Below are 106,614 nucleotides of genomic sequence, written 5' to 3'. Positions count from 1 at the left end.
TTACACTTGACCCTTGGCAACCGAGCGTGCAGGTAAGTAGCAAACTGCATGGTATCCAGATGGCGCCAGGTCCGGGATTCACGTTCATCGTGTTTTGGACATAATGTTCCGCACTCAGGACACGCGCCAGTGGAGTCGACATACTCAATCTCGATATCGACTCGGCTATTGGCCATGTTGAGGTCTACCGAGCTTGTCTCCCAGGGCGAATGAATACCCAGAAGCAGTGCATAATGCTCTTCGATTTCCACAGAAAGACTCCCCGTAAATTCGGTATGATCAAGTCCTGATTATACTGGATTTCCACAGGAAACTACGAAGAGCCTCTTTTATTTTCAGAAGCTTAGCCGTTTATGGACGGGCACTAGCTAATGCGCTGACCGAGGTGGCAATTGATCTGGACGGTACCTTGTCGACCACACTAACGCTCCCGGCAGTACAAACCGATGATGCGACAGCCACGGAAATGAGACTCAAATTGTTGGTGTTTCACCTGGGTGCCGACGGTGTTTTGATCAATGCGGTACTGGTGCCCAAAGACAAGGCCGGCACCTTTGCCTCTGCGGTATCGTCTGCGGTTAATCCGAACAATACCGTCAGATCGGGTTCAACGCTGGTCAGCACGTCCGAGAGTTTTGCTGTACAAGCAGGTTCGGACAAAGCCGATTTTCTGTTTGTTGTGGATGATTCCGGCAGCATGAGTGATGAGCAGGATGCATTGAGCCAGGCCGCACAAGATTTCGTGGCTGTGATCAATAATTCGGGCTTTGATTATTCGATTGGCGTTATTACGACCGGTTACGACTCTGTGTTAACTCAGCATGACACTGATTTCCCCAAGCTGCTTACCCCCGCAGAGGGGTCTGATGGTCTCACCGAGCTTGAAAACCGGTTGGTTGCCGGGACGGGTGGTAGTTCCACTGAGACCGGTATATATAATGCGGAGACAACACTGTCTGCAGGAGGCGATGCGGCCGATGAGGGCATGCCCAGACAGAATTCTTCGCTGTCGGTAATCTTGCTTAGTGATGAAGAGAGTCAATATGAACGCCGGTCAACAGACGGTGTTGCATTTGATGTCGCGAATAATGTGTTCGTGACTGAAGGATATACGTTTCACTCAATTGTGGAGCCATATGATGCAGAAGACAGCCAATATGACGATCTGAGCAATGAAACCAGTGGCTTGGTTGCCGATATTGAAAATCTGCTGAGCTTTGAGCAGTTTATGACAGATATCGCCGATGCGGCGGGCGCAATCAGTTCGCAATTTGGATTGAGCCAGGAACCGATTACCACCTCCATTGTGGTTACGAACAATGGGGCGACAGTACCTCGTAGTCTAAGTAATGGCTGGTCGATTAATGAAGGCTCAACGCGCATTGTATTTCATGGTACCGAATTACCTGCCGCCGGTGATGAAATTGTCGTTAGCTATCGCTATGCAGGCTGAGCAATACATGAGGGTGGTAGACTGGCCATCACTCTTTGTGATTGAAACAGACTGGTAGTATTTGCCAGTCTTTTCCAGCAAATGGTTGCGAGGGGGTTGTGCAAGCACCCTTTCGACGCGGGGTGCTTGCGGTTCAGTTTTAGGCCTTTCCCCGCTCAACCAATATCGACCAATATCTCGCCCGGTGTCACCCTGTCGCCTTTTACAACATACACCGCCTTTACGGTGCCAGCGACACTGGCGTTAATCTCGGTTTCCATTTTCATGGCTTCGGTGACCAGCACAGCCTGGCCCGCTTCAACGGCATCGCCTTCGCTGACGAGCACATCCACAATGTTACCCGGCATCGCGGCTGTTACGTGCCCGGGCTCGGAGGCTTTTTGTCGGCCGCTGCCACGGCCATCGGCGACGTATTCGTTCAGGCTTTCAAATACCACTTCTTCTGGCATGCCATCCAGAGAGATATAGAGTTTGCGCTTACCGCTGCCAAAATCACCAACCCCGGTCACAGCCACTTCGTAAGTTTCGCCGTGAACGTCGACCTTGAATTCGGTGGGTGTTGCACCTGACGGCTTGTGGGCTGCTGTGGATTCAGGCGGCAACAGGGGTTCAGGGACCAGGGTGCCTTCGGCTCGTTGCTTCAGGAATTCGCGACCCATGTCCGGAAACATGGCGAAGGTTAAGACGTCTTCTTTGCATTGGGCTAATTCGTCAATGTCGCGGGTCAGTGTGTGCATTTCCGGTTTCAGTGCATCGGCGGGGCGTGCGTCGGAGACGCTTTCGTTACCGATGGCTTTTTTCAGCACCCGGGCATTGACTTCGGCCGGTGGCTTCCCGTAACCGCCCAGTAAGTAGCGCTTCACCTCATTGGTGATGGTTTTATATCGTTCACCGGCCAATACGTTGTAGACCGCTTGGGTGCCGACGATTTGGGACGTCGGCGTCACCAGGGGTGGGAACCCCAGGTCTTCGCGCACGCGTGGAATTTCGTTGAACACGTCACGAATGCGGTCAAGTGCATTTTGTTCTTTTAACTGGTTGGCCAGGTTGGACATCATACCGCCCGGGACCTGATTGATTTGTACCGAGATGTCTTCGCGGGTGAATTCACTTTCAAACTGATGGTATTTTTTGCGTACCTCGCGGAAGTAATCGGCCACTTCCTGTAAGGGGGCCAGATCCAGACCGGTGTCCCAGGGGGTGTCTTTCAGTGCCGCGACCTGGGTTTCTGTGGCCGGGTGACTGGTGCCGCCCGCAAACGAAGAAATGGCGGTGTCGATTCGGTCCGCGCCGGCCTCAATGGCTTTTAATTGGCATTGGGCCGCTAGGCCAGCGGTCGAGTGGCTGTGAATGACCAGGGGCAAGTCGACTTCGGCTTTGATCGCTTTGACCAGATCATAGGTCGCATACGGCGTCAGCAAGCCAGCCATGTCTTTGATCGCTATGGAGTCCGCTCCCATGTCACGCAATGCCCGGGCCTGCTCGGTAAACATGGCCAGCGTGTGCACTGGGCTGGTGGTGTAGCAGAGTGTGCCCTGGGCGTGTTTGCCGGCTTTCTTTACCGCCTTCATGGCAACGTCCAGGTTGCGCAGGTCGTTCAGTGCATCGAATACCCGAAACACATCGATGCCGTTGTCCGCCGCTGACTGAACAAAAGCTTCAACCACGTCGTCGGCGTAGTGCCGGTATCCCAGCAAATTCTGGCCGCGCAGCAACATTTGCAGTCGGGTTTTGGGCAGGGCTGCCCGCAATTGGCGCAAGCGTTCCCACGGGTCTTCCTTCAGGAAACGAACGCAGGCATCAAAGGTTGCGCCACCCCAGACTTCCAGGGACCAGTAGCCGATGTTATCGAGCTTCTCGCAAATGGGCAGCATGTCTTCCGTACGCATGCGAGTGGCGATCAGCGATTGGTGGGCATCACGCAGGGTGAGGTCGGTCACTTCAATCGGTTTCATCTTTTTCTCCTCTTGACCGGTGGTGTTTACCAGCCAGCGTGGGCGGCAATGGCTGACGCCAGAACCAGCGCTATTTCACTGGGGTGACGTTTGGTGGAATAGTTCAGAAGTTCCGGATGGTCGGGCACAAAGCTGGTGTTGAAATCGCCTTTCTGAAAGTCGGGGTGCGCGAGAATTTGCTGGTAGTAATTGGATGTGGTGCGAATACCGTGCAGGCGCATGTCGTCCAGGGCGCGGCGACCACGGGCGATGACGTCATCCCAGGTCAGAGCCCATACCACCAGTTTCAGGCACATCGAATCGAAGTAGGGTGGGATGTCGTACCCGGTAAAAATAGCGGTGTCGACCCGAACACCCGGTCCGCCCGGTGCATAATAATGCGTGATGCGGCCGAAGCTTGGGAGAAAATCGTTCTTGGGGTCTTCGGCGTTGATACGAAACTGTATGGCGTAACCGTGCAGTTGAATGTCTTGCTGGTCGTAGCGCAGCGGCAGGCCCGAGGCAATGCGCAGTTGTTCCTGAACAATATCAACCCCGGTCACCTGTTCGGTGATGGTGTGTTCTACCTGAACGCGTGTGTTCATTTCCATGAAGTACACTTCGTTTCCGGTTAACAGAAACTCAACCGTACCGGCATTTTCGTACCCAACGGCTTTGGCGGCCCGTACTGCCAGTTCACCAATATATTGGCGCTGCTCCGGAGTGATTTGCGGGCTGGGTGCGATCTCGATCAGTTTTTGGTTGCGTCGTTGAATCGAGCAGTCACGCTCGAATAAATGAATCACATTGCCTTCGGCATCAGCGAGAATCTGGGCTTCGATGTGACGTGGATTAACAATGCACTTCTCCATGAACACATCGGCTGAGCCAAAGGCTTTGGTCGCCTCGGAGATAACCCGGGGGTACTGTTTGGTCAGTTCCTCGGCCGTATCGCAACGCCGAATACCGCGGCCACCGCCACCGGATGTGGCCTTCAGCATGATCGGGTAGCCAATTGTCTCCGCCAGTGCCAGCGCTTCTTCCAGGTTGGCGAGGTTGCCGTCTGAACCCGGTGTGACTGGTACGCCGGCAGCGCGCATGCTGTCCCGGGCCGACGTCTTATCGCCCATTTTCGCGATAACCGTGGATTTGGGGCCAATGAAGGTGATGCCTTTTTGCTCACACAGTTGTGCGAAGCGGGCGTTTTCGGACAGGAAACCGTAGCCCGGGTGGATGGCGTCACAGCCGGTTTCCAGAGCCCGATTGACGATGCGCAGTGGGTCCAGATACCCCTCGAGCGGATCATCGCCCAATGAGTAGGCTTCATCGGCACGTTTTACGTGAAGGCCGTAGCGGTCCGGTTCGGTATAAATGGCCACTGAGCGAATGCCCAGTTCCGAACAGGCGCGAATGATGCGGACGGCGATTTCACCGCGATTTGCTATGAGCACCTTTTTCAACACAGGTTTTTCTCCCTCGGTGGGTCGATGCCACTAACCTATCTCAGGTTTTTCATAATTTAAAATTGATATAATTTATATTTTCCATAAGCTCTTGGTTATGGATAGCTTAAAAGGTAGGGGAAATGGTGAGACTGAGTGTTCAAAAACTGATCAGTCGACTCTCGTTGCGGCAATTGGAGGTGTTTTTGGCCGTGTACGAAGAGCAGGGCTATGGCAAAGCGGCGAATGCACTGGGGCTGACTCAGCCGGCGGTCAGCTCTCAAATCAGGCAGCTGGAGAGCGCCCTGGGTCAAAAACTGTTCGAATACATCGGCCGCCGTCTGTACTGCACGGCTACGGGGGAAATCGTGGCCGCAAGCGTGCGCAGCCTGTTTGCGGAGCTGAGCCGGTTGCAAAGCGACATCCATGGGCTGGAGGGGCGAATATCCGGTGACCTTAAACTCGCTGCAGTGAATACCGCTCAGTATGTGATGCCGTACTTGCTGAAACCCTTTCTGGACTTGTACCCGGAGGTCAATGTATCGGTGCAGGTGGTCAACCGGGCGCTGGCCATCGATCGGCTGTCGAGCAGCACCGATGATCTGATGATCATGGGTATTGTGCCCAATGACCGACCTCTGTCGTCTGTGCCGTTTCTCGACAATGAGCTGATTCCGGTGATACCCGCCAACCATCCGCTGTGTGGTCAGGCCAATGTCACACCTCAGGAGTTTTTACGGCAGAATTTCCTGGCGCGTGAGCGTGGTTCCGGCAGTCGCCTGGCGCTGGAACAGCATTGTCATCAACAGCGACTGCGTATGGCACCACTGATGGAGGTCGGTTCAAATGAGGCGCTTAAACATGCCGTTATTGCCGGCATCGGTGTGGCTATTCTGCCTCGCCTGAGTGTATTGGCTGAGCTGCGACTGGGCAGTTTGAAAACATTGCCACTGGAGGGGTTTCCGATCCGCCGGTCCTGGTGTCTGGTGTACCCTACGGTTAAAAGCCTGTCACCGGTGACCCGGCGTTTTATTGAGTATATTCAGGCTAATCTTGCTGCTATTGACCGGCAGTTTGCACATATGGCCAGGGAGGGAGCGCCGGTCTGAATCCGTGCGGTCAACAGCCAGGAGAATAGAGGGATGGCACCTTAATTGTGTGGCCTTAGGCGAGTCAGGCTGTGGCCCTAAAGCCGATTTAAGGATGCTCATGCCCTCTCAATTTACGAGCAAAAGCGTGATCTATAGCCATCGTTTTTTAAATGGCCATCAGTCAGGTCCGTTTACCGTTGGGCTTTTCAATTATCTTGTCTTCAGTGGCAGGACTCACAATGAGCGGATCGATGGACCCTATCCGTTTGCTCTCCTTGTTTGGATAGTTAAACTGGTTCAGGACATAGCGCATGGCACTTAGCCGCGCGCGCTTCTTATAGTCTGATTTGATCACAACCCAGGGGCAATCGACTGTATCGGTCTGAGCAAACATGGCCTCCTTGGCCTTGGAGTAGGCGTCCCATTTATCCAGGGAAGCCCGGTCGACCGGGCTGAGCTTCCATTGCTTTAGGGGGTGGCTTTCGCGCTCGACAAAACGGCGTTTCTGCTCTTCCCGAGTGACCGAAAACCAGAATTTGATGATGTGTATGCCTGACCGTATCAGGTTTTTTTCAAAGTCCGGTACCTGACGCATGAATTCGCTATAGGCTTTGTCTGAACAGAAGCCCATGACGCGCTCCACACCTGCCCGGTTGTACCAGGATCGATCAAACAGAACGATTTCGCCATCGGTGGGCAAATGTGCCACATAGCGCTGAAAATACCATTGCCCCTGCTCGGTAGGGGTGGGTTTTTCCAGTGCAACGACCCGGGCACCCCTTGGGTTCAGGTGGTCCATAAACCGCTTGATCGTACCGCCTTTGCCAGCTGCGTCACGGCCTTCAAACAGGATCACAACGCGCGAGCCGGTGTCTTTTACCCAGCGCTGTAATTTGAGCAGCTCTACCTGAAGGTAATACTTTTGCCGTTCATATGCCTTGCGACGCATGCGGTTTTTATAGGGGTACCGTCTCTCACGCCAGTCCGGCATTAGCTCATTGTCGGAGTCCATACCCAATTGTGCAGTATTCAGAAATTTATCACTGAGCAGTGTCTTGTGCAGTAATGCAACGTCGTCGGGTGAGGCGCCGGACAGTATCGCACTCAAGCGGCCGGATATGTCTTCGATGATCGATTCATCGGTTTCTTTCGACGCCATGGCTGAGATCTCTTTGAGTACTACGCCCAGTGAGTCCTGAGCCTCTTGGGTGCTTTCCCGGGACTTGTACTCTGCAATAGCGGCCGGTGCCAGATCCCTAGCCGTATCACCGGATGCAATGGTATTGCGTGCTTCGGTATGTGTTCGTTCAGACTTCTTGCCAGCCATGTGTCACCCTCTTGGTTATACCGTTCAGTATAGAATAGAGAACCGGTCTCGTTTTGGCTTTATGGTACACCTCTGATCGAGCTCATAGTCAGCATACCTTGGCCGGGGTCAGTGTTGGTCAATCGGTGTCAGTGACCTATGCTTTGGCTGGATTGTCAGGTAGTTTGGCTGTTAAGGCTATTTCACCGGTTTCGCTAACGGGCGCCTGGTGAGGTGTAAACTCTGTGGTCATGCAAGTCTGACTGGGCGAAGGTGACTGCTACTGGAGAGCGTGCAATGTGAGCGACTGGATACCGGTTGTACTTCTGACATTAATGGCAGGAATAGCCATGCCTTTAGGCGCAGCGATAGCCAGTTTCGAACATATTCGTCCTCGCTGGCTCGAATCTGAAGTACGCCACGGTGTAATTGCGTTTGGCGGTGGCGCTCTGTTGTCTTCTGTTGCCCTGGTGCTCGTCCCTGAAGGGATGCATCGCCTCGAAGCGCTGTCTGTTGCTCTGTGGTTCATCGCCGGCGGCCTGGCCTTTATGATCCTCGATATCGCTTTGGCCGCCAAGGCAACACCCGCCAATCAGCTAGTGGCCATGTTGTCTGACTTTATTCCGGAGGCACTGGCGTTGGGGGCTACGTTTGCCGTATCGAGCAGTGCCGGTTTCCTGCTGGCGGGTATTATTGCGCTGCAAAACCTGCCTGAAGGGTTTAATGCATCCCGGGAACTGGCCCGGTCGACGCACTATCGTTCAACGCAGATCATTACTGCGTTCGCGCTTATGGCATTGCTCGGACCGTTATGTGGTCTGACTGGCTATTATGTACTGGCCGATTACCCGGCAGTCGTTTCCTCGATTATGTTGTTTGCAGCAGGAGGCATTTTGTACATTGTCTTTCAGGATATTGCCCCCCAGGCCAAATTGAAAAAGCACTGGGCGCCGCCGCTTGGCGCGGTAGCCGGATTTCTACTGGGTATGATGGGTAAGTTTGCGACGGGAGCTTAGTCGGTCCGGTTGCGATTTCGATCATACCCACTATTGTTCCCTTAAACGGCGCTCGTTCCCGGTCACTCCGATCCCATTATTAGGTAGCTACGATGTTTTTGCCTCTATCAAAACGACTTCTGGTGCTCGCGGTGATATCCATTACTGCCGGGTGTTCACAGCAAAGCGCGTTGCCGGCTGGCACTGATACAGGGGCGAGCCCACAACTGCCGGAACCGGAAATGTCACTGGTGCCAACCGTGAACCCGGCAAAAGCCATTGGTTGGTCAGAGGGTCGGTTGCCTTTACCGGCCGAGGGGTTAAGTGTTCAGGTTTATGCGCAGGGCCTGGATCATCCACGCTGGCTTTATGAGCTACCCAACGGAGATGTCCTGGTGGCCGAATCCAATGCACCTGCTGATTCTGGCGGCTTTTCCGGGCTTAAAGGCTGGGTCGCCGGGTTGATCATGAAGCGAGCCGGAGCTGCCACTTCAAGTGCCGACCGCATCACGCTGCTTCGTGACAGTGACAACGATGGTGTCGCCGACTTTCAGACTGTGTTTCTTGATCAATTGCACTCTCCATTTGGCATGGTGTTGGTAGGCAACGAGCTTTATGTCGCCAACACGGATGCCCTGATGCGGTTTCCATACCGTCAGGGCCAAACTGAGATCACCGTTGAAGGCAGCAAAGTGACCGACCTGCCCGCGGGAGAACTGAATCATCACTGGACCAAGAATGTTATTGCAAGCCAGGACGGTACACGGCTGTATGTTACCGTCGGTTCCAACAGTAATGTGGGGGAAAATGGTCTGGACAATGAGGTTGACCGGGCGGCCGTTCTGGAAGTTAACCCTCAAACCGGTGAGTATCGGGTGTTTGCGTCCGGTTTGCGCAACCCGGTCGGGCTGGCCTGGCAGCCTCAAAGTGGCGAGCTGTGGACGACGGTTAACGAGCGGGATGAGCTGGGCGATTTATTGGTGCCAGACTACATGACGGTTGTCAGTGACGGTGATTTCTATGGCTGGCCGTTTAGCTACTTTGGCGATAATCCGGACCCACGCGTTCAGCCACCACGTCCGGATTTGGCGGCGACCGCATTGGTTCCCGATTATGCGTTGGGTGCCCATACCGCGTCTCTTGGTCTGGCTTTCTATAACCACGATCAACTGCCTCAATATCGCAATGGTGCCCTGATCGGGCAGCATGGTTCCTGGAATCGTCGTGATCGCAGCGGATACAAAGTGGTTCATGTGCCGTTTAACGATGGCGAGCCAGTGGACCAACCTGAAGATGTTCTCTCGGGCTTTTTAACGGATGATGGTGAGGCACTGGGCCGCCCGGTCGGTGTTATTGTTGATCAGTCCGGGGCTATTCTAGTGGCTGATGATGTCGGTAACATAATCTGGCGAGTAGCTGCACAACAGCAGTGAAACTGCCTGATCAACGGTCGTTTGTTTGTCGGCGTGGCTGGAGACTGGCTTGACCAATGCGCAAAAAGTCGCGGACATCGTGCTACAGGGAGGGGCGCTCGGGGCTGTAATACCTCGGTTGGTTATCGCGAGCCAGGTGGATGAGATTCAGGTTATAGCGGCGAGCCTGATCAACGGCGAGGGTGCTGGGAGCAGCGAGGTTAACCAGGGTGGATGCTCCGGCGATGATGGCCTTGTTAACCAGCTCCACACTGCAACGGCTGCTCATTACCAGGGTGTGGCCCGATAGTGAGTACTCACGGCGCAAGGCATGGCCAATGAGTTTATCAAGGGCGTTGTGACGGCCGATGTCTTCGCGGCAAGCGATCAGGGTGCCGTTCGGGTCGACAAGAGCCGCTGCGTGAATGGCCCCGACCCGGGGGCCGAGCACCTGTGCCCGGGAAAGCAGCTCGCGCAACGGGCTCAGTCGCTCGCGGGGTAATACTGGCGCCGGTGTCAGAGGCTCCAATGGCGCAAAGGCGCTTTCCAGTGAATCACTGCCACACAATCCGCAGCCTGTGGCGCCGAGCATTTGCCGTTGTCGCTGGCGGTATTGGGCCTGGCGACGTGCGCTCAGAGTTGCGTCTAACACATAGGCGGGCAGAGCATCGGGGGTGTGAGTGGGTGTTAACGTCCAGTCCAGCAGGTCGGTCGCACGTTTTATAACACCCTCGCTCAGGCTGAACCCCACCAGGAAGTCGTCCAAATCAGTGGGCGTCAGCATCATGATGCCGTGGGTAATGTCGCCATAGCTGATGGCAACCGGAACCTCTTCAATCAGCTCGGTCTCTGTATCGGACGGTGCCTGCCATAGGGCACTGAAAGACCGGTGGCCGGACGCGGGTGGCAGTGACATCTGAGCGACCCCGGTATCTCTGGAATGGACCACGGAGTGTACCGGATTGTTGGCCGGGTGTGAGCCTGTCAGCGACCTTATGGGTTGTTGCCACGGCATTGATAGCGACACCACAGGCGTTTACCCCGGAATCACCGCTGTGGCTTCTATTTCTACTTTGGCGTCATCTTCGATCAGGTCGGCCACTTGTACCATGGTCATCGCCGGAAAATGTTTGCCGAGCACAGCACGGTAGGCGTTGCCCACGTCGGTCAGGCGGCTGAGGTATTCGGCCTTGTCGGTGACGTACCAGGTCAGGCGGACCAGATGTTCGGGCTTGGCATCGGCTTCTTTCAATACGGCAACAATGTTGTGCAATGCCTGCTCAATCTGGCCGACGAAGTCATCTGTCTCAAAGACTTGTTCGGCATTCCAGCCGATCTGGCCGCCAACAAAGACGGTTCTACCCTCGGCCAGCATGCCGTTGGCGTAGCCGACCGCGCGTTTCCAGTGGCTGGGGTGAAGCAGTTGGTGGGGGGTGGGTGCAGGCATCAGGAGGATCCTTTTTCAGTCGTAACCGCGGGGGTTTCCCGGTCGCGTTCAAAACGTTGGCGTAGGGTGTCAGGCCAGCGACGGGGTTTGCCGCTCGCCATGTCGACATACACGAGGGTGGATTCGTTGCTCAGGCGCAGAGTATTGCCGCAGTGTGCCGTGATGCACAGGGTGAGGCTGGCATTGCCAATACGGGTGACGGTTAACCGGAAATCGAGCCAGTCGCCAAGGCGGCTGGGTACTTTGAAGTCGGTTTTCAGGTTCACCGTCGGCACACTGGTGCCCGAGTCGATGTGCAGGCTGTTGAAATCCCGGCCAACGGCATCGGCAAACCAGTCTTCAACCACGGCGTTGATCATCTCGAAGTAACGCGGGAAGTAGACAATGCCAGCCGGGTCGCAGTGGCCGAATCGAACCTTGTGTCGGGTTTGGTAAGTCATGGTTATACGCCCAGGTATCGGTCTTTTAGGTCGTCAGTCAGGGCATCGGGTTCACCGGCCCAGACCGTCTGGCCTTTTTCCAGAATCAGGCAGTGACTGGCCAGAGGCAGCACTTCTTTCAGGGTCTTGTCGACCAGCAGAATCGACAAGCCCTCGGCCTTCAGCGTGCGTATCGCTCGCCAGATCTCCTGGCGAATGACCGGAGCCAGCCCTTCCGTGGCCTCATCAAGCACCAGCAGTTTGGGGTTGGTCATCAGGGCTCGGCCTATTGCCAGCATCTGCTGTTCGCCACCGGAAAGGGTGTTTGCGCTCTGGTCACGCCGTTCAGCCAGGCGTGGGAAGAGGCTTTCTACCCGGCGCTGGTTCCAGTGGCCTGGCCGGGCGGTGGCCAGCAGGTTTTCGCGCACCGAGAGGTTGGTGAAGCAACGTCGTCCCTCGGGCACCAGCCCCAGCCCCATCTGGGCGATACGAAAGCCCTGAGCCTTGGTGATGTCTTTGCCTTCAAATTCTATCGTGCCCGCCGAAGGCGGGGTGAGCCCGAACACCGAGCGTATGGTCGTGGTTTTACCCATGCCATTGCGGCCCATCAGTGCGACCAGTTCGCCGGCCGCGATGGACAGGTCAACGCCAAACAGGGCCTGGGACGGGCCGTAAAAGGTCTCCAGATTGGTTACGTTAAGCATGATCGTCCCCCAGATAGGCTTCGCGTACGTTCGGGTCGTTGCGAATGGTTTCGCTGGTGCCGTGAGCAATGACTTCGCCGGCCACCAATACCGAAATGCGGTCAGCCAGGCGGAAGACGGCATCCATATCGTGTTCGATCAGCAAGATGGGCACCTGGTGTTTGAGAGTTTCGAGCAGTGTGGTCAGCTTGGCGGTGCCTTCGGGTCCCAGGCCTGCCATGGGTTCATCCAGCAGTAATACCTTGGGCTTCAACGCCAGAGCGCAGGCTACTTCCACCTGCCGACGTTCGCCATGAGACAACTCGGCGACCTGGGTATCTGCCCGATGGCTCAGGGCCATCTGCTCCAGTACGGCCTCGGCCGGTTCGCGCAGACTGGTATCGCTATTGACGGGTGTCCAGAAGCGGAAGCTGGTGCCTTGCAGGGCTTGCACCGCCATCATGACGTTGCGCCGCACGCTCAGGCTTTCAGCCAGCGACGATACCTGGAAGCTACGGCCCAGTCCCTGACGCGCGCGCGCGGCAACTGAAAGGTCGTCGAGCGTTTGACCGTCGAGCCAGAGCGTGCCGGAATCCGGCGGCAGGGTGCCGGCAATCTGGGCGATCAGCGTGGATTTGCCCGCACCGTTCGGGCCGATCAGCGCATGGATCTCGCCTGGCATGACATTGAAAGACACGTCTTTCGTTGCATGCAAAGCGCCAAATCGCTTGTTCAGATTTTGTATGCGGAGCACGGCGTCATTCATGGCGGGATCTCCCCGCGAGCAGACCGAACACACCACCGCGCGCAAAAAGAACCACAGCCAATAGCACCAGGCCGAGAAAGAATTGCCAGTACTCGGTCAAACCGCCGAGCCAGAATTCCATGGCAACAAACAACATGGCTCCGGCGACCGGCCCATAGAGACGACCGACACCGCCGAGAATGACGATCACCATGATCTCACCGGAGCGATGCCAGTCGAGCATGGAGGTGCCGACGAAGCCATTCAGATCGGCAAAGAGCGCGCCAGCCAGGCCGGTTATCATGCCGCTGATCACAAAGGCCATCAACTTGATTGGCCGCGGCTCAACCCCCGAGGTCGCCAGCCGAATCGGGTTCAGCCGGGCCATGGTCAGTGCAGCGCCGAAGCGCGAGCCAAGCAGGCGATGGCAGAACGACAACGCCAGAACCAACAGACCAAAGCAGAGAAAAAAGAAGACGAGACTGTTGTTGGTATTCAGGCCCCAGAGCTGATTGCGAATGTAGATGGGCAGCCCATCTTCACCGCCGTAAGTCGGCCAGGAAATGGCGAAATAGTAGATCATTTGGGCAAAGGCCAGGGTGATCATGATGAAGTAAACGCCCGAGGTGCCCAGCGACAGTCGGCCAATGCCATAGGCGAGAAGGCCACACAGGGCAATGGCCGTCAGCCACAGTGGAATCATCTGGTCGCTGCCGTTGGGCAGAAACGGAATGCCGAGCGCCGGGGTCATATCGAAGGCGTGAAAGGCGCCAATACCGGCAACGTAGCCGCCCAGCCCGAAGTAAGCCGCATGGCCAAAACTGACCATGCCCCCGAAGCCGAGTGCCAGGTTGAGGCCGACGCCCGCCAGGGCAATGATGACCATGCGCGATGCCAGGTTGACGAAAAATCGTTCGCCGGCAAGGTAGGCGACGGTAGCGCCAACGACCAGAATCAGTAGCAGACTCAGGCTGATCCAGCCTTCCCGGTCGAGCCGGAAGCGGGTTGTTCGGGCCAGGCCGGTTGCAGTAAGGGTGTGTGATTGCGTCATGACCGGCATTCTCAGTGTTTCACGGCGAACAGGCCGTTGGGTTTGAAGATCAGGATGATGGCCATCAGGATGTAAATCAGCATCGAGGCAATGGCCGCCCCGACGCCAGACGCCGCGGAGGCTTCCATAAACAGCTTGAACAGATCGGGTAACAATACCCGGCCCAGCGTGTCGACCAGGCCCACCAGCAGGGCACCAACGAGGGCGCCCTTGATCGAGCCAATGCCGCCGATCACGATCACGACAAAGGCGAGAATCAACACCGGTTCGCCCATACCAACCTGAACCGACTGCAAGGCCCCGATGGTGGCACCGGCCAGCCCAGCCAGGCCGGCGCCCAGTGCGAAGACCAGGGTATAGAGCGTGCTGATGTCGACCCCCAGTGCACCGATCATCTCCCGGTCGTTTTCACCGGCGCGTATGCGCATGCCCAGTCGGGTGCGGCTGATCAGCAAATACAAGCCAATGGCAATCAGGACACCCATGCCGATGATGGCAAGGCGGTACAGCGGGTATTCGACACCGAAGGGCAAGCGAACAGACCCCGCCAGGCTCTGCGGGACGTTCAACCACAGAGGGGAGGACCCATATAGCCAGCGAGTTCCTTCGGAAAAAATAAGGATCAGCGCAAAGGTGGCAAGCACCTGATCGAGATGGTCGCGCTGATAAAGCCGCCGGATCACGGCAAATTCGACCAGGGCGCCTACGGCCGCTGCTGCGAGCGTTCCGGCCAGTAAACCTACCCAAAAATTTCCGGTGGTGCCCGTCACCCAGGCAGTTACAAAGGCACCGGTCATGTAAAACGACCCGTGCGCGAGGTTGATCAGCCCCATGACACCAAACACCAGCGTCAGGCCACTGGCCATCAGAAACAGCATGGTACCCAGCTGCAGGCCATTGAGCAGTTGTTCAAAGAGTAACGACAGGGTCACGCGGAAGTCCTCGCAGGTAATAGCAGGGGGAGCGAACTCCCCCGGTCAATCACATTGAGCATTGATCGACGTACACATCTTGCATGTCTTCAACGGCAACACCGACCAGCTGGTTGGTGACACCGTCGCCACTGGCGACCACTTCGCGGACATAGATGTCCTGAATCGGGTGGTGGTTGGCACCGAAACGGAAATCGCCGCGAACCGAATCAAAATCGGCAGCGCGCAGGGCTTCGCGGAAGGCGTCTTTGTCATCCGGATGCGCTTCATCAAGGGCGGAGAGAATCAAACGCGCCGTGTCATAGCCCTGGGAGGCGTACAAGGTCGGGGTGCGACCGTGTTTTTCCCGGAAGGCAGACACAAACGTCTGGTTGGCGGCGTTGTCGAGGTCGTAGGCCCACTGTGAGGTGTTGCGTACGCCAATCGCAGATTCGCCAATCGCACCGATGATGATTTCATCGAACGAGAAGGCCGGGCCGTAGACCGGAATGTCGACACCGGAGCCTGCATATTGCTTCATGAAAGCGATGCCCATGCCACCCGGCAGGAAGTAAAACACGCTGTCGGCACCACTCGCGCGGATCTGGGCAATTTCGGCGGCGTAATCGGTTTGCCCCAACTGGGTATAAACTTCGTTGGCCAGTTCACCGGTGTAACGGTTCTTGAAGCCTTCGAGCGCGTCGGTTCCGGCCGGGTAGTTCGGGGCCAGAATGAAGGCATTGTCGAACCCTTCGGTGCTCATGTACTCGCCCATCGCTTCGTGCAGGCTGTTGTTCTGCCAGGCGACGTTGAAGTAATTTTCGTGGCACAGCCGACCGGCCAGATCAGACGGCCCGGCGTTGACAGACAGGTAAAATGTACCCTGACGCACCACGCTCGGGATGACAGCCATGGCCAGGTTCGACCAGATAATCCCGGTCATGATGTCGACGTTTTCGCGCTGCACGAATTCATCGGCGAGGCTTTTGGCGACATCCGGTTTCTGGGCGTCGTCCTGAATCAACACTTCAACATCATCGCGACCGGACTGTTCAATGGCCAGCATAAAGCCATCGCGTGCATCCACACCCAGGTGCGCACCGCCACCGGACAGGGTCGTGATCATACCAATCTTAACGTCTTCAGCGTGCGTCGGTGCCGCAATGGCCGTTGCCATCAACAGTCCCAGACCTGCATTCATTACCTTCTTCATGGTCACACCTCCTGGTGTTTTTCTCGTTATTGTTTGACTCTCTGGTAGAACTAAACGCGTGCCGATGGTTCGCATCCGCCGTCGGATACGACCCCGGCGGGTCGCTGCAAGAACGTCCATGTAAGCTCGGCGGCTCCCATCCATGGGAGCCGACGCCCCGCCGGTGTCATATCCGACGGCGTATGCTTTCTTAGCCGGTTGCTTTGACGACTCTCAAAACATCATACCCAAGTCCGTTCGATGTTTGCTCGTCAAATGTCAGCTTTTTAATTTGACCACCTTTCTGGTTAAAGACTGTTAGCTGCCTTAGAAATTCGCGTTGACGTAACCACCCTTGCTTCCAGGGCGGTCGGGTATGTCCATTGGCACCTTAGAAAACCTTGGTACCGTCTAAAGTTTGTCGGCGAATTTCTAACTAACCGGGGGGTTCATTCAGCCCTTCTCCTTCAACCGAAATCGCTGAACCTTACCCGTGGCCGTTTTTGGCAATTGCTCGATGAACTTAATGGAGCGCGGGTATTTGTAGGGTGCGATCTGGCTTTTCACATAGTCCTGCAGGCGTTTGATGCAGTCCTCATCGGCGACCAGACCGTCGGCCAGCACGATGTGGGCCTGAACGATCTGGCCGCGCTCTTCGTCCTGGGCGCCGATGACCGCGCACTCCATGACGTCGGGATGGCCAAGCAGGCAAGCTTCGACTTCCGGGCCGGCAATGTTGTAGCCGGAACTGATGATCATGTCGTCGGTGCGGGCGGCGAAGTGGAAATAGCCCTCTTCATCCTGAGTAAACGCATCGCCGGTGAGGTTCCAGCCATCGCGCACGTAATTGAGTTGGCGGGCGTCGTCCATGTAGCGGCAGCCGGTGGGCCCGCGCACGGCGAGTTTGCCCACGGTGCCCCGGGGCACTTCGTTCATCTCGTCATCGACCACTTTTGCCTCGTACCCGGGAACGGGTGTGCCGGTGCAAGCGGGTCTGGCGTCGTCGGGCCGGTTGGAAATGAAAATGTGCAGCATTTCTGTGGCGCCGATGCCGTCGAGCATGGGTTTGCCGGTTTTTTGTTGCCACTCGTCGAATACCGGAGCCGGGAGGGTTTCGCCCGCCGATACCGCCGCACGCAGGCTGGACAGATCAGCGCCTTCATCCATGGCTTTCAGCATGACTCGATAAGCGGTCGGTGCGGTGAAAGAAATGGTGGCCTTATAGCGCTGAATAATATCGATCATATTTGGGGGCGAGGCGGTTTCCAGCAAGGTGGCGGTCGCGCCAAAGCGCAGCGGGAAAATGGCCAGGCCACCCAGACCAAAAGTAAACGCCAGGGGAGGTGAGCCAACGAACACGTCGTCTGGCGTGACGTTTAACACCTCTTTTGCGTAGGTATCGGCGACGGCCAACAAGTCACGATGACAATGCATGGTGGCTTTTGGCGAGCCGGTGGTACCGGAGGTAAACCCAAGCAGCGCGACGTCGTCTGACCGGGTAGCCGCCGCATCGAAGTGCACGGGTTTTTCCAGAGCCGCGTGGTCCAGTTCAGCATCGTGATTGGCGGTACCGTCAAAGCCGATGACGTGTTTCAGAAACTGGCTGTCAGCCGCGCAGCGTTTGATCTCATCGAGCAGGCGGGTGTCGCAGAGGGCATGAGAAATTTCAGCCTTGTCGACGATTCTGGCCAGCTCACCGGCGCGCAACATGGGCATGGTATTGACGGCAACTGCCCCCACTTTAGTGACGGCGAGCCAGCAGGCCACGAACGCTGGATTGTTGGCAGAACGAATCAATACCCGGTTGCCAGGCTTTATGCCAAAGTCATCGACCAGGGCATGTGCCAGGCGATTGGTCCAGTCAGCCAGTTCTTTGTAGGTGCGGCGACGGCCATTGCCGATCAGCGCGGTGCGATCTCCGAGGCCTTGCTCAACAAGACGATCGGTCAGTTCGACGCCGGCATTTAACTGCTCGGGGTAGTGTAACCCGTCGAGTAGAAACACCGGTTGTTGATCGGCCGGTGGCAGATGGTCACGACAGTAAGTATCGGTGTGGGCTGACGGAACTGACATGGTTTCCTCTCATTTATTGTTGTTAGTCAAGGTTCTGGGTCTTGGTCGGCCTTAGGGCGTTGGCCCGCATGAGCACACCCGGCACCCGCAGTTTGTCTGCTCAGCGAATCCCAAAACTTGAGTGTCTGTCCTTCTAGCCTGCATTCAAAGCGCTGCGTGCAATCACAATTTTTTGTACATCCGACGCGCCTTCATAAATTCGCAGGGCGCGTATTTCCCGATACAGACTTTCCACAATATGACCTTTGCGCACGCCATCGCCGCCGTGTAATTGCACGGCCTTGTCGATGACCGATTGCGCCCGGTCGGTGGCGTAGAGTTTGGCCATGGCCGCTTCGCGGCTGACGCGGGCGGCGCCCTGGTCTTTGGTCCAGGCGGCGCGGTAAACCAGTAAAGCTGCGGCGTCGACATCCAGTGCCATGTCGGCAATGTGGCCCTGAACCATTTGCAAGTCGGACAGCGGGCCGCCGAACAGTTCCCGGTGCTGACAGCGATCCAGCGTTTCATCCAGAGCACGCCGCGCAAAACCCAGAGCGGCGGCACCTACCGTAGAACGGAACACATCGAGTACGGACATCGCGATTTTGAACCCCTGACCGGATTCACCAATGCGGTTCGTGGCCGGAATCCGGACGTTTTTAAAGCCGATGCGTGCCAGCGGGTGTGGGCTCATGGTGTGCAGGCGTTCGCGAATCTCAAAACCGGCACGGTCTGCTTCGACCAGAAACACCGATAACCCTTTGGCACCCGGCGCTTCACCGGTGCGCGCGAAGACGGTGTAAACGTCCGCAATCCCACCGTTGGAGATCCAGGTTTTCTCGCCGTTCAGGATGTAGTCATCACCGTCGCGAATGGCTTCGGTGGTCATGTTGGCCACGTCCGAGCCGGAGGCTGGTTCCGTTAGGGCAAAAGCCGATATCGCGTCACCGGCGCGCGTTTTATCGAGCCAGCGTTTTTGCTCATCGGTCCCGAACAGGCTAATGGCGCCGGTGCCAAGCCCTTGCATTGCAAACACAAAATCAGCCAGGCCGTGATGGCGGGCCAGGGTTTCGCGGGCGAGACATAAGGTACGCACGTCAATGGCATCGCCGGCTGTTGGCATCAGAAAGCCGGCTTTGCCAAGCGCCTGAACCAGGTGAATGCATTCGGCATCGGTGTCTGTCTCGAGGCCACTGTGGCTCAGATTTTGTGAACACCAGGCGTCGAGATCGGCCGCCCATCGGCGGTGATGATCATCGAAAAAAGGCCAGGTTAAAAAACTGGTATCGCTCATCAGTCGCCTCCGAAAGCGGGTTTTTCTTTGGCGACAAAGGCGTTGTAGGCGCGCTCAAAGTCACGCGTCTGCATGCAGATTGCCTGAGCCTGGGCTTCGGATTCGATGGCCTGGTCAATACTCATCGACCATTCCTGGTTGAGCTGGGTTTTGGTAATGCCGTGCGCAAAGGTCGGGCCGTCGCAGAGTGTTTGCGCGTAAGCCAGAGCCTCTGCCTCGAGCTGACCGGCCGCGACCAGTCGGTTGTAAAATCCCCAATGGTGGCCTTCTTCGGCACTCATGGTTCTGCCGCTGTACAACAGGTCTGCGGCGCGGCCCTGGCCGATAATGCGTGGCAAGATGGCACAGGCACCCATGTCGCACCCGGCCAGCCCAACTTTGGTAAACAAGAACGCCGTTTTCGCCTCGGGTGTGGCGAAGCGAATGTCCGAGGCCATGGCGATGATGGCACCGGCGCCGACGCAGATGCCGTCGACTGCTGCAATCACTGGCTTGTTACAGTGAATCATCGCCTTGACCAGGTCACCGGTCATGCGGGTAAAGGCGAGCAGCTCTTTCATCTCCATACCGACCAGAGGCGCGATGATGTCGTGCACATCGCCCCCGGAACTGAAATTGCCGCCATTGGCTGCAAAGACGACGGCGTGAATGTCGTCGGCATAGGCGAGATCCCGAAAGGTATCGCGCAATTCCGCGTAGCTTTCGAAGGTGAGCGGGTTTTTGCGTTCGGGCCGGTTCAGTTGAATGATGGCGACCGGGCCTTCCGTGCGCCAGAGAAAGTGTTTGGGGGCGTGGTTGGCCATTTTCATCGTAGTTCTCCCTGGTTGTCCGGTGCTGGGCTGTCCGGCTCTGGTCCGGCTTCGGTGGGCAGGTGTGCAAACAATTCGTTCATGTGATGGGTTTCCTGGCCCGACAGCGAGCTGAACAGTTCATCCACCCAGTGCTCGTGGGCCTGGGCCATGTGATGAAACTGTTGGTTGCCGGCTGCGGTCAACAACACCCTTGTTGCTCTGCGGTCACCTTCGATGGCGATGCGTTCCACCCAACCATCTTCCACCAGACGGCTGATGATGCCGGTGACGTTGCCGTTTGAGACTTTTAACTGTTGGGACAGTTCATTCATCTTCAGGCCATCCGGATGGCGCGACAAGGCAGCCATGACATCAAAACGGGGCAGGGTGGTGTTGAATTGCAGGCGCAGTCTTTCGCGCAAATCGGCCTCGACCCGGCGCGTTGTGCGCAACAATCGCAACCAGAGGCGCAAGTGTTCCTTGCTGGTCAGGTGCCTGTTGGGGGTGGTGGCTTGCTCGCTCATCAGAGTTCCCCTCCCGCGATGGCGATGGCCTGTCCTGTTATTGCCTGCGCGTGGGGGCTGGCGAGCCAGAGGGCCGTGGCCGACACATCCGAGGGTTGAATCAAACGCCCCTGAGGGTTTGTCGCCGTTAATTGCGCTCTTGCTTGCGCCTCACTGAGCCCGGTTTTTGCACTGATGTTCGCCAGGCTTTCATCGAGCAGAGGGGTTTCGGTAAAACCCGGGCATAGGGCGTTGACGGTAATACCTTGTTTGGCAGTTTCCTGCGCCAGAGCACGCACCAGCCCAATGACGCCGTGTTTGGCGGCGCAGTAGGGGGCGACGTAGGGGTAGCCTTTCAATCCGGCCGTCGAGGCGACGGCCATTAACCGGCCGCCGTCGCTGAGTTTGGCCAGACCTGCCTGCAGTGTTAGAAACACGCCCGTCAAATTCACATCCAGCATGCGTTGCCAGTCTTCGAGGCTGGTTTTTCGAAGCGGTGCGCTGCTGGCGGCACCGGCGTTGGCGATGACGATGTCGAGTGAATCACAGTCCGCAAACAGCGCGGTAACCGAGGCCGCGTCGGTGACGTCGGCGATCCGGTAGTCGATTTTGGCGTGCAGCGCGGCGATCTGCTGCAGTTTGGCTTCCGTTCGACCGGCAATGATCACCTGGGCGCCGGCATTGGCAAAGGCACGGGCCAGGTCGGCACCGATGCCACTGCCGCCGCCGGTGATCAGAACCCGCTTGTCAGCGATGCTGTTGTCTGTGGTATCCGATGGCATGGGTTATATCAGTCCTTCATCGCGTTCCGCCAGGCGCAGCAGTTGATCGCGTCCGGCGTAGTAAGGTTTGGGCCAGGCTTGCTGGTCGTTGCCGATTTTGGCCGCAGCGTGCAATGTCCAGTAAGGATCGGCCAGGTGAGGCCGCGCCAGACAGACCAGATCGGCCCGGCCGGCCATTAGAATGGAATTGACATGGTCCGGGTCGTAGATGTTGCCGACAGCCATGGTGGGTATCTTCACGTCATTGCGAATACGATCGGCAAAGGGGGTTTGGAACATGCGGCCATAAACGGGCCGGGCCTGAACCGAGGTTTGACCGGCAGACACATCTATCAGGTCAACTCCGACGGTTTTGAAAAGAGCGGCGATGTCAACGGCTTCGTCGGGTGTGATGCCCTCATCACCGACCCAGTCCTGGGCTGAAATGCGAACCGACAGCGGCTTGTCTTCGGGCCAGGCTTCGCGCACAGCCGCTACCACTTCGAGTGGGTAGCGCATGCGGTTTTCGAGACTGCCACCGTACTCGTCGGTCCGGTGGTTGGTCAGCGGCGTTATAAAGCCCGAGAGCAAATAACCATGAGCGGCATGCACTTCGAGCATGTCGAAACCCGCCGCGTCGGCTGAACGGGTTGCCCGGACAAAAGCGTCGCGAACCGCATCCATAGCGGCACGATCCATTTCCCGGGGGACGGCGTTGTTTGGTGACCAGGGCAGGGCAGAGGCGGCCATGATTGGCCAATTGCCCGCTTTCAGCGGTGCATCCATGGTTTCCCAGCCGAGCTGGGTTGAACCCTTGGCGCCGGAATGACCGAGTTGCATGCAGATCCTGGCATCGGTTTCGGTATGCACAAAATCCGTTAGACGTGTCCATGCTGCGATGTGCTCGGCGTTGTAGATGCCGGGGCACCCGGGTGTAATCCGGCCCTCTGGCGTAACGCACGTCATTTCGGTGTACACCAGGCCAGCGCCGCCTTTGGCTCGTTCGGCATAATGCACGAAGTGCCAGTCTGTCGGGCAACCATCGATGGCTTTGTATTGCGCCATCGGCGACACCACCACCCGGTTCTTCAGTGTCATCCCACGGATACGGTAGGGGGCAAACATCGGCGCCTGATCGTTGTCGGCACCGGCCTGTTGCTGGAACCAGCGCTCGGCCGATTGCAGCCAGGCCGGGTCACGCAGACGCAAGTTTTCGTGGCTGATACGCTGGGACCGGGTCAGCAGGGCGTAGTTGAACTGAACCGGGTCGAGATCGAGGTAGCGCTCCACTTGCTCGAACCACTCGGTGGAATTGCGTGCCGCCGATTGCAGACGCAAGACCTGCAGCCTGCGTTCAGCTTCATAACGTTCGAACGCGCTACTGAGCGTGGCTTCCGACTCAATATAGTCGGCCAGAGCGATGGCCGATTCGAGGGCCAGTTTGGTACCGGAGCCAATGGAAAAGTGCGCTGTGGCCGAGGCATCGCCCATGAGCACGACGTTGTTGTGACTCCAGCGCTCGCACAGCACGCGCGGGAAATTGATCCACGCTGAACCGCGAATGTGGCGTGCGTTGGTCATCAGGGCATGGCCGGCGAGATGGTCGGCAAAAATACGCTCGCACACAGCGATCGACTCATCCTGGTTCATGCTCCCGAAGCCGAAGGCGTTCCAGGTCGCTTCAGAGCACTCAACGATGAAGGTGGCGGTGTCGTTATCGAACTGATAAGCGTGCGCCCAGACCCAGCCGTGCTCGGTTTTCTCGAAAATAAAGGTGAAAGCGTCGTTGAATTTCTGATGCGTGCCTAGCCAAACGAACTTACAGGCGCGAACGTCAATGTCTGGTTTGAAGATGTGTTCGTAGTGCTGGCGCACTCTGGAGTGTATGCCATCGGCTGCGACCACTAGGTCGTAATCTCTGACATAGGCGTCGATGTCGTCAAAGGGCGTTTCAAAAAGCAGGGTGATGCCCAGCTCTCTGGCGCGTTCCTGCAGCAGAATCAGCAGTTGCATGCGACCGATGCCACAGAAGCCATGACCGGTCGAGGTGGTACGCACGCCGTTGTGAACGACGGCAATGTCATCCCAGTAGGCGAAATGCTCGCGAATGCGCTCGGCACTGACCGGGTCGTTCTGCGCCAGGTTGTCGAGGGTTTCGTCAGATAACACCACGCCCCAGCCAAAGGTGTCGTCCGCTTTGTTGCGTTCAAACACCTGGATATCGTGATCCGGATTGCGCAATTTGGCGCTGATGGCAAAGTACAGACCCGCGGGTCCACCACCCAGACAAGCTATTTTCATTCTTAATGACCTTATAGTGGCTAAGCCCGTGCCCGACACCGGGTATGCCTACCCCGGATAGGCATACCCGGTGCCGGGCACTCAGTTGGTTGCCAATTTCAAGAGTTGAGTCAGTAATGGACGTCTGTCTTTGTCTTGCGTCCCTTAATGTCCAACGTCTTTTAATGTGTCGCGTTTTTCTTGTTCTGCGTCTTTCCCTCCAATGTAGTCCGCTGTCGAAAGTATTTCAAGCTTAAACATTCATGCTTGAACAATTAACCGAAAAGACGCTTTAATGGTGTCCGAAAGAGGTTCAGGGTTATCCTGACGTTCCGGTTACTAAAGTTGCGTAGTTTGCTGGAAAGTGTCCGTCGGGTGCCGATGCGGGCAAATGCCAGTGAATTGAAGTGAACTCCGGAATTTTTTTTGTTAATCACGTACTTAATTGAAAGCCGGAGACACTATGCTGTACCGTCAATTTGAAACTCAGGAGGCCATCGACCTGGCCTACGATCCGTCGAAAACGGCCGATGGCGCCGCCGCTATGGCTCGTTACCAGGCCATGAGCGCGGCAGCCATGGCAGATTTGAAGGTTCACGCTGATGTGCGCTTCGGCCAGAGCCTGGCGGAAACGCTCGATCTGTTCCCTGCCACACAACCGGGCGCACCGCTGCATGTATTCTTTCATGGCGGCTACTGGCGCTCGCTGAGCAACAAGGAGTTTTCTTTCGCAGCACGCGGTCTGGTGGAGGCCGGGGTGAGTGTGGCGGTAGTTAATTACGCGCTGTGCCCGTTAGTGACGTTGGCTGAGTTAGTGCGTCAATGCCAGGTGTCGCTGCTCTGGCTGGCAGACCATGCCACTGAGTATGGGTACGATGCGCAAAGAATTACCGTGTCTGGCCATTCAGCCGGGGGCCATATCACGGGCATGTTGCTGGCAACAGACTGGCAAGGGCTTTATGGCCGCGCGCCGGACCTCATTAAAGGGGCTACGGCTATCAGCGGGCTCTTTGATCTGGGGCCTTTCCCGTACTCCTGGTTGCAGCCCAAGCTGCAGTTAACCGGTCGCGATGTCATGGCGTTGAGTCCGCTGAATGCGCAGCCGCAGGTCGGTTGCCCGGTGAATTTGATGGTGGGGGCGCTGGAGTCAGACGAGTTCCATCGCCAGTCCCGGGCTTACAAAGCGCACCTGAATGCGGCTGACCCGCAGCGTGAAGTGGTTGTGGAGGCTGTGACGGACTGTGATCACTTCACCATTATTGACGGCTTGAATGACGGAACTGGCCAGGTGTTTGACGCCATTATGCGCAACATTGAATGAGTCGGGGTCCTGCCCGGTGCTTTTTTCAGCCGTGAGTACATAATCTGCATAAATACGACCTCAGGCCGGGTGTAGGGGTTGATTTTGCGGTACGGTAACATTTCGGTGAATTCCCCAAAGAGTGAATGTGTTCTATGAATCTGAAGATTATTCTGCCAGTGCTGATCGCGGTGGTCGTCGTAGGGGCCGGTTTCGGCTACATGCAATTCCAGGGATCGACCGAGATAGAGCTCGATGTGGTTCGCATCGGCGTCGACGTTCCTTACCCACCCTATGAGTTTCGTGATGACAATGGCGAACTGACCGGGTTTGAGATTGACCTGGGTAATGCGACCTGTCAGCGGTTGAGCATCCAGTGCGAATGGGTTGTCACCCCCTGGGATGGCATTATCGATGGTTTGCTGGCGGGTAACTACGACACCATCATGTCGTCGATGTCGATCAACAGCGAACGCAAGGCAATGGTCGATTTTTCTGACCCCTACTATTCCACCCCGTCAGTATTGTTTACTCACAGCAACAGCGGCATCAGTTCCGACAACAAAGGCGCGCTGGAAGGGCGTCGGATTGGGGTTATCGCCAACACCATCCAACATGAATACCTGATCGATACCTACGGCGATACAGCGACTGTGCGCACCTACGAGACCAATGAAGAGGTTAACGTGGCCCTGCGCAGCCAGGAAGTGGATGCCGTCTTTCACGACTATCCGCATTGGGAGAGTGAGTTCATGATCGGCGGTAACTTTCCCATTCTCGGGCGAGCACGCCAGTTGGGCGAGGGTGTAGGCATGGCTTTCCGGCCGGATGACGATAACCTGAGACGGCTGTTTAACCAGGGCCTGGATTCTGTAAAGAATGATGGTACCTATAACCGCATTCGCAAAGACTATCTCTTCTTCGATGTTATGGTCGACTGAGAAGGTAAACCGACCCCCCTGGCTTGAAGCAAAAGCCAGGGGTCGGTTTAGCCAGTAAGGTTCACGAATTCGCGGGTGAGATTCGTAAAATGCGGCCGCTGTCGGTAGACAAGTAGAGGTGTCCCCTATGGTCTTCTGCAACAGCCCGAATGCGCTCGCCCAGCTCGTCCAGCAACCGATCTTCCCTGCCGATCCCCCCCTGCTCAGTCACTTCAATATGATTCAGGTGCGTCAGCACCAGAGCGCCGGCAAACAGGTGCCCCTGCCATCCGGGAAAAGCCTCGCCCTGGTAGACTATGAGGCTTCCCGGCGCGATGGAAGGTACATATACTTTGACCGGATCAATGTAGCCAGGCAATGATTCTGCTTCACCTACATCGACCGGGCCCCAGTATTCCCGGCCATGAGAGACCACAGGCCACCCGTAGTTTCCTCCGGGCTCAATCACGTTGATTTCGTCACCCCCGCGCGGGCCGTGTTCGATCTCCCAAAGCATGTTCCGCTGCTCGTCAAAAACCAGTCCCTGGGGGTTACGATGGCCCAGGCTCCAGATTTCATTGGGAATACCGGAGTCGCTCACGAAGGGATTGTCGTCGGGCACGCGGCCGTCCTGGTGGAGCCGCATGATGGACGCGGCGTGATTGCTGAAGTCCTGGCCGTTGTCCCGATCCCCTCGGTCGCCGACGCCGAAGTAGACGTAACCGTCATTATCGAACGTGACCCGACTGCCGAAATGTTGCCCTGCGGAAGAGGCTGAATCGGTTACCAGCAAATCTTCCCACTGCGTCAGTTGCCGGTTGTTGCTTGAGAGCAGCGCCCGCGCCAGCGTTGTGGCTGCTCCATTGTTAACGGTTTTGCTGTAGGTAAAGTAGAGCGTTTTGTCTGAGCTGAATGATGGGCTGGCTTGCACGTCAAGCAAGCCGCCTTGCCCCCGGGTGGCTATATCGTCAGGCAAGCCACTGAGTTCCGTACGAGTTTTGGAGCCGGTGTCCAGTATCCAGAGCTGGCCCCCCCGTCCGGTAATCACCAGTTCTGTATCCGATACAAAGGTCATGCCCCATGGGGCGCTAAAACCATTGGCGATTTCTTCGACCTGATAGTCGTGACCGAGGCTTGAACCTTCGGTTAAGGGTTCGGCCAGAGCAGTTGACGGGAGTAATAAGGTACCCGAAAACACGCAGATGGCTGCCTGAGACATCAGGCGGTAGCGCATTACCTTGTTCATCAATGGTCTCCTGATAGCGTTGTCACTGGTCTGTTAGCCTGTCAGTTGTCGCCAAATGGATTTCTGCCACCAAACCATAGGCACCCAATACAGTCTACGCAATCTGCCTGCAGTTAGTTTCAGGGTATACTGCACAGATGAATCGATTATTGATCCTACTGATCCTTTTTGGCAGCCAGATTGGCTTGTCGGACTTCCTGCTATTGCCAGTGTATGCGGCTCGTTATGGGGAACTGACCTTTCTGGCGCTTTACGCCATTTTTAAACTGGTGATTGTGCTGCCGTTGCTTCATGCCGAGCTCGTGGCCGGTCGTTTGTACCGTATCACCCCTTTTGAATGGGTGCAGACTGGCCGGCTGGGGCCGCTGGCGCCGGTTTTGCTGAGTGCGCTGGTGCTGGCCGTTATTTGTGTTGTTGCGCTGACGTTGCATAACGCCAGTTGGACACTCTCCATCACCCGTGATGCATTGCGTGGAGGGTTGAACGATTTCGACGGGCTTGACCGAATCTTATACTGGTATGAGCTGGGGGCTGATCAGGTTCAATTGTCGCGCTGGATCGTATTGCAAGTCTTCATTCTCGCCCTGCTTGCCTGGTTTGCCTGGTACGGAATGGCCTTTGCGTATGCTGTTGCCCTGCCATTGTGTCTGTTGTTCATCGTTATGCAGATTCCCCAGTCCGGTGCTTTGCTTGACGCCTGGAGTTGGGGGGAGGTTAACGCCGAAGGGGTGCAGCAGGCGCTCAAGTATGCGTTGTTGTCGTCCGTGGCCGGATTTCTTGTCTGGTATCTGGTGGGCACGCGACTGCCGCAGAGTTTGCCGACAGGGTACTGGGTGCTCTCGGTGCAGTTGTTTGACCTTTGGCTCGGTTTATCGATCGTATCAGCCGTTTTCCCGGGGCTCACCATCATACCGGCCTCCAGTGGCGATTCTGGTCTGGTGTTACAGGGGTTGGTCGAACAAATTGCAAGGGGTGGTGATGGAGCCATGCATTTGCGGTTGTTCCTGCTTGTCGCGGCTGTGGTGGGCATGTTGAGCAGCGTCCCGCTTTTGTTGCTGATTAGCCTTAGCGGTAGCGGCCAAACTCGTCGGGGCGGGCTGTTGCTTGCCTTGCTGGCAGCGGCCTTGCTGGCATTGGTGTTACTGTTTTCGGTACAGGTCGAGTCGGCGCTCACCTGGAGGGGTCAGCCGTTTTCAGAGCTGCTCAGTGGGTTTAGCTATTCGCTCGTTGTGCCTCTGGTGGCGCTGATGATCTCCTGGGGAGTGGGCTGGCATTTGCCTCCCAATCAGGTGCTAAAGCAGGTAAACCCTCGGGTAGGTGGGCGCTACATGGCTTGGCGCGCTTCTCTCAAATTTGTGATCCCGGCGGCGCTTGCGTTAACATTTACCCGCGACTCACTCGGTCTGAGTGGTGCGAGCTTGCCTGAAATACTTGGCGTTATTGCGATTGTTGTGGTGCTCGTACAACTGGCCCGCTGGATCCGTCGCCAGGCCATTTTTCCGCTGGATTGATTGGCACTGGCGGGCTTCGGCTCGATGCAGTATCGCCCTACATACATCTACTTGCAGGTTTTCATGACCGACATTCACCGTTCTGCCCTGTTGCCGCACCCTGCGGAAACCCTCTACGACCTGATCAACGATGTCGCATCCTATCCGGCTTTTCTGGACGGTGTGGTGGCTGCTGACGTGGTAGAAGCCTCCGAGCATCACATGGTCGGACGTATGGTGGTGCGCAAAGCCGGGATTGAACGAACCCTTATTACCCGAAACAAGCTGGAGCGGCCGCACCGCATTGAGTTAAACCTTGAGAAGGGGCCTTTAAAATCCCTGCATGGCGTCTGGACAATTAAGCCGCTGGGGCCGGAAGGCTGTCGGGTAACGCTGGATCTGACATTCGAAACTGATGGCCGGCTGGCTGCGTTTGCCTTTGGTCAGATTTTCAGGCAAGTCGCAGACCGCATGGTGGATGCGTTTGTTCGCCGTGCGCAACAACTGTATGGGTAAACAAGCAGCGCACGTTTTGATTAACCGGTTATAGAAGAAAACGGGAGGTTTTCTTCCGCAATCTTTCAGGGCAAGGGGACGGTATGGACATGATCAAAGTCGAGGTGGCCTACGCCACACCCGAAAAACAGCTTATCGTTGAAGTTGACGTACCAGTAGGCACCACCGTGGCCGAGGCTGTTCGCCAAAGTGGCATAGAACGGGAGTTTCCTGAACTAACGCTGGAAGGTACGCCGATGGGGGTGTTTGGACGTAAAATCCCCAAACCGGATATCGAAGAGCTGCATGCCGGTGACCGGGTCGAGTTGTACCGTCCCCTGCTGATCGACCCCAAGCAGGCCCGTCTGAACCGGGCTGCCAAAGCCAAGCAGGACGCTGCCGGATAGCCAGACTGGCAAACGGGAGGGTTTCTGTCTTTGCCTGCTGTGGCGCCTTGACTTGGGGCGCGCACGCCCCCGCTCTGTCAGCTACGGCTTATTCGGGCAACGCTGCTGCCTTCAAATTCAACGGTAACGGTCCGGTATTCGCCTTGCTCATCCAGAATGGGGTATACCCACCGGTCCTGAGGGGCTTCGCCGGTTAGCATCGGAGTGCCCAGCAAGAACTGAACTTGTTCGGCTGACATGCCGGGAGTCAGTTGCTGCAGTTGTTCCTCTTTGACGAAATTGCCCTGCTTGAGTTCTGGCTGATAGGGTGTCAGTAGGGCGCAGGCGCTCAGTGTCAGGCTCACCAGTGCGCCGGTGATTAGAGCGCGGGCAATTACCTTTGTTCTTTTCAGGTTCAAATCGTTATCATCCCACTTAAATGGTTCAGACTCATTACAAAAACACGGCCAGCGGCAAGGGTGCCAGCTGTTGACGGCTGCGCGGCTGCGCATGCAGCAGCGCCGGTCAGTGTATCACGCAAGTTTACAGGAGACGACACAGTGACAACTCAAAATCAGGAACTGAAAAAAGTTGGCCTCAAAGTCACTTTGCCGAGGCTCAAAATCCTGCAAATGTTTGAGGGCAATCCCGACGGCCATATGAGTGCAGAAGAAGTTTACAAGGCACTTCAGGACAGCGGTGAAGATGTGGGTCTGGCAACGGTTTATCGGGTGCTGACCCAGTTCGAATCGGCCGGGCTGGTCGCCAAGCACAACTTTGACGGTACTCATTCGGTTTATGAACTGGCAAGCCCGGAGCATCACGACCATATGGTGAATGTCGATAACGGTGAAGTCATCGAGTTCGTCGATGATGTCATCGAGCGGCGGCAGCATGAGATTGCGAAAGAGCATGGTCTGGAGTTGGTCGACCACAGTCTGATTCTCTATGTGCGCGCCAAAAAAGCCTGAATCGATCGCTTTTACCCGGGTACAAGCGGTCGGGACCTGCCTGGGGCGTGAACCCGTTCCCGTTCCTGTGTTGGGGTCTGCAGTATACTGCTGGCTCTATCGATTTTATGTGGAGTAAGTAGTATGTCGGCAGTCGGACCTGTTTTTTCCGGATTGAGTAAGTGCTTGAGTAACCGTCACAAGCGGTCTGGTTCGGTGTCGGGAGTCAAAAGAAGTTCTTTTCGACTGACGCTTTTGTCAGGGGTGGTTGCACTGGGTGTGCTGTTCAGTGTTGCGCCGTCTGTTCTTGCCGATGTGAGTGAAGGCGACACCATGCCAGCCTTTCGTTTGCCGACACTGGATGGCCGGATGCTGGACAGCACCGCGCTGCAGGGTCGTGTCGTCTACATCGACTTCTGGGCCAGCTGGTGCACAACCTGTCGTAAATCTTTTCCTGTACTTAATGAATTGCATGAAGAATTCAGAAACCAGGTTGTTTTTATTGGTTTGAATACTGATGAGGACCCAGCGCTGGCTGAGCGCTTCCTGCAAGCGACACCGGTCGACTTTCTGATTCTGTCCGATAAAGATCAGCGCGTCGTTAGCGAGTTCCGCCCCCAGGGCTACCCTACCGCCTATGTGATCGACAGAACCGGCACGGTACAGAAAGTGGAAGCCGGGTTCGCGGGCAAGGAAGAAACCCGGGCATACTTGCAGAGCCTGCTCTAGCAGGAACGGCACGTAAAAGCCCTGCGAGAACCCTCTCTCCAGCACTTTCCCATGGGGCGGGGTAACAAGCAGGGGTTGGCTGAACATGAGCAGCGCCAGTCGACTGTGGCACTGCACATAACCAGCTTCTCTCCACTCTTGCGAAAGGGTAGAGCGCGCGCAGTGCAGCGCAGCCGCTATTGCAAAAGGCGACACATCAATGCTGTCGCTGTTGTCGCATTAACATTTCTTCTGCATGTGCCCGTGTCTGGGCGGTAATGTCGATGCCCCCCAGCATGCGTGCAATCTCATCGATTCGGCTTTCCTGTTGTATTGGCAGTATACGGGTGCGGGTGATCTGGCCCTGCTGCTCCTTGCTGACCACGCAGTGGTTGTGCCCCTGAGCAGCAACTTGCGGCAGGTGCGTTACACAAATGACCTGCCCCCGTTCGCCGACACTGCGCAGCATTAAGCCCACAATCTCAGCGGTTGCACCACTGATGCCGACGTCTACTTCGTCGAACACCAGGGTAGGAATGGTACTGTGTTCGGCGCAAATCACCTGTATCGCTAGCGAGATTCGCGATAACTCACCGCCTGAGGCGACTTTCCCCAGTGGCCGCACCGGTTGCCCCGGGTTCATGCTGACCAGAAATTCAATCTGGTCGAGACCGTCAGGCGTGGCTTTTTCCAGGGTGGTGAACGCAACTTCAAAACATGCGCCGGGCATCGCGAGCTGATGCAGCTTCTCCATGACATCTTCGGCCATGCGCGTGGCAGCGGCCTGGCGTTGCTCTGACAACTGCCGGGCCTGCTGCTGATAGGTCTCTGCCAGGTCGCTGACTTCTTCTGCCAGGTCGTCGAGGCCATCAACGGCTTCAGCCAGGCTGGCCAGCTCTGTTTCCAGCTCTCCGATCAGGCCGGGCAGGGCCTCGGAGCGTACCTGGTGCTTGCGTGCCAGGGTATGAATGCGGTCAAGTCGTTCTTCTACATGCTGCACCCGGCTTTCATCGACCTCGAAACTGGCCAGATAGTGCTCCAGGTCGTTTACAGCTTCCTGGCTTTGGATCAGGGCGCTGTCGAGCAGTTCCACGGCGTTGCTGAGTGAGGGGTTGCTGTCCTGTAGGTTGCGTAGCTGATGCAGGGCTTGCTTCAGGCCATCGAGCGCGCCGGTACCGTCGTTTTCCGGTTCCAGAAACTGGCGGGCACCGTAAGCCCCGCTAACCAGAGATTCGGTTTGCCCATAGCGCTTAAACTCTGCCTCCAGAGCTTCCACTTCACCGACTTCGAGCGCCAGAGCGCTGAGCTCTTCGAACTGATAGTTCAGCAGTTGCTGGCGCGCGCTGTTGTCGTCGGCCTGCGCCTTAAGCTGGTTGTAGTGGCGTGCCTTGCCTTGCCAGCGTATCCAGGCGTGGCTCACGGCCTGGGCTTGCTCTGCCAGGCCGGCGTAATCGTCGAGTAAGGTGCGGTGGGTGTCTATGCGCAATAGAGACTGGTGTGCGTGCTGGCTGTGGATGTCGATCAGCATCTCCCCCAGCGACTTGAGCTCGGTCAGCGGAACGGGCTGCCCGTTTATGTAGGCGCGTGAGCGGCCTTCGGCCGAAACGGTTCGTCGCAGGATGCATTCTTCGCCCTGATCCAGGTCGCGTTCAGTTAACCAGTCCAGGGCTGCTGCTATACGGCCAACCTGAAAAGTGGCCGTCACCTCGGCTCGCTTCTCGCCGTGGCGCACCACGCTGCTGTCGGCGCGTTCGCCGAGTGCCAGAGACAGTCCATTAAGCAGGATGGACTTGCCCGCGCCGGTTTCCCCGGAAATGGCGGTCATGCCCAGTTTCCATTCCACTTCGATGTTATCGGCGATGGCAATGTTACGAATCAGCAGTGTGTGCAGCATAAGAAAGCGACCTGAGTTGCCTGAATACTGTGTTTTTGTACAGTAAAAATCCGGCAAGCTCAAGAGATTTATGTCGCTCTTTGGGTATTGAATCGCCACCAACTGCTTTACCGCGATGTCTTTCAAGGTGCGTGTCTGTATTGAAGAGGCCTGGAGGCCCTTTTTAGTCAATTTTAGGGGTTTTTGTCGCCTGAAAGCGCCCTGGTCGCCTTGAAATGCCAGGTCATGGCCCAATTAAAGTGCGCCAGCTAGCTTCTTCCTGTTACCCCGGTCGGGTAGCGGAAGAGCCTCACTTTGAACACGGTTGTTATTGGGATCGAGAGATGGCACACGAAGAGAAACCCGTAGAAGCACAGGAAACCGACGTGACGCAGGACGAGACACTGGTCGACGACGCCCAGGCCGCCCCTGAAGAGGCGTCCGTGGCAGCGACAGAGCAGGACCTGGTAGCAGAGCTTGAGGCAGTCCGCGAAGAGGCTCAGCTCAGTAAGGACCGCTACCTTCGTGCCGAGGCCGAGATGGTCAATGTACGCCGGCGTGTCGAGAAAGATGTCGAGAACGCTCACAAATACGGTCAGGAGAAGCTTGTTCGGGAAATTCTGGACGTTGCAGATAACCTGGAGCGGACGCTGGCGGCGATTGAAACTGAAACGGATGACGTAAAACCGCTCAAAGAAGGCGTTGAAATGACGCTGAAGAGCCTTCTGGACAGTTTCGAGAAGTTCAGCATTACCGTCATTAACCCTGAAGGTGAGCCTTTTGATCCTCAGGTGCACCAGGCGATGAGCATGGTCGAAAACCCGGATATGGAACCCAACACCGTGATGGCGGTGATGCAAAAAGGCTATGCCTTGCACGGACGTCTGGTGCGCCCGGCTATGGTGATGGTCAGCAAGGGTGGTCCAGCCAAAAACAGCATTGACGAAACCGCTTGATTATTACCGATTGCCCCTTATTGAACAGGCAATCAGCTGATTAAGCGTTAAAACGCCGTTATTAATACCCCTGTTAAGCGTGGGGTCTTGAATTCAGCAAAGCGGCTCTCATATAGCCAGACAAGACGTTAACCGAACCGTCATTTGAACCGTTCAACAAATTATGGAGTGTCAGTAACATGGGTAGAATCATTGGCATCGACCTGGGTACCACCAACTCGTGTGTAGCGATTTTGGAAGGTGACAAGCCCAAGGTTATCGAAAATGCTGAAGGCGATCGTACAACGCCTTCCATCGTGGCCTTTACCGACGACGATGAAACACTGGTCGGTCAGCCGGCAAAACGCCAGGCCGTGACCAATCCGAGCAACACCCTCTACGCGGTGAAGCGACTGATTGGCCGTCGTTTTGAAGACGACGTGGTGCAAAAAGACATCGGCATGGTGCCTTACAAAATTGTGAAGGCCGACAATGGTGATGCCTGGGTTGAAGTGAAGGGCGACAAGAAAGCACCGCCACAAATTTCAGCCGAAGTGCTGAAAAAGATGAAGAAGACCGCTGAAGAATACCTGGGTGAAAAGGTTACCGAAGCGGTGATTACCGTACCGGCCTACTTTAACGATGCCCAGCGTCAGGCCACCAAAGACGCCGGGCGTATTGCTGGCCTGGAAGTCAAACGCATCATCAACGAGCCGACCGCGGCTGCCCTGGCCTATGGCATGGACAAGAAGCGCGGCGACAGCGTCGTCGCCGTTTATGACCTGGGTGGTGGTACCTTCGATATCTCCATCATTGAAATGGCCGAAGTCGATGGCGAGCACCAGTTTGAAGTGCTGGCCACCAACGGTGACACCTTCCTTGGTGGTGAAGATTTCGACCTGAAACTGATCAACTACCTGGCCGATTCGTTCAAGAAAGATTCCGGCATTGATCTCAAAGGTGACGCTCTGGCGATGCAACGTCTGAAAGAAGCGGCTGAGAAAGCGAAGATCGAACTGTCTTCCAGCCAGCAGACTGACGTGAACCTGCCTTACATTACCGCTGATGCTTCCGGTCCCAAGCACCTGAACGTAAAAGTAACCCGGGCCAAGCTGGAATCGTTGGTGGAAGAGCTGGTTGAGCGTTCACTGGAGCCGGTACGGATGGCATTGAAAGACGCTGATCATGAGATCGGTGACATCGATGATATCATTCTGGTCGGTGGTCAGACCCGCATGCCGATGGTTCAGAAGAAAGTCGCTGACTTCTTCGGTAAAGAACCGCGTAAAGACGTCAACCCCGATGAAGCCGTGGCGATTGGTGCCGCGATTCAAGGCGCCGTACTGTCTGGCGACGTTAAAGACGTGCTGCTGCTCGACGTGACGCCGCTGACGCTGGGCATCGAGACCATGGGTGGTGTCATGACACCGCTGATCGAAAAGAACACCACGATTCCGACCAAGAAGAGCCAGGTGTTCTCCACCGCTGACGACAATCAGGCTGCCGTGACCATTCATGTGGTTCAGGGCGAGCGTAAAGTGTCGGCGCAGAACAAGTCGCTGGGTCGGTTCGATCTGGCTGACATTCCGCCAGCCCCGCGCGGCATGCCGCAGATCGAAGTCAGCTTTGACCTCGACGCAAACGGTATTTTGAACGTGTCTGCCAAAGACAAGGGAACCGGCAAAGAACAGTCGATTGTCATCAAGGCCAACTCCGGTCTGAGTGATGAAGAGATCGACAATATGGTTAAAGACGCCGAGGCGCATGCCGATGAGGACCGCAAGTTCGAAGAACTGGCTCAGGTTCGCAACACGGCCGACGCCCTGGTTCATTCAACTCAGAAAACGTTGAAAGAGCACGGCGACAAGGCAACCGATGAAGAGAAGCAGGCCATCGAGACGGCTATCGAAGAGGTTGAGGAAGCGCTGAAGAGCGACGACGTTGAGGCAATCAACGCCAAGGTCGAAGCCCTGACTCAGGCTTCCTCCGCACTGGCACAGAAAATTTACGCTGACCAGAGCGGCGAAGCGGGCGCGGAACAAGCTGAAGGCACAGCCGACAGCACCGCAGACGACGCTGTCGACGCCGAGTTCGAAGAAGTAAAAGACAACAAGTAAGCCTTTGCCTGCTTGTACCTGAAGGTGACACCCCGCAAGGGGTGTTGCCTTGTCTGGTTTTTAGCTATTGGCTTTTTGTATGAGCAGCCTGGTCGAATTTATTTGCCAGCACCCGGATCAAAACCAACAGCTAAACACCATCAGCCAACCGCCCATTATAAAAGGTTAACTGTACCCCCATGTCCAAACGAGACTATTACGACGTACTCGGTGTAGAACGCGGTGCGGACGAAAAAGACATCAAGAAAGCCTATCGCCGCATGGCCATGAAGTACCATCCGGACCGTAATCCGGATGACAAGGATGCGGAAACCAAGTTTAAGGAACTGTCTGAGGCCTATGAAGTGCTGGCAGACTCCCAAAAGCGGGCAGCCTACGACCAGTTCGGCCATGCCGGTGTAGATGGTCAAAGTGGTTTTGGCGGCGGCCAGGGCGGTGGCCATGGCAGTTTCAGCGACATCTTTGGAGATGTGTTCGGAGATATTTTCGGAGGCGGCGGTGGTCGTGGCCGTTCCAGTGTTCAGCGCGGTTCTGATCTTAAGTACAACCTGGAAATGTCGCTTGAAGATGCCGTTCGCGGAACGGAAAAAACCATCAAAGTCCCGACGTTGGTAGCGTGTGAAATCTGCGATGGCAGCGGTGCCAAAAAGGGAACCAAACCCACCACATGTTCAACCTGTGGTGGTATTGGCCAGGTTCGGATGCAGCAGGGTTTCTTTGCAGTCCAGCAGACCTGTCCGACCTGCTCTGGCACCGGTCACATGATCACCGACCCCTGCAACAGCTGTTATGGACGGGGCGTTAAGGAAGAGACCAAGACACTTAACGTGAAAATACCGGCAGGCGTTGATACCGGCGACCGCATTCGCTTGTCTGGCAAAGGGGAGGCTGGGCGCAACGGCGGCCCGGCAGGCGACCTCTACGTGGAAGTCCACGTTAAGAAACACGCCATTTTCGAACGCGACGGTGCCAATTTGCACTGCGAAGTACCCATCAGCTTTGCCGAAGCGGCCCTGGGCGGGGAACTGGAAGTGCCCACGCTGGAAGGCCGGGTTAAACTCAAAATTCCGTCAGAAACCCAGACTGGCCGCCTGTTCCGCTTGCGTGGCAAGGGCGTAACTCCGGTGCGTGGCGGCGGTGTTGGCGATCTGTTGTGCCGTGTGGTTGTAGAAACCCCGGTAAACCTGACGCACAAGCAAAAAGAGCTGCTGCGTGAGCTGCAGGACGGCATGGGCAGCGACAAGCACTCACCCCGTTCAAATGGCTGGTTTGACGGCGTAAAGAAGTTCTTTGAAGAGCTTTAAGTGCTTGGCTAAGATTACATAAGGTGCCGAATGACCTGTTTGCCCCCGAAACTGCTCCCTCTCCCGTCCCACGGGAGAGGGCTGGGGAGCGGGTTCCACTTAACGGCAGTAGCGGCTACGCCGCCCCCTCTCTCTAACTCTCTCCCCCCAAGGGTGGAGAGAGGACTGGACAGTGCCATGAATGGCTGGCAGGCGTTCCTGGCAAGCCATTAAAACCGTATTGCGAACCCTGTGATTCCAAGAGGCCTCTGTATGTTAAACATCGCGATAACCGGCGCATCCGGCCGAATGGGTCGTGCCCTGCTTCAGGCAGTTCATTCAACCGAGGGGCTTTCTTTAGTGGGCGCCACTGTTTCTCCCGGTTCCAGCCTGGCTGGCGCAGACGCCGGTGAACTAGCTGGGGTGGGAAATTTGGGCGTTGCATTGACTGCAGATGTGGGAATCGCCTTTGCTGACGCTGATGTTGTGATCGACTTCACAACTCCTGAGGCGACCCTCCGACATCTTGATCAGCTTGAGAATACCGGCAAGCGCATTGTAATCGGCACTACCGGCTTTTCAGGCACCCAGCTTGCCCGGTTAAAACAGGCCTCGGAAGCCATTCCCGTAGTTTTTGCGGCGAATTACAGCGTTGGCGTGACGCTATCACTGCAACTGTTGCGTATGGCGGCCCGGGTGATGGGCGAGTCGAGCGATATTGAGATCATTGAGGCTCACCACCGCCATAAAGTCGATGCCCCAAGCGGTACTGCGCTTCGAATGGGGGAAGCCGTGGCTGAAACTCTGGGGCGTGACTTGGCCAAGTGCGCTGTATATGGTCGTGAAGGTCAGGAGGGACCCAGAGCTGAGGATACCATAGGGTTTGCTACGGTCCGGGCCGGGGATATTGTAGGCGAGCACACAGTTCTGTTCGCGAGTGAGGGAGAGCGCCTTGAGATCAAGCACAAAGCCAGTAGCCGGCAAACCTTCGCCCTGGGCGCGGTTCGTGCCGCCCAGTGGCTGAAGGGGCAGCCTGCTGGGTTGTATGATATGGAAGCGGTATTGGGTCTGTAGCCTCTGTAAACATTGAACAGTCTGATCTGGCAGCGACCTGATTCCCTGTTTCGGCACTGATCACGCCCTCTCCCGTCGCGTGGGAGAGGACTCGTTGCTGACTTATCACGTCTTCGGTACAACGCTTTATCTGAAACCACAACAGAAAGAGCCGGGATAATCCGGATTTACTCGTTCATCCGTCATCACGGTCTATTCAGGCACCCGGATAACCCGGTTTCAGGTAGAAAAAGGCTGATTGGGCTTTGGTATTGCGGACCATTTCCTAAGTGAAGCGGTTAATTGGTTGCCGTGTTTTCTTGAAAGACTGTAATTATTTTCACAAAACAATGTCTCAGATGTCCTTCATGGGTCGCATCGCGAGGTCCGGTTTGATAGCTGCAGAGTGTGCTTGCTAATCCATCATCCTGGCTTAATCATACTGTCCTGTCTTTGCTCACGAGCGTTGCCTGGTGACACTGGGCGGTTTGAATTGAGAGCCAACCTATTGTTTTCTTTCGCTACCTCTTTGAATTTAAAGAATTTTTTATAGCAGTTTTTTCGTGTTGAGTACGGTGGCTATCACAGAATTTCTATCACCGGACGCCCCCTGGCCGGTATTGAACGCGCGGTATCGATTTCAACCCCTGTCAAAAAAATCTCGCAAAGTCGGCCAAGCCGCTCACCATGGGCATCGCCCGGTTGTTCAAAGAATCACCAAAGCGTCAAAAAAACGCAAAAAAATGGGTTGACCGATAATCGTGCCTCTGGTTTGATAGGTCGTGGACGTTGATTGAGACATTCTCGATCAATCCTGAGCAAGGGGAGCAAAGACGCTCGCGTAGCAAACGCAGTCGACCAATAACAATCTCCCGGTTAGGTGTGCTGACTTACCTCGGTAACACGCACAGGCAGTCGGATCGGCCAGAACGAAAAGGCCCAAAAGAGATCGTTACACGGGACACCGCTTTTGATACATGTCACCTTTTGTTCAGTAACGTTTTGACTCTGCAACGTGGTTGTAATATACATGCGGCAGGATATAACAAAATAATGGTTGTCGATTGACGCAGGTGTTGTGATTCGTTATTGGTTACCCAATCGGTAGCGTACCGACACTGAAACAACGATGGCTCATCGAGAAGTCTGGTCACCAAACCAGTTGAAATAAAAAAAGGGGAATCTTGAATGAAAGCGATTAAAATTGCTTCTGGCGTTGCGGTATCCGCATTGGCTCTGGCTATTTCTGCCCAGGCAAACGCTGCTGCTCACGAAGGTGCTGCTACTGAAACCGAATGGAGCTTCACTGGCTCTATGGAAGCAGTCTACCTGATCGATCTGAAAGGTACTGATGCAAACGGTGACGAAGCTACCGTTATGGATGTAGACCTGGACGAAGAAGATGACTTCGATAGTGGTGATGCTGGCGATGGCTGGGGTCTTGAAGCCAACATGTCGATTGTGCATGGTCCGTTCTCTAGTGGCTTGATCTTCACTGCTGATGATACAAACACTGTAGCCGTTGAAGCTGACGACATCGTTATCACTGATGGTGCTATTTCGTTTGGTCAAGTGGGTAGTGTAATTACTACACACGAGTACACTTACGACATGGACGATTCAACTGCACTGGGCGATGTCGATGAAGGCGCCCCGGTTGATGCTGCTATCCGCTATACTATGGATGGTTTGAAAGTCCAGGTTGAAGGCCAGAACGATAGCACAACTCCTGCTACTGACTACGGTATCGGTGTTGCCTATGAAGGTTCAGCCGACGCAATCTCTTACGTAGCAGACGCAAACGTGCGTGTTTCTGATCAGTCTCCGGACGATGCAGACGCGTATACGTACGTTGGTGCTGGCGTAACCTACACAGCTGATATGTTCACTGCTTCCGCTGCGTTCAACACTTACAATGCTCCAACTACTGCTGCTCAAGTAGCTAGCGGTGAGAAAGAAGCATTCTCTGAGTATGGTTTCGAACTGACTACTACTCCAGTAGAAAACCTGAGTGCCTATTTGAAAGGTCAGGATCTGGATGCGGGTAACGACACTGACTCTATGCAGCTGTTGGCAGGTGTAAGCTACACTGCTGGTATGATTACTGTTACTGGTGAATACCTGTACACCGCTGCAGAGTCTGCTGGTGATGAGATCTTTGGTGAAGTTGTATACACCGATGGTCCTCTGAGCGCATATGGCGACGTGACTCTGGGTAACATCGATGCTGACACAGCTGACGATGCGCAGATCGGTGCTGGTGTTTCTTACACCAAGGACAACGGCGTTAAGTACGCAGCTGATTACGACATGCAGGGCGACACTCAGAGCGAGTTCAAACTGTCTGCTGCCTACGCTTTCTAATTCAGATTCCTCTGAATGATGAAGTAGAGCCACCCTTCGGGGTGGCTTTTTTTTGCCTTTGCAAAAGACGAAAAACAGGGAAAGACGTGGAACATCAACTGACGAAGAACACGGAAAGACGCTAAACATTAATTGACGCAAGACACTTAAAGACGGTTAAAATCTAGCTGTTAGCTGTTAGCTGTTAGCTCATATTCCCAGCACATCCTCGGTAACACGCTCTCTGAACCAGTTCAATGCATTGCCGCTCACACCGGTTCGCCAGGCTTTTACGCCTGATGATGGCGGATTGCTCTCCTGCAATTTAACCTGTACCAGTTCGCCCGAATCCAGGTGATTCTGAATTCTGTGTTGTGGCAGGTAGCCCACTCCCAGTCCGCCCAGTTGGGCTTCTATTTTATCCCGCATTGAGGGCACGGTGATCAGTTTGTTCTGGCGTGTCCAGCCTATGGTGCGTGGCGTCATCAGCTTGGTGGAATCTTTGACGACGATGGTCGGGTAGGCTTCTATGTCCTCGTGTGTCCAGTCGCAAGCGTTCTGTGCCAGGGGGTGGTCTTTGGCGACGGCGAATACCATGCTCACCTGGCCGAAGCGTTCGGTTTGGTAGCCATCCAGTTTGGGGTCGAGGTTGTCGGCTGAGAGTATCAGGTCGGCTTCACCGCTGATCAGCATTTCCCAGGTGCCCGAGAGTGAACCGTGTATCAGATGAACTTTTATGTAGGGGTTGGCTTCGTTGAATTCATGAACCAGGGGGTAGAGACGGGCTGGTTCATAAATGGTGTCGACGCCAATGCGAAGCTCGGGCTCCCAGCCACTGGCGATCTTCTTGGCAGAACTGGCCAGGTTGTCGATATCCCGCAGTATTCCCCTGCCTTCTTCCAGCATCAACCGGGCGGCGGGCGTCATTTTGGCGCGGTGTCCGCTGCGGTCAAACAAGTCGATGCCGAGGTCCTGTTCTACCTTTTGCACAGTGTACGTCAGCGCTGAAGGCACTTTGTGTAACGCTTCGGCGGCAGCAGCAAAGCTGCCGCGCTGGTCGATGGCATCGAGTGCGCGCAGCAGATCCAGAGAAATAGGGTTGTGGGCCATGAAGGTTCAGTTTTTTTGAAATGTAGAGGCAATATATTCCGCTTACGGGTCATCCTGCAACTGCATAGACTGGGCGTTATCAGATACAGATCAGATAACAGACCGGGAGGTATTATCATGACAGCAGCATTGCGCAGTGTTCGGCAAGTGGCCAGGGGCATTCCAACGTCCGATGGGGCTGGGGTGAAATTGACCCGGGTCATCGGGAATCAGTACGTCAAGAATCTGGACCCGTTCCTGATGCTCGACGAATTCAAATCAGACGATAAGGCCGACTACATGGCCGGGTTTCCGATGCACCCGCACCGGGGGTTTGAGACCGTGACTTACATGCTCAAGGGCTCCTTTCGTCACGGGGATAACCAGGGCAATACCGGGTATCTCGCGCCGGGTTCGATTCAGTGGATGACCGCCGGGCGTGGCATTGTGCACGAGGAGATGCCGAACCAGGAAGACGGCCCGGTCTGGGGCTTTCAGCTCTGGGTTAACCTGCCGGCCAAGCACAAAATGACGGCACCTCGCTATCAGGACATCCTCCCCGAGCAGGTGCCCGAGGTGGAGCTGGCAAACGGCAAGGTGAAGGTGTTGGTGGGTAACTTTCAGGGGGTGGTCGGCCCGGTTGAAGACGTGGTCACCGACCCGCTGTATCTCGACTTTCACCTGAACGGGGGCGCAACTCAGCGCATTGACATACCAGGCAACAAGTCGGCCTTCGTCTACGTCTACCAGGGTTCTGCCAGCATTGGTCAAACCGACCTGCCAGAACGTCACCTGGGTATTCTGGGTGATGGCGAGGGGGTGGAAGTGACCTCAACATCGCCGGATACCCGATTGTTGGTGGTTGCGGGTGATCCGATTCAGGAGCCGGTAGTGCAATATGGGCCCTTCGTAATGAACACGGTGGATGAAGTTCAGCAGGCCATCGTCGATTTCAACGAAGGGAGGTTTTGACGGGAAGGCGAGGTTCGATCTGCGAGCGACGAGCTGTTAGCGTCTTACTCACAGCTCAAAGCTACTCCCTATTCCCTATTCCCTAATCCCTAAAAAATACCGCTGAAGCCCACAAACTTTCCCACACAGCCCCGGTCTGTTCAGCCACATCGACCGGGGGCTCTTTCATGTGAACACTGCTGACCAGGTAGGCGGTATTGGCCCGATGGGGCACGCTGATCTGCCCGTTTTCATCGGTGATCAGCCGGAGTTCTTCGGCGTCATTTGACCCTGTCTTCATAAACACGCGAGCCAACACGCCGGGCGAGGGTGTTTCATTTAAAAAGAGCGTGGCGGTCAGCGGTGTTTGCCCGTCCATTGTGTAGGGGTTGTCTTCCAATCGCCATTCCAGAGGGTAGCCAATGAGCCGGTCCTGACCTTCGGCGTTTCCGGTGCCGACGTAGGATTTCGCGAAACGGCGGAATACCTCGGTAAAGCCGCTGGGTGGGAGGCCTCGGTTCTGATGGGCCTGACGTACCCAGTCAAGACCGTCCAAGGTTAAGAAATTGTCGAAAACAGCCGGGTCGTCGTAGGTAAGTTCGGTGTAGGTGGATTCGTAGGTCAGAGTGGTCAGTCCATCACTGTCAACGGCTTGTGAGGCCGCAGGTCGGGCGCCCAAGCGAGAGCTGATGGGGCGCTCTCGTCCGTTGTGGTGCAATTCGAAGCGAATAAAGCGGTTCGGGAAATATGCGTAGGTGTTGCCTTTGAAGTTTTGGCCGACTTTTATATCGGCCTGCACCGTTTTATTCACATCTATCCGGTAGCGCAGAGGTTCAAGCCAGAATTCATGGGCGCTCACGGGTGTATTCAGAGTGAGCACGAGCAGTGCAGGCAAAATGAGAGATAACAGGCGTTGTATCGCGGTTCTTTGGGGCATGAGAGCGCTCTGAATGGCTGAGTGAAAAAGCATACCCAGAGTACGGCCACGGGGCCAGTACAGATGTCGGAGGGTAATAATATCCTGCGAATAGAATCGTAAACGTTGGGCACAAAAAAACCGGCTAAAAGCCGGTTTTTTAACTCAAGCCAGGTCTGAAAGCCAATTACGCGGCTTTCAGGGCCTTGACGCGAGCGTTCAGGCGGCTGATGGTACGAGCAGCCTTGTTCTTGCTGATGATGCCTTTACGGGCCATGCCATCAACAACGGGTTGAGCGGTAGTAAGTGCTTTGGTCGCCTGATCGAAGTCTTTGGCTTCGATCTGTGCAACTACCTTTTTCAGGTAGGTACGAACCATGGAACGCAGGCTTGCGTTGTGCGCGCGACGCTTCACTGCCTGACGAGCACGTTTTTTAGAACCAGCAGAGTTTGCCACGGGCAGCTCCTTATTAGTCGGTTACTGGAGAATGGAGTCAATTTTGAGGGGCGCGATTCTAGGTTTTTGAGGGCTTGCTGTCAATGCCTGATTAACCGCTTCCTACCATTGACTCTGAGTTGTGTGGGAGCTCTGGAGTGAATGTTCGATTTCGCAGGACCCCATTTCCAGTATCCGGTAGACTGGCGCCGAATCTTGTTCTCTCAATTGGTCCTTATTTGCACCCATGAATTCACCTACACCAACAGAGCCTGATCTGCCAAAGCAGCCTGCCGTTTCTGGTCGCAAGACTAGGGGTATTCTGGGCAATTCCGTCATTGTAGGCGGGGCTACCGGTCTGTCGCGTGTGCTTGGCCTGGTACGCGATACAGTATTCGCCGTTTTGTTTGGTACCGGCGGCGCGATGGATGCCTTTTTCGTGGCGTTCAAGATTCCCAATTTTCTGCGTCGTCTCTTTGCCGAAGGTGCTTTTAACCAGGCTTTTATCCCGGTGCTGGCGTCGGTGCGTGAAGCGGAAGGGGATGAGGGTGTGCGTCGGTTGGTGGCCGCGACTCAGTGGGCGCTGGCGTCTGCAGTGGGCTTTATTACCCTTCTGGCCATGGTTGGGGCTCCGCTGGTGGCCTGGGTGTTTGCACCGGGCTTTCATGATGAGGGTGTAAAGCTGGACCAGACTGCTGATTTTCTCAGGCTGACCTTCCCTTACTTGTGGTTTATCGCGCTGACGGCTCTGGGCCAGTCGGTATTGAATACCTACGGCCGTTTCGCCGCTCCAGCCGTGACGCCGGTCATTCTTAATCTGTGCCTGATTGGGTCGGCCTTCTGGTTGACGCCCCGGTTTGATGTGCCCATGGCTGGCCTGGCCTGGGGCGTAATGCTGGCGGGGTTGTTGCAATGGCTTTGGTTGTGGCCCTCGCTGATCGCCGCGGGGGTTTGGCAACCCCTACGATTTGGCTTTCACCCGGGTGTCAGGCGCATTGGTGTGTTGATGATTCCGGCGTTGTTCGGGGTCTCGGTCAGCCAGATCAATCTGTTACTGGATACGGTGCTGGCTTCGCTGCTGCAGGATGGTTCCGTTGGCTGGTTGTACTATTCCGATCGTTTGTCGGAGTTGCCTCTGGGGGTGATTGGTATTGCCATTGCCACGGTGTTGTTGCCGAAATTGTCTCACAGCGCTGCTAAATCGGATCATCGGAGTTTTCAGCAGACGCTGGGTTGGGCGATTCGTGTGGTGTTGTTGATTGGCCTGCCGGCCATGGTGGCTCTGCTGGTGCTGGCCGGGCCGTTGCTCACTACCCTGTTTCAATACAAAGCCTTTGCCGTGTTCGATGTGCAGCAAAGCCGTGGCAGTTTGATGGCCTACGCACTGGGCCTGCCTGCCTTTATGCTGATTAAGATTCTGGCGCCCGCGTTTTTCAGCCGACAGAACACGAGAACGCCGGTCAAAATTGGCGTTTGGGCCATGGCGTTGAACATGGTGTTTAACCTGATTCTAATAGTGCCTTTGGCTCACATCGGCCTGGCACTGGCGACTTCGCTTTCAGCCTGGATCAACGCTGGCTTGCTGGCTATTACGCTTCATCGTCAGGGTGATCTGCCGGATAATGCTCTGTGGCGGGGTTCTGCGCTGCGCGCGCTAGTCGCTTCAATAGCCATGGCCGCCGTCCTTTGGCTGCTGCTTGGCTGGCCGCTGCTTGATTACCCTGAGGATGCGCTGGGCCGGATCTGGCGTACGGGCGTTCTGGTTGGCGCAGGCCTGGCCAGTTATGGCCTGTTCTGGCTGATGCTGGGTGGGCGATTGCGTGAGGTGCGCAGTTAAAGACGCACGCGACGGTTTTTTGTATACTGCGCGGCCTTGTTTTAATCCCGGTTCGTTTTATGCACATCAGCCGCAGTCCTCACAGTCTTGGTCAGCCAAGTGCCGTTACCATTGGCAGTTTCGATGGCGTGCACCTGGGTCACCAGCATTTGATCGCCGAGGTGCTTCGTGAAGCGAAACAGCGTGAGCTGGTGCCAACTGTCGTGACCTTTGAACCCCAGCCGAGAGAATTCTTTGATCCCGAGGGTGCTCCGGCGCGGTTATCGTCACTGACCGACAAGGTCCGCCGGTTTCGTGAGCTCGGTATTGAACAGCTTATTGTATTGCCCTTTGACAGTCGGTTGCGTTCGATGTCGGCTGCCGAATTTGCACAGCAGGTACTGATTGAAGGGTTGCAGGCGAACTGGGTACAAGTCGGTGATGACTTCCGTTTCGGTAACGACCGCAAAGGTGACGCCGCTTTTTTGCGCCAATATGACTTTGAGGTCGCCGAGATGCCTTCGCAGCGCATCAACGGCCAGCGCGTCAGCAGTACGGCTATTCGTTCTCTGCTGGCCGAGGGGCAACTGGCCAAAGCAGCCGATATGTTGGGCGAGCCATACACCCTCAGTGGTCGGGTGATTTATGGCCGCCAGCTGGGCCGAACCCTGGGGGTGCCGACGGCCAATTTACTGCTGGCTCATCCCAAGCTGGCCATGGCCGGGGTTTATGTTGCTGAAGTTCGCCTCAATGATAGCTGGGTGGCTGGCGTGGCCAATCTTGGGCCGAAGCCCTCGGTGAATGATCTGAGAAATTGGCTGGAAGTCCATTTGTTTGATGTGTCGCCGGATTTATACGGCCAGCGCCTCGATGTACGGTTGCGTCACAAGCTGCGAGGCATAGAAAGATTTGATACGCTTGACGCCCTTAAACACCAGATTCATGCAGATATCCAGGCCGCTCGTGCCTGGTTCTCCCCATCAGACGGAAGTGACCGAGCTCCATGACAGACTATAAAGCGACTCTGAACCTGCCGCATACGGATTTCCCGATGCGCGGTAACCTGGCCAAACGTGAGCCGGAAATGCTGGCCCATTGGGAAAAGAACGGCATTTACCAGCGCATTCGTGAAGCCAGTGCGGGTCGCCCGAAGTTCATTCTGCACGATGGGCCCCCCTACGCGAACGGCAACCTCCACCTTGGGCACGCAGTCAATAAGATGCTCAAGGACATCATCATCAAGTCGAAGAATTTCATCGGCTACGATGCGCCCTACGTGCCGGGCTGGGACTGTCACGGTCTGCCGATCGAGCATAAAGTCGAGACCATGATCGGCCGCGCTGGAGACAAGGTCGATTTCAAAACCTTTCGGGCCAAATGCCGTGAGTTTGCACTGGGCCAGATTGACGGTCAGCGCAAGGAGTTTATCCGCATGGGTATCTTCGGCAGTTGGGATAAACCCTACCTGACGCTCGACCATCAGACCGAAGCCGACATCATCCGCGCGCTGGGCAAGATCGCCGAGAGTGGTCATCTGGTGCGTGGTTTCAAACCGGTTTACTGGAGTGTGGTGGGCGGTTCGGCGCTGGCAGAAGCAGAAGTGGAATACCACGACAAAACCTCGTTCAGCATCGATGTGCGCTACGCCGCTCGCGATGAAGCACCCGTATTGGCTGCTTTTGGTACCGATGCCGGCAAAGGCGAAGTCTCGGCTGTTATCTGGACGACTACCCCCTGGACGCTGCCTGCCTCTCAGGCGATTTCAGTAGGGCCGGACATCGACTACGTTCTGGTACAGGCTCAGTTCAATGGTGAGCCTGCCCGCCTGATCCTGGCTGAAGGCTTGCTTGAATCTGTCGCAGAGCGTGCGGGGTTGGGAGACGTTGAGGTGCTGGCTCGCACAACAGGCTCGGCGCTGGAAGGTTTGGTGTTCGATCATCCGTTCTATCAGCGTGATATCCCAATTTTGCTGGGTGACCACGTCACTCTCGATGCCGGTACGGGCTGCGTGCACACCGCACCAGACCACGGTATGGAAGACTTTGTCGTCTGTGGCAAGTACGGCATTGAAACGCTGAATCCATTGGACGATAAAGGGGTGTATCGCCCTAACGTTGAGTTGTTTGCCGGTGAGCACGTTTACAAGGTTGAGCCGCACATCATTGAGGTGTGTACTAACAATGGTCGTCTGTTGCATGAAGAGAAAATTCGTCACAGCTATGCCCATTGCTGGCGGACCAAAACACCGCTGATCTATCGCGCCACGCCACAGTGGTTCATCAGCATGGACAAAGAAGGCCTGCGCGCGAAGGCGCTGGATGCCATCAAAGGCGTTCGCTGGGTGCCTGGTTGGGGGCAGAACCGCATAGAAGCCATGTTCGAGCAAAGCCCTGACTGGTGCATCTCGCGTCAGCGCACCTGGGGCGTGCCGATTGCCTTTGTGACCCACGTCGAGACCGGTGAATTGCACCCGGAAACCCCGCGTTTGATCGAGGCGGTGGCCAGTCGTGTTGAAAAAGAGGGGATGGACGCCTGGTGGGAACTTGACCTGGCTGAATTGCTCGGTGACGACGCCGTTAATTATGAAAAGGCGACCGATACACTGGATGTCTGGTTCGACTCGGGCGTTACGCACGATACCGTACTGCGCAAGCGCGAAGAACTGGGCCAATACCCGGCCGACATGTATCTGGAAGGCTCGGACCAGCACCGGGGCTGGTTCCAGTCTTCCCTTAAGACAGCAGTGGCCATGAATGGCAGTGCACCCTACAAGCAAGTGCTCACTCACGGCTTCACTGTCGATGAGAAGGGCTACAAAATGTCGAAATCGCTCGGCAATGGCATTGAACCGCAAGAAGTGTTTGATTCGTTGGGCGCTGACATTCTGCGTCTTTGGGTGGCGTCGACCGATTACAGCGGCGATATGGCCATGTCGAAAGACATTCTGAGCCGCTCAGCCGATGCATACCGCCGCATCCGCAACACGGCCCGTTTTCTGATCTCCAACCTGAATGGGTTCGATCCCACGCAGCACAGTGTGCATCATAATGACATGCTGGCGCTGGATCGCTGGGCCGTCGATCGTGCTTACCGGTTGCAGCAAGAGATCTCCGACGCTTACGACAACTATCAGTTCGTTCAGGTGTACCAGAAAATTCATCATTTCTGTGTGCTCGACATGGGCGGCTTCTATCTTGATATCATCAAGGACCGCCAATACACCACCCCGGCGGATTCACTGGCCCGGCGAAGCTGTCAAACGGCCCTTTACCATGTGTTGGAGGCATTGGTCCGCTGGGTTGCTCCGATTCTGAGCTTCACGGCAGATGAACTCTGGCAGTTCATTCCCGGCGAGCGCAGTGTGTCGGTATTTGAACACACCTGGTACGACGGTTTGCAGCCGCTGGACGACGATGAGCCCATGGGTGTTGCGTTCTGGGCTGAGGTACAGGCGGTGAAAGAAGGCGTCAATAAAGTATTGGAACTGGCTCGTAACGAAGGCCGTGTCGGTGGTGCCCTGAAGTCTGAAGTCACCCTGTACTGCGACGACGCCCTGAAATCGGCACTGCTGACGCTGGGTGACGAATTGCGGTTTGTGACCCTGACCAGTGCGGTCACTCTGGCAAATCTTGGCGACGCGCCGGATTCAGCGCATGCAACCGAACTTGAAGGGCTTAGAGTCAGCGTTGCCGCCTCCGAACAGCCAAAATGCGGCCGTTGCTGGCATCAGCGTCCGGACGTAGGGCAGCATGCAGAGCACCCTGAGCTGTGCGGCCGTTGTGTCGAGAACGTCGACGGCGACGGTGAAGTGCGCCATTTTGCATAAGGGCCGGGTATAAACATGAACGCAAGGATGAAACAATCGGCCTGGTTGTTGATCGCCGCTGTGGTGGTCGCGCTTGATCTGTGGACCAAGAGCCTGGCAACCCAGATGCTGCAATATGGGCGGCCGCTTGAGATATTACCGGTGCTTGATTTTACGCTTCTACACAACAGAGGCGCGGCTTTCAGTTTTCTGAGTTCGGCGGGTGGCTGGCAGCGTTGGGTATTCACGTTAATCGCTCTTGCCGTCAGTACCGTATTGTTGGTTTGGACGCTGCAGCTCAAGCCTCACGAACGTTGGCTATCGGTGACCTTGCCACTGATTCTGGGCGGGGCACTGGGTAATCTGTACGACCGGTTGACCCTGGGTTATGTCGTTGATTTCGTGCATTTTCACTGGCAGGGTCGTTATTTCCCGGCGTTTAACATCGCTGACGCGGCCATTACGGCCGGGGCGATCATGATGATCATCGATGCGCTCTGGCTTCAGCCCCGGCGCAATGCGAACACCAAACCTTCATGACTTTTTAAGTACAGGTAGTAACCCATGCAGATTCAGGAAAACTCGACGGTCACCTTGCATTTTTCGTTGCATCTGGACAGCGGTGAGCAGGTCGACAGCACTTTCGATCGTCGCCCGCCGACGCTGACCATGGGTGATGGAAACCTGCCTGAAGGGTTTGAACGGCATTTGATGGGCCTTAGTGCCGGCGATCGGCGCAAGGTTCAGGTGCCACCGGAAGATGCCTTTGGCCAGCACAATCCGCAAAACATTCAGCAGTTCAAACGGGACCGTTTTGCCCAGTCCGAACCTCTGGAAGTGGGTATGGTGATGTCGTTTGAAGATGCGGGCAAGAACGAACTGCCCGGCGTCGTAGCAACACTCGACGACGAATTCGTTGAAGTGGACTTCAACCACCCGCTGGCTGGCAAGGTTCTGGACTTTGAAGTGGAGATTATCGAGGTAAAAGGGGCGTCCGATGGACATTAGACTGGCCAACCCCCGCGGCTTCTGCGCTGGCGTGGATCGAGCCATAGACATCGTGAACCGGGCTTTGGAGCTGTACGGCTCACCTTTGTATGTTCGCCACGAAGTGGTGCATAACAAGTTTGTGGTGGATGATTTACGGAATCGGGGCGCTGTCTTTGTCGATGAGCTTCACGAAGTACCAGACAATCAACTGGTGATTTTCTCTGCCCATGGCGTATCTCAGGCGGTGCGTCAGGAAGCCGACAAACGCGGCCTGAAAGTCTTTGACGCGACCTGCCCGCTGGTGACCAAGGTGCATCTGGAGGTGTCCCGCTACAGTACCGATGGCATGGAGTGCATCCTGATCGGTCACAAAGGCCATCCGGAAGTCGAAGGCACTATGGGGCAGTACGACGCCAGCAATGGCGGTGCCATCTACCTGGTCGAAGACGAAAGCGACGTCGCCAGGATGCAGGTGCACGATGAAACACAGCTGGCCTACGTCACCCAGACCACCTTATCGATGGACGACACCGCCCGCATTATAGATGCGTTGCGCGCGCGTTTCCCCCAGATCCAGGGCCCGCGCAAAGACGATATCTGTTATGCCACCCAAAATCGTCAGGATGCAGTGAAAACCCTGGCGCAGGATTGCGATGTGGTGCTGGTCGTGGGGTCGCCCAATTCCTCAAACAGCAACCGGCTCCGCGAACTGGCGGAACGCATGGGCTGCAAAGCCTATTTGCTGGACGACACCTCCCAACTGGACTCGACCTGGTTTGATGAAACCACGGTCATTGGTGTTACCGCCGGCGCTTCGGCACCCGACATTCTTGTCAGCCAGGTGCTGGATGGATTGAAAGCATTGGGCGCGACCACTCCGGTGGAACTGGACGGTATTCCTGAGAACATTACGTTTTCTATTCCCAAAGAGCTGCGGGTTAAAGACCTTTCATGAACTGATTTTCAGTCGCTTACGATGCTCCCCCTTTAATCCCACTATTTGGCTTGCCAACTCGCAAGCCGGTCAAGATACCCCCTTTACGCACCAAAAATTTGAACTCGTTAGCAAAGTCCCTCATTTCTATGCCGCTTATCGGCCCGCCACGACCACTTGTCAGGTATGCTGTTCCTACTCAATTTAGAACATTATTATGGCCTTTAACTAAATTTGGATCATTTTATGCGCAGTGAACGGGGTTTTACACTGATCGAGCTGATGATTACAGTCGGCATCATAGCGGTAGTGGCGGGGATAGCACTGCCCAGCTTTCAGACGTTGATTCAAAACAATCGGCTGACGACAACTGGTAATGAGGCTCTGGGTATTTTTCAGTTAGCGCGCGGTGAAGCCATCCGCAACAACCGGCGTGTTGTGGTTGCCATCAACCAAAATCCGGTTGTTGCGGATGACGAAGGTGATTTGGTCCTGTTTGTTGATGAGAATCGGAACGGTGCCGAAGATGCCGGCGACAGACGCGTCAGAACCTACCTGTTACCTAACGATTCTGTCTCCTTCAAACCGTTGAACGCGGCAAACGTTGCGATAAATACAGTCACTTTCTTACCGGACGGACGATCGACGGTTAATGCCAGCATCCACATTTGTGATGATCGTAATGAAGGTTTGTTACTGCAGATCCGCGGATCTGGCCAATCCCGGTTGGATGGAGCGCCAGTATGTCCTTAACACAGATTAAACCGCCCGCCAGCCGCCAGGCAGGATTTTCCATGATTGAAGTGCTGGTAACCGTGGTCATCTTGTCCGTCGGATTGCTTGGCGTCGCTGGTGTTCAGGCCCTCGGGCTCCGAACCGCGACGGTCGCTCTGGACCACAATACGGTTACGAGCTTGTCTGTTGAGATCACCGAGAGGATGAGAGCAAACCCCATCGCCTTCGAGAATGATGATTACGTGGGTGACTTTGACGTTGATAACCCGGCTTTGGGTGATGCCTGCGAACAAGTCTGCACGCCAGCTGAACGAGCTGAGTCGGATCTGCTCGACTGGTATTCAAGATTGAGCGATTTGAACAACGCCAGTGCCGTAATAACCCGTGTTGGCAATGTCGCTGAGGTGGAAATCAGTTGGGTGGATGTAGGTTTAGCATTTGGCAATCAGGATGGTGAAGAAGAACAGTCCTTTACCTACAGTGCACGGATGGCGGATTAATAATATGTATAAACAACGCGGCCTTTCCATCGTAGAACTGATGATCGCCATGTCACTGAGCCTGCTCCTGGCGATTGGCATCTATCAGGTATTTACCTCAAACCAGCAGTCAGCGAGGCTCACACAGGCGCTTGTTCAGGTTCAGGACACCGGGCGACTAACACTGGATCTGATGTCGAGAGATATTCGAAACGCAGACTATTGGGGCTGTGCCGGTGATGTATCCAGAGTAAGCAGTACCGTTGATGACAGTGATCCGGCGGTATACGACGCCGACCTTCATGGTTTTGGGCTTGCCGGTCAGGTCGGTATTGAGGCCAGTGATGATGTTGGAGCCGGAGTCGACATTGATGGGGTTGGGGTCAGAGAAGGCACAGATATTTTGGAAATACGGTCTATGACTTCACAAGGTGTCTCTATCGCTCAGGCAATGCCGTCTGCGGCTGCCGTGTTGTTTGTTAATCAGAATTTGGGTTTTGCACAGGGCGATATACTCGCCGTCAGCGACTGTGAGTCAGCGGATGTGTTCCAAGTGAGCAATTTCAACGCGGCTGGCGGAGGTACGCCAGGCTTTAACATAGTACACAACTCAGGCGCCGGACCCGTGCCCGGAAACACCTCTGGTAGCTTAAGCAAACAATATCCTGCGGGATCACAGATACTGTTCCCTGTGTATCGTAGCTACTTTATCAATCAGGATGGCGACGATTCTCGTCTAATGGTCAAGGATGAGACGGGTACCATAAGCGTTCTGTCAGGTGGCGTTGAGGACATGCAGTTGATCTTCGGACTAGACAGTAGCGGAGATGGCGTTGCCAATCAGTTTGTAAACGCTGCGACCATTTTGGCCGATGCGGCACTCGACTTTCAACAGGTGTTAAGTGTTGAGGTACGCCTGGTGATTGCCTCTTCTCAGGTGAATGTAGTGGATGCCGGTATTGAGTATTCCTGGAATGGCGATGCTGCGCTGGATGCTGGCGTAGACCTAGGCAGATTGCGCCGTGAATTTACTGCTATTGCAACTATTAGGAGCCGTCTGCCGTGATGACTGTAGCAGCGAAAACGAAACAAGCCGGTGCAGCCTTGATTACTGCCTTGATATTTCTGGTGGTTCTGACGCTCGTTGCGGTCACCACGGTTCAGAATGTCACTCTTCAGGAGCAAATGACTTCGGCGGTGAGGCAAGGGAATATTGCGCTTGAAATAGCGGAAAATGGATTGCGTGATGGCGAAGCATTCATCATGGGCTTACCCAATCCTGGGGCCTTTTTCGCATCAGGTAACGGTGTCTACGACGTTAATCAGGCGCCAGCCCCTTGGAACGTCAATTGGGAGTCTAATAGCGTCAGGGAAGGGGATGCCGTTGAGCTCGATGGCATCGAGTATGATACTCGGTATTTTGTTGAGTTCATTGGGCCGATGGCAGAACAACTGGAAACGGGTGAAATTGTGACCGGTGGGGCTTTGAATACCATTGGTCAAAATCTTGGCTATAGAATTGTGTCACGAGGGCTGGGGAACGATGGTGTTTCCGAGCGTGTTGTAGAGACCTATGTTGCACGTACCTTCCAATAGGAGTATTCGGTCATGAACCGCTTAGCAACTCAAATACTGTTGTCAGTATGTGCACTCAGTCTGGCAACGCAAGGCTTGAGTAAGGAAATAGTCTTGGAAGACTATCCCGTGAACTATGGGATCCGGGCAAAACCAAATATTTTGATGTCTATCGATGATTCAGGTTCAATGGATTTTGAGTTGTCCTTAGTCGGGGCAGCTGAAGGTTTGGGCTATTGGTCTGTTGACGACAGTTTTGTTGATAATGGAATGCCCGTTGCCAATGGTGGCTTAAACGGAGCCTATTCACACTTGTTCCCTGTGGGTGACGCAAACGCTACTCGTACATCAGAAACCAGTCGATACAATGGAGGCTCGCAATACCCAGGGAATAATGTACCCCCATTTGATGGTTACGGGTTCATGCGCAGTTCCGACTGGAATAAAGGGTACTATAACCCGAATGTGGACTATCGTCCCTGGCCATCATATGGCGGCTTTGTCTGGCCAGAAATTGACCCTGAGCAGGCATGGCTTGACCCTTCGGCAATTGGAAGCGGATTGACTACAAGATACCTTGATTTAACAGCTTTAACTTTAGGCGACCGTTTCGGAACAGGTAATAGGACATCATTTAATTTCCGGGATGACATGTGGTGCGAAGCAGACGGTACTCTATGTAGCGGAAATAGCAGTTCTCGTCTGGATTATTGGGCTGCAACCTATTATGTGGCAGATGATACATCTGCTTATAAGTATGATGATGGGACAAATAGTGGTGATTATCAGTGTTCTGATTTTGCCAATGGCCCAGTAGATGATGTATATGATGAATTCCATGACCATGCAGGCTATTTTACAGGTGTAGATGCATTTGCTCCTGATGGAAGTTGTTTGGAGCGAGTAGAAATTCGATCTACCTTAACAGAATATCCCAGTGGGCGTGATTATCAGGAAGAGTTGCAGAATTTTGCGAACTGGTTTACGTATCATCGTAAGCGTCACCAGGTGGCTCGAGGTGCATTGGGGTATGCATTGCAAGGAATAAGTGGTGTTCGTACGGGTCTTTTTTGGATTAATAATCGCCGTAATGTCGAGATGTTCGATCTAGACGTCCCAAATGATGTAACTGAGTTTCTCTCTGAGAATTACTATTATGTTGCCAATGGTGGTACGCCTAACAGTGATGCACTGCGGCACGCAGGGAGCCAGTTAGACAGTTCCGGTTCCGAGATCATTCAATACGCTTGCCAGAAAAACTACACACTGATGTTCACTGATGGCTATACGAATTACAGTGGCAATACCGGAAATATTGATGGTAGCAAAGGCGCGCCATATTCAGATACCTATTCCAATACGTTAGCAGATATTGCTCAGTACTATTACGACCGTAAGCTTCGTGATGGCGATACAGGTGCAGATGGTGAGATCCTGCTTGGTGGTCGGGTGCCCGTTCCAGAAGCCTGCACAGACGGTACTGCTGACCCTTGGCTGGATTGCAATAGTGATTTACATATGAATACCTATACCGTTTCGCTTGGTTTGGAGGGAAGGGATGTATTTGGACAGTCATTTAACAATGGGTCAATAACAGGAACCTATGAGAAAGTTAAGGATGCTTTCACAGTATACCCGACTTGGCCAAATCCAAGTGATGGCCAAGGGGCAATTATTGATGACCTTTACCACACCGCCGTTAACGGTCGTGGTGAAGTATATAACGCTAATTCACCAGACTTGTTGCAATTGGAGTTGCAGGCAGCACTGCGTCAGATATTGGCAGCCGAGGGCTCTGCCTCTGGTTTATCCTTTAATAGTGCGACGCTGAATGCAGATAGCATAGTGTTCAATACAGTATTTAATACCACTAATTGGACGGGAAATTTAATTGCAACTTTGCTTGACCCAGCTACTGGCCAGCCAGATGGGGGTACGGTTTGGAATGCTCAGGAGGAGCTGGATAATCAGAATTGGAATGATCGCTTTATAGTGACTTACAATCCAGTCTCCGAAGAGAGTGTTGTTTTTGATTGGGCAAATCTCAGTGTTGATCAACAGTCTGATCTAAATACAGATCCAGACGGAAATTCTGATTCCCTGGGCGAGCAGAGGTTGGATTTTCTGAAAGGTGACAGAAGTCGTGAAGGTACTGAGTTTCGTAGGAGATCGTCAGTACTGGGCGATATTGTAAGTTCAACGCCAGCTTATGTGGCTGGTGCTACGGTCAGCTGGCCTGACTATGACCAAGACGATAGATTTGGCGCTAGCTTGGACTCACATAGCGAGTTCAGGGAAACCGTGAAAGATCGCACTCCCATGATCTATGTTGGTGCAAATGATGGCATGTTGCACGGATTTGACGCTTCGAGCGATGCCACCGGCGGGCAAGAGCGGTTTGCTTATGTTCCTTCAAGCATGTATTCGGATGAAGTTGGCAAAGGGCTACATTATTTGACCGACCCTGATTATACACATCGCTTTTACGTGGATGCAGAACCTGCTTTTAGTGATGTGTTTGTAGGGCACGATGGTGGAACAGCTGATTGGATGACGATACTTTCCGGAGGTTTTAGAACCGGTGCCAAGGGATTTTATGCGCTAGATATAACTGACCCTTCGCAGTTTAACGATGCCAATGTTAGTGACAGAGTGCTATTTGAGTATAGCGATGAGATGGACCCCTATCTTGGTTATATTTTTGAACGCCCAACTATTGGCATGATGGCTAATGGAGAATGGGCGATGATTTATGGTAATGGTTTTAACAGCATTTACGGAGAGGGAGCTGTATATGTGGTATTTATTGAAAAAGTACTCGAAGACGGCTGGATAGAAGGCAACACTTTCCTTAAGTTTAAGACGGAGGTGCCCGGTGCCATCAACGGTATTACAGCCATTGATTATGGAACCGATAGAGTAATTGATGCAGTTTATGCCTCTGATGCTGGAGGTTATATGTGGAAACTTGAGCTCAGCGATACTGATGAATCTAATTGGGACTTTGCGTATAGAAGTGGTGATCCCGTGCCACTATTTGAAGCAAAAAATGAGGCAGACGAACCACAGCCGATCATAACGCGTCCCCGGGTTATTAAGCATACATCTGTAGACGATAAAGCAGGTAATGCTCCGAACCGAATGGTAATATTCGGAACGGGCAGCATGGTAGATAATTCAGATTTAGACAGTACTGAAGTTCAGAGCTTTTACGTTGTTTGGGATGACGATTCGGTTAATAATAGTGCTCTCGATAGGGGGAATTTGTCACAGTCAAACGTGACCAGCACTACTAATCCAGAAGGTTTTCCTGTGCGCGATATAGCAGCTACTCAGTCACCTTGGACTGGAGGAAGAACGGGTTTCCGTTTTGACCTGCCCATTGAGGGTGAGCGTGTTTTGGATTATATCGATATACGCGAAGCCCGTGAATCCCCAGGAAGTTACTATGCAATTTTCTCTTCTGTGGTGCCTGATTCTGACGTGTGCAATTATGGAGGAACCTCATGGATTATGGCTGTTGATCTTAAGACGGGAGGAGCACCAACCTATGCGGTGTTTGATGCCAATGGTGATGGAGTAGTAGATTCTGATGATGCAGGTGTTGGTGGTATTTATTCTCCGGATTATCTGGTTGACTTCGTTGCAGTTGGGGGGACAGGCTACGGCAATACGTCGACTGGTGATATTACAACCATCAACATCGAAGAGGGAGGGCAGGTCTTTGCCGGCAGAATGGGCTGGCAAGAATTGATTGCCCGATAATTGTTGTCAACCGGCCTGTAGTAGGGCCGGGTGATAAACCAAGCATCCAGCGGAGCTTGATTGAATGAGTAAAACTAATGGCTTTACGCTTGTTGAGCTGATGATAGTCGTTGCAATTGTAGGAATTATAGCTGCTATTGCTATCCCTTCTTATCAGGGGCAGCTCGAGAGGTCCAGGCGTGCCGATTGCCAGTCAAGTATGACGGCAGCTGCGAACGCAATCGAGAGGTACAAGACCGGCGCGGGGCAGGGGAGTTATGTTGGTGCAGCATTAGGTGCTGCTGGAGTATTTCCTGCTTCTTGCCCAGTGGAGGGCAATGCAAACTTCTATGCGATGACAATAGAGGATCAGACTGCCAGCACTTTCACTTTGTTGGCAACGCCCCAGGGTCTTATGGTAGGCACCGGTAGGATGACGCTCACTCATACTGGCAGAAAGTGTTGGTTTGACGATGCTGATGATGCGGACGTTGCCGTTGGGGTCTGTACTCCGTTTTAGGTGCATGTTACGTTCTGTCGTCTTCCCTGGTACATTCGATCTACAAGGCCGTCCTTGTCCGAGTCTTTGACAAAGCGAATGTGACCAAGGTGGGTGCTGGTAAAGTGAAAGGTATTGCTTGTTTCAGTGCCTTCAGGGCATACCGTCAGGCTGCGCAAGTTGCCTGATAACCCGCTCGCCCTATATCTGAAATAAGGCAGTGTGGTATTGCCCTTGTACATCTTCAATCGTGTACTGTCGGGAATATTAAGTTGTTTGATGATTGCCTGGGGTGTGACTATTCTATTGCTTCTTGTTGAATCAAAAAAGGCTATCCAGGGGTTGTTCAGGTCTCCTGTGCACTGATCATTAGCCATCGGGCACACAGTGACCCATTGCCTTTGGCTGACAGCGGCGCTTCTGGCAGTTTTAAGTAACGATACCCACTCCCATTGCTGTGCCTTAGCCGAATGTCGATCTATCATTGTTTGAAAGGCGGGGAGTGCAATACTTGCAGAAATCCCGAGTATTGAGGTCGTAATTACTAGTTCGAGGAGAGTAGCTCCTTTATTTTTAACGCCGGTTTTCATCCAGTTGTCCTTTCTAGATGTTAACTATTACGTTTGATCAGCCCTGATCAGACGCTACCGGCAGGTTAATATCTAACACTCTTATTGCAATAGTGAGTTGTAGTTTTTGTGATTAACTAGACACTGGGTCTTTTATTCAGTGGGTTTTCTGGTTAATCCAGCCCCAGTTTTTTCAATCGATAACGCAAAGCCCGAAAAGTAATGCCCAGCCTTTTTGCAGCGGCCGTGCGGTTCCAGCGGGTCTCTTCCAGCGCCTGCTCAACCACTTCCCGCTCAACTTCCATCAGGTAGTCTTCCAGGTTCATGTCGCTGGGTCGGGCATAACGCTCGCCATTGCCGTTGCTATTGTTGGCACCAGATATGGCCGCCGCGGGAGTCTGTTCCAGTTGCAGGTCACGCAAGCCGATCCGGTCGTCTTCACACAGGGTATAGGCGCGCTCCAGAATATTTTCCAGCTCGCGCACGTTGCCAGGGAAGGGGTAGCTCATCAGGGCGTTTTCGGCTGCCTTGTCCAGGCGCGCTGGCGACAGCTCATAGGACTCGGCGATGCGTATCAGGATGCGCTGGCACAACAAGGGAATATCGCTTGTGCGCTCGCGCAGGGCAGGTACGGGCAAGTTGATGACGTTGATTCGATAGAACAGGTCCTGTCGAAATTCGCCAGAGGCAACAAGGGCATCCAGGTTTTTGTGCGTGGCACTCAGGATGCGTACATCCACGTCAGTCTCTTGTTGGCTGCCAATGGTGCGTACTTTCTTTTCCTGAATAGAGCGCAACAGTTTGACCTGCATCGCCAGGGGTAAGTCGGCTACTTCATCCAGAAACAGGGTGCCGTTGTTAGCCGCCTGAAAAAAGCCGGATTTGTCTTCTGAAGCGCCGGTAAAGGCCCCTTTCTTGTGTCCGAAAAATTCGCTTTCCATCAATTCGCTGGGTATGGCGCCACAGTTAACGGGCACGAAGGGCCCTTCGGCGCGTGGCCCGAGGGCGTGAATCTGGCGCGCGACAAGCTCTTTGCCGGTACCGGATTCCCCCTGGATAAACACCGGTGCCTGACTGCGGGCGAGTTTCCGGATTTTACTTTGCAGCTGAGTCATCGCCTCTGATTCACCAACCATGGTGGGAACGGCTGGGGATGGAGACGTCTGATTCGAGGTGTTACTGATTTTTAGCGCCTGGTTAACCAGAGCGCGCAAGCGATCAATCTCAACCGGTTTGGACACGAAATCGAAAGCACCGGCTTTGAGGGAGTCGATCGCCAGTTCCATATTGCCGTGTGCGGTGATCATCGCCACGGGGGTGTCAGGGCACTTGTGTTGGATGTATTTGACCAGTTCAAGACCGTTGCCATCGGGCAATCGCATGTCGGTGAGGCACAGGTCATAAGCGTGCTGATCGATCTGCCGGATAGCAGACTTGAGGTCGGGTACGCTGAGGGTGTCTAGCCCCATACGCATCAGGGTCAGTTCAAGCAGCTCACGAATGTCGGGTTCATCATCGACAATCAGGACGCGTTGATTGGCCATGGTGGTGATTACTCCTGTACAGCAGCGTGCGCAAATAGGATGCGGAAGCAGGCGCCGTTTTCATCGCCGGTATAGAACAGTCGGGCGCGGTTGGCTTCGGACAGCTCTTTGGCAATGTACAACCCAAGGCCGGTTCCGGTCGCTTCGGTGGTGTAAAACGGTTCAAACAAGTGTTTTAACTGGTCTTCGGCTATGCCGGGACCATAGTCTTTTATATCCATATACGGTTGCTCGGTATCTGCCAGTGTACCCAGTTCTATGGCGACTTTCCGTGAACCGGTTCTGAGTTCGCTATAGCGTAGCCCATTGTCGACCAGGTTGATCACCACCTGCATCATGCGCTTGGGGTCGACGCGGACTCGAATATCGGGGTCTCCGGTAATCTTTATGTTGTCTGATTTAATGTGACCCTGGCAATACTCGCCCAGGCACTCGTCGAGAAATTCTCGCAAGTAGACCGGTTCAAGCTGCAAATTTAGCTGGCGAGACATGTCCAGAATATTGTTAATGATGGTATTTATACGGTTGCTGTGATTACGCACGATACCCAGTAACCGCTGATCCCCTTCATCCAGTGAGTCATTTTCTGCGAGTAACTGAGCTGCATGGCTGATCGCGCCAAGTGGATTGCGAATTTCATGGGCGATGGAGGCGGTCAGTCGGCCCAGTGAGGCGAGTTTCAGGTGTTGAGCCTGTTGCTGCACCCGACCGGTGTCTTCAATAAAGATGATCAGGTCGCATTTGGGGCTGTCTTGCAGGGGCGCGAAGTTCAATTGCACCAACGGGTGATCTTTGTCCATTTGCAACGGGTCAGTGCGTTCAGCGGGTTCTGCTTGCCAGTTTTCCAGGCGTTCTTGAACCGGTGGCGGCAGCCAGAAAGCGCGCTTTTCGGTCATGCCCAACAAGTCTTTGGCGGCGTCATTCATCAGCCGGATAGCGCCTTCCCAGGTCGTCACGATAATGCCAGTTCGCATGCGCTGGACAATCAGTTCGTTCAGGTGGCGTAAATCGAGAATGGTGTCTGCCTGCGCCCGGGCCAATTGTTCGGTTGTTCGTACACGGGAGGTCAGGTACTGCAGCAACAGGGTTACAGCGAAGAAGGCGACGCCCAGTAGCGCGGCCTGGAGCAGATTGTCCTCCCCCAGAGTATTCACCGAGAGTATCTCAGTGTACACCGCTCCGGAAGCGGCCATTGCGGCAACCAGAAGGCTGTGCTGAAATCGCAACAACAGGCTGCCAATGGCGACGCTGACGATCATCAGGTTGCCAAAGCCGGTGCCGACGCCACCCAGGTAGTGGAGAATCAGCGATTGCATCAGAATGTCGGTCAGCAGTAACACCACCGTCGGTGTGCTGCCCATTTGCCCGCGCACGGTCACCACCAGTCCGATGATGCAGATGATCACATAGGTCAGCGCGGCATACAGAAATGAATCGGCGCTTAACCGGGGTAGGGTCATCATGGTGTCCAGTGGCATTAAGGCCAGTACACTGAGCGCACTGGCCAACATCAACCGATAGATACCGAAATAAAAAAGAATCTGTTGACGACGATAGCTTGGGTACTGGGGTGAAAAAATCATCAGGAGAGTTGTCCCTGTCATTAAAACCCGAAAGCAGTGGGTCTGTTTGGGTGGCTCAGTATAAACACCCTTCTGCCAGAGAAGACAACACCTCGCTTGTTCTGCCCAGTTGAAAACCGGACAATAGTGGGATTCAGTCATCAGTGGAGAAAGTAATGACGTTGCGCGTGGCCCTGGTACAGGACCGGTTCCCGGTTGGTGACATTCCCGGTAATACCCAGAAAGTACTGGAGCGGGCGAAAGCGGCCATTGAAATGGGGGCCGATCTGGTGGTGTTTCCCGAGCTGACATTGGCCGGTTACCCGCCTGAAGACCTGTTGCTGCGTCCGAGCCTGGGGTTGCGAATCGGTGAAGCGCTTGATGCATTGAAATCAGCGGCTCTGCCTATCGGCATTGTGGTCGGTTATCCCGAGCGGGAACAGGGTGCGTTGTATAATAAGGCCATGCTGATTGACCGGGGCGAGGTGATCGCAGACTACCGCAAGCAGCACCTGCCCAATTATCAGGTTTTCGATGAGAAACGGTATTTCACCAAAGGCTCCGAAACCTGCGTGTTTGATTATAAAGGTGCACGCCTGGCACTGACCATCTGTGAGGACATCTGGTACGACGGCCCCGCGCGCAGGGCAGCTGAGGCCGGTGCTGAGATCAACATCAACATTAATGGCAGCCCCTATCACATCGGTCGTTTGCCCGAACGCCACGCTCAGGTTGCCCGGGTATCCAGGGCATTTAACGCAACAACGATCTACGTTAACCACCTGGGCGGCCAAGATGAACTGGTGTTTGACGGTGGCTCTTTTGTTGTTCAGGGCGACGGAGAAATCGCCGTGACACTGCCCGAGTTCGAGGCTGCGCTGACCTGTGTTGACTTTCACCGGACGCAGAGTGGCTGGCAAGTGGCTACACCCATTAAAGCCCCTGTTTTGAATGTCGAAGAAGCACTCTATGAAGCACTGGTGATGGGCCTGGCTGACTATGTGAATCGCAATGGCTTTCCCGGCGTGGTGCTGGGGTTGTCCGGGGGTATTGATTCGGCGTTGAGCGCCGCTATTGCCGTTGATGCCCTGGGTAAAGACCGGGTTCATGCGGTGATGATGCCCTACACCTACACGGCCGAAATGAGCCTCGAGGACGCCCGTGCCGAAGCCGATTTGCTGGGTATTCGTTACGATGTGCTGCCCATTGGCACCGCCTATGAAGCGGCTCTGAGCACAGTCAGCCCGTTTTTTGAAGGCCGGGGCGTAGATACAACGGAACAGAACATGCAATCACGCATGCGCGGGCTGTTTTTGATGGCTCTGTCCAATAAGCTGGGTTCTATGGTTCTGACAACCGGCAACAAGAGTGAGATGGCGGTCGGTTATGCGACCTTGTACGGCGACATGTGCGGGGGCTTTAATGCCCTGAAAGACGTGCCCAAGACCTGGGTGTATAAACTGTCGAACTGGCGCAATGCACGGGGCCGGGTGATACCGGAGCGAGTGATTACCCGCCCCCCATCGGCTGAGCTGGCACCGGACCAGAAAGACGAAGACAGTCTCCCTTCCTACGATACGCTGGATGCCATTATTGAGCGATACGTTGAACGGGACGAGAGTCTGGAGACCATCGTCAACGCAGGCTTTGACGCTCAAGAGGCCGAACGGGTCATCCGCCTGATCGACCGAAACGAGTATAAGCGTCAGCAGGCGCCAGAAGGCGTACGGGTTACCCGCCGGGGCTTTGGTACCGACCGGCGCTACCCATTGACGCATGGCTGGAAGCCAGGTCGGTAATCGTCAGCCGAGTGGATTAGCTGAAGAAACCCAGTGTCAGAATCTTCAGCCACCAGCGATCCTGCTGCAGGTAGGGTGATTCATACTCGCCGCTGGCCAGAGTGGCATGACCGGGGTAGTCGCGTTGCAGGGCTTCAAGTGCCAATTCCCGGTCCTGTGGCAAGCCGAGCTGGTTGTAGGACTCGATCAGCACCACCAAAGCATCTCCCTGAGCGCTGACGCCTGGATAATGCTGGCGCACTACCTGAGCACGTTCCGCAGCAGCCACCCAGGCATCCCGGCGCATGTAGTAGTCGGCCACGATGAGTTCGTGCCGGGCCAATGCGTCTTTCAGAATGATCATGGTATCGGTCGCGTCTTCGCGGTATTCACTGGTCGGAAAGCGCTGTAGAAATTGGTTAAGCGCCTCGAAAGCGCTTTCGCCCTGGGCTTGAGAGCGTTGGGCCAGATCACCCCGACCGGTAATGCCGGAGTTCTGTTCATAGAGTTTGTAGTAGCTCATGCCTTTGAGATACCAGGCGTAGTCAACACTGGGGTGATCCGGGTTCAGGCGAGTGAAGCGGTCTGCATCAAGCAGGGCCTGAGCGTGGTCGTTGCTCATGTAGCGGGCGTAAATCAGGTCCAACTGCAGTTGTTTGGCATAGCGGCCGAACGGGAAGCGGCTTTCGAGTTGCTCCAGGGTATCGATGGCCAGCGTATAGTTACGGTTCTCCAGGTGCCCGGAGGCTCGCTCATAGAGCGCCTGCTCGGATTCCTGATTGTTGCTTTGAAACAGGCTGCAGCCGCCCAGAGCCAGGGTCATCAGAAGAAATGATACCAGTGCGGTTCGATTGATTGATGCAGAATGACGGTGAAACATGCGTTGGGTCCGGCCCTTGAAGTACAATAGGCGGCTATTGTAACCACAGGCACCCAAGGGCTCCAATGACCGATTCTCCCCAGACACTGGAAGACAGCAAGATAGTACCGCTCGACATGGGCCAAAAGCGGCTCGATCAGGTCGCAGCCAGCCTGTTCAGCGAGTATTCCCGCTCGCGGATCCAGCAGTGGATCAAAGAAGGTCAAGTCCTGGTAAATGGGCAGGCGCGTAAACCCCGCGACAAGCTGATCGGGGGGGAAACACTCACGCTGAAGGCTGTTCTGGTGGACGAAGAGCGCTGGGAAGCCGAGCCTGTAGAGTTAAACGTGGTCTATGAAGATGATGATATTGTTGTCATTAACAAACCGGCGGGCCTGGTTGTGCACCCTGGTGCTGGCACGCCGGGCGGTACCCTGTTGAATGGATTGCTGTTTCGCTATCCGGAGCTAAAATCGGTACCCCGTGCCGGAATCGTGCACCGCATCGACAAAGACACCACGGGTCTCATGGTGGTCGCACGCAACCTGGCGGCACATACCAGCCTGGTCAACCAGTTGCAGGACCGCAGCATGGGCCGGGAGTATCAGGCGCTGGTCACTGGCACCATGACTGGCGGTGGCCGGGTTAACGAACCCATTGGCCGGCACGCTACCGCCCGCACCAAAATGGCCGTCACCCCCACAGGCAAAGAAGCGACGACCCACTACCGTGTTACCGATCGATTTCGCAATCACACCTTTATTCGCTGTAAGCTGGAAACAGGCCGTACCCATCAGATTCGGGTGCATATGGCGCACATCGGCTATCCTTTGGTAGGTGACCCGGTGTATGCCGGTCGCAAGCGCTTGCCCAAAGGCGTAACACGCGCGGTATCCGAAGCCTTGCGCCAGTTTGACCGCCAGGCTTTGCATGCGGCACAACTTGAATTGATTCATCCTCGTACCGGCGAGCGCATGGCCTGGCAGGCTGAAACACCCGACGACATGATTGACTTGCTGGCGTTGCTCGAAGCGGACCACGAAGGTGAGGTGGACGAAGACGATATATGACCATGGAAAGGCCCTTGTGGCCAGTGCCCAAAGCCGTACAACTAGGCTGGACAACTCGCCAGGGAGGTCACAGCGAGGCGCCCTTTAACAGCAATAACCAGGCGCACCACGTCGGTGATTCGACGGCTGCAGTTGAAGCGAACCGAACGGCCCTGCTGGCAGGCATGCCAGGCTGCGAGCGCATATGCTGGCTGTCTCAGGTTCACGGGACTCAAGTGGTGGCCGCTGACACCGCCACTGACGGCAATGAAGCGGACGCAGCCACGGTAGCCCAACCCGGCATTGCCGCAGCCGTGATGACGGCAGATTGTCTACCCGTTTTTTTCTGGCAGGATGACGGTGCCCGGGTGGCCATTGCTCATGCCGGTTGGCGGGGCCTTGCTGCGGGCATTTTGAATGAGACACTGCAGCAATTTAGCGACCCAACCCGGGTTCGCTGTGGTCTGGGCCCTGCCATTGGCCCTGAAGCCTTTGAAGTTGGTATGGACGTTGTCGAAGCCTTTTCCGACTGGCCGGGTGCGCAACGCTGCTTTAAACCGGCCGGATCGCCAGGTAAATGGCTGGCCGATTTGCCGCAACTGGCCGAGTTCTGGCTGCAGGAAGCTGGTGTGCCAGCAATCTATCGCAGCAAAGCCTGTACTTTTACTGATAAAGAGCATTATTACTCCTTTCGCCGGGATGGTACGACGGGACGTATGGTCAATCTGATCTGGATTCAGCGTTAAAGCAACCAGAAGTGAGCCCTGTCCCCAGCCCCTCCCGTGGGACGGGAGCGCGCGCAGTTAGCTGATCAGGCGCCCCCATTGGCGGCGGATTCCGGACGTTAAGTGAATAAAAGTTGACCCCGGTCAACTGTTCAAATTTCAAGCGCTTGTTATTGACCGCTCAGACCCAATTCTTTCTTTAACTTGAACAGATTACTGAGGTTACCTCATGCGTATTGATCGCCTGACCAGCAAATTGCAGGTCGCCCTCTCCGACGCCCAGTCCGTTGCCCTGGGTCGAGATCACAATTTTATTGAACCGGCCCACTTGCTGGTGGCTTTGCTCGACCAGAAAGGGTCCGCCATTGCCCCGCTGCTGCAAAGTGCCGGTGCCAATATGGCTCAGCTGAAAGCCGGTATTGCCAGCTACCTCGACAGCTTGCCCCAGATTCAGAACCACGATGGCGAAGTTCACATGTCCAATGATTTGGGCCGGGTGATGAATTTTGCGGACAAACTCGCGCAGAAACGCCAGGATCAGTACATCGCGAGTGAACTGGTGATACTGGCTATGTTGCAGGATCGCAGCCGCATCGCCGGGGTGTTGCGCGATGCGGGTGCGACCGCCGAGCAACTGGAAACCGCCATCGATAAGGTTCGCGGTGGTGAGGCCGTCAACACCCAGGAAGCCGAAGAGAGCCGGCAGGCGTTGGAAAAATACACCGTAGACCTGACCTCCCAGGCCGAAGCCGGCAAGCTTGACCCCGTCATCGGCCGTGACGATGAGATCCGTCGTACCATTCAGGTGCTGCAGCGCCGGCGCAAGAATAACCCGGTGCTGATCGGGGAGCCGGGTGTTGGTAAGACCGCCATTGTAGAAGGGTTGGCGCAACGAATTGTGAACGGTGAAGTCCCTGAGACGCTGAAAAACAAACGAGTTCTATCCCTGGACCTGGGTTCGTTGCTGGCTGGTGCCAAATACCGGGGCGAATTCGAAGAGCGTTTGAAAGCGGTATTGAATGAATTGTCGAAACAGGAAGGGCAGATCATTCTGTTTATCGATGAGCTGCACACCATGGTCGGCGCTGGTAAAAGCGAAGGTGCCATGGACGCTGGCAACATGCTGAAACCTGCACTCGCCCGGGGTGAGCTCCACTGCGTTGGCGCCACTACGCTGAACGAGTACCGTCAATACATTGAAAAAGACGGTGCACTGGAGCGACGTTTTCAGAAAGTCCAGGTCAATGAACCCAATGAAGAAGACAGCATTGCTATTTTGCGCGGCCTGAAAGAGCGTTACGAAGTGCATCACGGTGTCACCATTACCGACGCAGCGATCATCGCGGCGACACGTTTGTCGCAGCGGTACATTACCGACCGGCAATTGCCGGACAAAGCGATCGACCTGATCGACGAAGCTGCCAGCCGTATTCGCATGGAAATCGACTCCAAACCGGAAAGCATGGATAAGCTTGAGCGCCGACTGATACAACTGAAAATAGAAGCCGAGGCGCTGAAAAAAGACGACGACAAACTGACCCGTAAGACCTTGATCCAGCTGGAGCAAACCATCAGTCAGCTGGAACTTGAATACGCGGATCTGGAAGAGATCTGGAACACCGAAAAAGCAGCCGTTCAGGGCACCCAGCATGTGAAAGAGCAGTTGGAGCAGACCCGTATCGAGCTCGAAACCGCTCGCCGAAGCGGCGACCTGGCGCGCATGTCCGAGTTGCAGTACGGCCGCATCCCCGAGCTGGAAAAGCAGCTCGACATGGCCAGCCAGGCTGAAATGATGGACATGCAGTTGCTGCAAAACAAAGTTACCGACGAGACCATCGCCAATGTTATTTCCCGGTGGACCGGGATTCCGGTCGACAAAATGCTGGAAGGTGAACGCGAGAAATTGCTGAGCATGGAAGACAACCTGCACAGCCGGGTTGTCGGGCAGCAGGAAGCGCTTGTTGCGGTGTCCAATGCCATTCGACGTTCCCGTTCCGGTTTGTCTGATCCGAATCGTCCCAACGGTTCCTTCCTGTTTCTGGGCCCTACTGGTGTGGGTAAAACCGAACTGTGCAAAGCGTTGGCCGAGTTCCTGTTCGATACCGAAGTAGCCATGATTCGCATCGATATGTCGGAGTTCATGGAGAAGCACTCTGTTGCCAGGCTGATTGGGGCGCCTCCGGGCTATGTCGGCTATGAAGAGGGGGGTTACCTGACCGAAGCGGTGCGGCGTCGACCCTATTCGGTGATCTTGCTCGATGAAGTGGAAAAAGCGCACGGTGATGTGTTCAACATCTTGTTGCAGGTGCTGGACGATGGTCGATTGACCGATGGTCAGGGCCGCACAGTCGACTTTCGCAATACAGTGATTGTGATGACCTCAAACCTCGGCAGCGACATCATTCAGACGCTGGCGGGTGAGGAAAATTACGAAGCCATGAAATCATCGGTGATGGACGTGGTCGGCCAGCATTTCCGGCCCGAGTTCATCAACCGGGTAGACGAAGTCGTGGTGTTCCACCCACTGCAACGCAACCAGATGCGCGGCATTGCCGACATTCAACTGGCAGCACTGCGGGCACGTCTGACCGAGCAAGGCATGAAGCTGCACCTGACCGAAGAAGCCATGGACAAGATCTGCGCCGCCGGCTACGACCCGGTTTACGGCGCTCGTCCGCTCAAGCGGGTGATTCAGCGGGAGCTGGAGAACAGCCTGGCGCAATCCCTGCTGCGCGGTGATTTTGGCAGTGGTGATGCCATTGCCGCAGAAGTGCGTGATGGTGAAATTGTGTTTTCAGTAGGGCACTAATTGTAAGTCGCTTATTTATTCACGTGTTGTTGTTGGATCGATAAGCAGCGGCCACCCGGGGTGCCCCTGTGGGGGAGTCCGCAGTATGGATCGGTCCGACGCTTCGGCTGTGGTCTAGGCTCCATGGATGGATTTACGCCGACCCCACAGGGGTGCCCCGGGTTGACGCTGCGGACCCCTTGCCTCCTGGCCGACCGTGGGTCATTCAGACGCCCCAGGGTTCAGCGCATCAACTGCCATCTCGGCCATGATCCAGTCCTGAAAGGCTTTCATGGCCGGGGTCAGCGGACGGTTTTTCCGGTACACCAGATAGAAGGATTTGGACAATTCCAGCGGGATATCCAGCGGTGCGACCAGTTCGCCCGACTGGATCTCCTCGCTGATCAGACTGATGTCCGAGAGTGCGACACCAAGGCCCCGTGCAGCCGCCTGGGCCGTCAACAGACCACTGGAGAGAAACATGCCCTTGCGAGTCTCCCTGAACTCGGTACCGGCCGCTTCAAACCAGGCGCGCCATTCATCCGGTCGTTTGCTGACGTGCAACAGAGTATGACGGGTGATGTCTTCGGGTAGATGAATCGGTTTGTTGTTCAACAGGCTGGGAGTGCAGACGGGAATCAGCGCCGACCGCTTCAGGAAACTGCACTCGACATTATCCCAGTGACCATCGCCAAAATAGACCGCCATGTCGGTATCGCTGTGCGCGAAATCAATCAGGCCGGTTGAGGCCGACAGTTCCAGCTCAATGTTGGCGTGAGTGTCGTAGAACCGGCTAATGCGGGGTAAAAGCCAGCGGTGCAGAAACGCAGGTGCTACCGAGAGGTTCAGTTCACCGGTACCATGGGCGGAAACCAACCGCTGGGTGGCCCGTTCGATATCGGACAGGGCTTTTTGAACGGTACGCAGGTACTCCTTGCCGGCTGACGTCAGTTCAATACGCCGTGTTTGGCGAATGAACAGCTCAACCTCCAGAAATTCTTCCAGTGATTTGATCTGATGGCTGACCGCCGACGGCGTCACGAACAACTCCTGGCTGGCTTTCTGAAAGCTGCCCAGTCGCGCGGCCGATTCGAAGCTTTTCAGGCTGTTGAGCGGGGGTAGGCGTTTAATGGTGTTACTCCATTTGAAGCAGAAGCCGGAACGGATGGCGCCGGTGTTCGGTTAGGCCCGGTCAGAGCGCCATCGTGTAATAAGCAATAGCTGGAATCCTGCCAGACTGCAAGTTGAACGCTGGGTTTCACGCAATCTGTGTGAGGTGTCTGATCAGTGGCTGCAGCGTTTGCACAGTCCGTGTATCTCAAGTGGGGTTGAGCCGATGCGAAAGCCACTGGCATCGGCGCTGTGTTGCAATTCACTCATCAGGTCGGAGCCCAGGCCAATTTCTTCAACATGGTGACACTGGTCGCATATCAACAATTGGGGAACCCGGTGTGCGTGGTCACAGGCAATGTGAGCGCAGGCCATAAACTGATTGGTGGTCGCCAGACGATGGGCCAGACCGGCATCAACCAGAAAATTCAGCATCCGATAGACGGACATGGCGGCCGGACTTTCACCGTAGGTCCGGTCGTGATCACTGATCAGATCGTAGGCCGACTTGGGGCCGTCAGATGCCAGCAATAATTCGAGGATACGACTGCGTTTGGGCGTCAGGCGTTCACCGCGCTGCTGGCAGTGCTGGCTGGCTTTGTCGAGAATGGCCTGGGTTGAAGGCATGGCAACGGATCACGGTGATTATATCGGACCGGTAGTGTACCGCGTCACCGGGCTGATTAGAAACGGCAGCAGGCCATTCTCAGGCCGCGTTTACCAACTGCTGTAGCCGCGCCTCAATCTGCTCTTTTGCCTGTTGATCGAGCATGCCAACCCTCAGCCGACGGTTAAGTACGTCATCCGCCTTGCAGGCCCCTTCAAATAGCATCGCCCAGGCCAGTTCGGCTTCAATGTAAGGCGCGCCGCTAACCAGACGTTCTGGAGAGCCCGCTGCCAAGACCAGGTGCGCGCGGTCGCCATAGGCTTGCCAGAGGTAATCGGCAATGTCTTCTGGCTGGTCCTTCAGGGCCGATTCAGCCGCCGCAGCATCTCCATTGGCGCCGGGCAGGCGCAGATCGTACGTTTGGCAGGCTTTGGCGTTCAACCCCCGGGTTTGTTTGACGACAATGTCCATGCAATCTTCCGCCATACGACGCCAGGTGGTCCATTTGCCACCGGTCAGACTGAACAGGCCTTTGTCTTGCAGGACAACGTGATCGCGGGTCAGGCCTGATGTGGAGCTCTCGTCCGGGTCAGACACCAAGGGGCGCAAGCCGGAGAACGTCGCGCTGATGTCACTGTGGCTGACCGGTTCGTCCAGCCATTCATTGATGTGTTTGATGATGTAATCGATCTCTGACTGGCTCGCTTCCGGACGGTCGCTCAACTCAGCCGGGTCATCAGTGGTGCCGACCAGTGTTTTGCCCAACCAGGGCAACAGGAACAGCACCCGGCCATCGTCGGTTTCAGGAATCAGGATGCCACGGCCATCGGGTAGCAGGGTTTTATTCAGCACCACGTGAATGCCACTTGAGACGGTCATCAGCGGTTTGGCATTCGGATCGGCCTGCAAGCGCAGGGTGTCCGTCCAGGGGCCGGTGCAGTTGACCACGGCTTTGGCACGAATGGTCAATGTTCGCTGGCTAATCAGGTCGGTGCAGCGAGCACCCGCGACAGTGCCGTCGTCGTGCTTTAACAACTCGTTCACGTCAACATGGTTGGCGACGGCCGCGCCCTGCTCAACAGCCGAACGAACCATGGCGACGCCAAAGCGCGCATCATCGAACTGGCCATCCATGTAGCTGACGCCGCCCTTGAGCGGTTTGATGTCGAGGCTCGGACAGGCGCGTTTCATTTCGGCGGTGCTCTCAATGCGCGATTTGCCCAGGCGCTGTGAGCCGGACAACACATCGTACAGACCCAGGCCGAAGCGGTAGTAGGGCAGGCCGATCAGGCTTTTAACCGGCGTGATCAGCGTCAGCGGCCAGGCAAGATGCGGTGCCATGGCGAGCATGCGCTTGCGTTCGGCCAGGGCTTCACGAACCAGTTGATACTTGCCGTAGTCCAGCCCTTTGAAGGCCTGCTCCAGGTAGCGCACGCCCCCGTGAATGAGTTTTGTGGAGCGGCTGGACGTGCCGGCCATAAAATCCTGACGATCGACCAGTGCCGTGGTCAGCCCGCGGCTCAGGGCATCCAGCGCAACCCCGGCGCCACTGGCACCGCCGCCTATCACCAGAACATCCACCTCAGCCTCGGCCAGGCGGTCCAGATGATCGTCCCGGTTCCAGGGTTGTACGGTGGCGGCTTGGTGGCTTGCAGCAGGGTTGGGCACAGACATGGTCGCTCCACGAATAAGATGATCAGTAAGATGCAGTCTAAATTCGTTTTCGTAAATGTCAAAATTATTTTCGTTAATGTTCGTTTTGCCTCCGAAGGCCCCCTAAGGCAAGTCAATCAGCAATGAGTTCCTCCGCGGCCTCAGGTCAGGCAAAATAAGTAAAAATGAGCAACACAGGCCACCCTTGAGTGGCCGTTGTATGCTGCAATGAATGACTCTATTCAACAGGCTGTTATGGATTGGTATCAGAACGACATTGTTGACCGTGGTGATCTTAGTTAGCCAATATCACTGATAAGGCGTTATCTCGTTACTGTCGCTTGTCATCAGTTGCAACAAGCGGGGGTTAAGGAACAGCTTTTCATTGCCAGCGGTTTTTTCCTGCAACACGCCGATCTCCACCAGTTGTTTTAGATAACTAGAGGCCGTTTGTCGTTTGGCGATGTCTTTGTCTACCAGGTTGCTGATGCGGCAGTAAGGCTGCTCAAAGAGGGTCTGTACCAGTTCAAAGCTGTACAGCTTAGGAAGCTGATGCTTTACATGCTGTTCGGTTTGGGTAATCAACTCTCGCATAGCGGCGATTTTTTTACAGGTCCAGGAGGATACTTGCTCGATTCCTTTGAGTATGAAGATGATCCATTCCTGCCAGTCACCGGTGCGGGTAACGTGGTTGAGTAAGCGGTAGTAGTCGCTTTTGTGTTGAACGATGTAACGGCTCAGATACAGAATGGGCAGAGTCAATAATTGTTGTTCGATCAGATAAAGCACATTCACGATTCTGCCTGTCCGGCCATTGCCGTCATGGAAGGGGTGAATGGCCTCAAACTGGTAATGGCTGATTGCCATTTTGATCAGTGGGTCGGTGTCGTCTTCCGCTTGCAGGATGTTGTGTAGATAGTTCTCCCAGTTGGCGAGCAGGTTGCGGATCACTGCTTCGCCACAGGGTGGGGTGTATATCGTTTCACCGGTGTTCTGGTTGCCAATGATGGTGCCAGGCACTTTACGGATATTCATGTCCACACCCTTGAGGGTACTGCATATATCCACAGCGGTATTGGTGCATAGCGGCTTTTGCTGAAGCTTGATGAAGCCTTCATAGAGTGCCGTGCGGTACTGGAGGGCTTCTTTGGTGGCAGGGTCGGCACCCTGAGCTTCCTGCGCGTATCTGAACAGCTTGTCGGTTGTGGTGACGATGTTTTCTATCTCGGAGCTGTCTTTGGCTTCGAGTAATGGCAGCAGGTTGATGAGCAGTGTTTGATTCGGAATAAGCTCTCCGGCCTGTTTCAGTTCCGCCAGTGCGGCACGGGCAGGAATACAGGCTTTGAGTATGCCCAGCGTTTCCGTGCTTGCTTTAGCGGGCGGCAGCAGCGGTAACTGGTTGTAGGGTTCGTCTGGGCGCCAGGCCATGTACAAATTCCTTTGAAATTTCGACATAGATGGTGGTTCTGGGGAGTCTATGTCGATACGATCAACATAGCAATGAGCTATGTCGAAAAAAGCCGGAATAATCGACATAGCCTGCATTAATGGCCTGGCTTGGTGGCTGGAGTCGATGTCGTGTTCCTGACTACCCGAGGACCTCCTTCAGATACTGCCCGGTGAAGGAACGCTTGCGCTTTGCCAGTGTCGCCGGTGTCCCCTGGGCGATAACCCGGCCGCCGTGTTGCCCACCTTCGGGGCCCATATCGATGGCCCAGTCCGCTTCGGCAATCACATCCAGGTTGTGTTCAATCACCAGCACTGAATTGCCTGCATCAACCAGCCGATGCAATACACGCAGCAGTTTGTCCACATCGGCCATGTGCAACCCAACCGTCGGTTCGTCGAGCACATAGAGGTTGTGTTGAGATCGCCGACCCTTGTTGTCTTCCGGGGTCATATTGGCCTTCGCCAGCTCGGCCACCAACTTGATGCGCTGGGCTTCACCGCCGCTGAGGGTTGGGCTTTGCTGACCGAGTGTCAGGTAGCCGAGACCCACATCCTGCAACAGGCTGAGCGCGTGGTGGACTTTGCTGATGGGCGCGAAAAACTCGGTTGCTTCGTCGATGTTCATCGCCAGGACTTCACCAATGTGTTTGCCCTTGTAGGTGACGCCCAGTGTTTCATCGTTGAACCGCCAGCCGTGGCAGACATCGCACGGAATACGCACATCGGGCAGGAAGTTCATTTCAATTTTTTGCTCGCCCTGGCCGCCGCAGGCATCGCAACGCCCGTCGCCCGCGTTGAAGGAAAAGCGGGCGGGTGTGTAACCGCGCAGCCGCGCATCGACCGTACCGGCAAAGAGTTTGCGAATGCTGTCCCAGATGCCGATGTAGGTGGCTGGGCAGGAACGCGGGGTTTTGCCGATAGGGGTCTGATCGACTTCAAGAATGCGATCAATGCTTTCCCAGCCCGCTATTTGCTCGGTTCCCTGCCAGCGGACTTTGGCTTTGCTTCTCGTGTTCTGGCTGGCGATGGCGCGTTTCAGATTGGGGTAGAGCACACCGCGTATCAGGGTGCTTTTGCCGCTGCCACTGACACCGGTAATGGCGACCAACTGGCGCAATGGCACGCTGACGTCGATCGTACGCAGGTTGTTCTGATGCGCACCTTGAATGGTCACATTCTCTGGCTCCCACAGCTGGCGCATATCGGCATTGCGCAGCGCTGGCATGGGGTGGCGCAGCGGCTGCGAGAGCATTTGACCGGTCAGCGAGCGCTTGTTGCTCATGATCTGTTTCAGGCTACCGTGAGCGACGACTTCACCCCCGTTGATGCCCGCGCGCGGGCCCATGTCGATCAGGTAGTCGGCTTCGCGAAGGGTGTCTTCATCGTGCTCGACCACGATCACAGTGTTGCCCTGTTGCTGCAGTTCCCTAAGGGTTTCGATCAGTTTGCGGTTGTCCCGGGTGTGCAGGCCAATCGTCGGTTCATCGAGCACATAACACACGCCCTGCAGGCTCGACCCCAATTGAGCGGCCAGTCGGATGCGCTGGGCTTCACCACCGCTCAGGGTCGGTGCCGCGCGGTCGAGGCTCAGGTAGTTGAGCCCAACCTTTTGCAGAAACTGCAAACGACTGTGCATTTCAGCGAGCAAGTCACGCGCAATCGCCTCTTCTTTTGTGTTCAGGGTCAGTTTGCCGAACCAGTGTTCTGCGGCGTCTACCGGTAACGCGGCGAGGTCGGCAATCGAACGGTCGCGAAAGCGCACGGCCAGGGCCGTCGGGTTAAGTCGCTGACCCTGGCAACTGGAACAGGGCTTTTCGGTAATGTCATCATCCGGTTGCCAGGTATGCTCTTCCCCCGTCTGTTCTTCATCAAAGCCTTTAATCTGACTGCCGGTGCCGTAGCAGGTACCGCACCAGCCGTGTTTGGAGTTGTAGGAAAACAGCCTTGGGTCAAGCTCATCAAAGCCCGTACCGCAACTGGGGCAGGCACGCCGGGTGGAAAACAGACGGTCCTGTTTACGGCTTGCCTTACCGGCTTTAGTGGCGGTGACGATGACCAAGCCATTGCCCAGGCTCAGTGCCTGTTCCAGGCCTTCGGCCAGGGTGCGCTCGTTTTTCGGGGAGACGGTGATGTCGAGTAACGGCAGCTCAATATCGTGCTCTTTATAACGATCCAGTGCTGGCCAGTTGTCGGTTGGCTGGTATTGCCCGTCTACGCGAAGCCGGTCATAGCCGCGGCTGGCTGCCCATTCCGCGAGCTCACGGTAGATGCCCTTGCGGGCGACAACCATAGGGGCGAGCAAAGTAACGGCCTGACCGCGAAAGTTTTTCTGCAGACGGGAGAGTATGGCGCTCGGGGTTTGCGGTTCTATCGGAACGTCGCAATCCGGGCAATGCTGGGTGCCCAGTTTCACGTAGAGCAACCGCAGGTAGTGATAGATTTCGGTCAGGGTGCCCAGCGTACTTTTACGCCCACCGCGACTGGTTCGCTGTTCAATGGCCACCGCTGGCGGTATGCCATAAATAGCATCCACGTCGGGTCTTGCTGCCGGTTGCACAAACTGGCGCGCATAGGCATTAAGCGATTCCAGATAACGGCGCTGGCCTTCGCCAAAAATCAGATCAAACGCCAGGGTACTCTTACCACTGCCACTGACCCCGGAGATCACGGTCAGTTTATCGCGCGGCAAGGTGACATCGATGTTCTTTAAATTGTGTTCGCGGGCATGGTGAACCCGAATGGTGTTGTCAGTGGCGTGTTTGGTTTTCGCCGTATAGCGGGCGGCGATCTCAGCAACCCCTTTGCCGCCTTCCTTCAGCGAGTGCACATAATCGTGCAGTGCCCGGGCGGTATGACCGGTGTGGCTGGCCATCACCTCTGCAGGCGTGCCCGCGATCAGCAATTCACCACCCGCATCGCCACCTTCCGGCCCGATGTCGATGATCCAGTCGGATGCGCGCATGACATCGAGGTTGTGTTCAATCACCAGCAGCGAATGGCCAGCGTCCTGTAATTGACGAAAGGCAGTCATCAGCGTGGCAATGTCAGCGAAATGCAACCCGGTGGTGGGTTCATCGAACAGAAACAGGATGTGCTCCTGTGTTTTGCTTTTGCCCTTACTTGCCGAACCGGTTGATGCCAGGTGGCCGGCCAGCTTGAGCCGCTGAGCTTCGCCACCGCTCAGGGTGGGAACGGCCTGGCCCAGTTGCAAATAGGTCAGGCCCACATCGGCCAGTGGTTGCAAGCTGCGTTGAATGTCCGGCTCGTTTTTGAAAAACGCCAGGGCCTCGGTGACGGTCATGGCGAGTACGTCCGCAATCGATACCGGGCTTGAGTGATCGGCGTCGGCGGCCATGGGCAGGAGTTTGATTTCCAGAATTTCATCCCGGAAGCGTTTTCCGTTGCAATCGGAGCAGCGCAAATAGACGTCGCTCAGAAACTGCATTTCTACATGCTCGAAGCCATTGCCCTGACAGGTCGGGCAGCGCCCCTGGCCGGAGTTGAAGCTGAAGGTGCCCGGTGTGTAACCCCGCTCTTTGGCTTGCGGCGTGGCGACAAAGCGTTTGCGAATCGCATCGAAAGCACCAACATAAGTCGCCGGGGTTGAGCGGGTGGTTTTGCCGATCGGGCTCTGGTCGACCAGTACCGCGCGGTCTATGACATCCAACCCGTCGATTCGGTCGTGCGCGCCCGGCGCTTCGGTCTGCTCGCCCTGATGTTTGAGAATGGCGGGGTACAGAATCTGCCGCATCAGAGTGGATTTCCCGGACCCACTGACGCCCGTTAGGCACACCAGTTGGCCGAGGGGAATACTGACATCTATATTCTTTAAATTGTGTTCGCGGGCGCCTTTTATAATGACCCGGTTGCCCGAAGGGTCGATCGGTTGTACAGGTGCAGCGCTGACCTGGTCGGTGCCATTCAAGTAGCGGGCGGTGAGATTATTCTTGCGCCGGAACAGCGACTTGGGCGTTCCGAAAAACTCGATATTCCCGCCAGCTTTGCCGGGCCCCGGGCCAATGTCCAGAATGCGGTCGGCCGACAAAATGACTTGCGGGTCATGTTCAACGACGAGCAGTGAATTGCCGGCATCCCGCAACCGGTGCAGAACCGTGACCAGTCGCTCAATATCGCGAGGGTGTAAACCGGTGCTGGGTTCATCCAGCACAAACAGGGTGTTGACCAGCGAGGTGCCGAGCGCTGTGGTCAGATTGATGCGCTGCACTTCGCCACCACTCAGCGTGCGCGACTGGCGATCCAGTGTCAGGTAATCGAGGCCCACTTCGCACAGATAGCCGAGGCGCGAGCGGATCTCGGTGAGCAGCAGTTGGGTGGGCTCGTCGGTATCGGTGCCCGCCAGTTGTTTGAAAAATTCCGCGCAGCGAGCCAGCGGCAGTTGCATCAAATCTGAGATATTGAGCCCAGGCAGTTGCCGGACAATCTTGTCAGCCAGTTGAGTGCCAACCGGTACAAACCGGTCACGGTCGTTCAGTACCTGGTCAGCGGCTTTCAGTGAGCCTACGCGCCACCAGAGCGATGTGGGTTTCAGGCGGGCGCCGCCGCACGCTTCGCAAGGCGTGTAGGCCCGATACTTCGACAGCAGCACCCGGATGTGCATTTTGTAGGCTTTGCTTTCCAGCCATTTGAAAAACTCCTGAACGCCATACCAGACGCCCTGGTCCCAGTCGCCTTCACCCTCGATCACCCAGGCCCGGTCTTTCTCGCTGAGTTCCGACCAGGGTGTGTCGATGGGTATGCCGCGTTTTTTGGCATAGCGAATCAGGTCCCGTTGCACTTCTTCATAGGCCGGTGTCTGAATGGGTTTGATGACACCCGCTTTCAGGCTTTTGCGTGGGTCCGGAATGACCAGCCCGTAGTCGACCCCAATGATGCGGCCAAACCCCTTGCAACTGTCGCAGGCCCCGATGGGTGAGTTGAACGAAAACTGGCTGGGGCTGGGTTCGGGATAGTCGATATCACAGCGGGCACAGTGGTGATGGCTTGAAAACCGTTCACCGCTACCGGCTTCCCGGTCATCGCCCAGGGGGTAAACCAACACATGGCCCTTGCCATAGTGCAGCGCTGTTTCCACCGCTTCGGTCAGTCGGCTGCGGTTATCACCGGTCAGTTTCAGTCGGTCCTGAACCACTTCAACCCGGTCACCCTCGCGCCGATGAATGCGGGCATAGCCTTGCTGGTTGAGCAGTTGTGATACCTCGTCATCGCTCAGTCGTTCCGGCACGTGCAGCGGAATGCACACCATCAGCCTTTGCCCGGAAGGCCCGGCGGTAAACAGGGCGTTTACGATGCTTTGTGGCGTATCGCTGACGACTTCGTGACCGCAATTCTGGCAATAGAGATGCGCGAGGCGGGCAAACAGCAGTTTCAGGTAGTCGTTCAGTTCCGTCATGGTGCCCACGGTCGAGCGGGAGGTGCGTACCGTGTTGCTTTGCTCGATCGCAATGGCGGGCGGAATCCCGTCGATGCTGTCGACAGCGGGCTTGTCCATGCGGTCCAGAAACTGGCGGGCGTAGGCTGAGAAGGTCTCCACATAACGGCGCTGACCTTCCGCGTAGATGGTGTCGAACGCCAGTGTCGACTTGCCCGAACCGCTCACACCGGTGACCACCACTAACTCTCCCAGCGGAATGTCCAGATCCAGATTGTTCAGGTTGTTCTGGCGCGCGCCGCGAATACGAAGGGTGTCGTGAGGCATGGGATCAGCATCCGGTTGAAGGGTTCAGTGATAAGGTACTATAAGGGAGGGAGAGGATACGTCCAAGGAATGCCCTTGGATGGCGCTGTCTGGCGTGGTTCTTGTACTACTTCAATTTCTCGGGTTTATGAGTAGCCATAAAAAAAGGGACTTGCGTCCCTTTTTAGCAGAATGGCATATCTAGATCAGGCGACTTTGGATTGCTCTTTGCTGTCGCTATGCTCGATCGCCGAGCTGGTTGCTTTGCCATTGATGGCAATGCTCTTCGGCTTCATCGCTTCTGGCACTTCCTTAACCAACTGAATGGTCAGCAGGCCGTGCTTCAGATCCGCGCCGCGCACTTCGACGTGGTCGGCCAGATTGAACTTGCGTTCAAACGACCGGTAAGCGATGCCCTGATGCAGGAAACGACGATTTTTGTCGCTCTCACTACCGGCTTTCTTACCGCCGACCGTCAGTACACCGTTCTCGACCTGAAGGTTCAGCTCGTCTTCTTCGAAACCGGCAACGGCCAGGGTAATGCCGTACTCATTTTCACCGGTCACTTCGATGTTGTAAGGCGGATAACCGTTGGAGGTCTGTTCACCGCGCATGGCGGAATCCAACAAGTTGGCCATACGGTCGAAGCCAATGGTGCTGCGGTACAGTGGTGTTAAATCAATGTGTGTCATGGTCATATTCTCCTAACGAAGCAATACAATGGTCAGCCCCTTGGGGGCACTGGTTAGATAGCAATGGGACTCTCAAAGAGACGTCCTGCTGCACGACTTAAGATAGGGTTGGTGCGGAAGGTTTCAAGAGCTAGAGCAATGTAAAAAATATGTCGGCACGATCTCGGCATCGAGCAAAAGTGTCGGCCAGAGCATCCATAACCGGGTCGGGCCTCGTCTGGGTTATACGTTCAACCCAATTGATGCAGGAGTGACTTGAATGATTGCTGGCAACGGAAGAAACAAGAAAAGCTTGCGACTTCCCCTCGCAGACACGAGTAATAAGGTCCTTTATACTGATCGTGGATCATGAAAGGAATTGACCCTTTGACCGCACCTTCCCGAACCAGAGAATCAAACCCGGAAGAAGCCGAGCGAATGCAGCGATGGCTTGGCCGGGTGTGTGCTCAGGATACCCAGGCGCTGCGCAGCCTTTACGAGTTGACCAGCCCCCGCCTGATGAGTGTGGCGGTACAAATCCTCAAAGACGACGGCGAAGCGGCTGATGTCTTGCAGGAAGTCTACCTGAAGGTCTGGCAGCAAGCGGCAGATCACCGGGGTGTGGGTTCCGTGTGGGGCTGGCTGATCGTTACCACGCGTAACGCCTCGCTTGATCGATTGCGCAGTCGCAACCGTAAACGTGAACAGTCGCTGGATGATATGGACCCGGCCGATGTCGAAGGCCAGACGCACAATGCGCTGGACAGTGGCGTTGAGCGGTGTCTCGAGTTTCTGAACGGGAATGCCCGTCAGGCCATCGTCTTGTCCTATATTTATGGCTACAGCCACCAGGAAGTCCAGCAACGACTGGAGCGCCCCCTGGGCACGGTGAAGGCCTGGATTCGTCGCGGTTTACAGGAGTTGAAACGATGTCTCGAAGCTTGAGGTATTCCAACCCGGAAGTATGCGACCAACTGGCGGCCCAATACGTTGCGGGTGACATGACCGCCCGGGTGCGCCGTCGAATGGAACAGTTGATGCGTGAGCATCCGCCGCTCAAGGTTGCCGTAGCCGACTGGTCCGACCGCATGTTGCCGCTGCACAATCGCTATCCGGAGCAGGCACCGCCTGCAGATATCTGGCACCAGATTGAACGCTCTTTGCCCGTTGACCGGCAACAGGCGACTGCGTCATCCAAACTATCCACCGCATCGACGCAACGACCAGGCGCCTTGAGCCGCCTGCTGGATGTGTTCAATCCATCAGTCTGGTGGCCTGCGGTCATGGGCGGCGCAGTGGTAGCGCTGGTCATGGTGACGCTGAATATGGGCCTGTTCCAATCGCCGGGTACAGTTGGTCCAGCCTATATGGCGCCGCTGAGCTGGGAAGGGGACGTGGCTCTGGTGGTCAGTGGTTATCGCAGCGACGGCGACCAACCCGCCTGGGTATCCGCTCAATGGTCGGCGCGTCTCGATGACCGTCCGGAAGGGGCGACGCACCTCTGGGCTGAAACCGGAGACAATCGCGAGTGGGTGTATCTGGGTGCCATTACCGAAGAAAACAGACGCTGGGATCTCGACCCCGAGCGTTGGCAGGCGGTGATGGAAGCACACCGGCTGGTGGTGAACGACAATCCCGGCGTTATTCAGCCGCAGTTGGCGATACTTGAAGGGCCTTGCATTCAACTGGGTAGCTGGGATACGACGGAAATTTAGTCGGGATCAAAGTAAAACTGATGTGGGTGCTCCCAATAATATTAACTTGGCAGGCGGCAGAATTGCTGTAAATGTGATCAAGCTGCTATGAGCTTGGGGTCATTGGGCGAGTGGATAAAGAAAAGAGCAGGGCAAACCCTGCTCTTACAGTGTACCGGGTCGCGGATTTATTTAATCCAATGCTTGCCCCAGTGGGTGATGTCGTACTGAACAGCTTTGGTCATGAACGTCTGAATCGACGGTTCAGCTTCTGCGGCTTCTATTTGCTCGTCGATCAAGTGCGTAGTCTGGGCAAAGATAGAAGTTACAAAGGCTATGGCGTCTGCATTGACCTCCAGTGCACGCAGATCGAAGTTCTCGATGGTGTCGCAGGCTGCATGATAGCATTCGTCATAGGCTACACCGGCTTCACCACCGAATACCGAGGCCTCTTCTTCGGTCTTGATGACTTCTGCGCCAGTAAAGAGACCGCCGAAGGCGATGTCTTCAACGAAGAATTGCGCGTAGTCGGAACGGAAGCTGATTTCGCTGTCGACAAAGGATTCGCCTCTCAGCTCGAAGTATGTCTCGAACACGCTTTCGATGGCTGCTGATCCTGCTGGACCTTCTAGCCCGAACTCCGAACCGCCGCCATCGTAGATGCCGTAAATAAAGTTCGGCGAAGCGATCATGTCAAAGTTCAGGTAGGCCTTGATGCGCCCAAGTTCGGTTTCGTCGAGGTTTTGTACATAGCGGGTGGAGCCTACCAACCCGGCTTCTTCGGCACCCCACCAGGCGAAACGGACTTTGTTACGGGTACGGGCTTTTTGCATCAGGTTGGCCATTTCCAGCAGGGCGGCACTGCCTGATGCGTTGTCGTTAATGCCTGGGCCTTCGGCAACGGAGTCAAGGTGGGCACCGAGCATCAGGACATTGTTCGGGTTACCCCAGCGGCTTTCGGCAATAACGTTGTCAACCGAGCGGGTTTCCCGCAGCACGTCGGCAAGCATCGATAATACCAGGCCGTCTGTCTCTGCCCAGGTGACGCCGTTTTCATAAGTTGCGAAAAAGACCGGTATGCCGCCGCTGTATTCGTCACCCAGGGTGGCGTTGATCAGGCCTTGGCGATCTTCAGCATTCCCCTGGTTGAAGATAATCGCGCCCACGGCTCCTGCTGTCGCAGCATTTTCGGCTTTTTGCTGGAAGCTGCAGGCACCGCGTTGCATCAGCGCGATGTTGCCGGACTGAAACGAGTCGAAATCCTCGATTTCACAGCCGCTGGTCGAGGCATTTCCCTCACCCAGTTCAAGGTCCACTGTCTGCGCCGTGCCGGATACGTTGCCAGGCTCTGTTTGGGAGAGGTAGGTGACATCTTCATTCCAGACATAGCTGGTCGGCGTTGGGGCCAGGGAGCTTAATAGTCCTTCACCCAATTCGTAAAACGCGGTGAAATCGAAGGCGTCCAGGGTGACGTTGTAGCCCATGTCTTCGAGCGAATTGGCAACGAACGTTACCGAGGCATCATAGCCGGACAGGCCTGCAGCCCGGTTACCGCCGTTTTCGTCGGCCAGGCGTTGAAACTCTTCCAGATACGGCACGATGTTCTCAGCCTGCATGCAGCGCGGTAACCGCATGGGCGTGGCCCACCGGATCACGCGGCATTCGTTTCGGTGCATGTGGGCACCACTCCAGTACGCATCCAGAAAATACGAAAATGCGGGATTAGAGGCACTATTCAGATTGCCTTGGAAGGGGTTTGCTAATGCAGAATTGCCGACGAGTAAGGCGCCTGTGGCCACAGCGCCCGCCAACAGGGTTCTAGGGTTGATTGGATTCATTGTTAATCCCTTGGTTGGTTATATTTATTTTTCGCCTATAACTCCATCAATACAGGCAGTTGTTCCGCCTTGTACAGCTAGGGACCTCGCCTAATTTTTCAGAGCCTCCTTTAACCAAGTGGGACGATCCATACTGGTAGGTTTATGCAGATTTTCCATGAACCGGGTCCGGTTAGTGGAAAAAATGACTACCTACTGCCGTAAACCCGGCGAAACAGTAAAGAAAAGTGGGATCCCAATAGTGTCTCTAACGTGACTGAATGTTTCTGGTCTGCCGCCTGGTCAGCTCAGGGTGACAGAACTGCCGGTGAATCATGATGGTGTTCATCGTTATGAATATTTTGAACAGTGTCCCCAAAGTGTCGTTTGTTGAGTTCAGTGATTTTCCAGCAGCGGTTCATACAGCTCCAGCATGAACCGCGCATCCTGTTCTTTGGGATTGTTCAGTTGTTTGCGGGCATGTTTAATCAACTTCTGCAGGTGTGCCCGATGCTCGGGCACCTGGGCATTCCAGAATGGAGCCGGGTTGCTGATCGGGTTAATAGCGCGTTCTCGGTTTTGGCTGACCCTCAGCCATTCATAGCCCCGTCCGTTCTCAAAAACGACGCCTTCGTCCAACACACCAAAGCCTTGTTGATGCAGATAACGCCGGACCTGAAACACCTTGTTGGCGGGTGAGATCAGCCAGTCGGGCTGAATGGTCGGGTTGCGTTGCGTAACCCCGGTAATAATTGCTTGAGCGACTTCATCGCCTACGCCCGCCAGTACCAGCAACTGAGTGCCCTGGTTTGGCAGATTCAGTTGTTCGGCGGGCAAGGTATGTAACTGGTAGCCTTTGGCACCGTAACGCTTCAACCGGTCTTGCAGATCCGCCATGATGGACGGGATCTGGTCAACAAAATGCACCTGCGGGGTTCGCTGGGTTTCCAGTAGCCCAAGGCCCAGCCGGCCGTGATCGCAACACAGGTCCCAGACAGCGTCGTAGCCGGGAGGGATGGCTTCAAACAAAGCGGTTAGTCGTTTTCCGAGTCGGGTTTTCATGACGCTATGGTAGCGTCAACCGACTGCGACGTCTGCGCTTTCTATGTCCGGAATGTGCGGTGCGACTAAGGGGTTTTCACGAGCGACCAGTAATGGCCAATCGGCTTCCGGGTGATTCAGCCGGTGGGTGTGCAGAGAAAACGCCTCCACCATCGCTTCGGGGGTAAGACAGTCTTTGACTGGCCCCGAATCGAGCAGGGCGCCGTCTTTCAGAATGAGCACCCTGTCTGCATATTGGGCCGCCAGGTGAATGTCGTGGACGATGGCCAGGACGCCAATGCCCTGGTCGGTTAGCGCTTGCACTCGCTGGAACACCTGATGCTGGTGCGATGGATCAAGGCTGGCGGTGCATTCATCCAGAAACAGGTAGCGATGGTCAGCCTGGGATGACAACAGTTGGTTCAACACGCGCGCTAACTGCACCCGTTGTTTTTCGCCACCGGAGAGCGCTGTGTAATACCGTTCGGCCAAATGCCCGGTGCCGGTCAGTTCCAGTCGCTCCAGAGCGGTTTGCCGTTCTCGTCGTGAATTGTTCAGCCCGAATGGCGTGCGCCCCAGGGATACAACTTCCCAGGCTTTGAACGGGAAATTCATCGGGCTGGACTGAGGCATAACCGCACGACGCTTCGCCAGGGCCTGCTTGCAAATCCCTTTTATCGGCTCGCCGTCGTAACTCAATTTGCCCTGCTGTACAGGCCATTCACCGCTAACGACTTTGAGCAGGGATGACTTGCCAGCGCCGTTGGCACCGATAACGGCCACAACTTCACCGGGCGCCAATTGAAACGAAATCGAGTCCAGCAGGCGACGCCCGCCTATAGACCAACTGAGTTGGGCAACGTTAATCATGTTGAATGCCTTCTGTGGTTTGTCGCATCAGCAAATACAAAAAGAACGGGCCGCCGAGCAGGGCGGTAATGATGCCGATCGGCAATTCTGCCGGAGTGACCAGCAAGCGTGCCAGGATGTCGGCCCAGACCAGCAGCGCTGCGCCCACCAGACCGCTCAGTGGAATCAGCGCGCGGTGGTCTGGTCCAAGCGCCAGGCGCACCAGATGGGGCACAACCAGGCCGACAAAGCCGATCATGCCCGCCACCGAGACGCCGGCACCAACGGCAAGGGCGGTCAATACGAAGACGCGACGCCGAATCCGGTTCGGGTCAATGCCCAGATGGCTGGCGACGGATTCACCCATCAGCATGACGTTTAAGGGGCCGGCCAACAGTGGAAAGCCGATCAGTGACACGCTCATCCAGGGTGCGGCGATGGCCAGATCCCGCCACGTGACCGAGGCCAGGCTGCCCATGCTCCAGAAGGTGAAGGAGCGCAGCGCGGCATCGTCGGCCATATAGGTCAGTAGCCCTGAAACGGCGCCGCTGAATGCGGTGATCGCCACCCCGGCCAGGATCAACGTGGTTACCTGGCCGCCTCCCGGTGTCAGTCGGGCAATGCTGTAGATGATCCAGGTCACCAGCAAGGCACCCACGAAGGCAGCGAAGGGCAGGGCCAAAAAACCGAACGTGGCCATAAAACCGGCCAGAACCGTGTTGCCCAGAACGATCACCGCCAGGGCAGCCAGAGCGGCGCCGCTGGATACACCAATCAAACCCGGGTCGGCCAGGGGGTTGCGGAACAAGCCCTGAATGGCAGCACCCGCCATGGCGAGTGACGCGCCGATCATCAACCCCATAAGCACTCTGGGCAGTCGGATATCACCCAGCACAATGTCGATGTGCCTGGGCAAGTCCGGCAACGACATCGGGCTCCAGTGCAAAGTCCAGATGCCGAGCTCACGCAAACTGACGGGTACTGGCCCAAAGGCCAAAGCAGTCATCAGCGCCAGCGCCAGTAACACGCCAATCAAAACGGTGAACAGCCGGGTGGTCATGACCGGTCCGTCATTCGTTCCAGCAAGCCCTGCAAAGCGATGCCCAGGCGCGGCCCAAAGCTGAGCAGGTCGAGGTCATCGACGTTGTAGAGCTGACCATTTTGTACCGCTTGTGTCAGGCTGAGGGCCGGGTTGGCCGCCAGTTCATCGAGGGACTTCTGACTGTGAAACACCAGAATGACATCGGGGTTGGCATTAATGGCCGCTTCCGGGGTCAGCGGTTTGTAGCCTTGAATGTCGGCGAAGACATTCGTGAACCCAGCGACGTCGAGAACCCCGTCTGCCAACGTATCGCGGCCGGCGACCTGAAATCCGCGCGAGCCACCGTCCATCACGAACATCACATTCAAAGGCCCGAGTTGCTCGGCAATCGCCCTTTGGGCCTGCTCTACATCGGCTTCGACCTGCACCGCCAGTTGGTTGCCCGCCTCGCTGCGACCGACAGCCGTTGCCGTGCTCTGAATTTTGGCCACCAGCCCGGCTAGAGACGGTGTATTGTCGAGAATATCAATGTCGATGCCCGCCGCTTGCAGTTGCGACAACGCATCGGCGGGTCCCGCATCGGCCGTGGTGATCACCCGGTCGGGTGCCAGTGACAGAATGCCCTCGGCAGACAGGGCTCGCATGTAACCGACATCCGGCAGTTCAGTCGCCGCTGGTGGATAAATGCTGGTGGTATCGACCCCAACCAGATCGGCCTCGCCACCCAATGCATAGATGATCTCGGTGAGCGAGCCATCGATGCTGACCAGGCGATCCGCGGTTGCCTGGCTCGCGAAACTCATTGTCGCTGCCAGAGCCGCGATCACCAGTCGGGCCTTCCATTTCAGGCTTGTCATGCCGCCACCACCGCTTTGCTGACCAGTTCGTCCATCAGGGCGCGCCAGTCTTCGCGCTCATGCCGGCCTTCTGCCCGCTGACCAAAGAATTGGACAACCGAGCGGCCCTGCTCATCAAACCCTTCCAGAGAATGCACCCAGCCATCGACGGTAGGGCGACGGCTGATCCAGGCGCTGGCCAGCCCTTCGGTGTTCAGGTGCAGGTTAAAGTCCGGATCCAGAATGTTGAACCAGGGGCCGGTACGGCGCAGCGTGCCCGGCACCCGGGTATGAATTTGCACGGCGCCGCGGTTGCTGACAAAGGTCATCAGCGGAATCTGACGTAGCTGGCAGGCGAACAGGGCGGTTTCGATCAGATGAGCATCAACCTGCAGGGCCAGATCGTCATCTGCGGCTTCAAAGGCGCTTAAGCGGTCCACACCGTGATTTTTGAGCAGGGTGTTGAACTGGTGTACGTCGGTCAGTGCCCGCCAGTCTTGCATCATGGCTTCGGCTGAGCCAGACAGGGAGGTACGCTCATAGGCAGGGGCTTCGGCAAACTCCGGTGTGATGGGGGTGTCACTGTGTTGCGCAACCAGGTTTTCCCAATGGGCGATCTGGGTGTCCACCAACCGATAGAGTTTGATGACGGCGGTGCCGCTGTCGTCAAACACCTGGATGCTCTGCCGCTCCCCTTCGGTAACCGCCAGGGTGTAACGCCAGTTCCGGAAAAAAAATCTCTGATCCTGCTCTCCCAACTCTCCAGTCAGAAACATCCCCATCATGCCGCCCCCTTGAAGGTCGGCAAAGCGACCGCTGGTTTCATGCACAGCGTTGTCGTTGCGTACCAGAGCCATCAACCGGCCTAGCCCCGGCAAGTGAAGCGCGAGGTCTCGTCCGGTGGGTTGCAGCGGCACCGCATTGGCACCCGGTTGAGCGAGCAGTAGCTCCAGCTCGGAAACACCAAGCAGTTCGGCAGCGTTGCGGATGCGCAGTGAAGGCTGATCCTGTTTCAGTTGCAGCCAGGCGCTTGCGAGGGTGGATTCAGTCATGGCGGTGTCCTTTGTCGTGGTGTTGTTTTGGCGAGTCGGGCTGTTTTGTTAGCAACCCGGCCTCTCTATCTATTTGAGAATTAATATCATTTGTTCTTGACGCTTATCGGCGCTTGTCGATATATTAAATGCGAGTAATTACTAAATGCAAATAGTAATCAAAAAGTTTTAGCTTCGGCTGGGCCGAACTCTCCAGACTCAGAAGGACAGGTGGCGTGGTAGTAGCAATCAGAAGCCCACAGGCAACCCTTTTTCAACATTCGCGACGAACCGCAACCGGATTGGCCCTGGTATTGATCGGTTCCTGGTTTCCGCTTTTAGGTTGGGCCGAACCGGTGACGCTGGCGCCAGTGGTGGTGACCGGTACCTTGTCGGAAGTGACTGCCGAAGACAGCCCGGTAGCGGTTCGGGTGATTGACCGGTCAACACTGGAGTCGACGCAGGCGGTCACGTTGGAAGACCTGTTGGCGGATATTCCCGGGCTGCAACTGAAGCAAACGCACGGCCAGACCGGTTCATCGATATTGCTGAACGGTTTGTCTGAAAAGCACGTTCTGATCATGCGCGATGGCGTACCGCTGAATCAGGTCAATGAGTCGAGAATTGATACCCGTACGTTGCGCCTGGCTGATATCGAGCGCATCGAAGTGGTGTCGGCCAATGCATCGGCACTGTATGGCAGCGCGGCCATGGGTGGTGTCATTAACCTGGTCAGTCGTGAACCCGACCGGCCAGAATTTGAAATCAGCGTGAATGCACGGCAATACGAAGCGGAAACCGAGCGATTGCCCAGCCAGATCGACTGGGCCGGGCGCGTCGCCGCGCCGATTCCGGGAGGCTATTCGGCCACCACCTGGTCACTCACACAGGACGCCGGTCTCGACAAAACCCCCGATACCTGGGCCGAAGACCTGCCCAATGGACTGAGTTGGTCGCTGGCTCAGCGGTTTGATCTGTATGCCGAGCGGGATCATCGTTTAGCGTTCAACTGGAGCGGTTCAGATCTGACCCGGGCCGGTGCCCATGCGGTAACGGGTAACCCGAATCGCAGCTCGGCTGACGAGCAAAAGGTGTCGGCGCAATATCAGGCGATTGGAGAGCGGCTCGACCTTATTGCCTCGGCCGGTTATGGCTGGGGCGTGTCGGAACAAGACAAGCTGGGCAGCAGCGGGATGGATTTACGACGCGAATATGCGTTGTGGAATACCGCGCTGGAAGGTCGCTTTCAACTGTCTGGCGACATGCATGATGCGGTACTGGGTGCCCGGGTGAGCGCAGCGGGTCTGGCGCAGGACAAAGCGGACCTAAACGCCGCCAGTGAAGATGAAATAGCACCGGTCGATCAGCAAAGCCTGGAGTTGTTTGCCCAGGACAGTTGGTTTGCAACCGATCGACTGGAACTGGTGGGTGGGCTGCGTGGCCATTGGGATGAGGCCTACGGCGTGCACTGGGCGCCGAACCTTGCCACCCGATGGGATGTGACTGCATACAGCTATGTGCGGGCGAGTCTCGGGCTCGGCTATCGGGTGCCCGATCTGAAAGAACGGTATTACCAGTTCGATCACAGTCAGTTGCACGGTTACCGCGTTACTGGCAACCCTGACCTGGAGCCCGAAACATCGGTGTCGGGTCAACTTGAATGGGTTGTCGACCCGGTTTCTGTCGAGTTGTTTTACCGGGACATCGAGCAGTTGATCGTCACCGCTGAAACCGACAGCGATGAACCCGGGGTCACGGTTTACCAGTACCAGAACATCGATCGGGCCGAAGTGTATGGCATTAATGTGTCGGCTGACCATCAGTTAGGCGCGCATCAGGTGTCTGCCCACGCTCAATGGTTGCACGCGGTTTCACAAGCGACCGGCGACAGGCTGGCGCAGCGGCCCGAATACACACTGGGGCTGACGCATGAATGGCAACTCGGTATTGAACGCCCGCTTCGCTTGCGCACCCAGATCGCCTACACCGGCCCTCAATTCTATGGCGAACAAGAAACGCAGCCAGTTGATCCCTACACCCTGGTGGATGTTTCTGCGAGTTATCAGTTAACACCTGCCTGGTCGCTCACCACCGCAGTGAACAACCTGACCGATGAAATCTCACCCACGAACGGCAGCAGTGATGGCTTGCCTATTGGCGGTCGCCAGTATGCGTTGGGTGTTCAGTACCGGCATCCGTTTTGAGCTTCCTTACCCGGTAGCCTGCACTCGGTATTTTGCAATTATTGAGTATTCAGTATGAGAAATTCTCAACATAGAAGATGCGAAAACCCAAACCCATGTAAGTAAGGAAACTGTATGACAACCACCCATGCTTTGCTATTAGCGACATTGCCCGCATTGTTTCTGGCCGGCTGTAACCCGGATGATTCCAATGACAATGCACCCGATGATGATTCCGGTAACCAATCCAGTGGAGATTTCAAATCCCTGATGCTGGATGCTTCCAATGATTGGGCTTTTTTAAGCCTGGGCCAGGCTGCTGAAGTAACGGTCGATGACGAATGGGACCTGGCATTCAGTACAACCTCGGTTCGAGTGAATTCGGAGAGAGCTGCATCAGCCTTGCTGGCTGACCAGAGCGACTTCTTTGATGCAGAAGATAAACCTGTGACCAACGTATTTACCAACGCAACAGCAAACTCCGAGCAGGAGCATTTACTGGCGAGTTATGATCTGGCATCCGTGACTTTTTCAACAGAAACTACTGATGCCGCACTCGGTCGTGATGGCGAGAATTTCTATAACTACAACTTTATGACCCATGTTGTATCAGCTAATGATGATGCCTGGTGGGTGGTGCGCTCAGCAGAAGGCGATAGTTTTGCCAAGTTGAACGTTGTGGAGGTTAGCTTTGCCAGTGATGTATTGAGTCTTGAGGCCGAGTTTTTTGTGCAGGGAAGTGGCGACAGCACCTACTCGGCAACGGCCGTGAACTGGGCTGCAGATGTCGCTGATGGTGAGTTGGATTGTTTCGATTTCGACAGCGGTACAACCGTCGATTGCGACACGTCGACAAGTTGGGATTTAAAACTCAAAATTGATGGGCGCAGTTTTATGTTACTGACCAATGGCGGTGTCAGCGGCAGTGGTGAAGCCGGTCTTATGGACGCCATGTCAGAAACTGGGGCTGACCAGGAAGTCGATGGAAACGAACTCAATTCACGCGCTTTCTTGCAAGACAAGGGTAGCAACGCGATTACCACTCAACCCTGGTATGCCTACGACCTGCTTGGTCGACACGGCATCTGGCCAAATTATCGTGTGTACGGCATTGAAAACCTGGAAACAGAGACCGTGATGCTGGTTCAATTGATTAATTACTACAATGATGCTGATGCTGGGCGACATATCACCGTGCGGTTTCGTGCAGCCGACTGACGGTTAACCAGCGGTTTTATTCAATCCCCGAACGACGCTGAGTCGCCCGGGGTTTTTTGTGTAATGTGGTGGCTAACCGGCGGTTGCTTGAGTGAATGCAGCGACGCCGAATGTTCAGAGTGTCAGTTCAATTTGAAATCAATCGGTACCGATACCGCCAATCCTTCTTTGCCCGCAGCTTCAGGCAAGGCAGGCAAACCGGAAATTCTTTCAATCATAGCGATGGCTGATTCGTCGAGCAGAGTGTAGCCGGAGCTTGAATCCAGAGTCACGCCGGCGATAGTGCCGTCGGTTTCTATTCGCAGTGCAACTTCGACCCGGCCTTCCTGTCGACGGCGAAGGGCGCCGCGAGGGTAGTCGAAACTGTTGCGAAGCTCTTGCATCAGGGCGGCCAGGTAGGTGTTGTAGAGTTGTTCTCTGAGGGTCGCCTGATGGCTGGCAGCAAGGCTCGACTCGCCCGGTACATTCGTTGTGTTTGGTGCAGTAGTGTTGTTTGACAGTTCTTCGTTTTCTGGCCTTTCAATGGCTGTTTGCTCCGCTACTTGAATAGGCTTTGGATCCGGTTCTACCGGTGGTTCCGGTTCCTGTTCTGGCAATGGGTCAGGTGCAGGGGTGGGATCCGGTTCGCGGAGGGGCTCAGGTGCAGGCTCAGGGATGGTTTCTGGTTCCGGTTCGTGTTCCCGCCCTGGTTCAGGCCCGACAATCGGTTCTTGCTCTGGTTGTGATATCGAGGCGCGAGTACTGGCGATCAAGCGTTGGGGGGTTTGGCTCTCCGGTAAGGCGGCTGGTTCTGCCCATGTTTGACTGAGCTGTAACGCGACAGTAGTTTGAGGCAGCTGCCGATCCAGGTGAATCGGTTTCGGGTTTTGAGCCTGGGCTATGGCGACAACCAGCGCCAGGTGCGCGACGACTGATACACCAACCGACAGTCCCGCCTGCCAGGTCGGGCTTGTACTAACTGGGGCAGAGTGACCCTGATTGATGGCGTCGATAGGGAGCATCCGTGAGTTTAACTATTCCGAAACCGTTTGAGTGTGTATTAGATGCTAATATTAATAACAATAATTATCAATATTATTTAATATAAGTTCCCATCGAGCCGTCTGCCTTATAGCTGGGTCTTTCATACTGTCACGGCCTTTGTCTATTCGTCATACCTCTGGGTGCAAAACTGAATAGCTAGCGGTGGATGACCACGTCAGATATCTGCTCAAAAAATGGTTATGCGTGAATGGGTGTTCTGAGCGGAGACCAGATTACTCCTTTAATTGTTGCAAATGATAATTATTATCAATAATATAGATCTCGAAGGTCGATTCAGCGTTGGGCCCCGGGGAAGGAGCACGGTCCTGAACCGGGGTAAATGGAATTCGCCTCGTTAACGCCTTTGTCACCCTCTGTCGCAAAGGCGTTGGCTGAGTGCTAACAGGGTTGTTGAAAACGCTGAATGGTTTCCAGCCGGGATTTGTCCCCTCCAAAGTCAGATCCCGGCTGGTTTTTTAGAAAGACGACCCCCCGTCACAAAGGAGCTCGAAATCTTCATGGAACTGCGCAGCAAACTGTGGGCTTTACTCCTGACCACCCTGTTGTTCACGCTCGCCTTGTCACTCAATCCTTCCGGTTTGGCCATCTTCACCGGGTTGTAGCCCGGGGCAAGCCTGGCCCGGTTCAGTTCATTGCTACTAAACGGTCCAGGCGTTCCAGATCGTTGATCACCCGCCATTGACCACCGCCCTCCATCACGCGATTTTGCCAGTCATTAAGCCGATTCTCGTAATCGCGCGGGTCGATGTTGTCCCGTGTCAGTTTGGTGACGTTTAGCGCGACCACTTCGATGCCCGAAACGTCAATCGGGAAGTCCCGGACATGGCCTTCGGGCAGATCTTCTTCGAGATCGCTGAACACCAGAATGGTTTTCTCGTCAGCTTCCGTTTCGTTCAGAAAATCAATTGCCTGCAAGACGCCACCGGTGATGTCAGTGTGGGCACTGCCACGCACCAGTTCTGAGGTGAAGGTCTGCATGTGGTGCTGGAACAACCTTTTTTGATCATTGGCTGTGCTCGGACGTACATCAAAGGTGGCTTTGGCGATGATGTCTTCTTCATTGAAGCTGGCGCTGTCGATGCGCGCCAGAGCCAGAGAATCACCACTGTCGAGGGTCGCCAGCAAGTAGTTCATGATGGTCTCTGCTTTGTCGAGCTGCTCGGTATAGGTACCTGAGGTGTCGATCAGCATGTAGACCGCCCGGCTTTTGATCGGCGACTCGCCGCATCCGGCCAACAGGCCGGTGCTAAGCAAAGCGGTAATCAGCAACACGGTCATGATGTGTCGGCTGAGTCGGGCTGAATCGGTCACAAGCTTCATGGGGTCACCTCCTGAGTGTCGCCGAGTACGGGTTCAACCTTGGTGTTTCGGTTGCGCTTTGGCTTGCTGCTGGCCGCCGGGGCCTCGTTCGTGTCGGACGTCTTTTCGGCAGGTTTGGCGGTGTCGGTCAGGTCCGGCGCTGTGGAGCGGTGACGAACCAGTCGTTCAATGCCCAGCGGCACCATGATGATCAGGTCATAGAGGTGCGTCAGTATTTTGCAGGCGTGGCTGGCCAGATTACCAACCAGGCGTAACGCAACCGCAACCGTGCGCAACAGGCCGACGACAATCATGCCGAGTACGGTGCGCAGCGAGTGAATGAATGACTCCAGCGGAATGGCGACGAACGCCAGTGCGAACGGTAGGATAAAGCCCATCACCATCTGGCCGATGGATGGAATCCACCGAAACTGAGCTTCAACTACGCCGACACCCGCCAGCGACTGTTGCAGTGCGGCCCGGTCCAGCGCGAGCAAGTCACGCATGTAGGCCAGCGATGCCTCAATGGTCGCGAGTATGGTCAATAGCGTAAGCGTGACGACAATCATGCGCCGGCGCATGCGATCATCCATGCTGCCGATGACCGGGAACAGATGCGTGATGCGCAGCGATTCGAGCAGGAACAGACCCATGGCAATCTCGATCAGAATGATCACCAATGCGGCAATGTCTGACATGCGCAACGCACCGATAGTGGCGGTTCCGCCTACCATTTCCGACATGGGCAGGGCGATCAGTTGAAAGTTGATCAGGCCGCCCATGGCCGCAATGATCAGTACCAGCCCGGAGATGAAAAACTGGGTCAGCGATGACGACAACAATGAGTTGGCCGCGGCATCTTCGTTGTTGCGAATCGACTCATAGCGGTCCATCTGGCCATCGATCATGCGGGTCCGCTCTTCCAGGCTGTCGAGTGTGGTTTCGACTTTGCCCATGGTGGTTTTCAGCGTGCGCCATTGCGGGTGCATTTTGGCCAGGTGGCCGTGACGCTCCAGCGTGGCTTTCTGAAAAGCTTTCAGGGTCTCTTCATGCGAGTCTTCAATCGCATCTTTAATGTTATCGAGAATTTTGTTTAAGGCCGGATCGGCACTCTTGGGCAACGCTGAAATCGTATCGACGACGTCAGACCAGGCCGGAGGCAACGGAGCCGACAGCGAGCTGGCCTGATAATCCGCTTCAATTTTCTCGATGGCATCGGCCAGCGTGCGATGCAGGCTTGGGTAGTGCGCCAGATCGCGGGCGACCAGAGTGCTGACCCGGGTAAATTCACGTTCTATGGCCTTTTCCGACGCCATACGGCCCAGGTCCATCAGGACATCGCGGTTGCGTTGGCTGAGCCTTTGTTCCAGTCGTAACACCGAGCGTGATGCCAGACGCAACGCGGTGAATATCGCGCGGCCGGTTGTTGAAAACAGTTGATGCGCCTGCTGGCGCCCGAGATACAGTACCGTGACGAGTAATACCAGCCAGATCGCGGCCGAGATGGCAGCGGAATCGGACCAGACAGTGAGCAGTTGTTGAAACATGGCAAAGCCTCCGTTGAGTTGACAGGAGGTAGTGTCGGGCAGGGCGGTGAAAATTCTGTGAGTTTCAGGGCGCAACTTTTCACTGATCGCCAGGGTGGGGGAATTTGAACCATATCGGTTTATTTCTTGGCATTAATCCATGTTGGTTTAAATTACTTATAATAAACCGTTTAGGTTGATATTTTGGCCGTGATAGCTAAGCTTCCGGTATGAACCGATTGATCATCATTGCCGACATCATAGATTCCAGAAACCTGCCCGACCGGGCCAGGGTTCAACGTGATCTTGAGAGCATACTCAATGGTCTGAACCAGCAGAAAGAGGGCCTGCTCTCGCCCTATACCATTACGCTCGGAGACGAGTTTCAGGCAGTCCTGAGCTCCGCTGATCGGGTCTTTGCTGACCTGTTGGCGATTCGGGCGGCCGTATATCCTGTCCGGTTGCGCTTTGCCCTGTCCCTGGGGGCCCTGACCACACCGGTTAATCATCAACAGGCAATTGGCATGGACGGCCCGGCGTTTCACGCCGCCCGTGAAAGCATCGAGTACCTTAAACAGGGAGATCATGAGCTAGCCCTGGCCGGTGATTTTTCCGGCCAGCCGCTGGACCTGATCAACAGTACCCTGCACTTGCTCGACCGGCACTGGCAAAGCTGGCAGGCTAACCGACTGGTGATCTTGCACCGCTTGCTGCAGGGCGATACCGTAGCGACGCTGGCCACATCACTGAAGATCAGTGAACAGGCGGTTTACAAGAATATTCGCCAGGGCGGGCTCGACGATGTAACGCAAAGCATCCAAACCCTGACCCGATACCTGGATGCGGCCCTGGCAGAATGACCCGGGGTTAGTTTGCTTCGGTGCCAGGGATCCGTGTCAGGCACCGGGTAGACCTATCTGGGGTTTACGGCGAGCTTTCAGCAGGCAAGCCCGGCAACCCGATTGGCAACGGATTCAAGGTTGTTACCATAGCAGATTGCCCTGTGACTACCTGTCTCATAAGGCCTGGTAGCCAAGGGGTTTACTCACCAATATCCTCATTCCACAGATCTGGCCGTTCGCGGATAAAGGTTTCCATCAGGTGGATGCAGCCCGGTTCCTGGCGTACGTCCAGCTCGACGCCGCGACTGCTCAGCAATGCCTCGTCACCCTGAAAGGTCTGGTTTTCACCGATCACGATTTTGGGAATGCCGTACAGCAGAATGGCGCCGCTGCACATGGGGCAGGGCGATAGCGTGGTGTAGAGCACCGATTCGCGATACACCGCCGCCGGCTGGCGGCCGGCATTCTCCAACGCATCCATCTCACCGTGCAGCACCACGCTGCCCTGTTGAACCCGGCGGTTGTGACCCCGGCCAATAATCTGGCCCTTGTGCACCAGCACCGAGCCGATTGGGATGCCGCCTTCGGCGACGCCTGCTTTGGCTTCATCGAGCGCGGCTTGCATGAACTCGTCCATGTCGGACTCCGGAAATGAGGGAATAACTGCCAAGCTAGCGAAGGATGCTTTGCCACGCAAGCGAGTAATACAACCTCAGTCACATTTCAGGGCCGGTTGGGGTGCTAGACTGTAAAGATGCGGAGTTTGGGAGTTCGCACAATGTGAGCGGCAGATGCCGGTGGTACCTCTGCGGGGGAGTCCGCAACATGGATGTTGCGGTCTAGGCTCCATGGACGGATTTACGCCGACCCCGCAGAGGTACCACCGGTAGCTGCCGCGGGCCATGGCCACTGAACGAACTTTGAAGCTTTAGTAAAGATGTCTCAACGATAACAGCAGAAAAGGCAGTAACGCGCATGACCCGGATTGTATGGGTAGAGGACCAGTCCCACTGGGTCGAGCGGTTTAAACCGACACTGGAGGCGACCGATTTTAACGGTTCACCAACGGACGTCAGAGTCTTCAAGTTCGCTGAAGCCGCTTGCCAGTACATCAAACAATGCTCCGACGAGGATGCCCCCGACGTCGCGTTACTCGACGCTCATATGGGGGGCAACAGCCATGCGGGGCTGACCGTTTCACGGGCTTTGCAGCGGCGCTGGCCGGATTTGCCAGTGGTGTATTTGTCGGAGCACAGTGGTACAGACATCGAACAGGCCGCCTTTGAACAGAACGGCACACTGGATTTTATCGCCAAACACCAGCGCAATGTTGAAGCGGTGCTGTGCTGGCGCATTCAAGCGGTGTTGCGTCAGCAGCGTCATCAACCCGGCGATCAGGCCAAGCCCGACAGCGATACGCTGCGCAGCGGGTCATTGAGCATCGATACCCGCACCTGGGAGGTGTTCTGGCGCGGGCATAAATTGATGAACCCGAGCAACTCGCGCCGCCCGCTGGCACCGACGCCGCGCAAAATACTGCGGTTTCTGGTTGAGGCAGCGCCCAGCCCATTGTCGACCTGGCAAATCGCCGATAAGCTCGATGCCGATCCGGAGCGGTTTTCCTACGCTAACTACCGGCAACACATCCGCACCCTGAGACGCGCTTTCGATCAGGTTGAAGACGGCGATGGGCGGTTTACCGAGCGTTGCCGGGAAGGTGCCGGTATCGTGACCTTTGGCGATCAGGAAGCCTACTGCTGGAGACCAGACCATGACGTTGCGCACTGAGTCGGACCGTCCTTTCAAGCCGAGCTGGCCGCAGCGGTTCAGCGTGCTCAGCAGTTTTTTCGGGCTGGCGCTGGTCGCCTATTTTTACCTGATCACCGAGCCTGATTTGTTGTCGTATTACCAGATACCAGGCTGGGTACTGGACCCGCGACTGAAAATGGCCCTGTGCGCTATTTTTCTCATCTTCCTGATCAACGATGCGCACCGGTTTGCTCAGGCGCGTCGTCAGCAAAAGCAGCAAGCCCGTCAGTTGCAGGACGAATATAACCACCTGTGGCAAAGCCGCAAGCAACTGCAACACAAGGTCCATACTTACGCCGGACATGCCGACAAGCTGAAACTGTTCATCAGCGATAAATTGCTCGAATACATTGAGTATGATGAAAAATTTCTGCATTTTAAAAGCATCGCTGCCGAGGTTCGTCACAACGGTGTGATCGGTTTTGACAAAGTGCAATCGGCTCTGGAACTGGCGCTTGCTCAACCCGAACTGAGCGAAACCGACCAGACGCGAACCCGTGAAGCCCTGCAACAGCTGCGTTACGTCTGGGACCTGCTGGATCTGGCCACAACCGACAACATTGCGCTGCATCTGGCCAATCAGTTGTGTGATCTGGAAGAACCCTATTATCAGCAATCACTGAACCCCGAATCAGCCGACTCTCATGAGTTGCAGCCTACGTTTTCGCCGGTCGCCGGTCTGGTTCGAGCACTGACACCGCTATTGAATACCCCGGAGTCCTTGCACACGGCAGTAGCTGAAGGCCTGCCCTGCCAGTGGCAGGATGATCCGTCGTTCTGGTTGTTGATGGAACCCTGTGGTGTTGTGCTGGGCAATGAAAATCACTGGGTGTTGTTGTTGGAAAACCTGCTTAAAAACGCTCAATTTTTCAGTGGCAAGCGGCCCTATCGGCACAAATACCGTCGCATTGGCGTGCGGCTGTTGGAACGCTCTGGCAAGGTCCGGCTTCAGGTCTTTAACAGTGGCCCGGGCATCAGTGAAGAAGACAAAACCAAAATCTTTCAACTGGGGTATTCCACACGTCGGGTGAAGGAGAACCACGGCAAGGGACTCGGCCTGTTTTTTGTCGGTGAAATCGTTAAAGGCTACGACGGTTCAATTGCCATCGAAAACATCGTTAATAACGCTCGTCAGATGACATTGCGTCTGGAGTTTGAAAACGGCGATGTGCATACCGATTCGTTTACCGTTCAGATTGAAGACGACTTGCCGGTGTGCCAGCGACACGGTGTAACCGATACCGAAAAGACACTGAACTGGTCGTTTGAGCAACCCTTGCGCTCGGTTGAAGTATCGTCGGCGGATGCTCATCAGCCTCAGATAAAGGTGCTCGACACGTCGCTGCGCAGTATTAACTGGCTAGACCCTCAGCAGCCGGATAACCCAGCGTGGGTGCTGGATATCAGTCTGGCACGCAAACACTGCGGCATACAGTTTACGCCGCTTGATGTGCGCGGTGTGCAGTTTACGGTCGAGCTGCCGTTGGCGGCGTCACGTCTGACCGAGGATGCAACGTTGGAAGACCTGGACAGCATCGATGTCGATCGGCTGAACCAGCCGTTTCAGGCGCTTGACCTGTATCATGAATCCAATCACTGATGGGGTGAGCGAGCCCTTCATACAGTAGGGATGACCTGCGAGTTGAGTCATCCCTTTTCTCTGTTGTCAGATCCCGCTATTCTCAACCCTTAATTACCCCCGACCCTGACGATAAGGATTGACTCAGTGACTCGTTTTTTTTGTGTGTTTACTCTGATTGGCGCGTTCGTGCTAAGCGGTTGCAGTAACCTTTCAACTCAATCACAGGCCCGGATCAACTGGCCGGATTCCCTGGCTGAACCAGCCAGCCTGATTGACACTCTGGATGCTGATGTCATTACCTATGCTCGCGTGCCCAGCCCCAGTGCCTGGATAACCGCACCTAAAAACAATGCCATGGGTGATCTGTTGGCGACGGATGCGAACCGGGCCGCGGTGACGACCTTGCTCGACGCCCTGCGCCAACAACTGGCACCTCTTGGGGCAGAGGGCGCAACTGCCGGTCTGCTGCTGGACCGGTTGCGGTCGCCACTCGAACTGGCCGTGCGTCTGCCGCAAGGCACCGCTGTTACCGGTGCGGAGTTACAACTGACAGCGCGCCTGGATTTTGATTCCCGGGCGGCGTTTGAACAACAACTCGGCACGTTGCTTCAGGGGCAATCGGGCGTGCGCCAATTGGCACCGGCCACCCAAAGCGAGCCTGGTCGACTGAGTTTCGGTGTCGTGCCCGGCTATTATCAGTTCGACCCCCAAACTCGTCGTTTTACGCTATCAGCTGGCTTTGCCAGCAGTGCGCAATCGCTGGCGCAACTGGGTGCAGTGGCCAACCCCGAGCATCCCGCTCTCAAGCGACAGGCCGCGTTGGAAGACAGCCGTTACGGGCTTTATCTGTGGGCGAACACGGCCGCTGTCCTTCCCCAAGTTGAGACGTTTCTGCCCGCATCGCAAGTCAGTGAACTGGATACACTGGGGTTGATGAATACTCAGGAATTGGCACTGGCCATGGGGTCCCGGAACGGTCAGGGCCAGACAACTGTGTTGGTGCGAGGCACGAATGGGCCGCTGTGGGATCTGTCGCTGCCGGACAACCCTGCAACCCAGGTCAAGAGTCTGGGAGAGCCCGACCATTACTTTACCACCGTCATACCGGATGAGGACTGGGTGCGCCGGCTGGCATCCGCATCCGACTGGTCAGTACGTGACCTGAATCAGCTGACCGCCAAGACAGGCGTCAGTTGGACCTCGCTTGCCGCCGGACTGGCTGGCCGGTTCAGTGTTATTGCTGACGATGCCGGCAGCTATCTGGCGCTGGAGCCCTCAGATGCCGAAGCGTTTGCCAGCGTGTTGGATGACCTTCGTTATCTCGGTTATACCGAAACAACGGCATTCTCCACACCGGCCGGCACCATGAGTCGTTTGCAATTGCCATTTTCAAAACTTTGGCTGGACCCGGGCATGCCAGCAATGTCGGACTGGTTCCACCGCAGTCAGGATTCCCGGGGCTGGTATATTGAGCAGGACGGCATCTGGTATTTCGCCACCGTTCCACAGGTACTGCTGGCCCGCCAACAAGCAGCGCCCGGGGTCTCACTGGCCGACTGGAGTCAGCAACATTCGGATCAACCGACCACTCAGTTTATTGGCCAGTTCGATTCCTTGATACAAACCAACTACCACTATTATCTGGAAGGTTTGCAAACGCTGGCGCACATGCTCAACACCGAAATTGATATGCTGGCGTTTCCCGTGGCGCCTGTTGCTCAACTGCCCGAGCAGTCCAGAGCCAGTTTGTCGATTACCTACCGGGGCGACACCCTACAAGCAACCTATGGCTACGAAACGCACCCCTTTGATCCCTTGCAGGGCTCGATGGGCGGCGTGGCCGTCATTGGTATTCTGGCTGCAATAGCGATTCCGGCCTACCAGGACTACGCCGAACAAGCCGCACTGTATTCAGACATCTAGGGAGCTGCCGACATTCGTTGACTGTAAGTCGTTTGTTACCGGAACATGGATGTTCCGGTAACATTGATGACTGCCTAATAACCTCTGAACACCCTTCCCAGAGCACTTGCCAGTTTGCGCCTCACCATCCCATCTGTGGGAATGATCGTTCCAGTCAAAGCAGGCCATTCGTTAGGCGATTCACGCGCGGAGTGTGATCCAAATCACACTTTCTCGCGTAGTATCGATGTTGAGCATTAAACCAATGTCGATTTCGCTGTTCGAGGTGAGCATGGAAGGTAGTTACGATATTTCGCTGGTCAGTTTGTCCTATCTGGTGGCTATTCTGGCGTCTTATTGCGCCCTGTATTTTGGTACCCAGTTAACCCGGGTCGAAGGCACCAAGCGCAAGGTCTGGCTCATACTGGGTTCTTTGTCGATGGGCCTGGGGGTCTGGAGCATGCATTTTATTGGCATGGGGGCGTACCAGATGGACATGCCCATGACCTACGACCTGACGATGACCGTCGTCTCCTGGGTCGCCGCCGTCCTGGCATCTGGCCTGGCTCTGTTTCTGATCAGTAAGTCGGTCGCTGGCGTGGGCGTTCTCTTGCTCGGCAGTTTGGTGATGGGGCTGGGTATTGCTGTGATGCATTACTTGGGTATGGCTGCGATGCGCATCACCCCATCGGTCAGTTACGACCCTGTTTGGTTTACCCTTTCGATTGTAATTGCAGTGGGTGCTTCAGGCGCGGCCCTGGCGATTTGCCGGTATACCCAGCGTTTGGTCGGGCGTCAGGCGGTTGGCTTTCAGGGGATTGCCGCGCTGGTTATGGGGGCTGCTATTTGTGGCATGCACTACAGCGGCATGGTGGCTGTTATTTATCCGCCTGGCGCGATGCCGGCTATGAGCAACCAGTTGACCGGCTCGGCGATCGGTACGCCCGTGGTGGGTGCGTCTGTTTTATTCATTATTTTCGCCTTGTTAGCGGTTTACAGCGATATCAAAGCACGCAATAGCGAAGAGGAGTGGAGCCGCCAGGAGACTGAGCGGGTCAAGAAAATGGCGTTTGAAGATGAAGCAACCGGCTTGCCAAACCGGTCAAGGTTGGAGCACCACTTGCTGGAATCTCTGGTTGAAACCCGGGGCAGTGCGTCACCGTTTACACTGATCATGTTGGAGATGGCGAATTACCGCGAGCTATCGGCGGGTGTTGCCAGTGAGACCCTCAGCCAAAGGCTGCATGCACTGGCGGAACAGATCCAAAAGCGGGTGCCGGGCGGGGTGTATCTCGCCCGCTATTCCAACAGTACTTTTGGCCTTGTGGTGCACGACGCCATTGACTCCGCAGCCGTTAAGCAGACCTTCGACAAGCTTGGCAATGCGGCGACTGTGCTGAAAGTAACGGGTTGGAACCTGAACTGGAAAGCGGGTTACAGCCGTTTTCCGCAAACCGGTCATTCCAGCCGAATGCTGATCCGGGAAGCGTTAAAAACCGCGCCACTGTCCCAGTTAAGCAATGACAAGGCGCCGGCAACAGAGTCGGGCGTTCAGATGTTGATTAACTGAAGCAGAAACGAACCTGAGGCCTTTGCCACTCTCATTTGTGCAGGGGTTTCAGGCTTTGAAAGTGACGGTGGCATCCACGACGACGACGCAGCTGCAGGCCAGGATTTCGCTGTCACCACACCAGGCGAGTGGGTCTTGAACGTAGTCGACCGAGCCTTTCATCAACACCATGCGGCACGCGCCGCAATACCCTTCCCGGCATTGATAAGGCACCTGAAACCCCCGTTTTTCCAGTTGCTGCAATACAGTCACTGGCTCTGGCGAGGGAAACAGGGTAATACGGTGCGTCTGCGACGCGTTCGGGTTGACCTCTTTGGTCACAACTCGAAGTCTTCCAGTGCACCGGTATCGACATCACTTTGCAAGGCCCCGACCAGGTAGGTGCTGATCTCGGTTTCCTGAGGAGCGACCTGCACCTGGTCGCTTTGCAGCCAGGCATCCATCCATGGCAGCGGGTTCTTGGGCGAACCGAAAGCCGGCTCCAGGTCTATGGCTGCCAGGCGTTGGTCGGTGATGTGTTGAACGTACTGCGCCAGAATGTCTGTGTTCAAACCAATCATCGACCCGTCTTTGAACAGGTAGGCGGCCCATTCCTTTTCCTGCTGGGCGGCGTCGATGAAGATCTGGCGGACGTTGTCGCGCTCTTCTTCAGCGATCTCGGCCATGACCGGGTCGTCGTGGCCGCGCGCCATCAGATTCAGCATGTGCTGGGTGCCAGTCAGGTGCAAGGCTTCATCGCGTGCGATCAGGCGAATGATTTTGGCGTTGCCTTCCATTCTTGAGCGCTCAGCAAAGGCAAAACTGCAGGCAAAGCTGACGTAAAAGCGAATGGCTTCCAGTACGTTGACAGAAGCCAGCGTCAAGTACAGCTTCCGTTTCAGTTCACGCAATGCGGTCTGGCCCTCAGCACTGGCCTGCCATTCATCGGATTGAACCTGAAAGCGTTGAGTGCCTGCAATCAGCGCGTCGTAGTACCGCGTTACTGTCGTTGCGCGTTCGACAATGGCCGGGTTGTGTACGATGTCATCGAACACCTTGCCCGGCTCGGTCAGCACATTGCGCATGATGTGCGTATAGGAGCGCGAGTGAATGGTTTCACTGAACGCCCAGGTTTCGATCCAGGTTTCGAGCTCGGGCAACGACACCAGAGGCAGCAGTGCCACATTGGGCGAACGACCCTGTACGCTGTCGAGCAGCGTCTGGTATTTCAGGTTGCTCAGAAAGATGTGCTGCTCATGCGCGGGCAGGGCGATAAAGTCCTTGCGGTCGCGCGTAAGGTCCACTTCTTCCGGTCGCCAGAAAAACGACAGTTGCTTTTCGATCAGCTTTTCGAAAATCGGGAACTTCTGCTGATCGTAACGCGCGACGTTCACCGTCTCGCCGAAAAACATCGGCTGGCTGAACGTATCAAACTCGCGCTGGTTAAAGGTTTGGTAAGCCATGCATTCTCCTCAGATCTTGCACGCGCCACTGGCGCAATCGTCATCGTCCATGGCACTGCCGGCACCGTCGCGGGTGTTGTGGTAGTACAGCGTTTTAACACCGAGCTTGTAAGCCGTCAGCAGGTCGTTGATCAGTTGTTGCATCGGGACCTTGTTGCCGTTGAAACGAGACGGGTCGTAATTGGTGTTGGCGGAAATCGACTGGTCGACAAACTTCTGCATCACGCCCACCAGGTTCAGGTAGCCCAGATTGTTCGGCTGTTGCCACAGCAGGTCGTACTGGTCTCTCAGATTGGCGATGTCAGGTACCACCTGCTTCATCACCCCGTCTTTCGACGTTTTGACTGAGACCAGACCCCGCGGCGGCTCTATGCCGTTGGTGGCGTTGGCAATCTGTGAGCTGGTTTCTGAGGGCATCAGTGCCGTCAGTGTCGAGTTGCGCAAACCGTGTTGCTTGATACGTGCACGCAGGTCATCCCAGTTCAGTTTTAATTCGGTATTGCAGACTTTATCGAGGTCTTTCTTGTAGTGATCGATCGGCAATTTGCCCTGGGCATACTGGGTTTCACTGAAACCGGGGCAAGCGCCTACTTCTTCAGCCAGCACATTGGAGGCCTTGAGCAGATAGTACTGAATGGCTTCGAACGTTTCGTGCGTCAGGTCCAGTGCGGACCCATCGGAATACCGTTTGCCGTGCTTGGCCAGATAGTAGGCGTAGTTAATCACGCCAATGCCCAGCGTCCGGCGCTTCATGGAACCCAGTTCCGCAGCCTTGACCGGGTAGTCCTGATAATCCAGCAGGCTGTCGAGCGCGCGCACGATCAACTCGGCCAGCGGTTCCAGTTCATCGAGCGATTCGATCGCACCCAGGTTAAAGGCGGCCAGTGTGCACAGGGCGATTTCACCGGTCTCGTCGTTGATGTCATGCAAGGGCTTCGTGGGCAGGGTGATTTCCATGCACAGGTTGCTTTGACGCACCGGCGCCTGTTTCGGATCAA

89 protein-coding genes (1 of these 89 cut by a window edge) are annotated in these 106,614 nt (G+C 55.5%); 42 read left to right on the top strand and 47 right to left on the bottom strand.

Annotated features, from left to right (window positions below):
* The coding region (locus G565_RS26345; protein ID WP_169579630.1) for a transposase family protein at positions 1-251 on the bottom strand (251 nt) is incomplete at its 3' end.
* A 158-nt stretch (positions 252-409) separates the two neighbouring features.
* Between G565_RS26345 and G565_RS23565 the strand changes: the two genes are divergently transcribed.
* Positions 410-1,453 (top strand): vWA domain-containing protein, encoded by a 1,044-nt coding sequence (locus tag G565_RS23565; RefSeq protein WP_157600032.1) that lies wholly within the window; start codon positions 410-412, stop codon positions 1,451-1,453.
* A 155-nt stretch (positions 1,454-1,608) separates the two neighbouring features.
* Here G565_RS23565 and oadA read toward each other — a convergent pair whose 3' ends face one another.
* Positions 1,609-3,408, bottom strand: a complete 1,800-nt coding sequence (gene oadA, locus G565_RS0108790; RefSeq protein WP_028670588.1) for a sodium-extruding oxaloacetate decarboxylase subunit alpha — start codon at positions 3,406-3,408, stop codon at positions 1,609-1,611.
* Positions 3,409-3,434: 26 nt separating this feature from the next.
* A complete protein-coding gene (locus G565_RS0108785; protein WP_028670587.1) occupies positions 3,435-4,850 on the bottom strand; it encodes an acetyl-CoA carboxylase biotin carboxylase subunit in 1,416 nt (471 codons plus the stop codon).
* 122 nt (positions 4,851-4,972) lie between these two features.
* Between G565_RS0108785 and G565_RS0108780 the strand changes: the two genes are divergently transcribed.
* The gene (locus tag G565_RS0108780) at positions 4,973-5,938 is read left to right on the top strand and encodes a LysR family transcriptional regulator (RefSeq protein ID WP_245584155.1); all 966 of its coding nucleotides are present in this window, start codon (positions 4,973-4,975) and stop codon (positions 5,936-5,938) included.
* Positions 5,939-6,101: 163 nt separating this feature from the next.
* Here the strand turns inward: G565_RS0108780 and ppk2 are convergent, their stop codons facing one another.
* Entirely contained in the window at positions 6,102-7,247 is a 1,146-nt protein-coding gene (gene ppk2 / locus G565_RS23560; RefSeq protein WP_051207644.1) for a polyphosphate kinase 2, read from the bottom strand.
* A gap of 329 nt (positions 7,248-7,576) precedes the next feature.
* On the opposite strand from ppk2, the gene G565_RS0108770 reads away from it, so the two are divergent.
* Both G565_RS0108770 and G565_RS0108765 read left to right on the top strand, forming a co-directional pair.
* Positions 7,577-8,242, top strand: a complete 666-nt coding sequence (locus tag G565_RS0108770) for a ZIP family metal transporter (protein WP_211227149.1) — start codon at positions 7,577-7,579, stop codon at positions 8,240-8,242.
* 92 nt (positions 8,243-8,334) lie between these two features.
* Positions 8,335-9,654 carry a PQQ-dependent sugar dehydrogenase gene (locus G565_RS0108765; protein WP_028670584.1) on the top strand — a complete coding sequence of 440 codons (1,320 nt, stop codon included), beginning with the start codon at positions 8,335-8,337 and terminating at the stop codon, positions 9,652-9,654.
* A gap of 82 nt (positions 9,655-9,736) precedes the next feature.
* Here G565_RS0108765 and fdhD read toward each other — a convergent pair whose 3' ends face one another.
* The 14 genes from fdhD to G565_RS0108695 form a co-directional block, all read right to left on the bottom strand.
* Positions 9,737-10,549: a formate dehydrogenase accessory sulfurtransferase FdhD gene (fdhD, locus tag G565_RS0108760; protein ID WP_028670583.1), complete on the bottom strand. Its 813-nt coding sequence runs from the start codon at positions 10,547-10,549 to the stop codon at positions 9,737-9,739.
* Between the two features lie 120 nt (positions 10,550-10,669).
* A complete protein-coding gene (locus tag G565_RS0108755; RefSeq protein WP_028670582.1) occupies positions 10,670-11,080 on the bottom strand; it encodes a RidA family protein in 411 nt (136 codons plus the stop codon).
* Complete coding sequence (locus G565_RS23555; protein WP_051207640.1) at positions 11,080-11,520, bottom strand: acyl-CoA thioesterase; 441 nt, start codon at positions 11,518-11,520, stop codon at positions 11,080-11,082. The genes G565_RS0108755 and G565_RS23555 overlap by 1 nt, the downstream gene beginning before the upstream one ends.
* A gap of 2 nt (positions 11,521-11,522) precedes the next feature.
* Entirely contained in the window at positions 11,523-12,203 is a 681-nt protein-coding gene (locus G565_RS0108745; RefSeq protein ID WP_028670581.1) for an ABC transporter ATP-binding protein, read from the bottom strand.
* Positions 12,196-12,948, bottom strand: a complete 753-nt coding sequence (locus G565_RS0108740; protein ID WP_028670580.1) for an ABC transporter ATP-binding protein — start codon at positions 12,946-12,948, stop codon at positions 12,196-12,198. Before G565_RS0108740 ends, G565_RS0108745 begins: the two co-directional genes overlap by 8 nt.
* Entirely contained in the window at positions 12,941-13,978 is a 1,038-nt protein-coding gene (locus tag G565_RS0108735) for a branched-chain amino acid ABC transporter permease (protein WP_051207653.1), read from the bottom strand. The genes G565_RS0108740 and G565_RS0108735 overlap by 8 nt, the downstream gene beginning before the upstream one ends.
* 11 nt (positions 13,979-13,989) lie before the next feature.
* Positions 13,990-14,910 (bottom strand): branched-chain amino acid ABC transporter permease, encoded by a 921-nt coding sequence (locus G565_RS0108730; protein WP_028670578.1) that lies wholly within the window; start codon positions 14,908-14,910, stop codon positions 13,990-13,992.
* Between the two features lie 49 nt (positions 14,911-14,959).
* Complete coding sequence (locus G565_RS0108725) at positions 14,960-16,102, bottom strand: ABC transporter substrate-binding protein (protein WP_028670577.1); 1,143 nt, start codon at positions 16,100-16,102, stop codon at positions 14,960-14,962.
* Positions 16,103-16,534: 432 nt separating this feature from the next.
* The gene (locus G565_RS0108720; protein ID WP_028670576.1) at positions 16,535-18,154 is read right to left on the bottom strand and encodes a benzoate-CoA ligase family protein; all 1,620 of its coding nucleotides are present in this window, start codon (positions 18,152-18,154) and stop codon (positions 16,535-16,537) included.
* 133 nt (positions 18,155-18,287) lie between these two features.
* Entirely contained in the window at positions 18,288-19,427 is a 1,140-nt protein-coding gene (locus G565_RS0108715; RefSeq protein ID WP_028670575.1) for an acyl-CoA dehydrogenase family protein, read from the bottom strand.
* Complete coding sequence (locus G565_RS0108710) at positions 19,427-20,236, bottom strand: enoyl-CoA hydratase family protein (protein ID WP_028670574.1); 810 nt, start codon at positions 20,234-20,236, stop codon at positions 19,427-19,429. The genes G565_RS0108715 and G565_RS0108710 overlap by 1 nt, the downstream gene beginning before the upstream one ends.
* Complete coding sequence (locus G565_RS23550) at positions 20,233-20,742, bottom strand: MarR family winged helix-turn-helix transcriptional regulator (RefSeq protein ID WP_051207638.1); 510 nt, start codon at positions 20,740-20,742, stop codon at positions 20,233-20,235. The genes G565_RS0108710 and G565_RS23550 overlap by 4 nt, the downstream gene beginning before the upstream one ends.
* Entirely contained in the window at positions 20,742-21,503 is a 762-nt protein-coding gene (locus tag G565_RS0108700) for an SDR family NAD(P)-dependent oxidoreductase (protein ID WP_028670573.1), read from the bottom strand. The genes G565_RS23550 and G565_RS0108700 overlap by 1 nt, the downstream gene beginning before the upstream one ends.
* 3 nt (positions 21,504-21,506) lie before the next feature.
* Positions 21,507-23,783 (bottom strand): bifunctional salicylyl-CoA 5-hydroxylase/oxidoreductase, encoded by a 2,277-nt coding sequence (locus tag G565_RS0108695; RefSeq protein WP_028670572.1) that lies wholly within the window; start codon positions 23,781-23,783, stop codon positions 21,507-21,509.
* Between the two features lie 442 nt (positions 23,784-24,225).
* Between G565_RS0108695 and G565_RS0108690 the strand changes: the two genes are divergently transcribed.
* Both G565_RS0108690 and G565_RS0108685 read left to right on the top strand, forming a co-directional pair.
* Positions 24,226-25,083: an alpha/beta hydrolase gene (locus tag G565_RS0108690; protein WP_028670571.1), complete on the top strand. Its 858-nt coding sequence runs from the start codon at positions 24,226-24,228 to the stop codon at positions 25,081-25,083.
* Positions 25,084-25,217: 134 nt separating this feature from the next.
* A complete protein-coding gene (locus G565_RS0108685) occupies positions 25,218-26,003 on the top strand; it encodes a transporter substrate-binding domain-containing protein (protein ID WP_037338368.1) in 786 nt (261 codons plus the stop codon).
* 61 nt (positions 26,004-26,064) lie between these two features.
* Here G565_RS0108685 and G565_RS0108680 read toward each other — a convergent pair whose 3' ends face one another.
* Positions 26,065-27,228 (bottom strand): PQQ-dependent sugar dehydrogenase, encoded by a 1,164-nt coding sequence (locus G565_RS0108680; protein WP_051207636.1) that lies wholly within the window; start codon positions 27,226-27,228, stop codon positions 26,065-26,067.
* A gap of 137 nt (positions 27,229-27,365) precedes the next feature.
* Here G565_RS0108680 and G565_RS0108675 point away from each other — a divergent pair, with 137 nt between their 5' ends.
* The 3 genes from G565_RS0108675 to G565_RS0108665 all read left to right on the top strand — a co-directional run bounded on the left by G565_RS0108675 (position 27,366) and on the right by G565_RS0108665 (position 29,620).
* Complete coding sequence (locus G565_RS0108675) at positions 27,366-28,739, top strand: hypothetical protein (protein WP_028670568.1); 1,374 nt, start codon at positions 27,366-27,368, stop codon at positions 28,737-28,739.
* A gap of 63 nt (positions 28,740-28,802) precedes the next feature.
* Positions 28,803-29,234: a type II toxin-antitoxin system RatA family toxin gene (locus G565_RS0108670; protein WP_028670567.1), complete on the top strand. Its 432-nt coding sequence runs from the start codon at positions 28,803-28,805 to the stop codon at positions 29,232-29,234.
* 83 nt (positions 29,235-29,317) lie between these two features.
* Positions 29,318-29,620 carry an RnfH family protein gene (locus G565_RS0108665; RefSeq protein ID WP_211227148.1) on the top strand — a complete coding sequence of 101 codons (303 nt, stop codon included), beginning with the start codon at positions 29,318-29,320 and terminating at the stop codon, positions 29,618-29,620.
* A 77-nt stretch (positions 29,621-29,697) separates the two neighbouring features.
* Here G565_RS0108665 and G565_RS23545 read toward each other — a convergent pair whose 3' ends face one another.
* On the bottom strand, positions 29,698-30,018 hold the full coding sequence (locus G565_RS23545; protein WP_169579629.1) for an outer membrane protein assembly factor BamE: 321 nt from the start codon (positions 30,016-30,018) through the stop codon (positions 29,698-29,700).
* 141 nt (positions 30,019-30,159) lie between these two features.
* Here G565_RS23545 and fur point away from each other — a divergent pair, with 141 nt between their 5' ends.
* Together fur and G565_RS0108650 are read left to right on the top strand one after the other, a co-directional pair.
* Complete coding sequence (gene fur, locus G565_RS0108655; RefSeq protein WP_028670565.1) at positions 30,160-30,570, top strand: ferric iron uptake transcriptional regulator; 411 nt, start codon at positions 30,160-30,162, stop codon at positions 30,568-30,570.
* A 165-nt stretch (positions 30,571-30,735) separates the two neighbouring features.
* The gene (locus G565_RS0108650) at positions 30,736-31,278 is read left to right on the top strand and encodes a TlpA family protein disulfide reductase (RefSeq protein WP_169579628.1); all 543 of its coding nucleotides are present in this window, start codon (positions 30,736-30,738) and stop codon (positions 31,276-31,278) included.
* Between the two features lie 196 nt (positions 31,279-31,474).
* Here the strand turns inward: G565_RS0108650 and recN are convergent, their stop codons facing one another.
* Positions 31,475-33,151 (bottom strand): DNA repair protein RecN, encoded by a 1,677-nt coding sequence (gene recN / locus G565_RS0108645; protein WP_028670563.1) that lies wholly within the window; start codon positions 33,149-33,151, stop codon positions 31,475-31,477.
* Between the two features lie 323 nt (positions 33,152-33,474).
* Between recN and grpE the strand changes: the two genes are divergently transcribed.
* The 5 genes from grpE (at position 33,475) to G565_RS0108610 (ending at position 40,882) form a co-directional block, all read left to right on the top strand.
* Complete coding sequence (grpE, locus tag G565_RS0108640; protein ID WP_028670562.1) at positions 33,475-34,086, top strand: nucleotide exchange factor GrpE; 612 nt, start codon at positions 33,475-33,477, stop codon at positions 34,084-34,086.
* A 179-nt stretch (positions 34,087-34,265) separates the two neighbouring features.
* Positions 34,266-36,182 carry a molecular chaperone DnaK gene (dnaK, locus tag G565_RS0108635; RefSeq protein ID WP_028670561.1) on the top strand — a complete coding sequence of 639 codons (1,917 nt, stop codon included), beginning with the start codon at positions 34,266-34,268 and terminating at the stop codon, positions 36,180-36,182.
* A gap of 179 nt (positions 36,183-36,361) precedes the next feature.
* The gene (gene dnaJ, locus G565_RS0108625) at positions 36,362-37,486 is read left to right on the top strand and encodes a molecular chaperone DnaJ (protein ID WP_028670560.1); all 1,125 of its coding nucleotides are present in this window, start codon (positions 36,362-36,364) and stop codon (positions 37,484-37,486) included.
* 252 nt (positions 37,487-37,738) lie between these two features.
* Entirely contained in the window at positions 37,739-38,539 is an 801-nt protein-coding gene (dapB, locus tag G565_RS0108620; protein ID WP_028670559.1) for a 4-hydroxy-tetrahydrodipicolinate reductase, read from the top strand.
* A gap of 1,167 nt (positions 38,540-39,706) precedes the next feature.
* Positions 39,707-40,882: a hypothetical protein gene (locus G565_RS0108610; protein ID WP_028670558.1), complete on the top strand. Its 1,176-nt coding sequence runs from the start codon at positions 39,707-39,709 to the stop codon at positions 40,880-40,882.
* Between the two features lie 189 nt (positions 40,883-41,071).
* Here G565_RS0108610 and G565_RS0108605 read toward each other — a convergent pair whose 3' ends face one another.
* Positions 41,072-41,971: a LysR family transcriptional regulator gene (locus G565_RS0108605; RefSeq protein WP_028670557.1), complete on the bottom strand. Its 900-nt coding sequence runs from the start codon at positions 41,969-41,971 to the stop codon at positions 41,072-41,074.
* A gap of 117 nt (positions 41,972-42,088) precedes the next feature.
* On the opposite strand from G565_RS0108605, the gene G565_RS0108600 reads away from it, so the two are divergent.
* Positions 42,089-42,922 (top strand): pirin family protein, encoded by an 834-nt coding sequence (locus G565_RS0108600; RefSeq protein ID WP_028670556.1) that lies wholly within the window; start codon positions 42,089-42,091, stop codon positions 42,920-42,922.
* 82 nt (positions 42,923-43,004) lie between these two features.
* Here the strand turns inward: G565_RS0108600 and G565_RS0108595 are convergent, their stop codons facing one another.
* Together G565_RS0108595 and rpsT are read right to left on the bottom strand one after the other, a co-directional pair.
* On the bottom strand, positions 43,005-43,838 hold the full coding sequence (locus G565_RS0108595) for a DUF4198 domain-containing protein (protein WP_169579627.1): 834 nt from the start codon (positions 43,836-43,838) through the stop codon (positions 43,005-43,007).
* A gap of 166 nt (positions 43,839-44,004) precedes the next feature.
* Positions 44,005-44,274, bottom strand: coding sequence for a 30S ribosomal protein S20 (gene rpsT / locus G565_RS0108590; protein ID WP_028670554.1), 270 nt, complete (start codon positions 44,272-44,274; stop codon positions 44,005-44,007).
* A 226-nt stretch (positions 44,275-44,500) separates the two neighbouring features.
* Between rpsT and murJ the strand changes: the two genes are divergently transcribed.
* The 12 genes from murJ to G565_RS0108525 all read left to right on the top strand — a co-directional run bounded on the left by murJ (position 44,501) and on the right by G565_RS0108525 (position 58,851).
* Entirely contained in the window at positions 44,501-46,090 is a 1,590-nt protein-coding gene (gene murJ / locus G565_RS0108585) for a murein biosynthesis integral membrane protein MurJ (RefSeq protein WP_084649297.1), read from the top strand.
* Positions 46,091-46,149: 59 nt separating this feature from the next.
* Complete coding sequence (locus tag G565_RS0108580; protein WP_028670552.1) at positions 46,150-47,076, top strand: bifunctional riboflavin kinase/FAD synthetase; 927 nt, start codon at positions 46,150-46,152, stop codon at positions 47,074-47,076.
* Positions 47,073-49,895 (top strand): isoleucine--tRNA ligase, encoded by a 2,823-nt coding sequence (ileS, locus tag G565_RS0108575; protein ID WP_028670551.1) that lies wholly within the window; start codon positions 47,073-47,075, stop codon positions 49,893-49,895. The genes G565_RS0108580 and ileS overlap by 4 nt, the downstream gene beginning before the upstream one ends.
* Before the next feature lie 15 nt (positions 49,896-49,910).
* The gene (gene lspA / locus G565_RS0108570) at positions 49,911-50,414 is read left to right on the top strand and encodes a signal peptidase II (protein ID WP_028670550.1); all 504 of its coding nucleotides are present in this window, start codon (positions 49,911-49,913) and stop codon (positions 50,412-50,414) included.
* A gap of 24 nt (positions 50,415-50,438) precedes the next feature.
* A complete protein-coding gene (fkpB, locus tag G565_RS0108565) occupies positions 50,439-50,882 on the top strand; it encodes an FKBP-type peptidyl-prolyl cis-trans isomerase (RefSeq protein WP_028670549.1) in 444 nt (147 codons plus the stop codon).
* Entirely contained in the window at positions 50,872-51,819 is a 948-nt protein-coding gene (ispH, locus tag G565_RS0108560) for a 4-hydroxy-3-methylbut-2-enyl diphosphate reductase (RefSeq protein WP_028670548.1), read from the top strand. Before fkpB ends, ispH begins: the two co-directional genes overlap by 11 nt.
* 225 nt (positions 51,820-52,044) lie before the next feature.
* Entirely contained in the window at positions 52,045-52,551 is a 507-nt protein-coding gene (locus G565_RS27600; RefSeq protein WP_051207630.1) for a GspH/FimT family pseudopilin, read from the top strand.
* Positions 52,542-53,033, top strand: a complete 492-nt coding sequence (pilV, locus tag G565_RS25945) for a type IV pilus modification protein PilV (RefSeq protein ID WP_051207628.1) — start codon at positions 52,542-52,544, stop codon at positions 53,031-53,033. The genes G565_RS27600 and pilV overlap by 10 nt, the downstream gene beginning before the upstream one ends.
* Entirely contained in the window at positions 52,984-54,078 is a 1,095-nt protein-coding gene (locus G565_RS0108545; protein ID WP_084649296.1) for a PilW family protein, read from the top strand. Before pilV ends, G565_RS0108545 begins: the two co-directional genes overlap by 50 nt.
* Positions 54,078-54,608 carry a pilus assembly PilX family protein gene (locus G565_RS0108540; protein ID WP_028670546.1) on the top strand — a complete coding sequence of 177 codons (531 nt, stop codon included), beginning with the start codon at positions 54,078-54,080 and terminating at the stop codon, positions 54,606-54,608. The genes G565_RS0108545 and G565_RS0108540 overlap by 1 nt, the downstream gene beginning before the upstream one ends.
* Positions 54,609-54,620: 12 nt before the next feature.
* On the top strand, positions 54,621-58,352 hold the full coding sequence (locus G565_RS0108530) for a pilus assembly protein (protein WP_084649295.1): 3,732 nt from the start codon (positions 54,621-54,623) through the stop codon (positions 58,350-58,352).
* Positions 58,353-58,416: 64 nt separating this feature from the next.
* Positions 58,417-58,851: a type IV pilin protein gene (locus tag G565_RS0108525; protein ID WP_028670544.1), complete on the top strand. Its 435-nt coding sequence runs from the start codon at positions 58,417-58,419 to the stop codon at positions 58,849-58,851.
* Here the strand turns inward: G565_RS0108525 and G565_RS25940 are convergent.
* From G565_RS25940 to G565_RS0108510, 3 genes are all read right to left on the bottom strand, one after another.
* Positions 58,848-59,420 (bottom strand): GspH/FimT family pseudopilin, encoded by a 573-nt coding sequence (locus G565_RS25940; RefSeq protein WP_028670543.1) that lies wholly within the window; start codon positions 59,418-59,420, stop codon positions 58,848-58,850. The two genes, G565_RS0108525 and G565_RS25940, sit on opposite strands and share 4 nt — an antisense overlap.
* A 152-nt stretch (positions 59,421-59,572) precedes the next feature.
* Positions 59,573-60,943, bottom strand: a complete 1,371-nt coding sequence (locus G565_RS0108515; RefSeq protein WP_028670542.1) for a sigma-54-dependent transcriptional regulator — start codon at positions 60,941-60,943, stop codon at positions 59,573-59,575.
* Positions 60,944-60,951: 8 nt separating this feature from the next.
* Complete coding sequence (locus G565_RS0108510; protein WP_051207626.1) at positions 60,952-62,526, bottom strand: sensor histidine kinase; 1,575 nt, start codon at positions 62,524-62,526, stop codon at positions 60,952-60,954.
* A 155-nt stretch (positions 62,527-62,681) separates the two neighbouring features.
* Between G565_RS0108510 and G565_RS0108505 the strand changes: the two genes are divergently transcribed.
* Complete coding sequence (locus tag G565_RS0108505) at positions 62,682-64,304, top strand: NAD+ synthase (RefSeq protein WP_051207624.1); 1,623 nt, start codon at positions 62,682-62,684, stop codon at positions 64,302-64,304.
* A 16-nt stretch (positions 64,305-64,320) separates the two neighbouring features.
* Here the strand turns inward: G565_RS0108505 and G565_RS23525 are convergent, their stop codons facing one another.
* Complete coding sequence (locus G565_RS23525) at positions 64,321-65,163, bottom strand: outer membrane protein assembly factor BamD (RefSeq protein WP_051207622.1); 843 nt, start codon at positions 65,161-65,163, stop codon at positions 64,321-64,323.
* A 65-nt stretch (positions 65,164-65,228) separates the two neighbouring features.
* On the opposite strand from G565_RS23525, the gene rluD reads away from it, so the two are divergent.
* From rluD to clpB, 3 genes are all read left to right on the top strand, one after another.
* Positions 65,229-66,212: a 23S rRNA pseudouridine(1911/1915/1917) synthase RluD gene (gene rluD / locus G565_RS0108495; RefSeq protein WP_037338361.1), complete on the top strand. Its 984-nt coding sequence runs from the start codon at positions 65,229-65,231 to the stop codon at positions 66,210-66,212.
* Complete coding sequence (pgeF, locus tag G565_RS0108490; RefSeq protein ID WP_028670538.1) at positions 66,209-66,937, top strand: peptidoglycan editing factor PgeF; 729 nt, start codon at positions 66,209-66,211, stop codon at positions 66,935-66,937. Before rluD ends, pgeF begins: the two co-directional genes overlap by 4 nt.
* A gap of 208 nt (positions 66,938-67,145) precedes the next feature.
* Positions 67,146-69,725, top strand: coding sequence for an ATP-dependent chaperone ClpB (gene clpB, locus G565_RS0108485; RefSeq protein ID WP_028670537.1), 2,580 nt, complete (start codon positions 67,146-67,148; stop codon positions 69,723-69,725).
* A 201-nt stretch (positions 69,726-69,926) separates the two neighbouring features.
* On the opposite strand, the gene gcvA is transcribed toward clpB, so the two are convergent.
* From gcvA to G565_RS0108455, 6 genes are all read right to left on the bottom strand, one after another.
* Complete coding sequence (gcvA, locus tag G565_RS0108480) at positions 69,927-70,835, bottom strand: transcriptional regulator GcvA (protein WP_037338358.1); 909 nt, start codon at positions 70,833-70,835, stop codon at positions 69,927-69,929.
* Positions 70,836-70,988: 153 nt separating this feature from the next.
* Positions 70,989-71,441, bottom strand: a complete 453-nt coding sequence (locus G565_RS0108475) for a Fur family transcriptional regulator (protein WP_028670535.1) — start codon at positions 71,439-71,441, stop codon at positions 70,989-70,991.
* 79 nt (positions 71,442-71,520) lie between these two features.
* A complete protein-coding gene (locus G565_RS23520; RefSeq protein WP_084649293.1) occupies positions 71,521-73,095 on the bottom strand; it encodes a glycerol-3-phosphate dehydrogenase/oxidase in 1,575 nt (524 codons plus the stop codon).
* Between the two features lie 288 nt (positions 73,096-73,383).
* On the bottom strand, positions 73,384-74,502 hold the full coding sequence (gene fic, locus G565_RS0108465) for a protein adenylyltransferase Fic (RefSeq protein ID WP_028670534.1): 1,119 nt from the start codon (positions 74,500-74,502) through the stop codon (positions 73,384-73,386).
* Between the two features lie 160 nt (positions 74,503-74,662).
* Positions 74,663-80,239 carry an excinuclease ABC subunit UvrA gene (gene uvrA / locus G565_RS27665; protein WP_028670533.1) on the bottom strand — a complete coding sequence of 1,859 codons (5,577 nt, stop codon included), beginning with the start codon at positions 80,237-80,239 and terminating at the stop codon, positions 74,663-74,665.
* 185 nt (positions 80,240-80,424) lie between these two features.
* Positions 80,425-80,910: an Hsp20 family protein gene (locus G565_RS0108455; protein WP_028670532.1), complete on the bottom strand. Its 486-nt coding sequence runs from the start codon at positions 80,908-80,910 to the stop codon at positions 80,425-80,427.
* 366 nt (positions 80,911-81,276) lie between these two features.
* On the opposite strand from G565_RS0108455, the gene G565_RS0108450 reads away from it, so the two are divergent.
* Together G565_RS0108450 and G565_RS0108445 are read left to right on the top strand one after the other, a co-directional pair.
* Positions 81,277-81,834 (top strand): RNA polymerase sigma factor, encoded by a 558-nt coding sequence (locus G565_RS0108450; protein WP_245584154.1) that lies wholly within the window; start codon positions 81,277-81,279, stop codon positions 81,832-81,834.
* Positions 81,819-82,604 carry a hypothetical protein gene (locus tag G565_RS0108445; protein ID WP_028670530.1) on the top strand — a complete coding sequence of 262 codons (786 nt, stop codon included), beginning with the start codon at positions 81,819-81,821 and terminating at the stop codon, positions 82,602-82,604. Before G565_RS0108450 ends, G565_RS0108445 begins: the two co-directional genes overlap by 16 nt.
* Before the next feature lie 167 nt (positions 82,605-82,771).
* On the opposite strand, the gene G565_RS0108440 is transcribed toward G565_RS0108445, so the two are convergent.
* The 6 genes from G565_RS0108440 to G565_RS23510 all read right to left on the bottom strand — a co-directional run bounded on the left by G565_RS0108440 (position 82,772) and on the right by G565_RS23510 (position 89,220).
* Entirely contained in the window at positions 82,772-84,259 is a 1,488-nt protein-coding gene (locus G565_RS0108440; protein ID WP_245584153.1) for a M28 family peptidase, read from the bottom strand.
* A gap of 537 nt (positions 84,260-84,796) precedes the next feature.
* The gene (locus G565_RS0108435; RefSeq protein WP_028670528.1) at positions 84,797-85,462 is read right to left on the bottom strand and encodes an SAM-dependent methyltransferase; all 666 of its coding nucleotides are present in this window, start codon (positions 85,460-85,462) and stop codon (positions 84,797-84,799) included.
* Positions 85,463-85,477: 15 nt separating this feature from the next.
* The gene (locus tag G565_RS23515; RefSeq protein ID WP_051207617.1) at positions 85,478-86,311 is read right to left on the bottom strand and encodes a heme ABC transporter ATP-binding protein; all 834 of its coding nucleotides are present in this window, start codon (positions 86,309-86,311) and stop codon (positions 85,478-85,480) included.
* Positions 86,304-87,350 carry a FecCD family ABC transporter permease gene (locus G565_RS0108425; RefSeq protein WP_028670527.1) on the bottom strand — a complete coding sequence of 349 codons (1,047 nt, stop codon included), beginning with the start codon at positions 87,348-87,350 and terminating at the stop codon, positions 86,304-86,306. The genes G565_RS23515 and G565_RS0108425 overlap by 8 nt, the downstream gene beginning before the upstream one ends.
* Complete coding sequence (locus tag G565_RS0108420) at positions 87,347-88,189, bottom strand: heme/hemin ABC transporter substrate-binding protein (RefSeq protein WP_051207615.1); 843 nt, start codon at positions 88,187-88,189, stop codon at positions 87,347-87,349. The genes G565_RS0108425 and G565_RS0108420 overlap by 4 nt, the downstream gene beginning before the upstream one ends.
* A complete protein-coding gene (locus G565_RS23510; RefSeq protein ID WP_037338354.1) occupies positions 88,186-89,220 on the bottom strand; it encodes a hemin-degrading factor in 1,035 nt (344 codons plus the stop codon). Before G565_RS23510 ends, G565_RS0108420 begins: the two co-directional genes overlap by 4 nt.
* Before the next feature lie 215 nt (positions 89,221-89,435).
* Here G565_RS23510 and G565_RS0108410 point away from each other — a divergent pair, with 215 nt between their 5' ends.
* Together G565_RS0108410 and G565_RS0108405 are read left to right on the top strand one after the other, a co-directional pair.
* Entirely contained in the window at positions 89,436-91,403 is a 1,968-nt protein-coding gene (locus tag G565_RS0108410; RefSeq protein WP_084649292.1) for a TonB-dependent receptor plug domain-containing protein, read from the top strand.
* A gap of 249 nt (positions 91,404-91,652) precedes the next feature.
* Complete coding sequence (locus G565_RS0108405) at positions 91,653-92,600, top strand: HmuY family protein (protein WP_169579626.1); 948 nt, start codon at positions 91,653-91,655, stop codon at positions 92,598-92,600.
* 122 nt (positions 92,601-92,722) lie between these two features.
* Here the strand turns inward: G565_RS0108405 and G565_RS0108400 are convergent, their stop codons facing one another.
* The 3 genes from G565_RS0108400 to G565_RS23505 form a co-directional block, all read right to left on the bottom strand.
* Positions 92,723-93,601: an energy transducer TonB gene (locus G565_RS0108400; RefSeq protein ID WP_028670523.1), complete on the bottom strand. Its 879-nt coding sequence runs from the start codon at positions 93,599-93,601 to the stop codon at positions 92,723-92,725.
* Positions 93,602-94,268: 667 nt separating this feature from the next.
* Positions 94,269-94,964, bottom strand: coding sequence for a VWA domain-containing protein (locus tag G565_RS0108390; protein WP_245584152.1), 696 nt, complete (start codon positions 94,962-94,964; stop codon positions 94,269-94,271).
* Positions 94,961-96,490 (bottom strand): hypothetical protein, encoded by a 1,530-nt coding sequence (locus G565_RS23505; protein ID WP_051207613.1) that lies wholly within the window; start codon positions 96,488-96,490, stop codon positions 94,961-94,963. The genes G565_RS0108390 and G565_RS23505 overlap by 4 nt, the downstream gene beginning before the upstream one ends.
* 209 nt (positions 96,491-96,699) lie before the next feature.
* Here G565_RS23505 and G565_RS23500 point away from each other — a divergent pair, with 209 nt between their 5' ends.
* Entirely contained in the window at positions 96,700-97,329 is a 630-nt protein-coding gene (locus G565_RS23500) for a SatD family protein (protein WP_051207612.1), read from the top strand.
* A 181-nt stretch (positions 97,330-97,510) separates the two neighbouring features.
* Here G565_RS23500 and G565_RS0108375 read toward each other — a convergent pair whose 3' ends face one another.
* Positions 97,511-97,948, bottom strand: coding sequence for a nucleoside deaminase (locus tag G565_RS0108375; RefSeq protein WP_028670521.1), 438 nt, complete (start codon positions 97,946-97,948; stop codon positions 97,511-97,513).
* 338 nt (positions 97,949-98,286) lie between these two features.
* Between G565_RS0108375 and G565_RS0108370 the strand changes: the two genes are divergently transcribed.
* The 4 genes from G565_RS0108370 to G565_RS23490 all read left to right on the top strand — a co-directional run bounded on the left by G565_RS0108370 (position 98,287) and on the right by G565_RS23490 (position 104,174).
* Positions 98,287-99,099, top strand: coding sequence for a response regulator transcription factor (locus G565_RS0108370; protein ID WP_028670520.1), 813 nt, complete (start codon positions 98,287-98,289; stop codon positions 99,097-99,099).
* The gene (locus G565_RS23495; RefSeq protein ID WP_051207610.1) at positions 99,083-100,720 is read left to right on the top strand and encodes a sensor histidine kinase; all 1,638 of its coding nucleotides are present in this window, start codon (positions 99,083-99,085) and stop codon (positions 100,718-100,720) included. The genes G565_RS0108370 and G565_RS23495 overlap by 17 nt, the downstream gene beginning before the upstream one ends.
* 126 nt (positions 100,721-100,846) lie before the next feature.
* Positions 100,847-102,625, top strand: coding sequence for a hypothetical protein (locus tag G565_RS0108360; RefSeq protein ID WP_028670519.1), 1,779 nt, complete (start codon positions 100,847-100,849; stop codon positions 102,623-102,625).
* Positions 102,626-102,869: 244 nt separating this feature from the next.
* Complete coding sequence (locus tag G565_RS23490; protein WP_051207608.1) at positions 102,870-104,174, top strand: sensor domain-containing diguanylate cyclase; 1,305 nt, start codon at positions 102,870-102,872, stop codon at positions 104,172-104,174.
* A gap of 48 nt (positions 104,175-104,222) precedes the next feature.
* Here the strand turns inward: G565_RS23490 and yfaE are convergent, their stop codons facing one another.
* The 3 genes in view from yfaE to nrdA are tightly spaced (at most 9 nt apart) and all read right to left on the bottom strand, a layout consistent with a single transcriptional unit that may run on beyond the window.
* The gene (gene yfaE / locus G565_RS27595; RefSeq protein WP_028670518.1) at positions 104,223-104,495 is read right to left on the bottom strand and encodes a class I ribonucleotide reductase maintenance protein YfaE; all 273 of its coding nucleotides are present in this window, start codon (positions 104,493-104,495) and stop codon (positions 104,223-104,225) included.
* Positions 104,492-105,616 carry a class Ia ribonucleoside-diphosphate reductase subunit beta gene (gene nrdB / locus G565_RS0108345; protein WP_028670517.1) on the bottom strand — a complete coding sequence of 375 codons (1,125 nt, stop codon included), beginning with the start codon at positions 105,614-105,616 and terminating at the stop codon, positions 104,492-104,494. The genes yfaE and nrdB overlap by 4 nt, the downstream gene beginning before the upstream one ends.
* A 9-nt stretch (positions 105,617-105,625) precedes the next feature.
* Positions 105,626-106,614: the end of a class 1a ribonucleoside-diphosphate reductase subunit alpha gene (gene nrdA, locus G565_RS0108340; protein ID WP_028670516.1), read on the bottom strand. The gene runs 1,279 nt beyond the window's last position; the window shows 989 of its 2,268 coding nt (coding positions 1,280-2,268); its start codon lies beyond the right edge, outside the window — the gene reads right to left on this strand; it ends in the stop codon at positions 105,626-105,628.

This window comes from Saccharospirillum impatiens DSM 12546 (assembly GCF_000423605.1).
GTDB classification, from domain to species: Bacteria; Pseudomonadota; Gammaproteobacteria; order Pseudomonadales; family Natronospirillaceae; genus Saccharospirillum; species Saccharospirillum impatiens.
The sequence above is the reverse complement of the archived record's forward strand: the minus strand, read 5'-3'. Positions and strand labels throughout refer to the sequence as shown.

Bases quoted from the DNA above. Each gene is read 5' to 3' on its own strand.
- oadA (WP_028670588.1), bottom strand. From the start codon at position 3,408: ATGAAACCGATTGAAGTGACCGACCTCACCCTGCGTGATGCCCACCAA.
- G565_RS0108780 (WP_245584155.1), top strand. From the start codon at position 4,973: ATGGTGAGACTGAGTGTTCAAAAACTGATCAGTCGACTCTCGTTGCGG.
- ppk2 (WP_051207644.1), bottom strand. From the start codon at position 7,247: ATGGCTGGCAAGAAGTCTGAACGAACACATACCGAAGCACGCAATACC.
- G565_RS0108770 (WP_211227149.1), top strand. From the start codon at position 7,577: ATGCCTTTAGGCGCAGCGATAGCCAGTTTCGAACATATTCGTCCTCGC.
- G565_RS0108765 (WP_028670584.1), top strand. From the start codon at position 8,335: ATGTTTTTGCCTCTATCAAAACGACTTCTGGTGCTCGCGGTGATATCC.
- fdhD (WP_028670583.1), bottom strand. From the start codon at position 10,549: ATGTCACTGCCACCCGCGTCCGGCCACCGGTCTTTCAGTGCCCTATGG.
- G565_RS0108755 (WP_028670582.1), bottom strand. From the start codon at position 11,080: ATGCCTGCACCCACCCCCCACCAACTGCTTCACCCCAGCCACTGGAAA.
- G565_RS23555 (WP_051207640.1), bottom strand. From the start codon at position 11,520: ATGACTTACCAAACCCGACACAAGGTTCGATTCGGCCACTGCGACCCG.
- G565_RS0108745 (WP_028670581.1), bottom strand. From the start codon at position 12,203: ATGCTTAACGTAACCAATCTGGAGACCTTTTACGGCCCGTCCCAGGCC.
- G565_RS0108740 (WP_028670580.1), bottom strand. From the start codon at position 12,948: ATGAATGACGCCGTGCTCCGCATACAAAATCTGAACAAGCGATTTGGC.
- G565_RS0108735 (WP_051207653.1), bottom strand. From the start codon at position 13,978: ATGACGCAATCACACACCCTTACTGCAACCGGCCTGGCCCGAACAACC.
- G565_RS0108725 (WP_028670577.1), bottom strand. From the start codon at position 16,102: ATGAAGAAGGTAATGAATGCAGGTCTGGGACTGTTGATGGCAACGGCC.
- G565_RS0108720 (WP_028670576.1), bottom strand. From the start codon at position 18,154: ATGTCAGTTCCGTCAGCCCACACCGATACTTACTGTCGTGACCATCTG.
- G565_RS0108715 (WP_028670575.1), bottom strand. From the start codon at position 19,427: ATGAGCGATACCAGTTTTTTAACCTGGCCTTTTTTCGATGATCATCAC.
- G565_RS0108710 (WP_028670574.1), bottom strand. From the start codon at position 20,236: ATGAAAATGGCCAACCACGCCCCCAAACACTTTCTCTGGCGCACGGAA.
- G565_RS23550 (WP_051207638.1), bottom strand. From the start codon at position 20,742: ATGAGCGAGCAAGCCACCACCCCCAACAGGCACCTGACCAGCAAGGAA.
- G565_RS0108700 (WP_028670573.1), bottom strand. From the start codon at position 21,503: ATGCCATCGGATACCACAGACAACAGCATCGCTGACAAGCGGGTTCTG.
- G565_RS0108695 (WP_028670572.1), bottom strand. From the start codon at position 23,783: ATGAAAATAGCTTGTCTGGGTGGTGGACCCGCGGGTCTGTACTTTGCC.
- G565_RS0108690 (WP_028670571.1), top strand. From the start codon at position 24,226: ATGCTGTACCGTCAATTTGAAACTCAGGAGGCCATCGACCTGGCCTAC.
- G565_RS0108685 (WP_037338368.1), top strand. From the start codon at position 25,218: ATGAATCTGAAGATTATTCTGCCAGTGCTGATCGCGGTGGTCGTCGTA.
- G565_RS0108680 (WP_051207636.1), bottom strand. From the start codon at position 27,228: ATGAACAAGGTAATGCGCTACCGCCTGATGTCTCAGGCAGCCATCTGC.
- G565_RS0108675 (WP_028670568.1), top strand. From the start codon at position 27,366: ATGAATCGATTATTGATCCTACTGATCCTTTTTGGCAGCCAGATTGGC.
- G565_RS0108670 (WP_028670567.1), top strand. From the start codon at position 28,803: ATGACCGACATTCACCGTTCTGCCCTGTTGCCGCACCCTGCGGAAACC.
- G565_RS0108665 (WP_211227148.1), top strand. From the start codon at position 29,318: ATGGACATGATCAAAGTCGAGGTGGCCTACGCCACACCCGAAAAACAG.
- recN (WP_028670563.1), bottom strand. From the start codon at position 33,151: ATGCTGCACACACTGCTGATTCGTAACATTGCCATCGCCGATAACATC.
- grpE (WP_028670562.1), top strand. From the start codon at position 33,475: ATGGCACACGAAGAGAAACCCGTAGAAGCACAGGAAACCGACGTGACG.
- dnaK (WP_028670561.1), top strand. From the start codon at position 34,266: ATGGGTAGAATCATTGGCATCGACCTGGGTACCACCAACTCGTGTGTA.
- dnaJ (WP_028670560.1), top strand. From the start codon at position 36,362: ATGTCCAAACGAGACTATTACGACGTACTCGGTGTAGAACGCGGTGCG.
- dapB (WP_028670559.1), top strand. From the start codon at position 37,739: ATGTTAAACATCGCGATAACCGGCGCATCCGGCCGAATGGGTCGTGCC.
- G565_RS0108610 (WP_028670558.1), top strand. From the start codon at position 39,707: ATGAAAGCGATTAAAATTGCTTCTGGCGTTGCGGTATCCGCATTGGCT.
- G565_RS0108605 (WP_028670557.1), bottom strand. From the start codon at position 41,971: ATGGCCCACAACCCTATTTCTCTGGATCTGCTGCGCGCACTCGATGCC.
- G565_RS0108600 (WP_028670556.1), top strand. From the start codon at position 42,089: ATGACAGCAGCATTGCGCAGTGTTCGGCAAGTGGCCAGGGGCATTCCA.
- G565_RS0108595 (WP_169579627.1), bottom strand. From the start codon at position 43,838: ATGCCCCAAAGAACCGCGATACAACGCCTGTTATCTCTCATTTTGCCT.
- murJ (WP_084649297.1), top strand. From the start codon at position 44,501: ATGAATTCACCTACACCAACAGAGCCTGATCTGCCAAAGCAGCCTGCC.
- G565_RS0108580 (WP_028670552.1), top strand. From the start codon at position 46,150: ATGCACATCAGCCGCAGTCCTCACAGTCTTGGTCAGCCAAGTGCCGTT.
- ileS (WP_028670551.1), top strand. From the start codon at position 47,073: ATGACAGACTATAAAGCGACTCTGAACCTGCCGCATACGGATTTCCCG.
- lspA (WP_028670550.1), top strand. From the start codon at position 49,911: ATGAACGCAAGGATGAAACAATCGGCCTGGTTGTTGATCGCCGCTGTG.
- fkpB (WP_028670549.1), top strand. From the start codon at position 50,439: ATGCAGATTCAGGAAAACTCGACGGTCACCTTGCATTTTTCGTTGCAT.
- ispH (WP_028670548.1), top strand. From the start codon at position 50,872: ATGGACATTAGACTGGCCAACCCCCGCGGCTTCTGCGCTGGCGTGGAT.
- G565_RS27600 (WP_051207630.1), top strand. From the start codon at position 52,045: ATGCGCAGTGAACGGGGTTTTACACTGATCGAGCTGATGATTACAGTC.
- pilV (WP_051207628.1), top strand. From the start codon at position 52,542: ATGTCCTTAACACAGATTAAACCGCCCGCCAGCCGCCAGGCAGGATTT.
- G565_RS0108545 (WP_084649296.1), top strand. From the start codon at position 52,984: ATGGTGAAGAAGAACAGTCCTTTACCTACAGTGCACGGATGGCGGATT.
- G565_RS0108540 (WP_028670546.1), top strand. From the start codon at position 54,078: ATGACTGTAGCAGCGAAAACGAAACAAGCCGGTGCAGCCTTGATTACT.
- G565_RS0108530 (WP_084649295.1), top strand. From the start codon at position 54,621: ATGAACCGCTTAGCAACTCAAATACTGTTGTCAGTATGTGCACTCAGT.
- G565_RS0108525 (WP_028670544.1), top strand. From the start codon at position 58,417: ATGAGTAAAACTAATGGCTTTACGCTTGTTGAGCTGATGATAGTCGTT.
- G565_RS25940 (WP_028670543.1), bottom strand. From the start codon at position 59,420: ATGAAAACCGGCGTTAAAAATAAAGGAGCTACTCTCCTCGAACTAGTA.
- G565_RS0108515 (WP_028670542.1), bottom strand. From the start codon at position 60,943: ATGGCCAATCAACGCGTCCTGATTGTCGATGATGAACCCGACATTCGT.
- G565_RS0108510 (WP_051207626.1), bottom strand. From the start codon at position 62,526: ATGATTTTTTCACCCCAGTACCCAAGCTATCGTCGTCAACAGATTCTT.
- G565_RS0108505 (WP_051207624.1), top strand. From the start codon at position 62,682: ATGACGTTGCGCGTGGCCCTGGTACAGGACCGGTTCCCGGTTGGTGAC.
- G565_RS23525 (WP_051207622.1), bottom strand. From the start codon at position 65,163: ATGTTTCACCGTCATTCTGCATCAATCAATCGAACCGCACTGGTATCA.
- rluD (WP_037338361.1), top strand. From the start codon at position 65,229: ATGACCGATTCTCCCCAGACACTGGAAGACAGCAAGATAGTACCGCTC.
- pgeF (WP_028670538.1), top strand. From the start codon at position 66,209: ATGACCATGGAAAGGCCCTTGTGGCCAGTGCCCAAAGCCGTACAACTA.
- clpB (WP_028670537.1), top strand. From the start codon at position 67,146: ATGCGTATTGATCGCCTGACCAGCAAATTGCAGGTCGCCCTCTCCGAC.
- G565_RS0108475 (WP_028670535.1), bottom strand. From the start codon at position 71,441: ATGCCTTCAACCCAGGCCATTCTCGACAAAGCCAGCCAGCACTGCCAG.
- G565_RS23520 (WP_084649293.1), bottom strand. From the start codon at position 73,095: ATGTCTGTGCCCAACCCTGCTGCAAGCCACCAAGCCGCCACCGTACAA.
- fic (WP_028670534.1), bottom strand. From the start codon at position 74,502: ATGGCCTGGCGCCCAGACGAACCCTACAACCAGTTACCGCTGCTGCCG.
- uvrA (WP_028670533.1), bottom strand. From the start codon at position 80,239: ATGCCTCACGACACCCTTCGTATTCGCGGCGCGCGCCAGAACAACCTG.
- G565_RS0108455 (WP_028670532.1), bottom strand. From the start codon at position 80,910: ATGACACACATTGATTTAACACCACTGTACCGCAGCACCATTGGCTTC.
- G565_RS0108445 (WP_028670530.1), top strand. From the start codon at position 81,819: ATGTCTCGAAGCTTGAGGTATTCCAACCCGGAAGTATGCGACCAACTG.
- G565_RS0108440 (WP_245584153.1), bottom strand. From the start codon at position 84,259: ATGCACCGAAACGAATGCCGCGTGATCCGGTGGGCCACGCCCATGCGG.
- G565_RS0108435 (WP_028670528.1), bottom strand. From the start codon at position 85,462: ATGAAAACCCGACTCGGAAAACGACTAACCGCTTTGTTTGAAGCCATC.
- G565_RS23515 (WP_051207617.1), bottom strand. From the start codon at position 86,311: ATGATTAACGTTGCCCAACTCAGTTGGTCTATAGGCGGGCGTCGCCTG.
- G565_RS0108425 (WP_028670527.1), bottom strand. From the start codon at position 87,350: ATGACCACCCGGCTGTTCACCGTTTTGATTGGCGTGTTACTGGCGCTG.
- G565_RS0108420 (WP_051207615.1), bottom strand. From the start codon at position 88,189: ATGACAAGCCTGAAATGGAAGGCCCGACTGGTGATCGCGGCTCTGGCA.
- G565_RS23510 (WP_037338354.1), bottom strand. From the start codon at position 89,220: ATGACTGAATCCACCCTCGCAAGCGCCTGGCTGCAACTGAAACAGGAT.
- G565_RS0108405 (WP_169579626.1), top strand. From the start codon at position 91,653: ATGCTGGATGCTTCCAATGATTGGGCTTTTTTAAGCCTGGGCCAGGCT.
- G565_RS0108400 (WP_028670523.1), bottom strand. From the start codon at position 93,601: ATGCTCCCTATCGACGCCATCAATCAGGGTCACTCTGCCCCAGTTAGT.
- G565_RS0108390 (WP_245584152.1), bottom strand. From the start codon at position 94,964: ATGAAGCTTGTGACCGATTCAGCCCGACTCAGCCGACACATCATGACC.
- G565_RS23505 (WP_051207613.1), bottom strand. From the start codon at position 96,490: ATGTTTCAACAACTGCTCACTGTCTGGTCCGATTCCGCTGCCATCTCG.
- G565_RS23500 (WP_051207612.1), top strand. From the start codon at position 96,700: ATGAACCGATTGATCATCATTGCCGACATCATAGATTCCAGAAACCTG.
- G565_RS0108375 (WP_028670521.1), bottom strand. From the start codon at position 97,948: ATGGACGAGTTCATGCAAGCCGCGCTCGATGAAGCCAAAGCAGGCGTC.
- G565_RS0108370 (WP_028670520.1), top strand. From the start codon at position 98,287: ATGACCCGGATTGTATGGGTAGAGGACCAGTCCCACTGGGTCGAGCGG.
- G565_RS23495 (WP_051207610.1), top strand. From the start codon at position 99,083: ATGACGTTGCGCACTGAGTCGGACCGTCCTTTCAAGCCGAGCTGGCCG.
- G565_RS23490 (WP_051207608.1), top strand. From the start codon at position 102,870: ATGTCGATTTCGCTGTTCGAGGTGAGCATGGAAGGTAGTTACGATATT.
- nrdB (WP_028670517.1), bottom strand. From the start codon at position 105,616: ATGGCTTACCAAACCTTTAACCAGCGCGAGTTTGATACGTTCAGCCAG.